78 protein-coding genes (1 of these 78 cut by a window edge) are annotated in these 89220 nt (G+C 35.4%); 24 read left to right on the top strand and 54 right to left on the bottom strand.

The features are described 5' to 3' along the window. Window positions 1-689 carry the 5' portion of a tyrosine--tRNA ligase gene (gene tyrS, locus D7004_RS09135; protein WP_123205561.1) on the bottom strand. 598 nt of this gene lie to the left of the window's left edge, so only the first 689 of its 1287 coding nucleotides appear in the window; its start codon is at window positions 687-689; its stop codon lies beyond the left edge, outside the window. Between the two features lie 153 nt (window positions 690-842). Between tyrS and D7004_RS09140 the strand changes: the two genes are divergently transcribed. The 3 genes from D7004_RS09140 to dapA all read left to right on the top strand — a co-directional run bounded on the left by D7004_RS09140 (window position 843) and on the right by dapA (window position 4562). After that, window positions 843-1517 carry an ACP phosphodiesterase gene (locus D7004_RS09140; protein ID WP_123205562.1) on the top strand — a complete coding sequence of 225 codons (675 nt, stop codon included), beginning with the start codon at window positions 843-845 and terminating at the stop codon, window positions 1515-1517. 59 nt (window positions 1518-1576) lie between these two features. Further along, the gene (gene ligA / locus D7004_RS09145) at window positions 1577-3595 is read left to right on the top strand and encodes an NAD-dependent DNA ligase LigA (RefSeq protein WP_123205563.1); all 2019 of its coding nucleotides are present in this window, start codon (window positions 1577-1579) and stop codon (window positions 3593-3595) included. 79 nt (window positions 3596-3674) lie between these two features. Beyond that, entirely contained in the window at window positions 3675-4562 is an 888-nt protein-coding gene (gene dapA / locus D7004_RS09150; RefSeq protein ID WP_123205564.1) for a 4-hydroxy-tetrahydrodipicolinate synthase, read from the top strand. 68 nt (window positions 4563-4630) lie between these two features. On the opposite strand, the gene D7004_RS09155 is transcribed toward dapA, so the two are convergent. The 18 genes from D7004_RS09155 to mraZ form a co-directional block, all read right to left on the bottom strand. Next, window positions 4631-6298 carry a RagB/SusD family nutrient uptake outer membrane protein gene (locus tag D7004_RS09155; protein WP_123205565.1) on the bottom strand — a complete coding sequence of 556 codons (1668 nt, stop codon included), beginning with the start codon at window positions 6296-6298 and terminating at the stop codon, window positions 4631-4633. Window positions 6299-6302: 4 nt separating this feature from the next. Further along, entirely contained in the window at window positions 6303-9374 is a 3072-nt protein-coding gene (locus D7004_RS09160; protein ID WP_123205566.1) for a SusC/RagA family TonB-linked outer membrane protein, read from the bottom strand. A gap of 725 nt (window positions 9375-10099) precedes the next feature. Beyond that, window positions 10100-10276: a histone H1 gene (locus tag D7004_RS09165; RefSeq protein ID WP_123205567.1), complete on the bottom strand. Its 177-nt coding sequence runs from the start codon at window positions 10274-10276 to the stop codon at window positions 10100-10102. A gap of 253 nt (window positions 10277-10529) precedes the next feature. Beyond that, window positions 10530-11771, bottom strand: coding sequence for an aminotransferase class I/II-fold pyridoxal phosphate-dependent enzyme (locus D7004_RS09170; RefSeq protein WP_123205568.1), 1242 nt, complete (start codon window positions 11769-11771; stop codon window positions 10530-10532). Between the two features lie 168 nt (window positions 11772-11939). Beyond that, on the bottom strand, window positions 11940-13550 hold the full coding sequence (ftsZ, locus tag D7004_RS09175) for a cell division protein FtsZ (RefSeq protein ID WP_123205569.1): 1611 nt from the start codon (window positions 13548-13550) through the stop codon (window positions 11940-11942). Window positions 13551-13679: 129 nt separating this feature from the next. Then, window positions 13680-15038 carry a cell division protein FtsA gene (gene ftsA / locus D7004_RS09180; RefSeq protein ID WP_123205570.1) on the bottom strand — a complete coding sequence of 453 codons (1359 nt, stop codon included), beginning with the start codon at window positions 15036-15038 and terminating at the stop codon, window positions 13680-13682. A gap of 48 nt (window positions 15039-15086) precedes the next feature. After that, a complete protein-coding gene (locus D7004_RS09185) occupies window positions 15087-16193 on the bottom strand; it encodes a cell division protein FtsQ/DivIB (protein ID WP_208646812.1) in 1107 nt (368 codons plus the stop codon). Further along, window positions 16186-17541, bottom strand: a complete 1356-nt coding sequence (gene murC / locus D7004_RS09190) for a UDP-N-acetylmuramate--L-alanine ligase (protein WP_123205571.1) — start codon at window positions 17539-17541, stop codon at window positions 16186-16188. Before murC ends, D7004_RS09185 begins: the two co-directional genes overlap by 8 nt. Before the next feature lie 133 nt (window positions 17542-17674). Then, complete coding sequence (gene murG, locus D7004_RS09195; RefSeq protein ID WP_123205572.1) at window positions 17675-18781, bottom strand: undecaprenyldiphospho-muramoylpentapeptide beta-N-acetylglucosaminyltransferase; 1107 nt, start codon at window positions 18779-18781, stop codon at window positions 17675-17677. Window positions 18782-18869: 88 nt separating this feature from the next. After that, window positions 18870-19247: a four helix bundle protein gene (locus D7004_RS09200; protein ID WP_123205573.1), complete on the bottom strand. Its 378-nt coding sequence runs from the start codon at window positions 19245-19247 to the stop codon at window positions 18870-18872. A 117-nt stretch (window positions 19248-19364) separates the two neighbouring features. Then, window positions 19365-20558 (bottom strand): FtsW/RodA/SpoVE family cell cycle protein, encoded by a 1194-nt coding sequence (locus D7004_RS09205; protein WP_123205574.1) that lies wholly within the window; start codon window positions 20556-20558, stop codon window positions 19365-19367. 14 nt (window positions 20559-20572) lie between these two features. After that, window positions 20573-21964, bottom strand: a complete 1392-nt coding sequence (gene murD, locus D7004_RS09210; protein ID WP_123205575.1) for a UDP-N-acetylmuramoyl-L-alanine--D-glutamate ligase — start codon at window positions 21962-21964, stop codon at window positions 20573-20575. Window positions 21965-22049: 85 nt separating this feature from the next. Continuing rightward, window positions 22050-23297: a phospho-N-acetylmuramoyl-pentapeptide-transferase gene (gene mraY, locus D7004_RS09215; protein WP_123205576.1), complete on the bottom strand. Its 1248-nt coding sequence runs from the start codon at window positions 23295-23297 to the stop codon at window positions 22050-22052. Continuing rightward, window positions 23297-24754 carry a UDP-N-acetylmuramoyl-L-alanyl-D-glutamate--2,6-diaminopimelate ligase gene (locus tag D7004_RS09220; protein ID WP_123205577.1) on the bottom strand — a complete coding sequence of 486 codons (1458 nt, stop codon included), beginning with the start codon at window positions 24752-24754 and terminating at the stop codon, window positions 23297-23299. The genes mraY and D7004_RS09220 overlap by 1 nt, the downstream gene beginning before the upstream one ends. Window positions 24755-25024: 270 nt before the next feature. Continuing rightward, window positions 25025-27124, bottom strand: a complete 2100-nt coding sequence (locus D7004_RS09225) for a penicillin-binding protein (protein ID WP_123205578.1) — start codon at window positions 27122-27124, stop codon at window positions 25025-25027. Further along, window positions 27114-27530: an FtsL-like putative cell division protein gene (locus tag D7004_RS09230; protein WP_123205579.1), complete on the bottom strand. Its 417-nt coding sequence runs from the start codon at window positions 27528-27530 to the stop codon at window positions 27114-27116. The genes D7004_RS09225 and D7004_RS09230 overlap by 11 nt, the downstream gene beginning before the upstream one ends. After that, entirely contained in the window at window positions 27527-28432 is a 906-nt protein-coding gene (gene rsmH / locus D7004_RS09235; RefSeq protein WP_123205633.1) for a 16S rRNA (cytosine(1402)-N(4))-methyltransferase RsmH, read from the bottom strand. Before rsmH ends, D7004_RS09230 begins: the two co-directional genes overlap by 4 nt. Next, window positions 28422-28889, bottom strand: coding sequence for a division/cell wall cluster transcriptional repressor MraZ (gene mraZ / locus D7004_RS09240; protein WP_123205580.1), 468 nt, complete (start codon window positions 28887-28889; stop codon window positions 28422-28424). The genes rsmH and mraZ overlap by 11 nt, the downstream gene beginning before the upstream one ends. Window positions 28890-29364: 475 nt before the next feature. Here mraZ and D7004_RS09245 point away from each other — a divergent pair, with 475 nt between their 5' ends. Next, window positions 29365-29943 (top strand): cupin domain-containing protein, encoded by a 579-nt coding sequence (locus D7004_RS09245; RefSeq protein WP_123205581.1) that lies wholly within the window; start codon window positions 29365-29367, stop codon window positions 29941-29943. A 69-nt stretch (window positions 29944-30012) separates the two neighbouring features. Then, window positions 30013-30405, top strand: a complete 393-nt coding sequence (locus tag D7004_RS09250) for a DoxX family protein (protein WP_123205582.1) — start codon at window positions 30013-30015, stop codon at window positions 30403-30405. Between the two features lie 83 nt (window positions 30406-30488). Here the strand turns inward: D7004_RS09250 and D7004_RS09255 are convergent, their stop codons facing one another. From D7004_RS09255 to D7004_RS09290, 8 genes are all read right to left on the bottom strand, one after another. After that, complete coding sequence (locus tag D7004_RS09255; protein WP_123205583.1) at window positions 30489-31682, bottom strand: phosphoglycerate kinase; 1194 nt, start codon at window positions 31680-31682, stop codon at window positions 30489-30491. 6 nt (window positions 31683-31688) lie between these two features. Beyond that, window positions 31689-32126 (bottom strand): GNAT family N-acetyltransferase, encoded by a 438-nt coding sequence (locus D7004_RS09260; protein WP_123205584.1) that lies wholly within the window; start codon window positions 32124-32126, stop codon window positions 31689-31691. Between the two features lie 32 nt (window positions 32127-32158). Next, window positions 32159-33196, bottom strand: a complete 1038-nt coding sequence (gene gap / locus D7004_RS09265) for a type I glyceraldehyde-3-phosphate dehydrogenase (protein ID WP_123205585.1) — start codon at window positions 33194-33196, stop codon at window positions 32159-32161. A gap of 112 nt (window positions 33197-33308) precedes the next feature. After that, window positions 33309-34343: an MraY family glycosyltransferase gene (locus D7004_RS09270; protein WP_148042779.1), complete on the bottom strand. Its 1035-nt coding sequence runs from the start codon at window positions 34341-34343 to the stop codon at window positions 33309-33311. Between the two features lie 222 nt (window positions 34344-34565). Further along, the gene (locus D7004_RS09275) at window positions 34566-34877 is read right to left on the bottom strand and encodes a glycosyltransferase family protein (protein WP_123205587.1); all 312 of its coding nucleotides are present in this window, start codon (window positions 34875-34877) and stop codon (window positions 34566-34568) included. 34 nt (window positions 34878-34911) lie between these two features. Next, complete coding sequence (locus tag D7004_RS09280) at window positions 34912-35313, bottom strand: glycosyltransferase (protein ID WP_123205588.1); 402 nt, start codon at window positions 35311-35313, stop codon at window positions 34912-34914. Further along, window positions 35282-35656, bottom strand: coding sequence for a hypothetical protein (locus tag D7004_RS09285; RefSeq protein WP_123205589.1), 375 nt, complete (start codon window positions 35654-35656; stop codon window positions 35282-35284). The genes D7004_RS09280 and D7004_RS09285 overlap by 32 nt, the downstream gene beginning before the upstream one ends. Window positions 35657-35876: 220 nt before the next feature. Continuing rightward, window positions 35877-36329: a substrate-binding domain-containing protein gene (locus tag D7004_RS09290; RefSeq protein WP_123205590.1), complete on the bottom strand. Its 453-nt coding sequence runs from the start codon at window positions 36327-36329 to the stop codon at window positions 35877-35879. A 46-nt stretch (window positions 36330-36375) separates the two neighbouring features. On the opposite strand from D7004_RS09290, the gene D7004_RS09295 reads away from it, so the two are divergent. Then, complete coding sequence (locus tag D7004_RS09295) at window positions 36376-38010, top strand: ABC transporter substrate-binding protein (RefSeq protein WP_123205591.1); 1635 nt, start codon at window positions 36376-36378, stop codon at window positions 38008-38010. A 57-nt stretch (window positions 38011-38067) separates the two neighbouring features. Here the strand turns inward: D7004_RS09295 and D7004_RS09300 are convergent, their stop codons facing one another. The 9 genes from D7004_RS09300 to D7004_RS09335 form a co-directional block, all read right to left on the bottom strand. Further along, window positions 38068-40500, bottom strand: coding sequence for an outer membrane beta-barrel family protein (locus D7004_RS09300; RefSeq protein WP_123205592.1), 2433 nt, complete (start codon window positions 40498-40500; stop codon window positions 38068-38070). Window positions 40501-40945: 445 nt separating this feature from the next. After that, complete coding sequence (locus D7004_RS09305; RefSeq protein WP_123205593.1) at window positions 40946-42184, bottom strand: SAM-dependent methyltransferase; 1239 nt, start codon at window positions 42182-42184, stop codon at window positions 40946-40948. 12 nt (window positions 42185-42196) lie between these two features. Continuing rightward, window positions 42197-43012 carry a DUF1365 domain-containing protein gene (locus D7004_RS09310; protein ID WP_123205594.1) on the bottom strand — a complete coding sequence of 272 codons (816 nt, stop codon included), beginning with the start codon at window positions 43010-43012 and terminating at the stop codon, window positions 42197-42199. A gap of 161 nt (window positions 43013-43173) precedes the next feature. Then, window positions 43174-44445: an NAD(P)/FAD-dependent oxidoreductase gene (locus D7004_RS09315; protein ID WP_244214280.1), complete on the bottom strand. Its 1272-nt coding sequence runs from the start codon at window positions 44443-44445 to the stop codon at window positions 43174-43176. A gap of 12 nt (window positions 44446-44457) precedes the next feature. Continuing rightward, on the bottom strand, window positions 44458-44682 hold the full coding sequence (locus tag D7004_RS20820; protein WP_208646813.1) for a hypothetical protein: 225 nt from the start codon (window positions 44680-44682) through the stop codon (window positions 44458-44460). Between the two features lie 43 nt (window positions 44683-44725). Continuing rightward, window positions 44726-45538, bottom strand: coding sequence for an SAM-dependent methyltransferase (locus D7004_RS09320; protein ID WP_208646814.1), 813 nt, complete (start codon window positions 45536-45538; stop codon window positions 44726-44728). A 148-nt stretch (window positions 45539-45686) separates the two neighbouring features. Beyond that, on the bottom strand, window positions 45687-46490 hold the full coding sequence (locus D7004_RS09325; protein WP_123205595.1) for a DUF1295 domain-containing protein: 804 nt from the start codon (window positions 46488-46490) through the stop codon (window positions 45687-45689). A gap of 86 nt (window positions 46491-46576) precedes the next feature. Further along, on the bottom strand, window positions 46577-46906 hold the full coding sequence (locus D7004_RS09330) for a DUF1475 family protein (protein ID WP_123205596.1): 330 nt from the start codon (window positions 46904-46906) through the stop codon (window positions 46577-46579). 92 nt (window positions 46907-46998) lie between these two features. Beyond that, window positions 46999-47679 (bottom strand): arylesterase, encoded by a 681-nt coding sequence (locus tag D7004_RS09335; RefSeq protein ID WP_123205597.1) that lies wholly within the window; start codon window positions 47677-47679, stop codon window positions 46999-47001. A gap of 102 nt (window positions 47680-47781) precedes the next feature. Here D7004_RS09335 and D7004_RS09340 point away from each other — a divergent pair, with 102 nt between their 5' ends. Together D7004_RS09340 and D7004_RS09345 are read left to right on the top strand one after the other, a co-directional pair. After that, window positions 47782-48471, top strand: coding sequence for an ABC transporter ATP-binding protein (locus tag D7004_RS09340; protein WP_123205598.1), 690 nt, complete (start codon window positions 47782-47784; stop codon window positions 48469-48471). Continuing rightward, window positions 48464-51007, top strand: coding sequence for an ABC transporter permease (locus tag D7004_RS09345; RefSeq protein WP_123205599.1), 2544 nt, complete (start codon window positions 48464-48466; stop codon window positions 51005-51007). Before D7004_RS09340 ends, D7004_RS09345 begins: the two co-directional genes overlap by 8 nt. A 6-nt stretch (window positions 51008-51013) precedes the next feature. Here the strand turns inward: D7004_RS09345 and D7004_RS09350 are convergent, their stop codons facing one another. Next, window positions 51014-51337 carry a hypothetical protein gene (locus tag D7004_RS09350; protein ID WP_123205600.1) on the bottom strand — a complete coding sequence of 108 codons (324 nt, stop codon included), beginning with the start codon at window positions 51335-51337 and terminating at the stop codon, window positions 51014-51016. A gap of 271 nt (window positions 51338-51608) precedes the next feature. Here D7004_RS09350 and D7004_RS09355 point away from each other — a divergent pair, with 271 nt between their 5' ends. Then, window positions 51609-52535, top strand: a complete 927-nt coding sequence (locus tag D7004_RS09355) for a DNA adenine methylase (protein WP_123205601.1) — start codon at window positions 51609-51611, stop codon at window positions 52533-52535. Here D7004_RS09355 and D7004_RS09360 read toward each other — a convergent pair. The 10 genes from D7004_RS09360 to D7004_RS09405 form a co-directional block, all read right to left on the bottom strand. Next, the gene (locus tag D7004_RS09360; RefSeq protein WP_123205602.1) at window positions 52532-53056 is read right to left on the bottom strand and encodes a DUF7004 family protein; all 525 of its coding nucleotides are present in this window, start codon (window positions 53054-53056) and stop codon (window positions 52532-52534) included. The genes D7004_RS09355 and D7004_RS09360 overlap by 4 nt on opposite strands. 154 nt (window positions 53057-53210) lie before the next feature. Further along, window positions 53211-53612, bottom strand: coding sequence for a GlcG/HbpS family heme-binding protein (locus tag D7004_RS09365; protein WP_123205603.1), 402 nt, complete (start codon window positions 53610-53612; stop codon window positions 53211-53213). A gap of 55 nt (window positions 53613-53667) precedes the next feature. Further along, window positions 53668-54522, bottom strand: a complete 855-nt coding sequence (locus D7004_RS09370) for an NAD(P)-dependent oxidoreductase (RefSeq protein ID WP_123205604.1) — start codon at window positions 54520-54522, stop codon at window positions 53668-53670. A 54-nt stretch (window positions 54523-54576) separates the two neighbouring features. Beyond that, on the bottom strand, window positions 54577-55038 hold the full coding sequence (locus D7004_RS09375; RefSeq protein WP_123205605.1) for an NUDIX domain-containing protein: 462 nt from the start codon (window positions 55036-55038) through the stop codon (window positions 54577-54579). Between the two features lie 226 nt (window positions 55039-55264). Beyond that, the gene (locus tag D7004_RS09380; RefSeq protein ID WP_341867669.1) at window positions 55265-55573 is read right to left on the bottom strand and encodes an OmpA family protein; all 309 of its coding nucleotides are present in this window, start codon (window positions 55571-55573) and stop codon (window positions 55265-55267) included. Next, entirely contained in the window at window positions 55546-55944 is a 399-nt protein-coding gene (locus D7004_RS09385) for a hypothetical protein (RefSeq protein WP_123205606.1), read from the bottom strand. The genes D7004_RS09380 and D7004_RS09385 overlap by 28 nt, the downstream gene beginning before the upstream one ends. A 778-nt stretch (window positions 55945-56722) precedes the next feature. Continuing rightward, the gene (locus tag D7004_RS09390) at window positions 56723-56914 is read right to left on the bottom strand and encodes a hypothetical protein (protein WP_123205607.1); all 192 of its coding nucleotides are present in this window, start codon (window positions 56912-56914) and stop codon (window positions 56723-56725) included. Window positions 56915-57412: 498 nt separating this feature from the next. Then, the gene (locus D7004_RS09395; protein WP_123205608.1) at window positions 57413-57931 is read right to left on the bottom strand and encodes a DUF2911 domain-containing protein; all 519 of its coding nucleotides are present in this window, start codon (window positions 57929-57931) and stop codon (window positions 57413-57415) included. 41 nt (window positions 57932-57972) lie between these two features. Continuing rightward, complete coding sequence (locus tag D7004_RS09400; RefSeq protein ID WP_123205609.1) at window positions 57973-59661, bottom strand: sodium:solute symporter; 1689 nt, start codon at window positions 59659-59661, stop codon at window positions 57973-57975. Window positions 59662-59761: 100 nt separating this feature from the next. After that, on the bottom strand, window positions 59762-62257 hold the full coding sequence (locus tag D7004_RS09405; RefSeq protein WP_123205635.1) for a PIG-L family deacetylase: 2496 nt from the start codon (window positions 62255-62257) through the stop codon (window positions 59762-59764). A 230-nt stretch (window positions 62258-62487) separates the two neighbouring features. On the opposite strand from D7004_RS09405, the gene D7004_RS09410 reads away from it, so the two are divergent. The 13 genes from D7004_RS09410 to D7004_RS09465 all read left to right on the top strand — a co-directional run bounded on the left by D7004_RS09410 (window position 62488) and on the right by D7004_RS09465 (window position 79031). After that, entirely contained in the window at window positions 62488-63825 is a 1338-nt protein-coding gene (locus D7004_RS09410) for a sigma-54-dependent transcriptional regulator (protein WP_123205610.1), read from the top strand. A gap of 67 nt (window positions 63826-63892) precedes the next feature. Next, window positions 63893-65473 (top strand): M1 family metallopeptidase, encoded by a 1581-nt coding sequence (locus D7004_RS09415; protein WP_123205636.1) that lies wholly within the window; start codon window positions 63893-63895, stop codon window positions 65471-65473. 187 nt (window positions 65474-65660) lie between these two features. After that, window positions 65661-66278: an N-acetyltransferase gene (locus tag D7004_RS09420; RefSeq protein WP_167459456.1), complete on the top strand. Its 618-nt coding sequence runs from the start codon at window positions 65661-65663 to the stop codon at window positions 66276-66278. Continuing rightward, the gene (locus D7004_RS09425; RefSeq protein ID WP_123205611.1) at window positions 66268-67380 is read left to right on the top strand and encodes a M20 family metallo-hydrolase; all 1113 of its coding nucleotides are present in this window, start codon (window positions 66268-66270) and stop codon (window positions 67378-67380) included. Before D7004_RS09420 ends, D7004_RS09425 begins: the two co-directional genes overlap by 11 nt. Before the next feature lie 264 nt (window positions 67381-67644). Further along, entirely contained in the window at window positions 67645-67722 is a 78-nt protein-coding gene (locus D7004_RS09430) for a potassium-transporting ATPase subunit F (protein WP_082468366.1), read from the top strand. 34 nt (window positions 67723-67756) lie between these two features. Beyond that, entirely contained in the window at window positions 67757-69475 is a 1719-nt protein-coding gene (gene kdpA, locus D7004_RS09435) for a potassium-transporting ATPase subunit KdpA (RefSeq protein ID WP_123205612.1), read from the top strand. A gap of 105 nt (window positions 69476-69580) precedes the next feature. After that, window positions 69581-71608, top strand: a complete 2028-nt coding sequence (gene kdpB, locus D7004_RS09440; protein ID WP_123205613.1) for a potassium-transporting ATPase subunit KdpB — start codon at window positions 69581-69583, stop codon at window positions 71606-71608. 81 nt (window positions 71609-71689) lie between these two features. Then, a complete protein-coding gene (kdpC, locus tag D7004_RS09445; protein WP_123205614.1) occupies window positions 71690-72250 on the top strand; it encodes a potassium-transporting ATPase subunit KdpC in 561 nt (186 codons plus the stop codon). Between the two features lie 249 nt (window positions 72251-72499). Next, a complete protein-coding gene (locus D7004_RS09450; RefSeq protein WP_123205615.1) occupies window positions 72500-73570 on the top strand; it encodes a porin in 1071 nt (356 codons plus the stop codon). A 9-nt stretch (window positions 73571-73579) separates the two neighbouring features. After that, window positions 73580-73783 carry a hypothetical protein gene (locus D7004_RS20650; protein WP_167459457.1) on the top strand — a complete coding sequence of 68 codons (204 nt, stop codon included), beginning with the start codon at window positions 73580-73582 and terminating at the stop codon, window positions 73781-73783. Next, entirely contained in the window at window positions 73764-74882 is a 1119-nt protein-coding gene (locus D7004_RS09455) for a sensor protein KdpD (RefSeq protein WP_123205616.1), read from the top strand. Before D7004_RS20650 ends, D7004_RS09455 begins: the two co-directional genes overlap by 20 nt. Before the next feature lie 263 nt (window positions 74883-75145). Beyond that, window positions 75146-76894 carry an ATP-binding protein gene (locus tag D7004_RS09460; protein ID WP_123205617.1) on the top strand — a complete coding sequence of 583 codons (1749 nt, stop codon included), beginning with the start codon at window positions 75146-75148 and terminating at the stop codon, window positions 76892-76894. Between the two features lie 487 nt (window positions 76895-77381). After that, window positions 77382-79031: a PAS domain-containing sensor histidine kinase gene (locus tag D7004_RS09465; RefSeq protein WP_123205618.1), complete on the top strand. Its 1650-nt coding sequence runs from the start codon at window positions 77382-77384 to the stop codon at window positions 79029-79031. On the opposite strand, the gene D7004_RS09470 is transcribed toward D7004_RS09465, so the two are convergent. From D7004_RS09470 to D7004_RS09485, 4 genes are all read right to left on the bottom strand, one after another. After that, the gene (locus D7004_RS09470) at window positions 79032-79508 is read right to left on the bottom strand and encodes an acyl-CoA thioesterase (protein ID WP_208646815.1); all 477 of its coding nucleotides are present in this window, start codon (window positions 79506-79508) and stop codon (window positions 79032-79034) included. Window positions 79509-79790: 282 nt separating this feature from the next. Then, complete coding sequence (locus D7004_RS09475; RefSeq protein ID WP_244214281.1) at window positions 79791-81926, bottom strand: glycoside hydrolase family 97 protein; 2136 nt, start codon at window positions 81924-81926, stop codon at window positions 79791-79793. A 1061-nt stretch (window positions 81927-82987) separates the two neighbouring features. Beyond that, window positions 82988-84241, bottom strand: a complete 1254-nt coding sequence (locus D7004_RS09480; protein ID WP_123205620.1) for a DUF2130 domain-containing protein — start codon at window positions 84239-84241, stop codon at window positions 82988-82990. An 88-nt stretch (window positions 84242-84329) separates the two neighbouring features. After that, window positions 84330-84710: an OsmC family protein gene (locus D7004_RS09485; protein ID WP_123205621.1), complete on the bottom strand. Its 381-nt coding sequence runs from the start codon at window positions 84708-84710 to the stop codon at window positions 84330-84332. Between the two features lie 353 nt (window positions 84711-85063). On the opposite strand from D7004_RS09485, the gene D7004_RS09490 reads away from it, so the two are divergent. Then, entirely contained in the window at window positions 85064-85429 is a 366-nt protein-coding gene (locus D7004_RS09490; protein ID WP_123205622.1) for a YtxH domain-containing protein, read from the top strand. A gap of 289 nt (window positions 85430-85718) precedes the next feature. Further along, window positions 85719-86303 (top strand): YdcF family protein, encoded by a 585-nt coding sequence (locus tag D7004_RS09495; protein WP_167459458.1) that lies wholly within the window; start codon window positions 85719-85721, stop codon window positions 86301-86303. A gap of 133 nt (window positions 86304-86436) precedes the next feature. Here the strand turns inward: D7004_RS09495 and obgE are convergent, their stop codons facing one another. The 3 genes from obgE to D7004_RS20825 form a co-directional block, all read right to left on the bottom strand. Then, window positions 86437-87432, bottom strand: a complete 996-nt coding sequence (obgE, locus tag D7004_RS09500) for a GTPase ObgE (protein ID WP_123205624.1) — start codon at window positions 87430-87432, stop codon at window positions 86437-86439. Between the two features lie 163 nt (window positions 87433-87595). Further along, a complete protein-coding gene (locus D7004_RS09505; protein WP_123205625.1) occupies window positions 87596-88165 on the bottom strand; it encodes an adenylate kinase in 570 nt (189 codons plus the stop codon). An 823-nt stretch (window positions 88166-88988) separates the two neighbouring features. Further along, on the bottom strand, window positions 88989-89220 hold a 232-nt coding region (locus tag D7004_RS20825; protein WP_208646816.1), incomplete at its 5' end, for a hypothetical protein.

Genomic DNA, 89220 nt, shown 5'->3' on the forward strand with positions numbered 1-89220 from the left:
TTAGTACCATCGGCCTTTTTAATCAATTGAGTAGTAATGGCATAAGCCGTTCCAGCGTCTTTTCTTCTAATCAATTCTGTTCCGGTGACAATGTTTCCCCATTGATCTGAACCTCCCATTTGCACCAAACAGTTATTATTCTTCCATAAATAGTAGAAATCATAACCTTGAATTAACTGGTAACAAAATTCGGTAAATGATAAGCCCGAATCACCTTCTAAACGGCGTTTAACGCTATCTTTGGCCATCATGTAGTTAACGGTAATGTGCTTACCAACATCCCTAATAAATGTAAATAAGTTCATATCCTTAAACCAATCTGCATTGTTAACCATCACTGCACCATTGCCAGCATCCTCAAATTTTAAAAATTTAGCCAATTGCGCTTTCATACCTTTAAGATTGTGCTCAATCATTTCTTCGGTTTGAAGGTTCCGCTCGTCTGATTTTCCTGAAGGATCACCAACCATACCTGTAGCACCACCAACCAAGGCAAATGGCTTATGACCAGCATTTTGAAAATGAATTAGCGTCATGATTTGAGTCAAATGACCAACATGTAACGAATCTGCAGTAGGGTCAAATCCGATATAACCAGAAGTCATACCTTCGTTTAATTTTTCTTCAGTATTCGGCATAATGTCGTGTAACATGCCTCTCCAACGTAACTCTGCAACAAAATTTGTCATGGTATAAAATTATTGCGCAAAGATAGTTTTTTGAGTGTAAAGCTGAAAGTAGAATTATAAAGCCTAAATCTCTTTGTCAAACTGAAATGTTATATTGTGGTTAAGATATTTTAGTAACCAAAATTTCGAAGCGATAAAAACTATATTTACAAAATGAACTTTCTTTCCCATTTTTACTTCGACAGGTTTAACAACAACGCCAATGTGGTAATGGGCGTTGTATTGCCTGATTTGGTAAAAAACGCATCGAAAGAAGCAAACCTATATCCTCAAAAAAACGAATTTTTGTTTATTGGTAATATTGATGAAGAATCGCTATTGAAAGGCTGGAAAAGACATTTAGCTGTCGATTTGGTTTTTCATTCTTCACAATTTTTCTTAGAAAAAACAGCTGCACTAAAGCAGTTAATTGTTCCGGTAGTAGAAAACACACCCATCAGACCATCATTCTTAGCACATATCGGTCTGGAATTGCTGCTTGATCATCTTCTTATCGAACACAATTTAATACATGTTAATCATTTTTACGACAAACTAATTGAAGTAAACAAATCATCATTAAGCGATTTTTTAGAACACTGTAAATTGAAAAATCCAGAAGCATTCTTTAAATTTCTTGATCAATTTATCAGCAGTAAATATCTATTAAGTTATCAAAAATTAGAAAACATCAGTTATGCATTAAATAGAATTTGCATGCGACTGTGGCCAGAAACTTTAACAGAAAATCAAGTTAGTGAGTTAACTTTTCAGCTTTCCATCTTTAAAGAAATCTTACAGAAAGACTTTATGGATATTTTCAATTCAATTGAAAGTAAATTGGTATAAAATTCCAAATAAATAAGCCTTTTCATTAACCAATTCAACCCTTTTTTTATATTTGCTACATGTCGCAATCTACCGTAAAAGAAGAAATGGATGCTTTGGTTGCTGAGTTAAATCAGCACAATTACAATTACTACGTGTTGGCTATGCCCACAATTGGCGATTTTGAATTCGATAAAAAACTGAAGCTTTTGGCCGAATTGGAGCAGGCAAACCCAGATTTTGCAGATCCAAATTCACCAACACAACGCGTTGGTGGCGACATTACCAAAAATTTTATTACAGTTCAGCATAAATATCCAATGTTATCATTGGGGAATACTTATAACGAACAAGATTTACGTGATTTTGATGAACGCATTAGAAAAGCAATTGGTGATAATTTTGAATACGTTTGCGAGTTAAAATTTGATGGCTTATCCATCAGTTTAACTTACCAGGATGGAAAACTAATAAGAGCAGTAACCCGTGGCGATGGTACAAAGGGCGATGATGTTACCAATAATGTTAAAACCATACACACTATCCCACATCAACTAAAAGCAAAACACGCCCCTGAACATTTCGAAATTCGGGGTGAAATTTTTATGCACAAAGCAGCTTTCTTACGCTTAAATGCTGCGAGAGAAGAGCTTGGTGAAATTCAATATGCAAATCCAAGAAATTTTGCTTCTGGAACCATCAAAATGCAGGATAGCAAAGAAGTAGCAAAGCGACCTTTAGATGGATTTATTTATTTCCTTTACACAGACAAAAACGAATTTAAAACCCATTGGGATAGTTTAAATGCCGTCAAAGATTGGGGCTTTCATGTTTGCGAGCACAACAGGTTAGTTAATAACATTGATGATGTTTTGGCTTTTATTCACCATTGGGAGGAAGAGCGCTTTAAGCTCAGTTATGATATTGATGGAATTGTAATTAAAGTTAATAGTTACGCCCAACAACAAGAACTGGGTTTTACAGCAAAATCACCTCGTTGGGCAATTTCATATAAATATAAAGCTGCTGAAGTAGAAACCATCCTCGAGAAAGTAACCTATCAGGTCGGTCGTACCGGTGCGGTTACGCCTGTTGCCAATTTAAAACCTGTTTTATTGGCTGGCACAACAGTTAAAAGAGCTACATTACATAACGCCAATGAAATTGAACGACTTGATTTGCATGAAGGCGATACCGTTTATGTAGAGAAAGGTGGTGAGATAATTCCAAAAATTATCAGAGTAAATCTGGATAAACGAAAATCGGGAACCGAAAAGGTTAAATATTTACACAATTGCCCCGAATGCGGCACAGAACTAATCAGAAAAGAAGGAGAAGCCGTACATTATTGTCCAAATGATGAAGGTTGCCCACCACAAATTATCGGCAAAATTCAGCATTTCATTGGTCGCAAAGCGATGAATATTGATGGCTTGGGCGATGAAACGATTGAAACTTTCTACAAAAGAGGATTATTAAACCATATTAGCGACCTATATACCATTTACCAAAAATCTGAACAGTTAAAAAGTATCGACCGATTTGGTGAACGCTCAATAGAAAACATGCTTGGCGGGATCGAGAAATCAAAACAAATGCCTTTTGAAAAAGTATTATTCGGTTTAGGCATTAGGTATGTTGGCGAAACCGTTGCAAAAAAACTTGCCATCGGGGTTAAAAACATAGATAATTTAGCCAAAGCAAGTTTAGAAGAACTAATTGCCATTGATGAAATCGGACAAAGGATAGCTGAAAGTATTGTTGAATATTTTGGAAAACAAGAACACTTAAAGCAAATAGAATTATTAAAAGCAGCTGGATTACAATTCGAAATCGAAGAGAAAGTAATAACCTTGGATAGTGATGCACTAATTGGAAAAACATTTGTAATTTCGGGCGTTTTTGAAGAATACAGCAGAGAGCAGCTAAAAGATTTAATTGAAGCCAATGGCGGGAAAATTTTAAGCAGCATATCTTCTAAGTTGGATTATCTGGTAGCTGGTGAAAACATGGGTCCGTCGAAATTAGAAAAGGCTACAAAACTAAACGTTCCAATAATCAGCGATACCGAATTACTAGAAATGATAAAATTAAAATGAAAGCATGAATGGGTTAGTGGATGAATGATGGAATAACATTCATTCAGTCTTTCATTCAAAATTCAATAATTACAAAAAAATGAACAAATTTCAGGGAACTGGTGTGGCGTTGGTTACACCTTTTAACACAGATGGGTCAGTTGATTATGATGGTTTAAAAAACCTGATTAATCATTTGATAGATGGAGGGATAGATTATCTCGTTTCTTTAGGTACAACTGGCGAAACCGCTACAATGACTAAAGATGAGAAGAAGAAGGTGTGGGCCTATACTGCTGAAATTAATAACAATAGATTACCCTTGGTTGCAGGTATCGGTGGCAATAATACCTTAGCTGTTGCTGAAGATATTAAAGCTTTTGATGCAACTGGTTACAGCGCAATACTTTCTGTTAGTCCATACTACAACAAACCTACACAAGAAGGTATTTACCAGCATTACAAATATTTGGCAGAAGTTTCTCCGCTAGATTTAATTCTTTACAATGTTCCGGGACGTACGATGAGTAATATGACTCCGGAAACAACTTGCAGACTGGCGCATGATTTTAAAAACATCATTGCAACAAAAGAAGCATCAGGAAGTTTTGATCAGTTTAATCAAATTATGCGTGATAAACCTGAAGACTTTTTATTGATTTCTGGCGATGATCCTATTACTTTACCAATGATTGCTTTAGGTGCATCTGGAATTATTTCGGTTATTGCCAATGCAATTCCAAAACACTTTTCTACCATGGTGAATCATTGTTTATCAGGAGATTTTAAAGCAGCTCAACCGGCTCATTTAAGTTTGGTAGAATTTACACGGTTAGCTTTTGCTGAAGGCAATCCTGCCGGGATAAAAGCTGCTCTGAAACATTTAGGAGTTTGTGGCGATACCGTAAGGTTGCCGCTTATTAAAGCGAGTTCAACTTTAGAAGATTTAATAATAAAAGAGATAGAAAAGTTAAGTGTAGTTGCTTAAAAAAAATGTTGTTTAATATATAAAGAGCGTCCCAAATGAAAAATATTTGGGACGCTCATTGCATTTGACTAGTAACCCTTAGTGGTTTGAGCAGCTTTTAAATTAGCGTTTCTATCTATTGCAGTTTGTGGGTAAGGCATTAACATAAATTTATTATCCCAAATCCTGGTTTGTACAATGCTATTTGTAATGTCATAAGTTGTTTTCATAACATCTTTAGCAATATTCCAGCGTCGAATGTCCGAATACCTTTGTCCTTCACCAGCCAATTCTATTCTTCGCTCATTTCTAATAAAATCGCGTAGCTTTTCTTTTGTATTTATTGCTGTTTGATTTACGGCAGGCATACCTGCTCTGGTTCTGATATCATCAAGTGCTGCATAAATTGTTGCATCAGGACCACTTAATTCGTTTTTGGCTTCTGCGAAAGCCAATAAAACCTCTGCATATCTTATTATAGGAAAATCTTGAGCACCATCCCATTCGTTTTGAGAACTTTCTGGCGATGGATCAACCAGTTTTTTAAAGTTATATCCTGTTACACTATTATTTCCACCACCTTTACCCCAAGCGAAACTGAAACCTGCATTAATTCTTCCCCATGGTGTTCCTGGAAATAAAATAGATGCATACAATCTGGTATCGCGATTTTTGAATTCATCGTTATAAGCGGCATTTGGTTTTCCATTATTGTATTTTGTTGCTCTAACATTTGCTGCTGGTGGTGTAAATGCATCACCGCTTTTAGTCCAGTACGCATTAACTAAATCTTGCGTTGGCGTAATTGAACTCCATCCACCCAAATCACTCGGTGGAAAAAGGGTTCTTAAACCATTTCCATAATCATAAGATGAGTTGGAAATATTCTGAGATGCCAGTATCAACTCCTTATTATCAAGTTCATTAGCTGCCCAAAATTGTTGCTCGTAACTTGCTAATCCTTTATAAAATTTATCTTTATCTGCCGCATCAGCGAAGGTTATGTACTTGCTAAAATCATCAGTCAAATCATCAGCAGTTAATGTATTTTTTCTAAAAAGTTGATAACCTAAAGATTTTACTTTTTCTGCACTTGCAACTGCATCAGCATATTTTTGATACTGTAGCTGTATTCTGGCAAGAAAAGCCCAGGCAGCACCAGCAGTAATTCTTCCACTCTGTACAATTGCTGGATTCAAATCAGCTACCGCAGATTGAATTTCACTGATAGCAAAATTAATTACCTCAGCTTCCGGCGTTGGTGTAACAGCAGTTTCAGATGGTTCGGCATAAGCAGTTTTTAATAACGGTACTGGTCCGAATATTCTGGCTAAGTCGTAATAAGTTATTGCTCTAAGCACTTTGGCTTCTGCAACATACCTTTTCATTACCGTTGCAGATAGTGGTGCCTTAGCTACATTATCTAAAAAATAATTATACCTTCTGATGTAAACATATCTGCTTCCATAGCCTTGGTCTATTGTAGCATTTATATTTCCAGCAGCAATTGGTGTGGCATTGCTTTCCCAAGGGTATTGCGCATAAGCATTATCGCTAGCGCCATCATCATAAGCATTGGTATATGCATTGCTAAAATATCCGTAACAAGCATTTAAAGCTAGTGTGGCATCTTTCTCGGTTTTCCAAAAAGAATTGCTAGATAGTTGGTCTTGTGGAACATAATCCAAGTCTGATTTTTTGCAGCTACCCATCGCGATTACTGCAAAAACAAATGTTATATAAAATATCTTTTTCATGTGTTTATAGGGTTAGGTTGATGCCAAAAGAATAAGTTTTTAATGTTGGATAAGATGCTCTTGCTGAAGGTGTTTCAGGATCGAAATCTTTCAATCGCTTATCTCCTCTTATCGTAAATGGATTGTTACTTGATGCATAAACCCTTAATCCTCCAATTTTTAATTTATCTAAAACTTTTTTCGGTAAGCTGTAACCTAAAGCAATTGTTTTTACCCTAAAATAATCAGCATTAAAAAGCCAGAAATCAGATTGAACAAGGTTTTGGCTATTGTCTGCAGAGCTTAAAACTCTTGGGTACACGGCGTTTGGATTTGGGTTAGCGGCCGTCCATCTATCTAAAACATAAGATTTTGCACCTGCACTATTAAAAAATGCCTGAGATGCCTCATTCTCTAAATAAACTTTTACATCATTTACACCCTGACCCAAAACGGATAAATCGAAGTTTTTATAATTTGCCGTGAAATTAATTCCATATATAAAATACGGAACATCATTACCTGTAATTACCCGATCATTTCCATCGATTTTTTTGTCACCATTTTGGTCAACATATTTTATATCGCCGGCTTTAGTAGCTGTAGATTGAAATGCATGTGATGCAACTTCAGCATTTGAAGAAAATAAACCGTCAGACTGATACATGTAGAATGAGCCAATAGCTTGCCCTACCCTATTGATGTAATAACCGCTTGGTGGTGTTTCGTTAGTGCCACCTAAATCAACTACCTTATTCCAAATTTTACTTACGTTACCACCAATTGAATAGGTAAAATCATTAACTTTTCCATTGTAACTTAACGAAAGTTCAAATCCACTGTTCCTAACCTTACCGAGATTTACTGATGGTGCTTCTTTTGTTGTCGAATTTGATACCAATCCCGCTTCTGATGGAATGTTTGGGTTTTCTAAGAGAATATCTTCCGTTAATCTATTGAAAACATCCAATTGGAAGTTAAAAGATTTAAACAAAGTTGCATCTAAACCAGCATTGTACATATCAACCTTTTCCCAACTTAGCAAGCTGTTAAATATTTTACCTGGATAAACACCATCTTGCTTCGTTTCATCCAAAATCACCACGGTACCCGTATTTAAACCATCGTAGAAATCATAATTTCCTACGTTGTTGATATTACCCAATTTACCGTATGATAATCTGAGCTTCAACTCATTAACAGCTTTAACATCTTGCATGAAACTTTCCTTTGAAATACGCCAGGCTGCAGAAAAAGATGGATACAAACCACTTCTATTGCCAGGAGCAAATTGAGATGATGCATCGTTTCTTAAACTAGCTTCTAATAAATACGTATCGTTAAATGAATAGTTTAATCTGCCAAAAACTGAAGCAAAAGCACGTTGTTGAATTCCCCCACTTGCCGTTGTATTTTCTGGTAATTGCGAACCACCATTAATTGCATTCAAATCGTTATTTACAAAATTTTTGCGAATGGTACTGATGGTCCGATTATTATAATTTTCGTAAGATGCACCCACCAAAGCTTTAAAATAATGCTTGCCCACTGTTTTCTCATAATTGGCAGTTGCTTGTGCTAACATCCTACCAGTATTTTCCCAAGATTCTGTGAGTTGATTGGTGGTTACCGCTGTACTTGCGATTGGCAATCCGGTAAAGAAGTTATTTATAGGATTCATTGTATTAATGAATTCGCTATTCAAAGTGTTGTAGAAATTGTAGGAGAACAAACCGCCAATCTCTAAACCTTTTACAGGAGTGTATGTTCCATTTAAATTACCAATGAAGCGGTTAGTGTTGTAAGAATTTCTTCCACCTTCTTCTAATTTTCTTAAGGTGTTGTCACGAGCTAAGGTGGCATCAATAATACCACCATTAACGCTTCCCCATTGACCGTTGCTTTGTTTTGCTACTAAAAGCGGTGTTTCTCTTGATAACGTAGTAAAATTAACTGCACCTTTTTCGTTGTCGAAACCATCTCTTACAAACGATAAATTTGTACTGATTTTAAATTTCTCTGAAACCTGCGTTTCAATATTTGTTCTCAAAGAATATCGCTTTAAATCTTTACCTGGAATTAATGAATTCTGAGTAAAATATGCACCACTTAAATAATACCTGGTTTTTTCTCCACCCGAAATATTAAGTTGGTGTTCCATCATTGGCGCATTTTTTTTAAGCGTTAATGCAAACCAATCATTATCTGGATATCTATCCGGGTCAGATTGATTTTTGATGACATCTAATACTGTGGCGGAGTAAACTGCAGATTTTCCTGCATTTGCAGCAGCTTCATTTCTTAGCACGGCGTAATCGTAAGCACCTACGAAATCAGGAAGGTATAGAGCAGTTTGATTTCCATAATAAGCATTATAGGTAACTTTAGCTGCACCACTTCCTTTTTTGGTAGTAACTAAAATTACTCCGTAAGCTGCTCTGGAGCCATAAATCGAAGACGATGATGCATCTTTTAAAACGGAGATGTTTTCTACATCATTTGAATTGATACGGGCAAAATCTCCGGAAGGTACGATTACTCCATCTACAACGTATAATGGTTCTGATGCGCCTAAATTACCTCTACCTCTTACATTTATACTTCCTAAATCAGCGCCAACATCTCCTGGAGTAGATTTAATGGCCATTCCCGGTACGGTTCCCTGAAGCGCATTAATAAGCGAAGTTACAGGTCTGTTTACGATTGCCTTAGTATTGACTGTGTTTACTGCTCCTGATAAGTTAACCTTTTTTTGAGTGCCGTAACCTACCACTACCACATCATCTAAATTGGATGACGGCGCATCAACAAGCGTTACGTTAATTTCATTCCTATTATTTACTGTAATCTCTTGCGTGTTATATCCCACAAAAGAGAAAGTTAGCGTAGAATTAGCAGGTGCGCTAATGAGATAAACCCCATCAGGACTAATTGCGGCTCCAACTGAAGTTCCCTTTACACGAACACTTACACCAGGAAGTGGTTGTCCGCTGCTATCTTTCACAACACCTTTAATGCTAATTTGAGCAAAACTGATTAGCGATAGAAAAGCAAAAATATTGGTTAGAAATATTTTTCTTTTAATTTTTTTTACCATAAGACATTTAGTTAGTTTGTAGTTTAGTTGAGGTAAAAATATATTAAATAGGAAGTCAGGAGCAGTTTTTGACGATACAAAATGCAGACAAACGTTTGACTTTTATAAAAATAAAAGGTTTTAAAAAGGCGTAATTCTGTATTTCTACTTAGTATTACTTTGTAGTTGGATAAAGATTGGCTTTGCACCATCAGAAAATGTTATTATGAGTGCGGATAAAATAACCGCGACCATAAAATCTCAGCTATATGGAAGGGAATCAATAGTATTTGCATATTAATTCTCAATATTATCTATATGCTATCGAGGAGAATATATTTTATAGACAAACGTTTGCGCAGAGATACTCCGAATAGGAATGTTTAATTAATAAAATTAGAGTTGGATTTATTGCAGAAAAGATGCTGAAATAAATTCAGCATGACGTGTTGTACAAGAAATACGGCGATAAAATCACAAACTTAGTAACCTGAATTAGATTAATAATTTTCCTTCACATGATTAAAGCTGCTTTTTTTAGTTAACCTAACCCTAAATTTATTTCAGGGTCTTTTTAGCAGGAAAGATGCTGAAATAAATTGAGGAAGAAGTGTTGTACAATCAATAAAGCGATAAAACAGCATTCTTATTGAGTTTAAGACTCGAAATCAGGTTGATAGATATAAAAAAAGGGTCTCTCAAAATATATTTGAGAGACCCTTTTTTATTTAATATGTTATAACCGCCTATGCTTTATTTTTTGCGTCCTGAACTTCTAGGCGGATAGCTTGTGCTAAATTTTTCAAATCTTGCATGCCTTTACGAATTCTTGTACCAGCTGCACTGTTTCCTTTATTATAAAATTTGTCTGCGTCAGCTTCCAAAGCTGCTACTAAACTTTTTACTTCTTCGAATTTTTTCATTTTTTTGTGGCTCCTGTAAATTTTAGGTTTAATTTCTAATACTAATTTAATGTGTTTAATTAAATAAAAAAACTTTTAAGCACACAAAATCAAGCTGTTAGTTAGCAATTTTATCCACAAAAAATGTTATTACGTATCTTGATTCAGAAAACTAACGAGTTAAATCACTGTAAAACAATGTAATACAGACAATCGATCATAAAAAATGCCCTTTAACCTAAATTAAAGGGCATTGTAAAATTTTTATAGATGCTTAAACTGCAGCAAACTGATTTTCCTTATAATAACCACTTTCAAGCTTTTCAGCTACTTCGCTAAATGCATCAAGTGTACGCTGAACATCTTCAAGTGTATGAACTGCCGTTGGAATAAGACGCAATTCTATTAAACCTTTCGGGATAACAGGGAAAATTACGATTGAGCAAAAAATACCATAATTCTCACGTAAATCGTAAGTAATGGCCGTTGCATCCGATAATTCACCTTTTAAGAAAACTGGTGTTACAACCGTATCCGTAATACCTAAATCTAAGCCACGCTCGCGTAAACCCTTTTGTAAGGCCATCGCTATTTCCCAAAGTTTATCTTTAAGTTCAGGTTTCGTTTTCAAAAGTTCTAAACGTTTTAACAAACCGATAACCATTGGCATCGGCAATGCTTTGGCAAAAGTTTGCGAACGCATGTTGTATCTTAGAAAGTTAGTGATATCAACTGTTGAAGCAACAAAAGCACCAATACCAGCCATAGATTTTGCGAAAGTTGAAAAATAAACATCGATATCTTCAATACAATCCTGTGCCTCGTGCGTACCCGCTCCTGTTTTACCCATAGTACCAAAACCATGTGCATCATCAACCAAAATACGGAAAGTAAATTCCTTTTTAAGTTCGATAAGTTCTTTTAACTTTCCCTGAGCACCGCTCATTCCGAAAACACCTTCGGTGATTAATAGAATACCACCACCAGTTTCTTCAACTAGTTTAGTTGCACGCTCTAATTGTTTACGAGCACTATCTACATCATTGTGTTTATAAACAAAACGTTTACCCATATGCAATCGCAAACCATCCACTATACAAGCGTGAGATTCTGCATCATAAACCACAACATCATTTCTATCGACCAAAGTATCGATGATAGAAACCATACCCTGATATCCGAAATTTAATAAAAATGCATCAGGCTTACCAACAAATTCTGCTAATTCCTGCTCCAACTGCTCATGATATTTTGAGTTTCCACTCATCATACGAGCACCCATTGGGTAAGCCATTCCAAATTTTGCCGCAGCTTCTTCATCTGCCTTTCTAACTTCAGGATGATTGGCCAAACCTAAATAATTGTTTAAGCTCCAAACCAAATGTTCTTTTCCGTTAAATTGCATGTGAGGTGCAATTTCTCCTTCTAATTTTGGAAACGAGAAATACCCATGAGACCACTTTTGGTGTTGCCCTAAAGGACCCATGTGTTTCGTTATCTTATCAAATATATCCAATGTAATATGTGTTTATTGTATTTAAATTGTTGCGAATTTAAGGTTTATTCAGCTTAAAATCAACCCGATTCATCTTTGCGATGTCAATTAAAGAAAATTAACAATCTAATTTTATGCCAAAAAAGCCCCGACGTTAAATCGAGGCCTTAAAATTATATTTGGTTTATATTAATCAACATTATCGTGCAAGAAAGAATTGTTCGGTTTAATCTCCGTTCCACCATCTTCATCGTTGCTTAAAGTAAAACGACTAATCTGAGATTCTGAAGAGTGCTGAACTTGTTGCAATTGCATTTGTTTGCGTTTGTAAGCAGGTTCGTTCTCCAATTCTTGTAAACCATTAGTTGTTCGAAGCTTCATACTTAAATCTTTTAAACGCATTATACGTTCTCTCGATTTTTTTAACTGCTCTTCTACAGATTCATCATTTTGATTGTCATCTAAGCCAACAACTGGTTCTGGTTCAGGCGCTTGAACTTCTTCTATCGGTTCGAAAACAAATTGTGTTTCAGATACCTTAATTTCGAATTCAAAACCCGTTTCTGCTGGTGCTTCTGCTTGTGGCTCTTCCTCTATTAAAGTATGACGAACTACATTGTTTTCAGGCTCCTGATATTTTGGCGCTTCTGGTTTACTAAACATTCCACCAAATAAATCGGCTTGTGGCGCTTCTTCTTTAGCTTTTAAAACAGGCTCGTAAGATGGTACTGATTTCGGCTGGATAAAAGAATTTACCGGTTCTACAGCACGAACAAGCGGTGCTTCTTCTGGTGTTAAAAGTGATATTTTCTTTTTATTTTTTTCTTCGTTAACACGTTGCTCTGAGGTTTGGAAACCAGTTGCAATTATTGTTACCGATAGTTTATCTTCTAAAGATTCATCCGTACAGTTACCCCAAATTAAATCTGCTGATAAGCCAGCTTTGTCCTGAATGTAGTCCGTAATTATCGAAACTTCATCCATAGTTACTTCACGTAAACCAGAACTAATGTTTAATAAAATATAACGTGCGCCTTCAATCTCATTATCTTTTAATAATGGTGATGCTAAAGCACCTTCAACAGCTTGTAAAGCACGGTCTTCACCATCTGCAGCAAAGCTACCCATAATGGCAACACCGCTATCTTTCATAACGGTACGCACATCTTTAAAATCAACGTTGATGTAACCTGGTACGGTAATAATTTCGGCAATTCCTTTTGCTGCTGTTGTTAAAATATCATCAGCCTGACCAAATGCAGAACCTAAAGTTAAATTACCGAAGATTTCGCGTAGTCTATCATTAGAAATTACCAGATAAGAATCTACATATTTCTTCAACTCTTCCATACCTTCATCGGCTTGCAACCTACGTCGTTTACCTTCGAAAGAAAATGGTGTGGTTATGATTGCTACAGTTAATATATCAAGTTCTTTTGCAGCTTTAGCAATAATCGGACTAGCGCCCGTACCTGTACCACCACCCATACCTGCAGTTATAAACAACATTTTAGTTGTACTACCTAGCATGGCTTTGATATCATCTATATTCTCAATAGCTGAGTTTTTACCAACTTCAGGGATAGAACCAGCGCCCATTCCTTCAGTTAAGCTTGCACCCAATTGAACCTTGTTTGGAATAGGACTTGACTCCAATGCCTGTGCATCAGTATTACAAATAATAAAATCCACACCAGTAATACCCGATAGGTACATATGGTTTACTGCGTTGCCGCCACCGCCCCCAACACCAATTACTTTGATGATTGACGACTTATCTTTTAACATTTCGAACTGCATAATCTTATGAATCAGTTGTTTAAAATTCTTAAATTCTGTTCATTACCAAACGTAATATTAACACTTTTTCCACATACGTTTTCCACAACTGTTCATAATGTGGAAAACTCATCCTTTGTTGAAAAAGAATTAGCTTTTCAGGTAATCTTCATCACTAACGTCCATATCATCCTGAATGAAAGTTCTGGTTTTAGCAAGCAATTTATCAAACAAACCTGGTCCGCGTTTTTCTTTTTCTTTCGCTGTTTTAGGTTTTTCTACAAAAACACCTGGTTGTTTCATCTCTTCTATCAGCTCCTCAGCTTTTTGAATTCCTTTAATTAACAAACCCACACTGGTTGCGTACATTGGGCTTTTTAAATCATCGTATATGGTTTTTGGCATATCTTCATATTTAGATAAATGCTCATTCGGATAACCAATACGGCAATCTAAACCCGTAACATATTCAACGGCCTGACTTAAGTGTTTCAATAAAGCCCCACCACCAGTAATTACTATACCCCCAATTAATTTTTTCTCGTAACCTGATGCTTTGATTTCATAATACACATGCTCGATAATTTCTTCCATACGAGCCTGAATAACATAAGCCAGGTTTTTAACTGAAATTTCCTTTGGTTCTCTACCGCGTAATCCCGGCACACAAATTATTTCATTCTCTTTATTCTCTTCGGCCAACGCAGAACCGAAACGCGTTTTTAATAATTCTGCTTGATTGCGCATTACAGAACAACCTTCGCGTATATCTTCGGTAACGCTATTGCCACCGAATGGAATAACTGCTGTATGACGAATAATACCCTCATGGAAAATCGCGATATCTGTTGTACCACCACCAATATCAACCAATGCAATACCAGCTTCTTTTTCTTCATCGCTCAACACCGATTCAGAAGAAGCTAATGGCTCAAGAATTAAATCTTGGGTTTGCAAGCCTGCGTTATTTACGCATTTAATGATATTTTTAACGGCAGTAACCTGACCAGAAATGATATGGAAATTCGCTTCCAAGCGAACACCAGCCATACCAATCGGATCTTTAATACCCGGCTCGTTATCAATGGTAAATTCCTGTGGTAAAACATGGATAATTTCCTCACCTGGAGGCATAACCAGTTTAAACATATCGTCGATTAACTTATCGATATCTTTCTTACCTATTTCGTTATTTAATTCCCTTCTGGTTAAAATACCGCGGTGTTGCAAGCTTTTAATGTGCTGCCCAGCAATACCAACGTTAACCACTTGTATCTCTACATTTGATTGTCCGCTTGCAATTTCTACTGCTTGCGCTATGCCTTGAACTGTTTTCTGAATGTTAGAAACCACACCACGTGTTACACCAGCAGATTCGGCTTTGCCAATGCCTAAAACTTCTATTTTGCCATGCTGTGTTCTGCGGCCTACAATAACACATATTTTTGTAGTACCGATATCCAGGCCAACTACAATTGGAGACTGACTGGTAAATTTTGCCTTGTCCATATTCGTTAATTTTGTTGAGTTATATATTTTGTTATCAGAGGGATCTTGTTAATTCTTTTTATCTGCCACTTTTTTGCTCGCATCAGCCTTTGGCTTTACCGAAGTCTTTTGCGGTTGATTTATCTTTTTCGTTTCTGTTTTAACCTCGGTTGTTTTCGCCTTTTCCTTTTTATCTACTGTCTTAACCACTAAAACCTTTGGCTTAACTATAGTTGGCTTAGGCTTAATGACCGCAACAGAGGGCTTATCTGACTCATTATTATCACGAGTTTTAATTGCATCGGCAATTACGTCTCTAATCAATGAATCTGAAACCTTCCTGGTGATATTAATGCTATCTGCAGCAGTAAATACTTTCGCCTTTTTAGCAATTAAAGACGAATCTCTCTTCTCGCAAACAATTTGATTGGTGTATTTAATATTTATTGTTCTGTAAGTTTCCCAGCCAACTTGTGGCATCGCCTTTTTGTAAAAAACCAATAAGTTTTTCATTTTCTTATCGATAGAATCAGCGCTACCTAATATTATACGTTGGTTACCAACTCTTGGTATTAATTCTATATCGTTTTTTGCATCTACAATAATTTGTTCGATTTGATTATCCCAAAGCGTATCTTGTTTGATATATTGAGCAGTTTTATATAAATCACGGGCCATTTGCGTCCTTAAGGTATCAACGCGAGTACCGAAAACTTCCTGAATGTTTCCCGTAGCAACAAGTACATTGGCGGTAAAGTTTGGCGAAATTGGCATTTTTAACCCATCGTTATCAATGTAAAAATCCTGTCCCGAAGCGTTTAAAATCCTAAGTACAGGTTGTCTTTGTTTAATCTCGATGCTTAGCACGCCATCCATATCTGCATAAACTTTAGCAAAACCGATATATGGATTTGATTGTAGTTTTTTTTCAATTTGATGAATATTGATTTGCTCTAAGTTTCGACCTACCAAAACACCCTGATCTTCACGCAAAATTTGATCAACTTCTTCTCTTTCTATGAAGTTATCTGCTCCAGGAATTAAAATTTTAACTTCTGTACACTTAACGGTTTGCTTTTTTATGTTGATGAAACTTAAAAGCACCACTACGCCTGCAAGACTAATTAGCCAAGCAAAGCCAGTAAAAATTGCGCTCCAGTTTATCCGCTTAAGCATTGTTTAATATATTTTTTAATGGTTCGATTAATGTATCTATATCACCTGCGCCAACTGTTAAAAGTAACTCAGGCTTGGTTTGTTTAACATGCTGAATAACAAAATCTTTTCCACAAATTTTCTTATCAGATAAAGTAATTTTATCGAGCAAATACTGAGCATTGATGCCCTCAATTGGCAATTCCCTTGCAGGATAGATCTCCAAAAGCATCAATTCATCGGCGGTGCTTAAAACTTTTGCAAATTCATCGGCAAAATCCCGCGTACGTGTGAACAAATGTGGCTGAAATACAACAGATAATTTTTTATCAGGATACAGTTGACGAACTGCGTCAAAGCAAGCTTTTAATTCTTCAGGATGATGGGCATAATCATCTATATAAATTTGATTGTTATTGTTAACAACATATTCAAAACGGCGTTTTACACCTTTAAAATTAGCGACTGCCTGTTTAATTTTTTCTGAATCTATACCCAATTGTAATGCAATTGCTATGGCGACTGTCGTGTTTTCGACGTTATGCTTGCCAGGCAACATTAACTTTAAATCTTCGATATTATGATCAGCATCACGATAATCAAAAACAAACTTTGAGCCTTCTACATGTATGTTTTCAGCCCGAGCAACCGCAGTTGAACTTGCAGCATAGCTTGTACTATTTTTAAAAGGTAAACCCTCATGAGCATATAAATTTCCATTGGGCTTAATTTGTGCAGCAAATAATTGAAATGATTCTTCCAATTTACCTTTATCACCATAAATATCTAAATGGTCGGCATCCATTGAAGTAATCACGGCTATATCAGGATGCAAAGTTAGAAATGAACGATCGTATTCATCAGCTTCTACTACCACAACATTGTTGTTTCCAAACAAAACATTACTGCTATAATTACTGGTAATACCACCTAAAAATGCCGTACAATCGTAACCCGTATCTTTTAAAATATGGGCAACAATTGATGAAGTTGTGGTTTTACCGTGTGTACCAGCAACCGCTATGCAAAACATCCCTTTACTAATTATCCCTAAAACTTCAGAACGTTTTTTAAGGTCGAAAGCCTTATTCTTAAAGTGATTTAATATTTTCGAATCTTGCGGAATGGCCGGTGTGTAAACAACAAGACTATCATCATGATTATCTAAAAATGCACATGGCAAGGCTGATGGCTCATCAAGATAGGAGACTAAAATTCCTTCTCTTTCTAAAGTTTCTGTAAGCTTAGTACGTGTTTTATCGTAGCCACAAACTGCCTGACCACGTTTAGCAAAATAACGGGCAATAGCACTCATACCGATACCACCGATACCAACAAAATACACCCTATTTATTTTACTTAATTCCATATTTTTTTTAAGCTTAATTTGAAAGACTAGAGCTTAAAGCTTTCTTTCTAATCGTTTAATTTTTTTAGCTTCAAGATTCTTTCTTAAATGCAATAACGACTTGTAATTGCTTTTATCTTTAAGCTTTATGCTTTCATCTTCTTATCAATTTTAAAACTTCATTGGCTATAATTTCATCAGCATTTGGAAGCGCCATTTTTCCAATATTATCAGATAAAGTAGCACAAGTGTTTTTATCATTTAAAAGCTTTAAAGCTTCTGTTACCAATGTATCTTCAGCAGATCTGTCATTTATCAATATTGCGGCATTGTTTTTTACCAAGGCTAATGCATTTTTAGTTTGATGATCTTCGGCCACATTTGGCGAAGGCACTAAAATCACTGGTTTTTTAATTAAACATAATTCTGCGATGGTGCCTGCTCCTGCTCTACTAATAATTACATCTGCAGCAGCATAAGCCAAATCCATTCTGTTTAAAAACTCTAAAATCCGAACATTTGGATGGTAATCAATCCCTAATCTTTCGATGATTCCTTTGTAGTAGAACTTACCTGTTTGCCATATTACTTGCACATCTTGAGCTAAAATCTCTGGCAAATGTTTTTCAATGCTTTTATTTAAAGTTCCTGCTCCTAAACTTCCACCAGTTATTAGAATGGTTTTTTTCTGAGGATCAAGCTTTAAAAGCTCGGCGCCAGAATAATGTTTACCTTTTATATCAACAACTTCTTGCCGAACCGGATTTCCCGTTTTCAGTATTTTATCGGCAGGAAAAAACTGTCCCATTTCATCAAACGCTACACAGATTTTGGAAGCCTTTTTTCCTAACCATTTGTTGGTTATTCCTGCATACGAATTCTGTTCTTGGATTAGATACGGAATTCCTTTTAACGAAGCTGCGTACAATAGCGGACCAGAAGCGTATCCTCCAACGCCAACAACAGCATCCGGCTTAAAGTTGTCTATCAACTGCATTGCTTTACTTACACTGCCCAAAACTTTAAATGGAAGTGCAAGGTTTTTAACAATTGAACCGCGTTGAATACCACTAATATTTAGTCCGATTATTTTATATCCGGCTGCAGGAACTTTTTCCATTTCCATACGACCAGTTGCGCCCACAAATAATATTTCGCAGGTTGGCACAATGCGCTTTAATGCATTGGCAATGGCAACGGCGGGAAAAATGTGCCCGCCTGTGCCACCTCCTGATATGATAATTTTTGGGGAATTATTCATTTTTAATTAATTAGTGAATTTTGAATGAGTGATTGAGAGAATGTTACAAGCGATTGCTTCATTCAATAATTCTATCATCTTAATTCAATTATTGTTTATTAGTACTTAATGTTTTTCTTGCTTTGGCCACAATGGCTAAAATTTCATTTACTTCTTTTAATAACGGTTGAGCATTAAAAGAATCTGTAATATTTGATTCTGTTAAAATTTCAATCCAAAATGCTGTTTCATCAGCTTCTTCAACAACTATACTGAGTTTTGCATAAAACTCAGCCTTTGATCTGCTTCTGCATGCAGCTCTGTAATTCGCTCCAACTGATGATGCGGATCGAATAAATTGCCTTCCAATTATTCTAGCCTCCTCTGTCTTTGGAAGTGATTGATAAAACCTTATTGAATCTAAAACAAGCTTTTTTGTTCTAGCTTTTATTGCAGTAACAAAATCTACTTTAGTTGCATGCTCCATTGTTATTTAAATAAATTAATTAAAAAAACCTTGGGATGCTTTATTCAATCATTCTCTCATTCAATCAATCTCTCATTCAATCATTCACTAATTCAATCACTCTCTCATTTAAATTTACTATCCAAATGCCGGAATCTCACCAACTATTACTTTATTGCTAACTTTTGCTTTATCTGTTCCGGTTTTGCCTGCAATATTTTCTTCAACATCGCGGCTTACACTTAAAATAATACCGAAAGCCACACTGGTAAATATCATCGATGTTCCACCCATACTTACTAATGGCAGTGGTACACCTGTTACCGGACCTAAACCAACCGCTACAGCCATATTGGCAAAAGCTTGTATGGTTAAGCTAAAACTTAACCCGGCAGCAAGTAATGCTCCGAATGCTTTAGGCGCTCTGGTTACAATTTTTATACATCGATACAAAAGCACCAGGTAAAGTGTCATAATTACAACTCCTCCAAATGTTCCCCATTCTTCAATAATAATGGCGAAAATAAAATCAGAATAAGGGTGTGGTAAAAAGTTGCGTTGTGTACTATTACCTGGTCCTTTGCCAAATACACCACCAGTCGCTAAAGCAATTTTTGCCTGGTCGGCCTGGAAAGTTTTGTCTGAATGCTGCATCTCAGGATGTATAAACGAATTTATACGTGACATATAAGTCTTACGCCTTGGACCTAAAAAGAATATAAACATTAATAAAACAAGGCCGCCTGCACAAACTATAGCAATCTGTTTAATACTGATACGACCAATTATCAAAAGTAAAATACTAACGCCAAAGAGCATTAGAGCAGTTGATAAATTTGCAACAGCAATTAAACCAAAGACTACACAAACTGATCCCATTATAGGCAAAAAAGATTCCTTAATATTTTTAATATCTTCCTGTTTTTTTGTCAACATTCTGGCTAGAAATGTAATTAAAGCAAGTTTTGCAAAATCAGAGGTTTGAAAAGTTAAGCCAATTACCGGAATTTTAACCCAGCGTGATGCATCATTTAAATTAGCACCAAAAATCAAGGTATAAAGCAATAACGGAATGGTTACAATCATTAAGATTTTAGATATCCCAGCGTAATAACGGTAATCTAATAAATGCGAAATGTAAATCATTCCAATACCAAGCAATACGAATATTAAATGTTTGGTTAGCAATAATTTTTCAACCGCTTCGCCCCTTTTGTAAGCTAGTGTACCTGTAGCGCTATAAACTGCCATTACAGATATTAGCGAAAGCAGGATGATGATTAACCAAATCCATCTATCGCCTTTTGTTTTATTAAGTAAAGTTTGGAACATCTGTTAACCTCCTTTTATAATTCTTTTACTGCCGCTTTAAACTGGTTGCCACGGTCTTCGTAATTTTTAAATAAATCGAAACTTGCGCAAGCAGGAGAAAGTAAAACCGCATCGCCACGTTTGGCTAAATGGAAAGCAATTTGCGTTGCTTCTTCTGCCGAAAAAGTATTTACAATAACTTCTACATCATCTTCAAAAGCATCGTGAATTCTTTTATTATCTTTCCCTAAACACACAATTGCCTTCACCTTACTTTTAACCAAATCTTTAAGCATATTGTAGTCGTTGCCTTTGTCAACACCACCCATTATTAAAACAACATCTGTAGTCATACTTTCTAAAGCATACCAGGTAGAATTTACATTTGTTGCTTTACTATCGTTGATAAAATCAATTCCCGATATTTTGGCTACATGCTCCAATCTATGTTCGATGTTTTTAAAACTGCCCATACTTTCACGAATGGTCTCATTTCTTAACTCTAACACCTTAGCTATTATGCCCGATGCCATAGAGTTGTAAATGTTGTGCTTGCCTTGTAAGGCTAATTCTGAAATAGACATGGTAAATTCGTTATTTGGTTCTGTAAGGATGTGTATTGTATTATCTTGTAAGTATGCACCTGCTTCAACTGTATTAAATATTGAAAAGGTGTAAGTTTTAGCTTGAGGATTTGAATTACCTATTGCCTTTAAGCTTTCTTCATCATCAGCACAATAAATAAAAACATCATTGTGGGTCTGATTTTGTGTAATCCGCATTTTTGATGCGGCGTAATTTTCTAGTTTATAATCGTATCTATCTAAATGATCGGGTGTAATGTTTAATAAAACTGCTACATCTGCTCTAAACTGAAACATATCATCAAGCATGAAACTCGATATCTCCAAAACGTACCAATCATAGTTTTCATCAGCAACTTGAGCAGCAAAACTATTACCGATGTTGCCGGCTAAGCCAACATTCAATCCGGCGCTTTTTAAAATATGATAAGTAAGTAAACTGGTTGTCGATTTTCCATTTGAACCCGTAATGCAAATTGTTTTGGCATTGGAATATCGTTTGGCAAATTCTATTTCTGAAATAACTGATATTCCTTTAGCTTTTAACTTCTTTACTATAGGTGCAGTTTCAGGAATACCCGGACTTTTTATAACTTCCGAAGCGTTTAAAATAAGTTCTTCGGTGTGTTTTTCCGATTCAAAAGGAACATTTAATTTTTCTAATGCTGCTTTATATTTATCTGTGATAATACCGTAATCTGAAACAAAAACATCAAAACCTTTTTGCATTGCAAGTTTTGCAGCACCAACACCACTCTCTCCTGCGCCCAAAATAACAACACGGCCCTGCCCTGCCATTGCTGACTCAGGATTGCTTGATGTGTTATTTAGATTTGAGTTCATTGTTTTGTTTTTTTGTTGTTAGTTTCTCGTTGTTTGTATTGTAGTCGGTTTTTCTAAGCGAACAACGAACTACGAAAAACTAATTCTACCTCAATTTCAGTGTTACTATAGTCATAATGGCTAACATGATTCCAATAATCCAGAAGCGGGTTACAATTTTTGCTTCATGGTATCCCTTTTTCTGATAGTGATGGTGTAGCGGTGCCATTAATAAAATTCTTCTGCCTTCGCCAAACCGTTTTTTGCTGTATTTAAAGTATGATACCTGCATGATGACCGAAACCAGCTCAATTAAAAAGATACCACACAAAATCGGAATCAGTAATTCTTTTCGAATCATTATGGCGAAAGAAGCGATGATGCCGCCGATTGCCAAACTGCCGGTATCGCCCATAAAAACTTGAGCCGGATAAGAGTTATACCACAAGAAACCAACACATGCCCCGACAAAAGCGCCAGCAAAAATCATTAATTCGCCTGAATTCGGGATGTACATAATATTCAGGTAATCGGCGAAGCCAACATTACCAGACACATAAGCTAAAATACCAAGTGTTGTACCAATAACTGCAGAAGTTCCGGTTGCTAAACCATCAATACCATCGGTAATATTAGCACCGTTTGATACCGCTGTGATGATAAATACGGTAAAAGCAAGGAAAACTAAAAATGCATATTTCTCATATCCTGTACCTAAAAACTTAAGCACTTTGGCATAATCAAATTCATTATTTTTATAAAAAGGTATGTTTGTTTTAGTTGATTTTACATCTTGGGTATAGTAAAATGTTTCACCCTTCTGGCGCAAAACCATTGGCGCAGCGTTCGTTGTTTTAACATTATCTTGTACGGTTTCTCGCACTACAATATTTGGATGGTAGTACATAGTCCAGCCAACTATTAAACCCAAACCAACCTGACCAACAACTTTAAATTTACCAGCTAATCCTTCTTTATTTTTTTTGAAAACCTTAATATAATCATCTAAAAAGCCGATTGCGCCCATCCAAATAGTAGTGATAATCATTAAGATAACATACACATTGGTAATGTTTGCAAACAGTAATGTTGGAATTAAAATACCAAGCAAAATAATGATACCACCCATTGTAGGCGTACCTTGTTTTTGCATTTGACCTTCTAAGCCCAAATTTCTAACCGTTTCGCCAACCTGTTTTTTGTGTAAATAATCAATTAATCGTCTACCGTAAACTGTGGTAATTATTAGTGATAAAATAATTGAAACAGAGGCACGGAAGGTGATGTATTGAAACAACCTTAATCCAGGAATATCGTAATGTTTATATAGGTATTCGAATAATAAATATAACATTAGCTGCGAGGGTTTAATTGTTCAAGTAAAATTTCTTTATCATCGAAATGGTTTCGAACACCATTAATTTCCTGGTATTTTTCATGCCCTTTACCGGCAATTAAAATTATATCTCCACTTTTTGCCAAATGGCAAGCAGTTTTTATGGCTTCCTTTCTATCCAAAATGGATAAAGTTTTACGTTTGTTCGTTGGTGAAACGCCAGCTTCCATTTCAGAGATAATGGTTTGTGGGTTTTCTGTACGAGGGTTATCAGATGTAAGGATTACTTTATCGCTCCAATCGCATGCAACCTGAGCCATAACCGGGCGTTTCGTTTTATCTCTATCGCCACCGCAGCCAATAACGGTAATTACCTGTTCCGTTCCTTTTCTAATGTTTGCAATTGTACTTAACACATTTTGAACCGCATCAGGAGTGTGTGCATAATCTACAATTCCTATCACATTCTCAGGAGACACGATGTAATCGAAACGACCTTCGGCACCGGTTAATCGACTTAATAAGGTTAATACTTTAAGTTTATCTTGTTCAAGCAAAATAGCCGTACCGTAAACAGCAAGCAAGTTGTAAGCATTAAATGAGCCTACTAATTTGAAATAAACATCTTCATTGTCAATATCTAAATGCAAACCGCTAAATTGATTCTCAATAATTTTGGATTTAAAATCTGCAAGTTGTTTTAGTGCATAAGTTTTTTTGTAAGCCTTTGTATTTTGCAACATTACCATACCGTTTTTATCATCGATATTGGTTAATGCAAAAGCAGTTTTTGGCAATACATCGAAAAATGCCTTCTTTGCTTTTAAATATTCATCAAAAGTTTTATGAAAATCGAGGTGGTCATGTGTCAGGTTGGAAAAAACTCCACCAGAAAAAGTTAGTCCTTCTATTCGATGTTGCGCAACTGCATGAGAACTTACTTCCATGAAGCAATAATCGCAACCCGCGTTTACCATATCGCGAAGCAAAGCATTTAATGCAATTGGATTTGGTGTAGTGTGCGTTGCTGCTACAACAACATCGTTTATGTAATTTTCTACTGTAGAAAGTAGTCCGGTTTTATAACCTAAATCTTTAAAAAGCTTAAATAAAATGGTGGCAATTGTGGTTTTACCATTGGTTCCGGTAATGCCGATTAGCTTTAAATCTGCCGATGGATTTCCGTAAAAATTACCAGCCATAATACCTAAGGCAATAGCGGTATTATCAACTTTTACATAGGTTACATCATAATTATCAATTTCGGGAAGGTTTTCGCAAACGATAACTTTAGCACCCTGATCTACCGTTTGATTTATAAAAAGATGACCATCAGCTGCTGTACCAACAATTGCAAAAAAAACATCATCATTCGTTACTTTACGTGAATCGAAATTTAAGGCATTAATCGTTCTATCAGTTCTGCCGACTAATTCCTTTATTGTTACACCATATAGTAAATCCTGTAATTGCATTCCTTTTTTTAATTATTGAATGAGTGATTTTTGAATGAGTGAATGTTTAGCCAATCGCTATAATCTATCATTCCCTTTTTTAATTATTGAATGAGTGAATTTTGAATGAGTGAATGTTGAGCAAATCGCTATAATTCTATCATTCTCTAATTCAATCAACCTATCATTCCTTTTTTTAATTATTGAAAGAGTGAATTTTGAATGAGTGAATGTTGAGCAAATCGCTTAATTCTATCATTCTCTAATTCAATCAACCTATCATTCCTTTTTTTAATCTAACTGTATATCTACTTGTAAACCTTTGCCAACTTTAACTCCTGCCTGCACCGATTGCCTAATCACCTTACCAGAACCTGTCACTCTGGTTTTAAGTCCGGCGTTTCCTAATAAGTAAAGCGCATCTTTCAAGCCCATGCCCGAAACGTTTGGCATCACGCCTTTACGCTCGTTGTTCTCTTGGAAAATAGTTCCTGCACTGGTATCAATTGTATTATAATATTCTGATTTTGAAGCAAAAAGCGGTTTAAAACCAAAGGCTTTGTAAACTTTTTGAGTTGCTTTACTTTGTCCTGATTTGGTTGGAGGAATAATGGTATTACCGACCAAACGTGTTGGTACATCGTTATACATTTGCATGTCGCTGGCATAAATCCTATCGGCAATTTCTCTAAAAACTGGACCAGAAACCGTGGCACCATAATAAGCACCTTTAGGATCATTTATAACCACAATTAAAGAATATTTCGGCTTATCAGCAGGGAAATAACCTACAAACGATGCCTGATATTGCTTGTTTGCTTTATAACCTTTATTTGCATCTGCAACCTGAGCTGTACCAGTTTTGCCAGCAATTTTATATAAAGGATTGTAAACAATTTGCTTGCCGCTACCTTCAGTAACCACACCTTCGAGCATTTTTTTGATTTTGCTCAAGGTAACATCCGAACAAATTTGTTCATTTATAACTTTAGCTTTAAACTGTTCAATTGGATTACCTAACCTTCTGATCTCTTTTACGAAAATTGGAGCCACATATTTTCCATTATTTGCTACTGCGTTGTAAAACGATAACATTTTAAGTGGTGTTAATTGCATTTCATAACCGTATGCCATTTGAGGCAAGGTCATTTTCCCCCAACTTTTATTTGTTTTTGGATTTTTAACTACCGGCATTGCTTCACCAGGAATTTGCAAACCCATTTTTTCGTTTAAATGCCAATCGTATAAATGATCTGTAAATTTTATTGGATCATCTCCATAATGGGTGTTTATCAATTTTGCGATTGCTGCGTTAGATGATTCTTCAAATGCTTTTTTAACCGTAACGGTTTCTATTTTTGGATGCGAATCCGTAATCAGTTTTCCAGGAATTTGATAATAGCCGGTTCCAATTAATGTATTTGTATCTACCAGTTTATCTTCTAAAAGCGCCATGTAAGAAGCTAATTTGAAAGTAGAACCTGGATCCTGATTTCCGGCAATTGCATAGTTAAACTTCTCTTTGTAAACGCCTTCTTCAATTTTTGAAAAATTAGCTACTGCCCTAACTTCACCTGTTGCTACTTCCATTAAGATTGCAGTTCCGTGGTCTGCTCTCATTGCTATCAATTGCTTTTCGAGTGCGTTTTGGGTAAGATCCTGCATATTAATGTCGATAGTAGAAATAATATCAGCTCCATCTTTTGGGGCAACTTCTTCCTCATCATTTACAGGCACATACACACCACCAGCAATACGTTGCATCAATCTTTTTCCACCTTCACCATTTATGTATTCAGTATATGCACCTTCTAAACCAACACCATTTTTAACATTTGCATTTTTATAGCCAATGGTACGAGCAGCCAAAGCCTTAAATGGTAAAATTCGCTTGTTTTGCTGTACGGCAATTAAACCGCCGCTAAACTTACCTACGTTGTAAAGCGGAAAAGTTCTGATTGTTTTTAAATCAGAATACCCCACTTTGCGGTGAATTAATAAATAGCGGGCGCTATCTTGTCTGCCTTTACGTAGTATTCTTGAATAATCTTTGGCTGATTTATCCTGGAAAATAGCGGCAAGTTTCATTCCTAGAGAATCTACCTTTTCGTTAAAAATTTTATCATCGGCAATACCACCTGCAAACATATCCATATGCAATTCATACTCAGGAACAGAAGTTGCAAGCAAACTACCATCGTTAGAATAAATGTTACCTCTGGTAGCCTCAACAGTCATATAGCGTGTAGAAAGGCTATCGGCCATAGCTTTCCATTTATGCCCTTGTATAAACTGCACCTGACCGAGACGTAAAAATACCGCCAAGGCAAAAAGCACAATTAAGCCAAATGCCAGATATACACGAAGCAGGATATTTGCTCTAATATTCATCGCTTTTAACAATTAGTTTTTTTGGTGGTTCTATTAATTCTTTTATTCCGAGGGTATCTACTTTTTTGGCAACCTCTGTTAATTTGCTCTTAAACATCAGGTCGGCTTTAAGCGATTTGTACTCCCATCGCAACTCTTTTACTTCTTTATTTAATTTATCAATTCTGCGAACATTGTTTACCGCAAAGTGACTATTAGCAATGTAAACCATACCTAAGAGTGCCAAGAAACACAAATAAGGCAAAGCATCTGTAGCTGCTTCTTTTGATATTACACCTTCCGTAAAAAACTTACCGATGAAAGTTTCGCTAAACTTTTTATCGTCTTCTGGTTTAGTTTTTTCGGTTTTAACCTTTAATTCAGGTTCAGGCCCGATTTCTTCTTCATCTGCTCTGAACTTGTTCATATTTTTTCTGCTATTCTTAATTTTGCACTACGAGCCCGATTATTAAGGGCAATTTCTTCGTCTGAAGCGATTATCGCTTTGCGGGTAATTACGTTGAATGGTTTCTGCTGATTGCCAAAAAAATCTTTCTCTACTTCTCCCTGAAATTTACCTTTAGCCATGAAATTTTTAACAGGCCTATCTTCAAGCGAGTGGTAAGACATAACCACCAACCTTCCATCAGGCTTTAAAACATCAGCTGCTTGTTGCAAAAAATCTTCAAGTACTTTAATCTCTGCATTTACTTCAATTCGTAAAGCCTGAAAAACCTGCGCCAAGTATTTATTTTCTTTTCCTTTCGGGATATATTCAGCAATGGCAATTTTAAATTTATCTATATCTGTAAACGGATTTTCTAAACGAGCCGTAACAATTGCACGAGCCAAAGATTTCGCATTTTTAACTTCACCATAAATGCCAAAAATTTTATGAAGCTTATCTTCTGAATAAGTATTTAAAACTTCAGCAGCTGTTAAGTTCCCATTTGGATCCATCCGCATATCTAAATCTGCATTGAAACGAATAGAAAAACCACGCTCAGGCACATCAAACTGATGAGAAGAAACGCCGAGGTCGGCGAGAATACCATCAACTTGTTTAATACCATTTAAGCGAAGATTATTTTTTAAAAACCCAAAATTTTGATCGATAAAAATGAAGCGACTATCATTAGGAATATTTGCCTGAGCATCCGGATCCTGATCAAAGGCGATTAACCTGCCTTCTGCACCTAAATGTTTTAGAATTTCTTTAGAATGGCCTCCTCCACCAAATGTCACATCAACATAAATGCCATTGGGCTTAATATTTAAACCATCGATGCAGGGTTGCAACATTACAGGAATGTGGTAATTATTCTCCATCATTACCTCCTTTTTTGCTACCCATTACTTTTTGAGCCAAACTGGCGAAATTAGCCGGCGTATTATCTAGGGTATCTTCGTAAGCCTGTTTATCCCAAACCTCTACACGATCAAGCTGACAAGCAAGCATTACATCAGCACCAATACCAGCATATTCGGTAAGTGATTTTGGAAGGAGTACACGTCCGGCTGCATCAAGACTAAGTTCGGTTGCGCCACGAGTAAAAGCTCTTATGAATTTTCTGTTTTCCTCATCGTAAACATTCAATTCACTTAACTGACTAACAATTTTATCCCAAACACTTTTTGGATAGATAACTAGATTTTTTTCGAAACCACGGTTTACAACTAAACCTTCACGCTCCACATCAGGCAATTGTTTCTTAAGCGCAGAAGGCACCATCAAACGGCCTTTTGCGTCAAGCTTACAATCAAATTCTCCTAAAAGATGGGTCATAGTGGTATTTACACTTTTTATGTAGTGTAAAAGTAAATAGTTCTACCACTTTTTACCACTTTTTACCACAAAAAAGTTTTCCACATATACTTTCTCCCACTTTGCCCCCCAAACAGACAGAAAAGAAACTATTTTAAATTTAATAAAAACTGCTTAATCACTGGTAAAAAGCTAGTTAAGTACAAAAATTAGTATTTATATAAATCAATGTCACTGAAAATATTTTTTTTCAAATTCTCAATTTAAAAGCCCAAAGCTAATGACATATTCGCCTAATTACCCAAAATTTTATGCACAAAACGTTTAACAGAGTAGGTAATTTTCTATTCAATGGACGCTAAACAAATAATTTGCTCATCTGCATTTAAATAAAAACGTAATATTAAAATAACTAATGCTTAAATCATAATTAAAAAATTGGTTTACAATACATTACAGAAAAAAATAGGTATTTTTAATATTAAAATCATCAGCTATGAAAAGAAGTTCATTTTTTAAAGCAGCGGCGGCGGCAACATCCCTTACTATCCTTCCATTCAGAAGTTTTTCTGAACTATTTATTTCTTCAGAAGATAGAAAAGGTTTCAAAGTAAAAGCGGGCGCAGACAGATTTGAGAAACCCATAACCTTATTTGAAGGAGATACATTTTATACTAAGGTTTCATCAAAAGATACAAACGGAGATTTGTATGTTTATGAATCTACCCGAGTAAAAAAAGGAGGTCCATCACTTCATTTTCATTATGCCCAAGATGAAATCTGGTATGTACTAGAAGGTGAGTTTGTAATAAAAGTTGGTGATGTGTTACACGAGGCTAAACCGGGAGATACTGTTTTTGGACCACGAGGCATTCCGCATTCGTTCTCAAAAACGAGTGAGGGTTTGGGAAGAATGATTATGACCTTTCAACCAGCAGGCAAAATGGAGGAATTTTTCATCGCTGTATCCGAAGGAAAACTAAAAAATGCTACACCCGAACAGCAGCAGGAAATAAGAAAGGCACATGGTTTTGAAGCTGTTGGCGAAGGTGTAGGTTACCAGAAAAAATTCTAATGTAGGTACTTAAAAAATTTGTCAACTTTCTTCAATCAAAATCGTTAGCTTATACAATTGTGAAGGGGTATGAAAGAAGAAAACACTAAAAAAATAGCTAAAATCGCATTAGGTGCAGGTTTAATATTCGCAGGAATTGGTCACCTAACTTTTGCCAGAAAAGCATTTCAGGCACAAGTGCCCAATTGGGTTCCATTAAAGAAAGACGATACGGTAATACAATCTGGTCTGGTTGAAATTGCACTAGGTACGGCACTAATTTTTGCACCAGAAAAACATAAAAAAACTGTAGGTAAAATCGCTGCAGGATTATTTACAGCGGTGTTTCCAGGCAATATTGCTCAATACAGAAATAAACGAAGTGCCTTTGGATTAGATACAGATACAAAAAGATTTGGAAGGTTGTTCTTCCAACCTGTTTTAGTTTATTGGGCCTTAAGAAGTACGGGAAATATTAAATAAATCGAGCGGTATTGAAATAATAATTAATAAAAATGGTCAGATTAGTTAATAACCTGACCATTTTATTTTAAAATATTTTAATCTTATTCATTAATTGCTTTAACACCTGGCAATTCTTTACCTTCCATATATTCTAATAAGGCACCGCCACCTGTAGAAACATAACTCACTTCATCTTCTAAGCCAAATTTTGCAATCGCCGCAGCAGAATCACCACCGCCGATTAAAGAAAATGCACCATTATTTTTAGTTGCAGCTACAACTGCCTCTGCAACGGCTTTGGTTCCGGCTTGGAAATTTTCCATTTCGAAAACACCCATTGGTCCGTTCCACAACAAAGTTTTAGAATTTTTGATAACATCTTGGAATAAAGCAATTGATTTTGGACCGATATCCAATCCCATCCAATCCGCAGGAATCTGTCCAGAATCTACATCTTTCTTATCTGCGTCGTTCGCAAACTTATCAGCAATTACGGTATCCGAAGGAAGAATTAGGTTAACACCTTTAGCTTTTGCTTTTTCTATCAATTCCAAAGAAAGCTCTTGTTTATCAGCCTCTAACAATGAAGTACCGATTTCACCACCTTGCGCTTTCGCGAAAGTATAAGCCATACCGCCGCCGATAATTAAATTATCAACCTTATCTAATAATTTTTCAATCAATAGAATTTTATCAGAAACTTTTGCACCACCCATAATTGCCGTAAATGGTCTTTCAGGATGATTCAATACTTTTTCTGCATTTTCTAATTCAGATGCCATTAAATATCCAAAATATTTCGCATCAGGAAAAAACTGAGCAATAACTGCTGTAGATGCATGTGCTCTGTGTGCTGTACCGAACGCATCGTTTACATAAACATCACCTAATGCCGCTAATTTTTCAGCAAAAGCAACATCACCTTTTTCTTCCTCTTTGTAAAAACGTAGATTCTCTAAAAGCAAAACCTGACCAGGAAATAAATTTTTAGCTTGGTTAACAGCAGACTCACCGATACAATCATCTGCAAATTTTACTTCCAAATCTAACATGCGAGATAAATCTCCTAAGATATGTTTTAATGAATATTTATCTGTTGGTCCATCTTTTGGGCGACCTAAATGCGACATTAAAATTACTGAGCCGCCATCATTTAAAATTTTTTCTATTGTTGGCAATGCAGCTCGCATCCTTTTATCATCGGTAATTTTAAAATCGTCATCCAACGGAACATTAAAATCTACTCTTATTAACGCTTTTTTATCTTTAAAGTTAATCTGGTCTATCGTTTTCATGCTTTATTATTTTTGATTTAAATTTAATTTCATTTCGTAATGGAAACCTATTCCAGGAATATCAAACTCAGGCGATTCGGTTGTAAAGCCAATTTTTTTATAAAATACTGCTGCAGAAGAACGGGCATTACACCACAAATATGCAGTTTTATATTCTTTCAAATACTCAATAGCGAAAGTTATTAAGGCAGCGCCATAACCTCTTTTTCCGAAATCGGGATGTGTTGCCATACCCCTCAACTGGTAACCTTCACCCTCTCCTTCAAAAAAATCATTGCGCATAAAGGTTGCTATCGATCGTATTTCACCATCTACTTCGTAACCTAAATGAAAAGTGTCATAAGCTTCATCACCATCAAAGTGGCAAAAATCAAAAGATTTACCATTTCTAAGAACCAGGCTTCTTAGCGGAAGAACTTCTTCTTTGGTGATGAATTTTACCATACTAATTAAGGGAATGAATGATTTAATTTTGTTTAATGAATTGGTTCGGTTTGATTAATTGGAATTTGAACTAGTGAACCCTTTTTAACTGCTTCAATCTTTTTTATTAAATCGACCAGCCGGCTACTATAACCGTATTCATTATCGTACCAACCAACAACTTTTACCAAATCGCCAACTATTGATGTTAATTGGGCATCAAATATACAAGAGTGTGGGTTATCAATAATATCAACAGATACTATCGGGTCTTCCGTATATTCTAAAACCTGTTTAAATTCATTTTCAGAGGCATTTTTAAACGCTTTGTTAATCTCATCAATGGTAGTTTTATTTTTTAAAACGCAGGTAAAATCTGTCAAAGAACCATTTAATACGGGAACTCGGATGCCCGCACCGCCCAATTTGCCATCCAATTCAGGGAAGATATGTGTTATTGCCTTTGCTGCTCCAGTTGTTGTGGGTATGATGGAAGCAGAAGCCGCTCTTGCCCTACGCAAATCTTTGTGATTACTATCGTGCAGGTTTTGGTCGCCAGTCATCGAATGAATTGTAGTAATGTAACCTTCTTCAACGCCCCATTTATCGTTCAAAATTTTTATCATTGGGGCGATATTATTTGTGGTACAACTAGCATTCGAAAGAATTTTACTGGTTAAGTCAATGCTATCATCATTAACACCCAATACCACCATTGGTATATCATCAGCCGCAGGAGCAGAAATAATTACCTGTTTAGCTCCAGAAATTAAATGTCCTTCGGCATCTTCGTAAGTTAAATTTTTACCTGTACAATCTACAACGATATCCACCTTTAATGCCGACCAAGGCAAATGAGCAGCTTGTTTAAACGAAAATATTGGGATGGACAAGTTATCGATTATTAATGCATCGGGCTTTGCAGAAACCTTGCCTTTAAATACACCATGAACGGTATCATATTTAAAGAGATGAGCCATTGTTTTTGGTTCAGACAAATCGTTAATTGCCACTACTTCGAAACCCTCGGCAAGTGCCAAACGTAAGAAGGTTCTCCCAATGCGGCCAAAACCATTTACTGCTATTCTCATTTATAAAATTTAAAACACAAAATTAATGTTTATTTTGAGATAGTAGCGGATAAAGAAATACATATAAATGTGATAATTTATTAAGAGCGGTTTATGGAGCGAGTACTAATTGTTACCGACCAATTTTTCTTAATCTATAAAACAAGAAAAAATCGAGTAATAAACATAATCCAAGTATAAAAAAGATAAGAAAGAAGTTTCCTAAATGGCGTATTAATAAACCCAATGCAACCATGCAAAGATTTAATCCTGCAGTGGCAAAAATGATGTAAGGCGGTTTCAATCCTAATCTTTCTAAACGATGGTGAATATGATTTCTATCGCCTGTAAAAGGAGATTTCCCTTTAAGAACACGAACAGTAAAAATTCTTAACGAATCGAAAATTGGTACAATTAAAATTGATACTGCAATTGCCGGTGCAGATAAAATTAGCGGTGTATTATCTCCGGTTACTTTGTTAAGTTCTATAAATTTTATGGCCAATGCAGCAGTAACCAATCCGATTATTAATGCTCCGGTATCGCCCATAAATATTTTTGCCGGATACCAGTTATACTTTAAAAAACCACCAATAGCACCTGCTAAAGAAAATGCAATAAATGCATAAGGCAATTGATGCATCAAGGCAAATAAAACACCAAAAATGAGGTTTGCAATAATACCAATGGAACCTGCAAGTCCATCGACACCATCGATAAGATTGAAGGCATTGTTGAGAAAAATTATCAAGATAACAGAAAAAATACCTCCCCAAAACAAGGGCATATCCCAAATCCCCAATACTCCATATAGGCTACTTAAGCGAAAACCACCAAAGAATACCAGAATTACGGCAACCAAGAGTTGTAAAATAAATTTTGTGCTTGTATTGCTTCCATGCACATCATCCTTTAAGCCTAAACCGGCAAGAATAATACAAGAAGTAATTAAAAAATTAGCCTCTTCAAAATTGACCAACGTAGAAAAAAGCAAGGTTGTTATGGTAAAACTTGCCACAATTGCTACACCACCTAAACGAGAAATGTTTCGTTGGTGCGTTTTCCTATGCATATCATTTTTATCGAATAAGCTGTATTTGGTGGATATGTAAATAACAGAAGGAATGCTGTACATAACAATAACCGCAGCAATAAAAGTTATAGCCAAATAAAAATATACGGAATATGCATTTAGAAAATGTAGAAGCAAAATGTAGAAGGTTTAATAACAAATATAATGATTTGCCATTATATGATGTTACATTGTAATTAGTTTATTTTCAGTAATTTGAATTAGAGACAAAGGCTTACTCTATATTGTTTAACGTTAAAAATTATACAACAAAAAAATTAAACTGCTTCAAAAAGCTAACTTTAATATTTTGTTTTTCTAGTTAAAAAACTGTTTAATTTTTGATAATTTTTTCAACAATAAAATCAATAGCGGATTGGGTAATTGGTTATTGATTAAAGCTTTATAATCATTAATAAAAGCATGATAAAGGCTTTTGTAAGATTTGTTACTTACACCACCCATTCTCATTTTCACCATCAATAACGGCAGATACTGTGCTTTAACTTTATGAGTATAAAAAAACCTTAAAATTAAATCATAATCTGCTGCTGTACCCAGGTTTAAAGCGTAGTGTCCGTATTTTTGGAAGAGATTTCTTTTTAGGTATAAAGTTGGATGTGCGGGCATCCAACCTTTTTTTATATCAGCATCAGTTGCCTGTTTAGATTTTCCACTGCCTAATAACGTTTTTATTAAATGGGTGAATGTAATTAAGGTTTCCGTACACAGCTTCAATAGATGGATTCTTAGCGAAAATAGTTGCAATTTGTGCTACAACATTTTCAGTTGCAAACAAATCATCGGCATTCAAAATACCGATAATATCTCCAGTTGCCAAGCTGATACCTTTATTCAATGCATCATACAAACCGCTATCTTTTTCTGAAACATACCTTGCAATTTGTTTTTGGTATTGTTCAATAATTAGTTGGGTTCCATCCGTAGAATTACCATCTATTACAATGTATTCTATGTTTTTATAGGTTTGACTGATAACAGATTCTATACAATCTTTTATGTAGGTTGTCCCATTATAAACTACTGTGATTATAGATATCTTCATATTTGATTACTGATGTTTTTCTTCTGATTTGTAGAAAAGCAATACCAGCAGTAAATATAAAGAATGCAGGGAGAAAGTCGTCTATTGGGCACATTTGATAATATGTTCCTTTAATCCCACCACGACCATGACCCACACAACCTGCAGACGGCAAAGTGCTATCTAATGTCCACTGACAACCCGAACTCGGATAAATTTGACCTGGTGAATTAGAAAAAATCCCTCCAGGTGGATTAGATTGGTAAGTTAAGAGTTCAGGATATCCTGGAACAAGACAGCCATAATCTGCAAAAATTAAATATGGGATTAACAAGAGCGGGATGATTAAACACAACTTTTTCATAAGCTATAGAATTAATCATAGCCTAATATAAATTAGTTTAATCAAAAATACAACTTACAGGAATATAAAATAATTGTTTATCAAATACGATTAGCGTAAACCAGGAATTCTGGTCTGCGAAGAATACAAATCAGTACTTAGATGTTTTTGTTTAAGATGATCTGTGTTGGATTGCAGTCTTTTAAAAACCTTTTACTTTCAAAAATAAATCCAACCTAATTTAAGCCCCAAATCTAATCCATTTATCACCTTCATGCCCAAATATAAATGACCCGGGGTGGATCATTTCAGCCATATCCTCTACCAAGGCAACAGCATTTTCTGCAGATACATTTCGGTTAACATCATCGTTTAACAAAATAATTCGATTGTTTTTTACGGCCTGCCATTCAGCATTTAATATGGCAGGTATTTCACGCATTAAATCTGTTAAACTTTTACCTGGTTGATAATAAATAATAAATGCGGCGCTAAAAATATCCGTTTCAAGCATTCCGCCTGCTAATGTAATTTCCTCTGCTAAAAAATAACTAGGATTGTTGTTTACATCTAGCAAAGCGACCGGCATTTTATCCATAAACTTAATTTTATGCTCAACAATATCCAAACGATCTTGTAATTCTTCTTGCTTGGCGGCATCCAGCCCAATAAATAAATCGTTTAAAAAAGACATCTGCGTTTAATTTATTATTTTGTGCAAAAATAACATTCCTTACCGCATGCAAGGCTCATTTAAATATATATTTTGGATTTTTTGTTGCATTGCATTACTCTCTTGCAATGAAAAATCTAATGATGGCAATAAAAAAACTTTCAATATTAACCTCGATCAAGGCTTAACTTCTTTAGATCCGGCTTTTGCTCGTAACCAAAACGCCATCTGGATGACCAACCAGATTTTTAATGGACTGGTTCAAATTGATTCTACCTTAAATACAGTTCCTTGTATTGCTAAAACATGGCAAATTTCTGCCGATGCCTTAACATATACGTTTAATCTGCGTAACGATGTATATTTTCATAACGACCCTATTTTTAAAAATGGGAAAGGAAGAAAAGTTACAGCGAGTGATTTTGCGTACAGTTTTTATCGTTTGATAGATCCAAAAGTTGCATCATCGGGAGGCTGGATATTTAGCGATAAGGTAAAAGATCAACGAAATTTTATCGCCTTGAATGATTCTACTTTTCAAATAAAACTGGTGCGCCCTTTCCCTCCTTTTATGAGTTTACTTACCTCTCAATATTGCTCGGTTGTACCGAAAGAAGTGGTTGAACATTATGGAAAAGATTTCAGGAGCCACCCGGTTGGCACTGGCCCTTTTAGCTTTAAATATTGGAAAGAAGGCGAGATTTTAGTGCTTTTAAAGAACGATCATTATTGGGAAAAGGACAAAAATGGAATCCGTTTGCCATACGTAGATGCATTAAAAGCATCGTTTATTACAGATAAGCAAAGTGGTTTTATGAGTTTCTTAAAAAAAGATCTCGATTTTTATTATAGCGTTGATGGCAGTTATCGCGATGATATTTTAACCAAAAGCGGCAAAATGACATCGAAATACAAAGGGAAATTTTCTTTAAGAAAAGGACCATATTTATGTACAGAATATGTAGGTATTTTGGTTGATTCAACCTTGGATATGGTTAAAAATTCGCCACTGCGATTTAAAAAAGTGAGGCAGGCAATAAATTATGCCATCGATAGAGAAAAATTAATTAAGTATTTAAGAAATGGAATTGGTATTCCGGCAACTTCGGGCTTTATTCCTAAAGGAATGCCCGGCTTTGATAGTGCTGCAGTTCATGGCTATCATTACAACCCAAAACTTGCTGCAAAACTTTTAGCTGAGGCTGGTTATCCCGAAGGTAAAGGTTTAATGGAAATTACTTTAAATACCACCACAACCTACAAAGATTTAATAGAATTTATACAAGGCGAATTGAGTGCCATTGGTATTAAAACGAAAATTGATGTTAGTCCGAGTGCCAGTTTAAGAGATTTAATGTCGAAAAATAATGTAAATTTTTTTCGCGGCAGCTGGATTGCTGACTATGCCGATGGGGAGAATTACCTTTCGATGTTCTACTCAAAAAACAAGGTTCCTTACGGACCAAATTATACCGCATTTTACAACAAAACGTTTGATAAGTTATTTGAAGAAAGCTATTACGAACCTGATAATGAAAAACGTTTTAAATTGTATCGCCAGATGGATCAGATGGTAATGGATTACTCGCCGGTAGTACCGGTATTTTACGATCAATCGGTAGTGATGTTGCAAAATAACATTAGTGGTTACCCCATGAATCCTTTGAGTTTAATGATTTTGAAAAAAGTAAAAAAGAAATAAAAAAAGCTTCCGGTTTGCACCGAAAGCTTTTACTATATGTTTGACTGAGTTTACAAATTACTGTTGAACGCCTCCCATTCCACCGCCTTGCTGTTGTTGCTGATCTTGCTTAATATCATCATTTTTAATTTTGCTTTTCTCTGTAAATTTAAGTTTACCAAAGCTATAGCTAAAATTAACTCCGAAAGAGCGTAGTGGGTAATAGATATTTGTACTCTGGAAAACATTTCCTACAGCATTAACAGAATTGTTTTCTGTTTTGATGTGCAAATTCTTTGTAAAAGGGTTTAGCGTATTCAAACCAATACTTCCTTTTTTCTTAAGTATATCCTTTTTAATTGATGCACCATAGAAATAGAACGGGTCTGTTTTACCTTGATAAGTTCTACGTGCCGATGTAGCTACACCAAACAATTCGAAGTTATAACCTTTACCAAAACCGTAAGCAGAACGACCAAACAAGCTATAGTTTAAGAATGTTCCGGTACTAATATTTGTTGCTGTATTGGTAACCTCGTACGTGTTTGCAGAGAAATTACTCATTAATGTCCATTTAGGTTTCGGATTGTATGAACCGAATAAATTTAAACCATACGTTTCTGACCTACCAACATTGATGTATGATGATAAAACCTTGGTTACTCCATTTTCTACCAGTGGAGAAATTGAACTTTCAATTACACCACCTGTAGTGCGGTAGAAAATAGACGCATTGATGATCGAACCTTTAATATAAGTATTGTAACCAAATTCTAAATTCTGACTTAATTCAGGACTTAACTGAGGATTACCCTGCATTATATTAAATTGATCGCTTTCATTTCTGAACGGATTTAAGAAATTTTCGCTTGGTCTTTGTACCCTTCTATTGTAGCTAAATTTTACGGTACCGCCCTTTTTAAGCGTTTGAGATATAACTAAGCTTGGAAACAAATTAAAATAATCGTTTTTTTCTAAGCCGCTGGTTTGCGTATTGAAATCAATTTTAGTGTATTCTGCCCTTATTCCACCTTTAAATTTAATTTTCTTGGTAAGGTCAAAAGCGATAACACCATATGCCGCAGCTACATCCTGGTTATAATCAAAATCTCTTTCTGATGAACCATACTGGCTTTTTACGTTTCTAAAAATTCCTTTAGCACCAACTTCTAAAATTGTATTTTTCGAGAATGGATAAGTATAATCTGTTTGAGCGGTGTATTCATTATTTTTTGCTGTATTATCGCTAGAAGTAACTATTCCATTTGGAAAAGCTGCCGAAGTAAGAATATTGCTGAAACTAGTTGGCGTGCGACCAGTTGACAACTGACCAGAAATGGTAAATTCTTCGCCTTCTTTTTTGCTAGTTTTTTTATAATCTACGTTCCAATCCATGTTGTTACGCGTCATATCCATATTGCTTATATTGGTAGCAGGAATGTTATTAATGATGTAATCTGATGAACCTGGTCCGCCGTTTGAAAAGCGATTGAATTTAACGTTCGAACTAATGTTGTTGTATGCATTAAAATCGTAATCTACGCCAAAACTTCCATTGTACCCTTCACGACTCCATCTAGATACGCCACTTTGTAAAATATTATTCGTTGTGCCGTTTAAATAAGTTGTATTGGTAACAAATTCTGTCCTTGAATCTTGAGGATAAGCTACATTTGCACCTAAGCTTGTATTAACGCTTAAACGACCAGTTTTAGCAGTTAAATTAAATGCACCGTTGTTTTGACGAGTACCTACTGAAGCATTTACACTTCCACTTACGCCTTGAGCATTTGATTTTTTAGTAATAATGTTAATGATACCACCCGAACCTTCTGCATCGTATTTTGCTGATGGACTTGTTATCACCTCTACACTTTTAATTTGTTCAGCAGGAATCATTTTTAAAGCATCTGAAACGCTCGCTGCCATCGTTCCCGATGGTTTTCCATTAATTAAAACCCGAACTGCACCGCCACGAAGTTGTACATCGCCATTTGCATCTACAGAAAGCATTGGTACTTTACGCATTACATCTGTAGCATCGCCACCAGCATTTGTTCCATCAGCCTCGGCGTTGTAAATCATTCTATCAACTTTGTTTTCTATAATTGCTTTTGTACCAGTAATTTGTACATCTGCTAAATTATTTTCTGTTGATGAAACTAAGACATTGCCCAAGTTAACATCGGGTTTTGCCGGAGTAGTTGTAACCAACACAGTTTTGGTTTTGTAACCCATAAAGCCAATCATTAACTTATAGGCATCAGGAGCAACGTTTTGTAAAATTAATTTCCCTTTTTCATCCGTAACACCTCCGTTAACCGATTTTGATGTTTTTACAGATAAAAGTGAGATTGTTGCGTAATCGATCGGCTTTTTACTAACCGAATCTAAAACGGTTATGGTAATACGACCAGCAACAGTTGCCTTTTGAGCTCCACCGAGACCAAATTGTGCATGGGCGTTAAAAAATATTCCGAGGATGAAAGTTAATAGTAGAATTCGTTTCATAAAAATAATAGTCTTTTTTAATTAGTCTGCACAAGGTCGTATTTGTTACAAAAGCAACATATACTTTTTACGCCGTTTGGTTTAAATAGTCGGCAAAGGTGCGACTTTTATCGGTAAAAAAAGATGCAGATATGTAAAATGGAAAATGGATGAGGGAAATATGTTATAATGGAAGATGGAGATTTGTAAAATGGATGATGGGTGAGGGAAATAAGTGATGATGGAAGACGGATGATTGATAATGGAAAGATGGGATACGAAAATTAATAATGTTATTCTATTTTAACACATCTCGGCCATCAACCATTTTCCATCTACCATCTTACATCACAACCATCTTACAAAAGAGATAATGATGCTCACTCTTTTTAACATCTCGCCCATTTTCCATCTACCATCTTACATCACAAACCATCTTACATCAAAAACCATCTTACATCTTATCTTACCTGCCTGTATTGTTAGGGCGTGAGTAAACCAATTGCATCACATTAATATTGCGCATAGCAAAAGCTGCTTCACAGTAATTTAAATAGTAATTCCATTTGCGAATGAAGGTTTCATCAAAGCCCAAGGCTTTTACTTTATCGAGGTGTTTGTTAAATTCTATAAACCAAAGGTGAAGAGTTTTAGCATAATCTAAACCCATATCTTTCAAATCTACCATGGTTAAATCGCCAGTATTGTTAATGGCTTTATTTATGGCAGCAACTGATGGTAACAAGGAGCCGGGAAAGATATGTTTCTGAATCCAATCAACACCATTTCTTAATTTATCGTAACGGCAATCAGGCGATGTTATCACCTGAAAAGCAAAAATTCCATCAGGTTTTAATAAGGATTGGCACTTTGCGAAATACGTTTCTAAATATTGATGACCAACAGCCTCCAGCATTTCAATGGAAACAATTTTATCAAAAACACCTTCAATGTTGCGGTAATCCTGAATAATGATAGACACTTTATCTTCCAAACCTTCTTCTTTTACACGCTCTATCCCAAGTTTTTGTTGCTCTTTCGAGATGGTTACCGATGTTACTTTACAACCATAGTTTTTAGCTAGAAAAATAGCATTTCCACCCCAACCGCTACCAATTTCCAACACATGGTCGGTTGGTTTAATTTTTAATTGTTTGGCCAGCCTATCGTATTTAGCATATTGCGATTCCTCCAAAGTCAAATTTTCGTTTAGAAAATAACCGCTTGAGTAAGTCATGGTTTTATCTAAAAAAGTAGCGAAGAAATCGTTGTTTAAATCGTAATGTTCTGAAATATTTTTTTGAGAACCTGCAAGCGTATTTGCTCTCCTTACATGTGTGAGCTTATTTACAATCTTAAATAAATTTAAAGCTGCCGATTTTACTTTACTCCCGGTGATGGATGGTGCGTTTTCGATATTTAAAATAACCCATTTAATTACATTGGTGATGTTCGAGGTATCCCATAAGCCAGAAGTATAACCCTCGCCAAAGCCAATATCACCATACAGAGCAATAGATTTAAAAAAATCTGGATGGTTAACCTGAATATTTGCTGAAATTTTGTCTTCGCCGTTTCCAAATGTCAAAGTTTCTCCATTAGGCAAGGAAAGTTCTAATTTGCCCAAAGTCATTTTAGATAATGCGTTAAGCACCACTTTTTCGAAAAAACCTGTTGATGTTTTGGAGGCGACAAGCGAATTCATAATCTTTAAAATCTATTTTGTTTGTGGTTTGTAAGGTTTATATACGTTACGTTGCAGCTCAGGGTTTTCTGCTTTTGGATGAAAAGATAGTTTTTTTAGCCATAATCTCAAAGCCTGCCAGTGTATCATGCCCATAATTTGCAGCGGAATTAATGGAATTGAAAAGAAACATTTCAATAAATTGCTATTGTTAAGTGGCTGTTCAGTTCCCATTAATGTGGTGTAAAAAAACTTATTTCCCTTTTTATCAATATCATCTATTTTAATATCGAGTTTTTCTGATGGGATTTTCAATTTAAAATCGAAGGAATCATCATGGTCGATAAATGGTGAAACATAAAAATATTTTACTGTAATTTTTTTAAAGGTTTCGCCATCAAATTCATCCTTTCCGAAGAAAAAAAGTTTCATTTCATGGTAAGTGTTGCTAATTTCTGCAACACAACACACCGGATTCCCGGCATCATCAAAACAATAATAGAAAGAAACAGGGTTAAAATTATAGCCTAAAACGTTCAGATTGGTAAGCAGTTTAATTTTCAGATTTGTCCCATCAACACCGTTTTGTTGTAGATATGTTTCTAAATGTTGCCTAATGGTTTTGTTTTTATCCGGATTCTCTCTCGGTAATTGTAAGTGTTCAGCATCTCTAAAAGAAAACAAGTTGAAACTATTACGGCTAAACCAACGAAGATTTTTTACAAGCAAATCTATTTCATCCAAATCGATGTAAAACATATACACGTTATACCAAAAAGAGTGCTTTTTTGGCGCAATGCGATTATGCATTACTTTGGCGGTGTAAATGGTAGATGTAAGATGTGACATTTAGCTTTAGTCAATTTTTAAACAAGTGTCCGTCGGCTGAAGCACGACGGCAGTGAAATTAGGCAAAGTGATTAATTTTTCCGATAATTTTCATATTAGAGATTAGTTAACAATGTATTACAATTCTAAAATAATGAATTATAAGTAAAACTCATTGCTAATTACATTCCCCTACACAAATCAACCGCACTTTTATATGCATCTTCATGAAAACCATATTTAAAATAGCTGCCACAATAATACACAGGACCGTTCTCATTTAATTCATGCAATCTTGCCTGGGCCTGCATAGCTGGAACATCAAATAAGGGATGATGGTAATCAATTTCTTTAATAATTTTATCAGGATTTAGGCTTTTCGTTGGGTTTATCGAAACAAAATAATTTGCTTTTTTAGAAACCCCTTGTAAATTATTCATCCAATAAATGGTACTTGGCAAAAGTTTTCCTCCCTGTTTTTCTACACGATAATTCCAGCTGCTCCAAGCCAGCTTAGCCTTTGGCATTTGCGCCTCATCGGTATGCACAACTGCTTTATTCAATTGATATTTAAATTTCGAAAGCAACTCGGTTTCTAGATCCGTTTTACCTTTTACAATTTTATAGGTTTGGTCGGCGTGACTGGCCATAATTACTTTATCAAACTCAAACCGCTCGCCTTTGGCATTTTCTACTTCGACCTTTCCGCTGTCTAATCTCTTAACCGAAACTATTTTATTGTTGATTTTAATTCTATTACGAAAAGGTGCTATCAGTTTTTCACGGTAAGCCTGGCTCCCATTTTCCAATGTGTACCATTGATGTTGGGTATCTAAGCCTAAAAAACCATGATTCTTAAAAAAACGAATTAATGTTACTGCAGGGAAATCCACAATCTGTTCCATTGGTGCACTCCAAACCGCAGCACTCATCGGAATCAGGTATTGCCAAAGCATATCATCACTATAACCAAATTCTTTAAAAAATTGGCCAATGGAATGATTTTGATATTCAGGCTTATCTAAAATCTCGACACTTTGCTTGTTGAAACGATTGATTTGCATCAACATTTTCAGATAAGAAATATTAAAAATATTCTTCCGCTGGGCAAAAAGGTGATTTAAGCTCGAACCGCTGTATTCTAATTTTTTAGGCAAAAATTGAACACTAAAAGACATGTCCGTTTTGATTACAGGCGCATTAATTTCTTTAAAAAGTTCGCACAAGTTTGGATAGGTTTGATAATTAAAAACCATGAAACCAGAATCCAGGTAAATGGGTTTACCGTCTTCTTCGAGTGTTATGGTATTGGTATGACCTCCAACATAATCTGCCTCTTCGAAAACAGTAATATCGTATTTATGTTGCAGTTTATGGGCACAACCCATCCCCGCTATTCCAGAGCCAATAATGGCGAGTTTAGCACCTCCCGGCCTCCCGTTCATATCTTCCATATCAACGCGTTATTAATGTTTAGCAATTTGATGGCTACCTGGCGCCACTCCACTTTGGTTGGTTTGGGTGGGGCTAAACAAATAGTGACAAACCATCCATTCATTTCCCTTATTGTAATTAAACAATTCTGCGCAACTCATATAAAATAATCGCCAGTAAACCCACCATTTTACGGCTTGGTCTTTACCATAAGTATTTGCTAAAATCGGCATAATTTCGGCCTTGTGCTTATCCATGTTGCTTAACCAAGCCTCAGATGTTTTACCATAGTTTGTGCCATTAACTACCCCAGTGCTTATCGATTTTTAAATCATCATTGAAGTAAAAAAACAGATGGTTTGAAGGCATAATTCCACCCGTAAAAAAATACTTACTCATCCAGTCGGTTTCGTCAATCACCTCAAATTTATAAGCTAGCGTTTTATGTGTAAAAATATGAACGAACAACTTTCCATCTGGCTTTAAGAACCCAGAAACCTTGTTGAGCAAGAATTTATAATTACGCATGTGCTCGAACATCTCTACAGAAACAATTCTATCAAAAGTATCAGCAATGGTGAACGTATTCATATCGGCAGTTAAAACCGTTAAGTTTTGAATGCCTCTTTTATTTGCCGTTTCATCGATAAAAATTTTCTGAGTTGCAGAATTTGAAACTACAGTAAAAGTGCTCTTCGGGAAATTCGCCGCCATATACAGAGACAGCGAACCCCATCCGCAGCCCAATTCTAATACGTTTTGCCCATTTTGCAAATCTGCTCTTTTGCAGGTTAAAGCCAACATATCATCTTCTGATGTATCGATATCCTTAACGCCGGGTTTCCAGTAACCGCTACTATATTTTAAATTTTTACCCAAACAATATTGAAAAAACTGCGTAGGCAATTCGTAATGTTGTTCGTTGGCTTCAGCAGTATTTACGGCAATTGGCGATTGCTTTAATTCGGTCACCAAATCCATAAACTTCTCTTGCTGCAATTCTTCATCGCCAAGCGTTTCATCATCTAAGCGCTGCTTGCAAAGTTTTCTAATGCCCAAACGCAAAGCAGAATCAGGAAGTTTATCGTTTTCTAAAAGTTTATCGTACCACATAGTATGGAAAAGGTTAATATTAATGTAAGATGGAAAATTATGTAAGATGGAAAATGGGTTTATTATGGAAGATGGAGAATGTAAAATGGAATTTAATTGATTTACGATGGAAAAGGATTTATGGATTTGGTCCATCAACCATTTTACATCATCCATCCTTTTTCCCCCAGAGAAAAAAGGAAGAGGTTGTTTGTTGATATTTTTTATAAGCCTCGGGTTTGCTCCTTAAATTTTGTTCTTCATTATTCGGAACACCGGTAACTCTGGTTAATAAATATAAAATTATTGAAGGACTGATTATAGCTAAAATTCCCCACGGTGATGCCAATGCGAAGATGAAATAAGCCATCCATGTGAGCCATTCGAAAAAATAGTTCGGGTGGCGACTGTAATACCATAATCCTGTATCGCAAACTTTGCCTTTGTTTTTCGGTTCTTTCTTGAAGGCAGCCAATTGCTGGTCGGCCACCATTTCGCCGATAAATGCTATTGCCCAAATGGCTAAGCCTACATACTCCAAAATAGAAATTTTTGTAGATGGATTTGCGGTAATGATAAAAATTGGAATGGTCAATAAAACATTTGAAATGGCCTGAAACTGAAAAAAGAAAAAGAAATTCCGCTCAACTTTATCGCCCCATTCTTTACGAAGTTGTTGGTATCTACCCTCTTCTTCCTCTAAATGACCAATAACCCGCTGCCATAAATGTAAACCCAAACGCAACTCTGCCAACAAAAAAATCGAACAGATTAAGATTTTACGGGTTTCAAATCCTTCAGATAAAAAATAAGTAATTAGTGTGATTACAGGGAAATTGAGCGCCCAAAAAACATCTACAACTCCCGCATTTTTAATTTTCTTCGCCCAAAGCCATACCAAAAACATAATGGTGCAACAGGCAATTAGCGAAACTAAAGCAATAAAAAGTAAGTGTTCTATTTGAAAAGGCATAAAGTTAAGGTAAAAGGTTTAAGGCCAAAAGCCATGCTCGTATAACTGAACTTTAGCAAAGTACCTTACACCATAAATCTCACACCCTACCTTTTGCTAAGTAATTCTTTTATCCCTTCGCCATCTTTTAGTTTAAATAAATGAACTAAAACATAGGCTAGAGTAGCTATACTACCCAAACATACGAACAAAATTGTGATAGAGATTTTAAGAATAATGCTTTTTTCTTTATAAAACATCCACAGCGTGATAATGAAAATGTTAGCATAAAAATCCCAAAGGGTAGCACGCATCCATGGTATACTGCCCAAAAAATCCCATTGCTCAAACAAATTGCTTTCTAACGAAGTGGAGATTACTTTGTAGCACATAAAAATGAATAGTGCAGAGAATATAATTTTAAGGAAATTTATCATAGCGAGCGTTTTATTTGTGCGCTTTTAACAGTTAACAGAATAAACGAATATTTGTCTAATCAGGATTTTCTTAAAATAATTATCTCAACATTTTACAGCAATGGTTTCAAAACTACCCAAACATTATTCGATAAAATTTTATCACCTTCTGCAGTTGGGTGTATTCCATCGGCCTGATTAAGTTTAGCTACACCAGCAACATTTTCCAGCAAGAAAGGTATTAAACTCATGTTATTTTTCTTAGCCAATTGAGGAAACATATCTTTAAAATCGGTAGTATATCTTTTACCCATGCTTGGTGGCATTTGCATACCTGCAATTACTAATTTAGCATCAGGATATTTTGATTTTACCCGATCTATGATGAACTGCAAATTTTTAGTCGTTTCGGCTACAGGAACACCACGCAAACCATCATTTGAGCCAAGTTCCAACACAAATACATCTACTTTTTGTTTCAAAAGCCAATCTATTCTACCCTTTCCTCCAGCCGAGGTTTCTCCACTTAATCCACCATTAATAACCTTATATGCCATTTTTAACGAATCAATTCTATTTTGAATTAAAGCCGGATATGCTTCAGTTGGGTCAAGACCATAACCAGCGGTTAAGCTAGTACCAAAAAATAAAATGTTTTTAATGGTTTGGGTAGTATCTCCCTTAGTATTTTTAGCAGAATCAGTTAATTCAGTTTTATTTTTAGTATCGGTATTGGAGCAGGCCTGTAATATTCCTGTCAAAACAATTAATACCATTAAGCGTTTTCGTAACATATCTATTTATTCTATCTCTTAAAATCAAAAGTCATTATCTTTAACGGAAAAGGGCGCATTATGTTTTTTGCGTTTCAACCCAAAACTTAAATTCTTTAGCCATTGGAAAGCATACTAAATATCCGAAATGTAAGTAAAATTTATCAAAGCGCTGGTCGTGAGCTTACCGTTTTAAACAATGTCAACTTTTCGATAGATGCAGGTTCTACTGTTGCCATAACCGGGCCTTCGGGAAGTGGAAAAACTACTTTACTTGGCCTTTGTGCAGGTTTGGATAGAGCAAGTACAGGAAGTGTTGAGCTTAATGGCGTTGTTTTAGATAAACTATCTGAAGATGAAAGAGCGGCAGTTCGTAACCAATATGTGGGCTTTATATTTCAAAACTTTCAACTGCTTCCTACCTTAACCGCATTGGAAAATGTTATGGTTCCTTTAGAACTTCGCGGAGCGAAAAATATAAAATCGCATGCTTTAGAACTGTTAGACAAAGTTGGTTTGGCGGATAGAGGTCACCATTACCCTGTTCAACTTTCTGGTGGCGAACAGCAAAGGGTTTCTTTAGCCCGAGCATTTTCAAACAAACCTGCGCTACTTTTTGCTGATGAACCTACCGGAAATTTAGATGCTGAAACGAGCGAAAAAATTATAAAGCTTCTTTTTGATTTAAATAAAGATGCGGGAACTACTCTAGTTATTGTAACCCACGACCCTGATTTAGCAGCCAGAACAAATAGAGTAATTAAAATGAAAGGCGGACTGATTATAGCCGACGAAAACCCTAGTTATGCTTAATAAACTTCCAAAACAAAGCGTTCCCGTTTCATGGTTATTTAAAATGGCTTGGAGAGATAGTCGCAAAAATCGATCGCGGCTATTGCTTTTCATTTCATCGATAATTTTAGGAATTGCAGCTTTAGTAGCCGTTTATTCTTTTAAAGATAATCTTCAAAATGATATTGATAGACAAGCTAAAGAACTAACAGGTGCCGATTTAATTGTAGAAAGCAGGAAAGCTGTAAGTAAAAAAACACAGCAAATGCTTAAAACAATGGGTAACGACCGTGCATCTGAAAGCACCTTTGGTTCTATGGTGTATTTTATTAAAAGTGGTGGAAGCAGATTAGTACAAATGAAAGCTCTAGAAGGAAATTACCCTTTTTATGGCTCCATCGAAACTACTCCGGCAAGTGCGGCTAAAACATTTTTTAACGGTAGAGATGCTTTGGTTGATAAGACTTTAATGCTGCAATTCAACGCAAAAACTGGCGATTCTATTTCAATTGGAGATTTAACCTTTAAAATTGCAGGCGTTTTGGATAAAGCACCAGGACAAACCGGAATCTCATCTAGTGTAGCGCCAATCATTTATATCCCTTTAAAATATTTAGATAAAACTGGTTTAATAAAAACCGGAAGCAGGATTAATTACAAATACTATTACAAATTCAGCAATCCTAACGAACTCGAAGCGGTTATAAAACAGCTCCAGCCAAAGTTAGAAAAAGAGGGTTTGGATTTAGATACCGTAGCAGAAAGAAAAGAACAAACAGGAAGAAGTTTCAGAGATTTGAATCGGTTTTTAGCATTAACAGGTTTTATTGCATTGTTATTAGGATGTGTAGGTGTTGGAAGCGCCATACACGTTTACATTCAGGAAAAGTTATCAGCCATTGCAACCCTTCGCTGCATGGGTTTAAAATCTTGGGATGCTTTTTTAATTTACCTTATTCAAGTTGCCTTTATCGGGGTAATTGCAGCGGTTATTGGATCAATTTTAGGCACTTTGATTCAATTTCTACTACCAATCGTTTTAAAAGATTTTCTTCCTGTAGAAATTACGATGCAGGTTTCTTGGTCGGCAATTGGGCAGGGATTATTGCTTGGTTTAGTCATATCCGTACTTTTTGCATTACCTTCACTTTTGTCGGTTAGAAGAATCTCTCCACTAAATGCTATCAGAGCAACTTTCGAATCCAATACATCTAAAAAAATAGATTTATTAAAAGGGGTGGTTTATTTGCTAATGGTTGTTTTTATAGTTGGCTTTACCTACCTACAAATGCAGGGTTGGGTGCAAACCATTGCCTTTACAGTCGGGATTTTAATCGCCTTCCTTTTATTAATGGCCTTCTCTAGCATATTAATGTTCCTGGTGCGCAAGTTAATGCCGGCATCGCTAAGCTATTTATGGCGACAAGGATTTGCAAATTTATACCGACCAAACAATCAAACTTTAATGCTTACGGTTTCTATCGGTTTATCAACTGCATTTATTTGTACTCTTTATTTTGTTCAGGGAATTCTAATTAACAGGGTAACTTTATCTTCAGGCGCATCACAGCCAAATATGGTTTTATTCGATATTCAGAACACTCAGAAAGCAGCAGTTACCGATGTGGCTAAATCTTTTAAATTGCCATTGATGAATCAGGTACCGGTAATTACGATGAGAATTGAAGAAATTAATGGTAAAAAGGCAGGTGTTGACAGCACTAATAAAAGAGCATTTAGGAATGAAATCCGTGCAACTTACCAGGATACTTTAACGGCAGCCGAAAAAATTGTTGATGGAAAATGGATAGGAAAAGTTGTTAATGCTAACGATGTAGTTTACATTTCTCTTGATCAGAATTTCGCCAAAAGCATTAAAGTCAAACTCAATGACAAAATTGTTTTCAACGTTCAGGGCATGCTTTTGCCAACAGTTGTAGGTAGTTTAAGAGAAGTAAACTGGAGCAGAATGCAAACCAACTTTCGAGTAGTTTTTCCTTCAGGCGTTTTAGAACAGGCACCGCAGTTTCATGTGTTAATGACAAGAGTGCCTAATAGCGAAACATCAGCAAATTTTCAAGGTTCAGTGGTTCGCAAATTTCCAAACATTTCGGTAATTGATTTGGGCTTAGTACTTAAACTGTTAGATGAATTGTTGGGTAAGATTAGCTTTGTAATTCAATTTATGGCAGGTTTTAGTATGGTTACCGGATGGATTGTATTGGTATCAGCGGTACTTACTAGTAAAAACCAACGAATAAAAGAAAGCATTTTGCTAAGAACTATGGGCGCAAGCAGAAAACAAATTTTAGCGATAAATGCAATTGAATATTTTTTCTTAGGATTATTTGCCGCAGCTGCAGGCTTAATTTTGGCGATAAGTGGCAGCTGGGCTTTAGCAAAATTTAGTTTCGATGCTACATTTATCCCACCATTACTACCAACATTTTTATTGTTTAGCAGTGTAGTTTTATTAATTGTAATAACGGGAATATTAAGCAGCAGAAGTATTTTGAATAAACCACCGCTGCAAATTTTAAGAAATGAAGGAAACTAATAAGAGTTAGCGGTGTACTCGGATTGGATTATACGCAACAATAAATTCAGAATCTGAATGCTGTGCACCAAAAGTGTGTATAGGGTCTTTTGCAAAAATTGGCGTTTCATTTAATACAGTTTTTACCAATTCTGATAATTGTAGTAATGACTTAGAATCAATTTGAGTAGAAACTGTTGGATAGTATTTTTGTTCTATTTCCAATTTTTCAGCTGCATTCGCCAAGTTAAGTTTCCAGCCTTCATCTTTTTTAAAACCGTATTCTTTTGTAGCACTATTTATTGCATATGCGTACATTTTTGCTTGAAATTCTATTTCTTGATTTTCCATATATTTATTTTTGTACCAAGCACATTGTGTAGTTGGTATATTTTTTTTAATCCTGATATTTAAAGAAAACCTAAAAATAAAGCAGGTTTAACTGCTTTAACAGATTTAATTTTTTAGCCGAGAGGATCCGACCGATCAATGATTTTCAAAAATACTTAAAATAAATGGTAGCAAGGTTTTAATTGGGTAATATTAATAATTAGTAACATTTTTTCCCATCAAAATGTTGCTAATTTTATAACTTGCAAAGTAAATAATATAAGGCTTTCCGTTGAAAAATACCACTGAACCAAACAATTTAGCTAAGCCATTTTTAAAATGGGCTGGTGGTAAAACACAACTGATTCCCGCCATCGAGCAACATTTACCGCAAAACATATCCTTAATTAAAGATCTAACTTACATTGAACCATTTATAGGTAGTGGTGCAGTTTTCTTTTGGTTCATTCAAAAATTTAATATCAAAAAAGCAATAATAAACGATATTAATACAGATTTAATAAATGTTTACAGAATTATAAAAGATAAACCAGAAGAATTAATAGAAGCACTTAAAGAGCAGGAAAGAAACTATTACTCCTTAACATTGGAACAAGAAAAAAAAGATTTCTTCTTAAATATAAGAGCAGAATTTAACCTGAAAAAACATAATGAAATCGATAATGCAGCTTTTTTTATTTTTTTAAATCGAACATGTTTTAATGGGTTGTACAGAGTAAACAGTAAAAATGGCTTTAACGTTCCGTTTGGAAAATATATCAAACCAAAAATATGCGACCCTCAAAACATACTTGCAATTAGCAAATTGCTAAAAAACGTTACCATTCTAAACGGCGATTACACTGAAACTTTGAATCACTCTACGAAAAATAGTTTTTTCTATTTCGACCCCCCTTACAAACCTATAAGCAAAACATCATCTTTTAATGCATATTCGAAAGATAATTTTGATGATGAACAGCAAAAAAATCTAGCGGATTTTACGGAACGCCTAACCAAAAATAAGCACTTATGGCTTTTAAGCAATTCTGATCCAAAAAATTTAAATCCTAGTGATTTGTTCTTCGACGAACTTTATAGCAAACCAGCCAACACAATTGTAAGGGTAAAAGCCAGACGAATGATAAATTCTAACGCTCAAAAAAGAGGCGAAATAAATGAAGTTTTAATTATGAACTATCCAGTTTCCTTAATTTAAAACCCCAATGCTTTCATAATAACATCCAAATCCCGCCATTTTTTTCCCTTCGAAAAATTAGCTGCAAAATCTGGCGATACATTTTCAACAAGAAGTTGATGCATGCCCAATCGTTTAATCCGTTTCTTTAAAACTGCATGTTCTTTATTTTCTTCTGCTACCATGCCAGCATAAATAACCGTAAACCAGATGTTCATCTCTTCGGCATGTTCTCCATATTCATTTGATAGCAAATCAATAAGTTTTAAAACATTTGGTATGATGGTTTTATCAGCAAACAAATAGATTTTTAAAAAATCGTTATAAATTTTTTGAGCTGAATATATCTTGGAAAGTTCTTGGAGTCGATAAAAGTATTCAACATCTAAAGGTGGATAACGCTTGTTACCATTTTTAGTTACATAAATACACCATTCATCAAAATTTCCTTTATCAAATTCGATAAGGACATGGTTGTTTAAAGTTTTTAATAGCGTAGGCATCCCATTCATTTTAAGTGAATTAAAAGCGGGATGTTCCATTAAAATTACAATTTTTTAATTAGAAAAAAGGCTGCATCATAAAATATTTTAGTTCTTAAAAAACTAACCTTAGTCTAATTATTATGTTTAAGCTAAGATTAGTAATCCTTAAATCAGAAGAACAAATCATTTTTATGATACACCCAATTTAAATCTATTTAACTGCCGATGCTCCTGCTTCAGCAACAACATGGTCATCATCAACTGTACTTCCTGAAACGCCAATTGCACCAATAATTTCTCCAGATGCATCTTTCAATATTACACCACCTGGAAAGGTAATTAAGCCTCCATTAGAATGCTCAATGTTAAATAATGGCTGCCCAGGACCAACCAAAGGTGTTAGTGCTTTTGTATCCATTTGAAACCAAGCCGCTGTTTTAGCTTTTTTAATAGAAATATCTACAGAACCAATCCAACCACCATCCATGTGTACGAAAGCAACAAGATTGCTTCCTGCATCAACAACGGCAATATTCATTTTAGTATTAATTTCTGCAGCTTTTTGTTTCGCAGCTGTAATTACAGATTCTGCCTGTGCTAAGGTAATGTTCATATTTTTATCAATTAGTTGAAATACAACAAGTAACTGAATTATATGTTTAATGATATTATCGCTTTATAGCTTTTACGACTGAGATTATATCTTCCTCTCCAAATTGCTCTTCTGCATTCGCAAATGTATTTAGTGCAGTTTGAGCTAAAGGTGTGGCCAATCCTTCTGCTTGGGCCAATTTTAAATCTTTAACAATGTGCTTTAGAGCAAAAGCAGCTTTGTAATTATCGCTTAAAATAGCATCGCCTTTGATTTTGGTAAATACGTTTCCAATTGCTGCATTGCTAATCAAATTTAATAAATCTGCTGTTTCAATTCCTTTATCTTTTGCGAAAAGAATTGTTTCTGCCAAACCTTGTGCATACAATGCCAATAAGGAGTTTATGGCAAGTTTTGCATTATTACCCGAGCCAATAGCGCCAACATGCATCACTAACTTACCAAGTTTTTCTAAAATAGACTTAGCCAAGTGATAGGGTTTCTCCTCGCCGCCCACCATAATAACCAAAGTTCCTGTTTCGGCTTGCTTTACACTACCAGATACCGGTGCATCCAAATAAAAGTTTCCCTTTTCTTTGCACAATTGAGCCATTTCAATACTTACACCCGGTGAAACCGTACTCATATTTATGATAATTTTACCAGTGGTGTTGTCACTTAGCAAACCGTTTTCGTTAGTGAAGATTTGGCTTATTGCTTCATCATCAGAAACCATAATGACTACCATATCCGTACTGCTCAGTAATTCTTTAGGTGATGACGAAGTTTTAGCACCTAATTTTGATAGCGCTTCGGCTTTATCTTGACTTCTATTGTAAACGGACAACCGATAACCTGCTTTAACAAATTGCTCTGCCATTGGAATGCCCATATTGCCTAAGCCAATCCAACCGATATGTATTTCTTCCATAAACAAATATCAAATATTAAGCGCAGACTTTAAATTTGTTGAGTAATAATTTGGTTAGGACTTAGAAACAATAGTCTTAATTTGATTTAAAAAATCAACTTGTCGCTCATTAATAAGTTTGGCGGCTTCATCATAAAAAAACCAATTTGCTTTGTCAACTTCCGGAAAAGTTTTCGTCTTGCCCGAGCGAGGTGGCCATTCAATTTCGAAGGTGTTGCTTACAAATTTGGATGCATCTACATCGAATGCTACAGCCCAACACAGTACTTTTTTACCACCTTTTTGGATAATAGGGTTTAGTTCAATAAATTTTCCTGAAGGCTTAAAGCCGGTTTCTTCTTCAAATTCTCTAAGGGCAGCGGCTAAAGGCTCTTCGTTTTCTAAAAGTTCACCTTTGGGAATTGTCCACCATCCTTCATCTTTTTTAGCAAAAAATGGTCCTCCGGGATGAACAAGGAAGAATTCCAGTCCGCTACTCGTATTTCGAAACAGCATTAAACCTGCGCTAATTTTCATTTATTCAATTTTGTTTAAATATGCCTAGATTTCAAAGTTGGTTAAATAAGTAGATTCATCAACTCAGGAAAATTAGTTTAAAAATTAAGAAAATAGACTAGTAAAGTTCAAATATGCTTAGGTGGCTAAGATGGTAAAAAAAACTAACCAAAAAAAAGGTCGCGGCATATAGCTGCGACCTTTTGGTTTATTCGTGTTTTTGTTTGTATTAATGTAGTTTAACCCCTTATTGTTTAACTATCTTAAATTCGGTTCTTCTATTTAACTGATGGTCTGCAGCGCTACATTTCACGCCATTCGAGCATCCGTTAAGTAACTGAGTTTCGCCATAGCCCATTGCAGAAATACGGTTTTTATCTATACCACAATCAATAATGTACTGAACTGCAGAGTTTGCTCTTCTTTGCGATAATTGCTGATTGTATTCATCATTTCCACGGCTATCTGTATGCGAACCAAGTTCTATCCAAATGGTTGGGTTTTCTTTCAATATTTTAACAAGATTGTCTAATTCTTTGGCCGCATCCGGTCTGATGTTTGCTTTATCAAAATCATACTATCTGCATATTTAGATGCCTTTAGTAAGGTTTGGTGATTATTTTTTTCAATTGCTAATTGTAGGTATTTACGCTGCTTAAAATACAACACCTTAAACTGATCTTTAAAGCCTGGCTTTTTTAAAACCATAAAGGAAGAATCTAAAAAAGAAAAAGCTCGTTGGTAATCCTTTATCTTTTCCGCTTGTGTGATAATACTATCAATATGCTTATCATGATTTGGATATTCTTTAGAAAAATACTTACAAGATGATGTTCCAAATATACTTACACAGAATAGTGTTATGATAGCGATAAACTTTAAGAAAAAGCTTAGGCGAGGATTGGCGTAATTCTTTATGATTACCATTGTAATAATTAATTTGGGATCATCTCAATTATTAATATCGGAGAAATGAATATTCATTTATGCCGATCAGACTAATGTTATTGCATGTGCAAAATGCAAAAGATAATTATAATATATTTTTTTGTATTTACTAATTAAATATACATAAATGTAATTTAGTGTTTATTTTTAAATGTACAATATGGATTTTTAGTGTAAATATATTTCACAGATATTAGGGTAAATTCTAAATGAAATATACGGATTACTATTTCAAATTTTAACGAAAATTTTCCTATATATTCAAAATAAGGTATTTATACGCGGCTTTAAATATCTACTAAACTAAAATAACAAAAATGCGTGAAGAAAAAAATCGGATAGTTATCTGAAATAGTTTAAAATTTAGAGCGTTGCATCTACACGTATGATAAATTATCAACCACTACATTAACGTAGTTTAAATTAGCACAATGTCTTCCAGAATTTTATATACGAAATATAGTTTCATTTGGTTTTTTTTAAATAAATTAAAAGATCCATTTTTACCATCGATTCCTGAAAAAAAAATTTGAATTACTAGATTAGGTTTAGATAGTTAACGCTTCTAATAAGCAGAATCTAAATCTTTTATACTTTGAATATAAAAGTTTAATGGTGGGAATGATGATGAACAAATAAACTGACTCAAAAAAAATCAGCTCCTTATAGTGTTTACACTAATACAGAACTGATTTCCAGTATTCTATTAAGTTTATATTTATTTACAAACTTAAAAAGTAATTAATTGAGGTTTGGACTATAATAATCCATATAAGCCGTGACCATAAGAGCGTAATGAAGTTGATACTGATTTCATTTTTTCTGGTGATGGTCCTTTTACTTTATAGGCTTCTGGGTGTAAATCGTAAAACTGATTGTCATCAGCATTTTGATTGTTTTTGTTGGTTAGAGTAGCGTCTTGTTGCAAGTTTAAATCTAATGGAGCCATGATCTTGTTATTTTTAGATTATAAACATGTTTAAATGAAATTGGTTTGTTAAAAAATAGTCAAATTGAAAATATTTGTTGTATTACCATCCCACGGATACTTATATTAAAAGTTAAGGACTGTTTATGAAGATATTAGCAAATTTGCTACCTAAATTTTCAAACCTTAACTACATATACAGTAAGTATTTTCGCAGTGAATCCTGTGAAAATCTATGTTTCTGTAGCAAAAAATATTTTCATAAGCGTTTTTTGTTTTGCCACAGAAACACAGAAGGCTCAGAAGCTAGAGAATTAAATTATTTGAGAAATTAGCAGAAAGTTTGCTATCGAAACGGGCGGAAATAAATTAATTGTTTTACAATAAATTCTGGAATAATCTGTGTTTCTGTGGCAAAAATTTCTGCACATGAGCTTCTCGGTTTAGGCACAGACGCGGAACGTAGCGCATAAAAAAAGCCTCGATTTTCATCCAAGCTTTTCAAAAGAGAATCAAAAGTTATTTAATTGAGACAGGAACTGAAATCTTATCCCAATCCATGGTAAAACCGCTTTTTGTTACTTTGTAAACCAATGTTTCTTGGGTTGCTTTTAAAGGCTTAACTTTTACATCAACACGTAAAGCATCTTTAGCTTCTTCATATTTATATGCACCCCACTGCTTAGGTTCTTTATTAAAAATAGCTGTCCAAGTACCGCTCTCTTTTGGAATTAAGAAAAAGCTATATTTCCCTGCAGGTAATGCTTTACCTTGAACCATTATGTTTTTATCTGTCTCGAAAGTTGTAGCATCATTAGCACCTGCACGCCAAACTTTATCATAAGCTTCCAAGCCACCCCAAATTTTACGTCCTTTAACAGATGGACTACTATATGCAATTGTTATGGTAGCATCTTTTACTTTTCCTGTAGCAGTTGCCGCCGGACTAGCTGGTTTTTTTGCCTCTTGAGCAAATGCACTTACTGAAATGGTTATTGCTGTTAAAAGCATTGTAACCGATTTAATCATCGTTTTCATAGTATTAAATTATTAATCTGATTTGTTGTTTTTTAACTTTACTAATTTAGTGCTTTAGCACGATAAAACAATAAGCCAATAGCTGAAAAAAGTATTACCGCAGCCGCACCAATTACGTTGAGCCACAGAAAGGATACGATATCAAACTTATAAACGGCAATAACCACAATTTCTGATAAGATTGCCGCGAGAAATACATTTGGTCCGGTGATTTTTTTATAATAAAAAGCTACTAAGAAAATCCCTAAAATTGGGCCATAAAATAGCGACCCTAAGACATTTACAGCTTCTATAAGTGAGCCCATCTGGGTAGCAAACATGGCTACAGCAATGCTAAAAATACCCCAGGCCAATGTATGTAACCTGCTATATTTTAATTCAGTTTCATCATCAGGAAGTTCTTTTTTAAATATCAGATGAATATCTTTTAATGAGCATGCCGCTAGTGAATTTAATGCTGCAGAGATAGATCCCCAGCTGGCTAGAAATATTATAGCAAAGAGTAATCCTATCATCCCGACAGGTAGTGTGTTTTTAACAAAATATAGAAAGATATAATTGGTATCGGTTTTTTCAGCATTATAATTTGAGTTGTTTATCGCCTCCTCTACCCTACCATGCAAGTTTTTAACTTCTGATTGTGTTTCTTTAAAATCTTCAATTTTATTGCTCAATGCAACCGATTTGCTTTCTTTAAGCTCGATAATCGCTTTTGACTCGGCATTAAACTTCTGCTGCAACACCTGATGCTCCTTTTCAAAAGCCGCAGCCTGTGCCGGTTTTGTATCTTTTAAATATTGATAAGAACGTTCATTGAAATAAATTGGAGCTGGTTTTAAAGAAAAGAAAGCAAACAATAAAGCACCAATTAAAAGAATGGCAAATTGCATAGGTATTTTAACCAAACCATTTAACAAAAGGCCCATTTTTGCATTTGTATTGTCTTTAGCTGTAATGTATCTCCCAACCTGACTTTGATCGGTACCAAAATAAGAAAGTGCCAGGAAAAAACCACCTATTAAACCACTCCAAATATTGTATTTATCTTTCCAATCAAAATCAGTGGTAATTACATTTAACTTACCAGATTTGCCGGCAAGGTAAAGTGCATCTTTAAAACCGATACCATTTGGCATATTTTGTACAAGCAAATAACCTGCAAATGCCATTGTACCTAAAATAATTAAGAATTGGAGCTTTTGAGTATGTGCAATAGCCTTAGCACCACCAACATAAGTGTATATTAAAAGTATGCCACCCGTTAAAACATTGGTTAAATAAATATTCCAGTTTAATACGCTGGATAGAATTATGCTTGGCGCATAAATGCTTATTCCGGTTGATAATCCCCTGGAAAAAAGAAAAAGTAGAGAGGTTAAGACCCTGGTTTTTCTATCAAAGCGATTTTCTAGATATTCGTAAGCTGTGTAAACATTTAAGCGCTGAAAAATCGGGATGAAAGTGATGCAAATTACAATCATTGCCAAAGGCAAACCGAAATAATATTGCACAAAACGCATACCATCGGTATAGGCTTGCCCAGGTGCAGAAAGAAATGTTATGGCGCTTGCTTGTGTAGCCATTATGCCCAAAAGCACAATATACCATGGCATTTTGTTATCTGCCTTTAAGTAAGATTCGTTGCTTTTTTGCCCGCGACCAATAAATACGCCGTAAGCAACTACAGCAAAAAGTGTAAAAAGGAGTACTATCCAATCGATATTACTCATGCCCAAAATTTAGTAAAAAGATAGTAGAATAGGATTTGGAATATTAATGCAATTGCCAATAATATGTACCAGGTATTCCAGTTTTTGAGTTGGTTTTTCATTAGTTTGGTTGAGCAGATATGAAATTAAAAAACACCTTTGCTGCACCAACATTTCCAGCTGGCAATTGCCTGAAAAAAGATAATGGTGTGTAAATAAAATTGCCCTTACCGTATTTTGCATAAAGGGTTGAACCTTGCAAAGGCTCTTCACCAGTATCATTCATTTCAAATAAAGGCTCATATTCCTTATCCCATTTATCAGGAAAGTAAGCGCCACGTTCCTGTACCCAACCTTTAAAATCATCTAATGTAATTTTGTTTGGATAAGTTAGTAATTTATGATTTGGGTTTAAGATTTTTACCTCAGCATTTTCTTCAGTTACTCGCTTATTTGAAATATTGAAAGGATACATACCTAACTTATCAACTGCAACATCCTGATTGGTATTGTATTGCATGACCAAATTACCACCAGCTTTTGCATAAGCCCATAAAAAAGGTATCCATCTGGCTAGTTTTTTCTCTGTATTATTTGCTCTAACACCCAAAACGATCGCATCGTATTGAGAAAGTTTATTTTGACTAGTAGGATCATCAAAATTTCCGTAGAAATCATCATCTTTTAAAACATCAACCTGAATACCGGCTACACGTAAAAATTCTGGGATAAAATCTCCGGCCCCTTGTACGTAACCAACCTTTTTGGCATCAACTAAAAAATCACTTTTCATTACAATTGCACTCGCAGGAGCAAAATATTGTAAAGATGGTAAATGAGGGTATTGAATAAGTACCTGCTTCTTGCTGTAAGTTTTACCATCTACAGCATAACTTGCATCTAATTGTATTCGGTTTGAATTTATTTCAGCAAGTTTAGCTTTTGGAATTGTATAATCTACTGTAATATTTGTTGCATTTATTTGCTTCAATTCGCCACCACCTAAACGCGTTCCGTTATAAAAAATATTCACCATTCCATTATCAAACTTTTTAGCTGAATTGGCTTTAAAGTTTAAACTAACATGCAAGTCTTCATTATTTTTAATTAAGTAAACAGGTTGGGTAAACTTTAATTCTAATGCCGGAACAATCCTTAATGCTTCAACAACATCGCCACGAACAGGATCTAATTTTTTGAATGATAAAGGTAATTTAACCTGAAAATTATCGTCACCAATTTTTAAAGAAAGTGCAACATTTAAAGCAGATTCTGTCTCAGGCAAACCAATTAAGGTATCATTATCAACCGAAAAAGTTGCTGCGTTTTTTGCAGGTTTTGCCATCCAATACGGCTCTGTTAATGCAGCATCTGCCGGAATTTGAATTTTATGATTTATCGTAATCAGCGAATCTGCTGATAGTTTGGTGTTAAAGTTCTCTGATTGATTTAGCCATTTTACTTCCTCTAAAATAACAGGATTGAAAGTCCTTGCAATCAAGTTTAAATTAAAATTATAGCTATCTCCTGCTACTGCTTCGGCCTGGTTTGTTACCATCTCACCCATAAAACCAGAACAATTTAATATGATGTTGTTGACTGCGGCAAGCTTATCTTTTTTCAGATTTACATCCTTTAAAGCCAAAAGTTTTTTACGCAGAGCAAGCAAAGCCTTTAAACTTAATTCAGGTTGGTTAAAATTAAATTCAGCAATAATTCTACCTAGTGACTGATCAATATCTGCATTGCCTTTAGCTATCCACGTTTGCGCTATTCCATCAAAAAGAGATGTTTTCGCCTGTTCTCCTAAAACATGGGTAAAATATTCGTTCCTTATACCTGCAACAGACTGTGTTCCTGCTCCCTGGCTTTTGTGCAAACTTCTACTCAATCCTGCCAATTCACCATATCCCATACCAAGTTGCGCATCGTATTGGCCAACAGTAACTTTAAATTGATTTTCGGATGTGGTATTTACACTACCGAAGCGAAACGTGTTCCACAGCAAACGCTTTGGCTGCCAAACATTTACATACTTTAATTGGCTAGGAAACATATTTTTATCGGCAGCAGCTTTAAATGCCTTTTCTGCAATAACAGCCGATGCTGCGTGCTGCCCGTGTCCTGCTGCTGCAGTTGGTGGAAAACGACAAATAATTACATCAGGACGAAACTTTCGTATCACCCAAACCACATCCGCAGTAATGCTATCTGCATCCCATTGTTTAAAAGTATCGTTAGTGTTTTTAGAGAAACCAAAGTCGATAACTCGCGTAAAAAATTGCTGAGCGCCATCCAGTTTCCTGGCTTCCAAAAGTTCATGCGTTCTGATTAAACCCAATGCTGCACCTTGCTCGGTACCCAATAAATTTTGTCCCCCATCGCCTCTGGTTAACGATAAATAGGCTGTCTCTACATTTTGATCGTTTATCAGCCACGATAATAATCCCGTATTTTCATCATCAGGATGTGCGGCTAAATATAAGACTTTAGGAATTTGCTTCAGCGTTTTTAACTCCCGATAAATTTCCGCCGATTTTGCCGGGCGAACCTGCTGAGCTGAACCTGTAACTGCAAAAAAACCAAATATAAAGATGGCTGTTATAACTTTAAACATACAATTTGCTTTGTTGTATTTCAAAGATGCTAAAATGGTTTTATTTTGAAGTGCAGAAAACAAAAATGGTACAGAAATTTAATCCAATTGATATAAATAATCTTTAGAATTTTCATTATCCGAGTATTTAAAGTTGAAAAGCAGATTTTGTAAACGTAAACCTTATCAACATAAAAATCATAAAACAATATCGGTTTGAATTTCTTAATATTGCCTCATAAATTTAACCTATGAATGGGATTGTGCTCATCATTGATGATGAAAAGAAGATTTGCAGTTTGCTATCGCGGATTATAGAATTGGAAGGGTTTAAAACTTTGCAAGCCAATACCGGAAAAGAGGGCTTAAAGCTTTTAAAAACTAACGATGTAAATTTGGTTATCAGCGATGTAAAGCTACCTGATTATAATGGCGTTGCCTTGGTTAAGGATATAAAAGCGATTAAACCATTTGTAGAAATTATAAATCTTACCGCCTACGGAACCATTGCTGATGGTGTTACCGCCATAAAAAATGGAGCCTTTGATTATTTGGTAAAAGGCGATGATAACGACAAAATTATACCATTGCTTTACAAGGCAATGGAGAAATCGAATCTGGAGCAAAGAGTGTTCGAACTTGAAAATAAGATCACGAGGAAACACAGCTTCAGCACCATTATTGGCACATCAAAAGCTTTAAAAGAGGCTGTAGAATTAGCCAGGAGAGTAAGCAAGACTGACACTACTGTTCTACTTTTAGGCGAAACTGGTACCGGAAAAGAAGTTTTCGCACAATCAATTCATTACGAAAGCCCAAGAGCATTGAAACCGTTTGTTGCTTTAAATTGTAGCGGTTTTAGTCCGGAGTTATTAGAAAGCGAACTATTTGGTTATAAAGCCGGTGCCTTTACAGGAGCGAATAAAGATAAAAAAGGATTGTTGGAAGAAGCAAATGGAGGCACTTTATTTTTGGATGAAATTGGGGAAATGAACCTTGATTTGCAGGCCAAATTGTTAAGGGTTTTAGAAAATCAAAGTTTTATTAAGGTTGGAGATACATTAACGCAACAAGTGAATGTGCGAATTTTGGCAGCCACCAATAAGGATTTAAAATCTGATGCATCTACCGGAAAATTCCGCTCTGATTTATATTACCGCCTTTCGGTTTTTAGCATTACATTACCCCCTCTTCGAGAACGTAAAAGCGATATTTTGGCTTTAGCAGAACATTACCTAAAAGAATTTTCTGATAAAGTAAACCGTAAAGCGTTAAAGTTTGATGATAAAATTATAGCGCTGCTATCAGGACATAACTGGAAGGGAAACATTAGAGAGTTGAAAAATATTATTGAAAGATTGGTTATCTTATCAGACGGTGAAACGCTAAACACATCGGCTTTACCGCCCGAATTTTATGAATTTTCTCCTTTGGAAAATGATTACAATTTGCAGCAAATAGAAAAGCAACATATTCAAAAAGTGCTCGTTCATACAAAAGGAAACAAAACGGAAACTTCGCGATTATTAGGAATTGGATTAACAACACTTTATCGTAAGATTGAAGAATACCAGATCAAAGAAATTTAAACTTTTAAACCTTCTAACAAATCATTTGTCTTTAATTCAGGTTATTACATTTCATAAAAATCAAAGCATGCATAAATTTTTTCTAACCATCATTACCTCATTTCTAACGCTCACTTTATTTGCACAGCAACCATATTTTCAGCAAAGTTTAAACTACAATATTGATGTTACTTTGAACGATAAGGAAAAATCTTTAAAAGGATTTGAAACTATTAACTACAAAAACAATTCTACCACAACTCTTGATTTTATTTGGTTTCACATCTGGCCAAATGCTTATAAAAACGAATCAACAGCGCTTTTTCAGCAAATAAGAAATGATACTTCACGTAAAGAAAAACTTCAAAATATTACTTATGGAAGCATTGATGGTTTAAATTTTAAAGTGGATGGACAAGCTGCAAAAACCGAAGCGCACCCAAACCCACAGTATATTGATATCGTTAAAGTAATGCTTCCAAAATCTTTAAAACCTGGAGATTCCATCAATATAAGCACTGATTTTAACGTAAAATTGCCTAGTTATTTTTCTCGCTCGGGCTACGCCGATACAGAATTTATGGTAACCCAATGGTACCCAAAACCTGCCGTATTTGATAAAGATGGATGGCATGAATTTCCGTATTTAGACATGGGCGAATTTTACAGTGAATACGCAAATTATAAGGTTAATATAACATTGCCATCAAACTATGTTGTGGGTGCAACCGGCGTAATGCAAAATGCAACCGAACTAGCAGATTATAAACGTATTGGAACAAAAAATACATCAGTTAGAACAGATAAACCCGAGCTATACAATCCAAAATCTAAATCGGCTACCAAAACTTTAACTTATGCAATAAACAACGTTCCTGACTTTGCTTGGTTTGCTGATAAAGATTTGGTAATTCAATACGATACAGTGAAGCTTGCATCGGGTAAAGTTGTTGATGCTTTTAGCTATTACCACAATAAAAAAAATACACTTTGGGTTAACAGCATTGATTATATAAAAGATGCAACTCAAAAATATAGTAAATGGATTGGCGAATACGAATACCCTGTGGTACAAGCAATTGAAGGACCAAAAAACAACGCCAGCGGTGGTATGGAGTACCCAACAATAACACTGATTACTAGTCCTGATGCGAAAAAAGAAAGTTTAGATGGTGTAATTACGCATGAAGTTGGGCACAATTGGTTTATGAGTATGTTAGGCAGTAACGAGCGCATGCACACATGGCAAGATGAAGGTTTTAATACTTTTTATCAATTCAGATATGAAGCAGAAAAATATAAATCAAATTCTATTTTTGGCGATGCCATTCCGGCTAGTTTAAAAGATTTGCCAACTGATAAATTTCTTGCAAGTATTTATGGTGCATTGGCAAATGTACCTATGCAATCGGCTATAGAAACACCAGCAGCGGACTTTAAAACATCTGAAGAATATGGTTTGATTTCGTATGCAAAAACAGCATTGTGGTTGTATATCCTGGAAACAGAAACTGGTTCAGAAAAGTTTGATAAAGCTTTTCAGGCTTACTTTAGCGAATGGAAAAATAAACATCCATCCCCTGCAGATTTTAAGGCTTCTATGGAAAAATCACTGGGTGTAAATTTAGATAAGTATTTTGCGTTGCTAAATCAACAAGGAAAATTCTAAATTAATCGTTCAAATAATATTCCTTTTTAAAATGAAATAAACCCTTCCAAAACGGAAGGGTTTATTTTTTTGCCAAAAATCAACAGAAATATTTTTCTATTATTTTACCCGTTAAAGTTCATTTTTTTATGCTTTTAAATATTCAGGTGCTGCATTTGATATAGCGAGCGTATGAAATTTAAAAAAAATGGATAATCAGATAATATTTATACGTGTTGCTAACTTTCGGGATACTATTTATGCCGAAGAAATAAAATCGGAAACAGAAAACAGTGCTATTGCCCGAGGTTCGGGTATTGCTAAAAGAAGTATCGAATCAATAATAGAAAAAATGGTTTGTGGTAAAGCAGTTATTGCTGTAACAAATCATGGTGAGTGGGTTGGCTTTTCCTATTTCGAAACCTGGGAAGATGGCAAATTTGTTTCAAATTCGGGTCTAATCGTTTCTCCGAAATTTAGAAATTCTGGAGTAGCCAAAAGCATCAAACAAAAAATCTTCAAATTGTCGCACAGGTTATATCCAAATGCAAAAATTTTCAGCATAACATCTGGTGCGGCTATTATGCACATGAATGCACAATTAGGATTTTTGCCAGTAACCTTTGCAGAAATTACCCATGATGAGCGTTTTTGGAAAGGATGTGAAAGTTGCGTGAACTTTGATATTTTAGAAAGGAAAAAGAAGCGAAACTGCCTTTGTACAGCCATGCTTTTCGACCCGGAAAATATTATAGAATTCCCAAACTATTCTGCAGAAAAAAACAATCATTTTAATCAATTTAAATCCGTTCAAAATGAATTTTAGTACTGAGCAAAATGTGGTTACAACACCCGATTTAAACGAGCTTTACACTAAAGCCATCAAACTGCTAAAAAACCTGATTGCAACGCCATCATTTAGTGGAGAAGAGCTGGAAACAGCAAATTTAATTGAGGCCTTTTTAAATGAACATCATGTTTTTACGTTTCGAACGCACAACAACATTTGGTGCTACAATAAAAATTTTGATGAAACGCTGCCAACAATATTACTCAATTCACATCATGATACGGTGAGGCCCAATGGCCAGTACACCAGAAATCCTTTCGAACCAATTATGGAAAACGACAAGATTTATGGTTTGGGAAGTAATGATGCTGGCGGACCTTTGGTTTCCTTAATATCAACCTTCCTTTATTTTTACGAACAGGAAAACTTACCGTTTAACCTTTGTTTAGCCGCTACTGCTGAAGAAGAAAATTCTGGCGATAAAGGCATAAAAAGCATTTTAAACCATTTAAAGCCAATTTCATTTGCAATTGTTGGCGAACCAACCTGTATGGAAATGGCCATAGCTGAAAAAGGATCGATGGTTTTAGATTGTCATGCAAAAGGTGTTGCCGGGCATGCAGCTAGGGATGAAGGCGATAATGCCATTTATAAAGCCATAAAAGACATTAACTGGTTCATAAATTATCGTTTCCCGATTGAAGATAACTTACCGCAAGCCGTAAAAATGAGTGTTACCCAAATAAACGCAGGCATTCAACACAATATAATCCCATCAGATTGTTCATTTATTGTAGATATTCGCTTCGACCATAACTATACTCAAAAAGAAATCCTGAACACGATTATAAACCATACAGATTGCCAGTTTAAAGTTCGGCATAATGTATTGCGACCATCGAATATTGATGTTCATCACCCGATTGTAGCATCTGGATTGAGTATTGGCAGGAAAACCTATTCATCTCCAACAAGTTCCGATCAAGGCTGGCTAAATGTGCCATCTGTAAAAATCGGACCAGGAAATTCTTCCCGCTCCCACACGGCTGATGAATTTATACTTGTTGACGAAATAGAAGAGGGGATAACATTATACATCAGGTTGCTACAGCAATTGAATCTAAACAAAGAATTTTAAATTTGATGATGCCTTTCCAAAAAAGTAAAAACCCTTCCAAAATGGAAGGGTTTTTTTATGCCTAAAACATCTATTTCAACAAAAATTAAATATAAATAACTAATAATCAATAGGTTATCATAAAACTATACTCAACGGCACAAGAGTTGGCAATAGGCATTTCATAAATCAATAAGTTATGACAATTATCCTGTTTTTAATTCTAATCCTGCTCTGCTGGGCAACTTACCTTTCTATTGATTGGTTTGAAAAAATTTAAAGAAAATGTTAGCACTATTCATCATCGCAATCGCCGTATTTATCTATATGATTTACGTGTTGATTAAACCCGAAAAATTTTAGCCTCCCTTAAAGGCAATTTAAAAAACATTTAAAAATGAACACTGAATTAACCGGCATTATTGCCACCTTCCTGCTTACCTTAATTATAGCCATCCCTTTGGGAAAATACTTGGCAAAGGTATTCGCAGGAGAGAAAGTCTGGACAGACTTTTTAAAACCGCTCGAAAACGGAATTTACAAACTTTCAGGCATCAACGTTAAAGAACAGATGGACTGGAAACAACAATTGAAAGCCTTACTAACCATCAATGTTTTATGGCTGGTTTATGGTTTTTTTGTATTGATATTTCAAGATAAGCTGCCATTTAACCCTGATGGAAACCCAGGCATGACACCTGATTTGGCTTTTAATACCATCATTAGTTTCGTAGCCAACTGTAATCTCCAACATTATTCGGGAGAAAGCGGTGTAAGTTATTTAACACAACAATATGTGTTGATGTTTCTTCAATTTGTAAGTGCTGCAACTGGTATTGCCGCAGCGGTAGTATTGTTTAAAGCTTTTAGAGATAAAACTGCAACACAATTAGGCAACTTCTGGGAGTTTTTTGTAAAAGCAATTACCCGTTTATTATTGCCATTATCTATCATTATGGCTTTAATTTTAACGTTTAATGGTACACCAGCAAGTTACGAAGGTAAAGACCAGTTTATTTCTGTTCAGGGCGATACGGTTAATGTTTCTCGCGGACCAGCGGCACAAATGATTGCCATTAAACATTTAGGAACAAATGGTGGTGGATATTTCGGTGTTAACTCTGCGCATCCATTTGAAAACCCTAACTACTTTACCAATATGGTAGAACTTATTGCACAGGTAATTATACCGATAGCAATGGTCATTGCATTTGGTTACTTCATCAGAAGAAAAAAATTAGCCTGGACTATTTTCGGTGTAATGACGATTGGGTTGTTCCTGTTACTTATACCGATGATAAGTTCAGAACTTGGCGGTAATCCTGCCTTGGCTAAAATGGGCATTTCGCAAACAACAGGCGCAATGGAAGGCAAGGAAGTTCGTTTCGGACCAGCAGCCTCAGCTTATTGGGCAACTGTTACTACCATTATTTCTACAGGTTCTGTAAACAGCATGCATGATAGTACAATGCCAATGTCGGGCACATGGCAATTGTTAGGCATGATGATTAACGCATTTTATGGTGGTTGTGGTGTTGGATTATTGAACTATTTCATTTACCTGATTATCGCCGTATTTATTTCGGGTTTAATGGTGGGTAGAACACCAGAGTTTTTAGGCCATAAAGTAGAGGCCAGAGAGATTAAAATTGCTGCAATTATTACGTTGCTAAGTCCGTTTATGATTTTAGCAGGAACAGCAATTGCCAGTTATGTATTTACCAATTATGGTGATGCAGCCTGGGCAGTACAACCAAAAGCGTGGTTAAACAACCCTGGTTTTCATGGTTTCTCTGAGATGCTTTATGAAGTTACATCATCTAATGCAAACAACGGTTCTGGTTTTGAAGGTTTAGGAGATAACAACGTATTCTGGAACGTATTAACAGGTGTTATTATTTTCCTTGGTCGTTTCCTACCAATCATTGGTCCGGTTGCTATTGCAGGTTTATTAGGTGCTAAAAAATTCATCCCAGAATCTGCAGGAACATTAAAACCAGATACAAAAACATTCGCGTTGATGACCTTTGCTGTGATTTTAGTACTGAATGCACTTTCTTATTTCCCGGCGCTGGCTTTAGGTCCGTTGGCAGAATATTTTACACTAATTAGGTAGAATGTAAGATGGAAGATGGGTAAGGAAATGTGTTAAAACATCATCCATTTTACATCCTCCATCTTTCATCAAACATATTACATCAAACATCTTACATAAATTAAAATGAAACCCAATAATAAATTGTTCGAACCTGCTTTAGTGCAAACTGCATTAAAACAATCTTTCATCAAACTCGACCCACGGGTAATGGTTCGTAACCCAGTTATGTTTACTGTAGAAGTGGGTACGCTTGTAATGGCTTACGTTACGGTTTACTCTTTCAGCAACAGCGGACAAGGCTCTCCTTTATATAACTTTTTCATCTTCCTCGTGCTTTTGCTTACCGTTCTGTTTGCCAATTTTGCGGAGGCCATTGCCGAGGCAAGAGGAAAAGCACAAGCGGATAGCTTACGTAAAACACGTGAAGAAACACCTGCAAAAGTACTTTTAGATAATGGAACAATTGAAATCCGTTCTTCTAACCAGTTAAAAAAAGGCGATGTATTTGTTTGCGAAACAGGCGATACCATTCCTACTGACGGAGAAATTATCGAAGGTATTGCAACCATTGATGAATCTGCCATTACAGGAGAATCTGCTCCGGTAATTCGCGAATCTGGTGGCGATAAATCATCCGTTACTGGTGGTACAAAAGTATTATCAGATGAGATAAAAGTACAAGTAAGTACCGCACCTGGCGAAAGCTTCTTGGATAAAATGATTGCTTTGGTAGAGGGCGCATCACGTCAGAAAACACCAAATGAAATTGCTTTAACTATTCTATTAGCCAGCTTTACATTGGTGTTCATAATTGTTTGCGTAACCTTAAAACCTTTCGCAGATTATGCCAATACACCAATTACCATTGCAGCTTTAATTTCGCTTTTCGTATGTTTAATTCCAACCACAATTGGCGGTTTATTATCGGCCATTGGTATTGCCGGAATGGACAGAGCTTTAAGAGCCAACGTGATTACCAAATCTGGTAAAGCGGTAGAAACTGCAGGCGATATTGATGTTTTGCTTTTGGATAAAACCGGAACCATTACCATTGGTAACCGTAAAGCAACCAACTTTTATCCTACTGCAGGCGTAATTATTAAAGATTTTACGGATGCTTGTGTACTGAGTTCTTTAGCTGATGAAACTCCAGAAGGAAAATCGATTATCGAATTGGCTGCTGAACAAGGATTTAAAAATTCGGGTACACCTCAAGGTTCTACGTTTATCAAATTTACTGCCGAAACCCGTTCTAGCGGATTGGATACAGTGGATGGACGACGCATTAGAAAAGGTGCTTTTGATTCGATTAGAAACATTGTAGAAAAAGCAGGAAATATTTTCCCATCAGATATTGAAGACCACGTTAAAGCCATCGCAACAAACGGTGGAACGCCATTAGTGGTTTCTGAAAACGAAAAAGCTTTGGGTGTTATCGAATTGCAGGATATTATCAAACCAGGCATTAGCGAACGTTTTGAACGCTTACGCAAAATGGGTGTTAAAACTGTAATGGTAACTGGTGATAACCCCTTAACTGCCAAATACATTGCCGAAAAAGCTGGTGTAGATGATTTTATTGCTGAGGCAAAACCTGAGGATAAAATGAACTACATTAAAGATGAACAGGCCCTTGGTAAACTAGTTGCCATGATGGGTGATGGTACAAATGATGCTCCGGCACTTGCACAAGCCGATGTTGGTGTTGCAATGAATAGCGGAACACAAGCCGCAAAAGAGGCAGGAAATATGGTTGATTTAGATAACGACCCAACAAAATTAATCGAAATTGTAGAAATCGGTAAACAGTTATTAATTACCCGCGGAACGTTAACTACATTTTCTATTGCCAATGATGTGGCGAAATATTTTGCCATTGTACCCGCATTATTTATCGCCTCAATTCCTGCTTTGCAAAGCTTAAATATTATGGGCTTGCATTCTCCGGAAAGTGCAATTATGTCGGCCGTTATTTTCAACGCGATTATCATTCCGATTTTAATTCCATTGGCATTAAAAGGCGTGGCATACAAACCAATTGGCGCAACCGCTTTATTACGCAGAAACCTGTTTATTTATGGTATTGGCGGTGTGGTAGCACCATTTATAGGCATTAAAATAATTGATTTACTAGTTGGATTATTTGTATAAATGTGCCTTAAGCTCTGACAAATTTAATAGCAAATAGCAAAACAAATTTGTTAGAGTTTGAAGAACAAAAAAAATAAAATCATGAAAAAATACATCATACAATCGATACGCTTAACCTTAGTTTTAATCGTATTATTATGCATCATATACCCAATCAGCATTGCACTTGCAGGCAAACTATCTAAAGGAAATGGTGGAGGAGAAAAAATCACTAAAAACGGAAAAACTGTTGGCTACGAACTTTTAGGTCAGTCGTTTACCAAACCAGAATATTTCTGGGGCAGACCATCAGCCGTTGGTTATAACGCAGCAGGTTCTGCAGGTTCAAACAAAGGACCATCAAATCCGGATCACTTAAAAGATGTTCAATCGAGAATTGATACACTTCTAAAATACAACCCAGGATTAGAAAAATCTCAAATCCCGGCAGATATGGTTACTGCATCAGGAAGTGGTTTAGATCCAAATATTTCTGAAGAAGGTGCTGCCATTCAAATTGCACGAGTTGCTAAAGCTAGAAAAATCAGCGAGCAAAAGGTTAAAGAAATGGTAGCAATGAACACTTTAAAACCTTTATTTGGCTTATTCGGTCCATCATCGGTAAACGTATTGAAATTGAATTTAGCCTTAGATAATTTATAATGGCTTAACAGGTAATTGCAAGGTACGAAGGAATTAATGCATTTGATACAGCCTATTAAAGCAGGCAGGCTTTGTACCTCGCAATAACGATTCTAAAAAAAAAATTTAACAAGCTCGTCATTTCGACTGGAGTGCAACGAAGCGGAGCAATCCTTATAATCTTAATTTTCATCCAAAAAAGATTTCTCCACTTCGGTCGAAATGATAATAACAATAAAATCACAAAAACGGTGTAATCCTAATATAATAATGAAAAAACTAATCACTCTTATAACAACATTAACAGCAACCCTTACCGCTTTCGCTCAAGACGAGCCAAAAGTTAAATTTTCTGGATACTTAGAAACTTACTATGGCTACGATTTTAACAAACCTGCCGACAATAATCGTCCGGGATTTATTTATTCTCACAACCGCAGCAACGAAGTAAATTTAAATTTAGGATTTATAAAAGCAGCTTACGATAGCGGCAACATTAGAGCAAACGTAGCCGTTATGGCCGGAACTTATGCCAACGCAAATTTAGCTGCAGAACCTGGTGTTTTGAAAAACATTTTTGAGGCGAATGCAGGTGTTAAATTATCAAAATCAGAAAATTTATGGGTAGATGCCGGTATATTTTCATCGCACATCGGTTTCGAAAGTGCCATTTCTAAAGATTGTTGGGTTTTAACCAGAAACATTTCTTCAGAGAATACACCATATTACGAATCAGGAGCGAAACTAACTTACGGTACGCAAGATGGAAAATTAACTGCTACCTTACTTTATTTAAATGGATGGCAAAGAATTACCCGCCAAAATGGAAATAATAAACCAGCTGGTGGCTTGCAATTAACCTGGAAACCAACCGATAAAATTACCTTAAACTATAGCAATTACTTAGGAACTGAAGGAGCAGATTCTGTTCGTGTGAATCGTTTTTACCACAATGTTTATGCAATTTACCAGGTAACTGATAAATTTGGACTAACAGTTGGTTTTGATTATGGTACACAACAAAAATTAAAAGGCAATAGCGACAAAAACGAAGTAATTTCACCAGTGGTTATTGCACAATATAAATTTGCTGATAAATGGGCAATTGCTGGCCGATACGAATATTATGAAGATAAAAATGGTATTTTTATTTCGACAGGAACTCCTAACGGATTTAAAACAAACGGTTATTCTTTAAACTTAGATTATTCGCCAATTCAGAATGCAGTAATTCGTTTAGAGGGTAAAACTTATGATAGCAAGGATAAAATTTTTGTACGAGAAAACAATGCAGTAAATGCGAATACAACTTTAACAGCAAGTATTGCAGTAGCATTTTAGAGATGGAAAATGGATGAGGGGAGATGGAACATGGAAGGATGGATGATGGAAAATGGAAGAGGGATAATGTCGTTCAATATATTAATACATCTTGCAAATTTCCCATCATCCATCTCCCGTCTCGAACATTTTACATCTTCCATGTCGCTCATCTGCCCTCATCCATCTTACATTTTACATATTTCATTAAACCATGAAAGACGATTCGGTTAAAAAGTTTCTCGAGCTGATAAAAAAATCAAGACGAGGTAAACTCAAAATCTACATTGGGATGAGCGCCGGTGTGGGCAAAACCTATCGGATGCTGCAGGAATCGCATGCACTTTTGCGTAGTGGAATTGATGTTTGCATTGGTTATGTAGAAACTCACAAAAGAGCAGAGACCGAGGCATTGGTTGCTGGCTTGCCCTTAATCCCAAGGAAAAATATTTTCTACAGAGGTAAGGAAATTGATGAAATGGATTTGCAAGGCATTTTAAACCGGCATCCAGAAATCGTAGTTGTGGATGAGCTGGCGCACACCAACGCCGAGGGAAGTAAAAATGCCAAACGCTGGCAAGATGTTTTCGATTTATTAGAAGCCGGAATTAGTGTAATATCAGCCGTAAATATTCAGCATTTAGAAAGTATAAACGAAGAAATTGAGCACATAACCGGCATCAATGTTACCGAGAGAATTCCCGATAAAATTTTAGAAATTGCTGATGAAATCGTAAACATCGATTTAACTGCTGATGAACTGGTTACCAGACTAAAGGAGGGAAAAATATATGATAAAAGTAAAATTGAAAGGGCATTAGAAAACTTTTTTCAGGCCGATAAAATTTTACAATTAAGAGAACTCGCTTTGAAAGAAGTGGTTCATCAGGTGGAGCGAAAAATCCAAACTGAAATACCAAAATCAATCAAATTACGACCAGAAAGGTTTTTAGCCTGCATATCATCCAATGCAGAAACTGCAGGTGTAGTAATTAGAAAAACCGCTCGTCTGGCCTCTTATTATCGGTCTCCATGGGTGGTTTTATACGTACAAAGTGATGCCGAAAGTTTCGATAAGATTAAACTGGATAAACAGCGACATTTAATTAATCATTTTAAGCTGGCTACAGAGTTAGGCGCCGAAGTAATTAAAATCAAAAGCAATCAGGTTACCCAAAGTATTATTAACATGGCAACTGAAAAAGAAATAACCACCATTTGTATTGGCAAGCCACATTTAAATATTTTTCAAGTGATTATGCGAACGGCAATTTTTAACCAACTGTTGCGTAATTTAGCCAGTCAGGAAATAGATTTGGTTATACTTTCGTAAATAAAATATACCACCTAATAAACCTATTAATATCCAAGCTTAGGTTTACTAAAGTGGTAAAATTTAAGAAATAGATTTAGTTATACCAATCGTAATAAAAATATACCACCTAAGACACCTAAGAACATATAAGCTTAGGTTTACTAAGGTGTCTTAGGGGGTAAAAATAAAATGCAACCGCAAAGAACACAAAGTTTAAAGCAAGTAGCTTTACGTCTCTTTGCGAAAAACTCCGCAAACTTTGCGGTTAAAAAACAAAAACCATGAAAATAAAAACCAAGCTCCGCCTCGGATTCGGATTTCTCTTCATCATCGTTCTATCCTTCGGATTAATCGCATTGTTCTTCCTGAATGAGCTTTCAGATAAATCAAAAGTTATCCTGAAAGACAATTACAAATCGTTAAGATATATTGCTGCCATGCGAAATATCGTCGATGAGCATGCCTTTCCCCTATCGCCACAGGTAGCCCAAAGCTTTGCAAAAAACCTGAAAGATGAAGGCAATAATATCACCGAAACAGGAGAAAAGGATGCTTTTATCAAACTGGAATCCAGTTTTAATCAACTACAGAATGCCAATCTAGGCTTACAGCAAAAAAACATAAGAGATTTGCGTTCGGCACTTCAAAAGATTGAAGAACTGAATCTAAAAGCAATCTATGCAAAAAATGAACTCGCTAATGAGGCCGCAGGCAGGGCAAATTTGTACATCATGATTGCAGCAACTTTGAGTTTTATTATCCTCTTCACCTTCATCGTTAATTTCCCTGGTTTTGTGGCGAATCCTTTGGCTGAATTTAGTGCAGCAATTCGGGGTATTAGTCGCAAAAATTACAAGCAACGTTTAACTTTCGATAATAACGATGAATTTACTGAACTTGCAGATGCATTTAACGGTATGGTGGTTAAATTAAACGAATGGGAAAACAGCAATCTATCTAAATTAAAATCAGAAAAACTACGAATCGAGGCCATAATTGCCCAAATGCAAGATGCCATTATTGGTTTAAATGAAAAAGGCGAAATTTTGTTTTTAAATCATTTAGCAGCAAAGCTGATGAACCTTGACGAAGAGAAAATCGTTGGTCAGAATGCTACTGAATTGATGAAAAAGAACGAACTTTTAAAAAGAATTATCAAACCAGAAACGGACAATAAAACACTTAAAATTTACGCGGATGAAAAAGAATCGTATTTCTTGCTCGAAAATCGTGAAATCATCATCCCAAATTATGATATAACAGAAGGCAAAACCTTGTTCGAATCTTCTAAATCGGCTGGAAGTGTTTATGTATTAAAAAACATCACACAGTTTAAAGAGTTGGATGAGGCTAAAACCAACTTTATCGCAACGGTATCGCATGAGTTAAAAACACCGCTTTCATCCATAAAAATGAGTTTAAAACTCTTAAATGATGAACGTGTTGGTGAAATGAATGAAGAGCAAAGTCAGTTGTTGAGCCACATTAAAGAAGATAGTGATAGATTGTTAAAAATCACCAGCGAGCTATTGGATTTATCACAAGTAGAAACCGGGAATTTAAAACTCACCTTTGCCATCACCAAACCAGAAGATATTGTAAATTATGCAATAGATGCTGTTAAGTTTCAGGCAGACCAAAAATCAATTCACTTAGAATTAAATTGCGATAAAAATCTTCCAAATGTAAATGCTGATATTCAGAAAACTGCATGGGTTTTGGTCAATTTTCTATCCAACGCTTTACGCTACAGCTCCGAAAAATCGAAAGTTGTAATTGATGTTTTCCAAAAAGATAAATTCATTCAGTTCTCTGTGCAGGATTTCGGAAAAGGTATTGACGAAAAATATCAAAAACGATTATTCGAACGTTATTTTCAGGTACCAACCGATGGGCAAAACAAATCTGGTTCGGGTTTAGGTTTAGCCATTTCTAAAGATTTTATCGAGGCCGAAGATGGTAAAATTTGGGTAATTAGTGCAATTGGCGAAGGCAGTAAATTTTGCTTTACCTTACCTGTGGCTGGTTAAATTTTTGTTATCAATATTTTTTCGCAATGCGATACTGGTAATTTTTTTATTTTATTACGCTAACGAATTTAAGTTAACTAATATTTTAGACCATTAAGAAATTAAGAAAATACAGCAATTACTTAATCCAGTTATGTTAAGATTCACTTATAAACTTGGGTTCGATTATTAATTTCCTTCACATTATTAATAAGCTGCATTTTTAGTGTTCGTCACCCTGAATTTATTTCAGGGTCTTATTTGCAGGAAAGATGCTGAAATAAATTCAGCAAGATGTGTCGTATGAGCAATTCCTGGATAAAGTAGCAAAATATTAAGTTTAAGAATCAAACTAAGGTTATAAAGCATAAAATATTATACCTCTCCAAGTTCGGTACGACATATAAAAGCCGTCGGCATAAAGCTTTAACAAAAAGCAAACATATCGTTAATGATCTTGTTATTATCAGATATTTAATTTTTTTGATAAAGATTACCCCGCCAATTTATGAGTTCAGATTCTTTGTTTTTAAGTTCAGAGCAACTGTTAGATGTATTTAATGTAACACCTACAGCAACTGCAATTCATATTGGTGAAGATGCTTCCGTTCAAATGGCCAACGATAGTATGTTAACCATTTGGGGTAAAAATAGAAGCATAATTGGCAAACCACTCGGCGAAGCTTTACCCGAATTAAAAGGGCAACCCTTTTTAGAAATGTTTAAAAAAGTTTGGAACGAAGGACTTATAATTTCTGGAAAAGATACCGCAGCAGATTTAATTATTGATGGCGCACTTAAAACCTTTTATTTTGATTTTGAATATCGGGCTATTAAAAATGATAAAGGCAGAACACTTTGTATTCTCCATACCGCTATTGATGTTACAGAACGGGTAATTAATCAAAAACAATTAAGGGATGCCGCCGAAAAAGAAATTGCGTTAGAAAGAGAACAGGCTTTAAATGAAGAATTAGCCACTATAAATGAAGAGTTAGCTTCATCAAATGAGGAACTGAATGCAACGAATGAAGAATTGCACGAAGCAAGGGAAAACCTAAGCAACTTAAACCGTGAGCTTGAAAACAGGGTTGAAGACAGGGTTAAAGATTTATCAGATTCTGAAGAACGATTATTGCAAGCGATAGACACAGCTAATATGGGTACCTGGAGTATAAACCCCGAAACGCTTGAAATAACTATGTCTGATTTTGTAAAGAACATATTAGGCATTCCTTTACATCAAAAGCCAAATCTCGAACTAGTTATGAAAGCTATACTTCCAGAGTATCATAACATGCTTACTATAGCTTTAAGTAATGCAATTGAAAATCAAGAACCTAGTGATTCGGAATATTCGGTAAAAAATTTGCAAACTGGTGTAGTAAAATGGGTAAAAGCTACAGGTAAAGTTTTTAAAAATAAAAATGGGGTACCAAGTGAATATTCTGGCCTTTTTATGGACATTACAGAGCGTAAGCTTGATGAACTTAGGAAGAACGATTTCATAGGCATGGTTAGCCACGAACTAAAAACACCACTCACAGCCTTAAATGGTTTTGTTCAGGTATTGCAACTTAAAGCAAGAAAATCTGAAGATAACTTCGCTACAATAGCTCTTGAAAAAGCTTACAATCAGATTAAAAAAATGACTGTAATGATAAATGGTTTTTTAAACGTTTCGAGATTAGAATCTGGAAAATTACTAGTTGATAAACGCAAATTTGATTTAGGAGAACTTTTTAAGGAAGTTGTGGAGGATGCCGGAATTCTGCAAAGCTCGCATACCATTACTCTAGATATTGATAAATCGGTCGAAATTAATGCTGATAGAGATAAGATAGGGAACGTAATTTCTAACTTACTCAACAACGCAATAAAATACTCTCCGGGCGGCGGCAATATTGATGTACATTGTAGAACTTATAATGATACAGTAGAGTGCTACATAAAAGATAATGGAATAGGAATCAAACCTGAAGATATTGATAAACTTTTCGAAAGATATTATAGAGTAGAAAGCAATCACACCATTGCAGGTTTCGGTATCGGATTGTATTTAAGTGCAGAAATTGTACGAAGACATAAAGGTAAAATTTGGGTTGAAAGCGAAGTTAATAAAGGTTCTAGCTTCTATTTTAGTTTACCAATAAACTAGTTAAACAATATAAGGTTCCATTTCTTTATCAATACTTTTTCTCAATTCCATCAGCTTAATGGCATAACCATGCATGGCAATTTCCTTTTCCGTTTTTGGGGCAAATGATGGAATTGCCTTTGGTTGACCATTATCATCAACAGCTACAAAAACAATAATACAATGTGTGTTTTTAACAAAATCTGCCTGCCCCACTGGTTTCGAAAAAGCATCAACAGCAATGTGCATGCTCGTTTTACCTGTGTAGATTATCCTTGCTTCCATTTTAACTAAGTGGCCAATATGCACCGGATGGAAAAACCTAATTCCACCAACATAAACCGTAACACAATAGGTTTGGCTCCATTGTAATGCACAAGCGAAAGCAGCCTGGTCAATCCATTTCATCATCATACCACCATGTACTTTTCCACCATAATTTACATCAGATGGTTCACTTAAAAATTGAAGTTCGATGTGGTTTTTGATTTTAGCCATGTTGACAGATTTAAAGTAATTAAATTGACCGCAAAGTACACAAAGTGAAACGCAAAGAAAATTAAGTTTTGGTTTTTTCGATATCCTATCATTGTCAACTTGAAGATATAAAAAAATAGTTCAGATAGAGATTGCTTCGTGCCTCGAAATGAAGAAGCCGCCGATTAACTAATAAAAAAAGAGGGTGTTCATCTTTTTTTTAAAAATGATACACCCTCTTAATAACAAATACACTTGGTGTGCTTTGCGAAAAACTTTGCGCCTTTGCGGTTAAACCTACACTTATTTTGCCATTATGCTAATTGCATAACCACCTCCTGGTGCACAATATTGAGTCAATTTTGTTTTATTGGTTACCTCCATTTTACGAATGGTATAAGCTTTTGGATTGGTTTCGTAATGCGCATCTTTCGCATCAGCGTAAATCGTGGCAGTATATTTTTTACCTGCATCTAAAAAGCTAAAATCGATTTTTGATGTACGGGCAACTTCATCATTGGTTCTTCCAACAAACCAGTTATTTTTACCTTTCGCTTTACGGGCAAATGTGATGTAATCTCCAGGTTCAGCCTCTAAAACTTTCGTATCATCCCAATCTACAGCCACATCTTTAATAAACTGGAAAGCATCCATATATTTATTGTAGGTTTCTGGTAAATCTGCAGCCATTTGCAACGGACTATACATGGTTACATATAAAGCCAGCTGGCGAGCCAATGTGGTGTGAACGAAAGATTTGTTATCAGGATTGTAGGCACTTACTCTGGTTTCGAAAATGCCAGGCGTGTAATCCATCGGACCGCCAATTAAACGTGTGAATGGCAAGATTGTGGTATGGTCGGCATTGTTGCCGCCGAACGCCTCATATTCGGTACCACGAGCAGATTCGTTGCCAATTAAATTTGGATACGTACGAGCCAAACCTGTCGGCCGAACAGCCTCATGTGCATTTACCATTATCTTGTATTCGGCAGCTTTTTCAATGGCATATAAATAATGATTGTTTAACCACTGACCATAATGATGCTCACCACGGGGAATCATATTGCCTACGTAACCACTTTTTACGGCATCGTAGCCATTGGCTTTCATAAATTTGTAAGCGGTATCAAGATGCCTTTCATAATTACGAACCGACGAAGATGTTTCATGGTGCATAATCATTTTAATGCCTTTACTGGCCGCATAGCGATGCAATTCTTTCACATCAAAATCGGGGTATGGCGTTACAAAATCGAAAACATAATCTTTCGTTTTACCGAACCAGTCTTCCCAACCTTCATTCCAGCCTTCAACTAAAACCGCATCTAAGCCATTTTTAGCGGCAAAATCGATGTATTCTTTTACATGAGCAGTATTCGCGGCATGTTTTCCGTTAGGTTTGGTTTTCGAATAATCCGTTACACCCAATTGTACGCTGGTTAAATCGTTGTAAGCCCAGGTACTTTTTCCGGTAATCATTTCCCACCAAACGCCAACATATTTAGTTGGTTTTATCCACGAAACATCTTTAAATTTTGTAGGCTCATTTAAGTTGTAGGTTAGTTTAGAAGTTAAAATATCGCCCGCTTTATCGCTTACAATAATGGTTCTCCATGGTGATAAACAAGGCGCTTGTAAATAACCTTTATCACCTATAGCATCTGGCGTTAACCATGATTCTAAAACCATGTTTTTATCATCAAGATTTAATGACATTAAAGAGTAATTAATTAAAGCTGCCTCATGAATGTTGATGTACAATCCATCTTTACTTTTCATCATTAAAGGCGTTTGTAAACCTGTTGGCGAAAACGTTGTTTGCGATGCATTTGGCGTAACTGCAACTTTCATTTTACTACGTACCTCTGATAAGTTCGAAGTCATGGTGCTGTATTCCTGAGTATCATAATCGCCGGGCAACCAAAATGCTTTATGGTCGCCGGCCAATGCAAACTGTGTTTTTTCTTCTTTTATTACGAAGTAATCCAGGTATTTCTGTTCTGGAAATTCATATCTAAAACCCAAACCGTCATTAAACAAACGCAAACGAATAATGATAAAACGGTTGGTTTCCCTTTGTGTTAAGGTAACCGCCAATTCGTTATAGTGATTTACGATTTCCTTCACTTCTCCCCAAACCGGTTTCCAGGTTTCGTTAAAAGTATTGGTTTTGGTATCGGTTATGGAGAAGCCATTCATTAAAGATTTGCCATCTTTAAGTTCTAAACCAAGCTTGCTGCTTTTAATAACATCTTTGCCTTTGTATTTCAGGCTGTATGTTGGTACGCCACCATCTGCAAGCGCAAACTTAGCCACCAGATTAGCATCAGGAGATTTTAATTCCTGTGCGAAGGCAGTTATGCCAATAAGCAAAAAGCAAAGTGTTGTTAATAATGTAGAGCGCTTAAAGGGTTTGTAGTTTCGTTTTTTATTCACTGTATATAATTTATTTTAATGTTTGTTTTTATTGCTATTATAAATCACCACCTAAGACATCTTAGCACACCTAAGCTTAATGTTTTTTTGTTCCTTAGGTTGTTAAAATCTTTTAGTGGATGATTCAGATTTAAATATAGTTCATTTTACTTTTACCATATAAGACATTTAAGGAAATGTAAGCTTGAGTTTAATCTGTGTTCATCCTGTTCATCTGTGGCAAAACTATTCGTGGTTATTTTCACATTTGTTTTTTCCGGCCGTCATTTCGACCTTGCGGAGAAATCTTTGTACTTTATTTTAATGTTTGTTTTTATTGCTATTATATTCACCACCTAAGACATCTTAGCACACCTAAGCTTACATATTCTTTTGCGCCTTAGGTGTTCAAATCTTATTATGAATAACTGACATTCATAGTCGTTCATTTTACTTTTACCATATAAGACATGTAAGGAAATATAAGCTTAAGTTTAATCTGTGTTCATCCTGTTTATCTGTGGTAAAACTATTCGTGGTTATTTTCACCTTTGTTTTTTCCGACCGTCATTTCGACCTTGCGGAGAAATCTTTGTACTTTATTTTAATGTTTGTTTTTATTGCTACTAAAATCACCACCTAAGACATCTTAGCACACCTAAGCTTAACGTTCTTTTGTGCCTTAGGTATTCAAAATCTTATCATAGATAACTCACATTCATAGTCGTTCATTTTACTTTTACCATATAAGACATTTAAGGAAATATAAGCTTGAGTTTAATCTGTGTTCATCCTGTTTATCTGTGGTAAAACTATTCGTGGTTATTTTCATTTTTTTTCGACCGTCATTTCGACCTTGCGGAGAAATCTCTGTAATTAATTTTAATGTTTGTTTTTATTGCTACCAACATCACCACCTAAGACATCTAAGCTTACATATTCTTTTAGTGCCTTAGGTATTCAAAATCTTATTATGGATAACTCACATTCATAGTCATTCATTTTACTTTTACCATATAAGACATTTAAGGAAATATAAGCTTGAATTTAATCTGTGTTCATCCTGTTTATCTGTGGCAAAACTATTCTAATAACAATGTATCATCGTCATCATCAGTTAAGCTCAATTGAATGCTGTCGCTACCTGCAATGCCCTCAATAGAACCTCGAATGTGTGTAGCGTTCAACAATACTTTCTCTAATTGTTTTTCACGGGCTTTCCATAAACGTTCCATGGCATCGCGTTCGCGTTGAATAGATAATTTCATGCTCATAAAACCCTCACGGATGGCTTTCCATTGTTCAGAAAATTCTGCTCCGGTTAAATAATCGTACAACATGTGCATTTTGTCTCCCCTATTCTCTTGTGATTTCATGGCCGATGATAAGCGCAAAATTCCATCACGCAACACATAAGCCACTGCATTCACTTCCTCAAAAGAACATATCCAAACACCATCTCTTTGACCGAAGCAGTCCATGCCTTTAGGGTAACATTGACTCACAATTACAGCAACATCAACGCCCATACTTCGCATATCTTTCTTCAGCTTTTCAATCCAATCGCCGCCAAAATCTTTGGTACGTTTACTTTCATAGATAATTTTGCCGCATTCTTGCCCAAACTGATTACGCACCACTTGTACACAATCGGCACCACGCACACCTTTGCCAACCTCTTCAATTAAATCGAACGGAAAATTACTGCGCAACAATTCTTCTAAAATCAATTCCTGCACTTCGCCTTGCAACTGCATGCTGCCTTGCTCAGCTTTGCGTTTCATTTCTTCAGCCAGTTTTTTCTGGTCATCAAGCTGTTTTTCCAGCTCACGTAAACGCAACTGATGTTCGGTATCTTTAATGCTATTTTTTTCGGCTTCTTGTTTCCTGATTTGCTCAACCAACTCGTTACGCTGCTCTTGCATTTTACGTTGAAAGGCTAATTCCATTTCTTCCTCTTTCAATTTCAAACTTTGCTCGCGACGCAGAAACTCCAATTCCTTTTCACGGGCCAGCTTTAATTTTTCTTCATTATCCCGGGCATTTCCTTCCAGCATTTGTAATTTGGTTTCAAAATCAGACGCGATACTTTTACGCAGATTTTCCTCCAAATCAACTTTCAATTTATTTTTCTCTTCTACCAATTTGGCATCGAAAGCTTTCTGTTGAAGTTGCTTTTCCGATTCAAAAGCTTGCAGTTTTCGCTGAAATTCTTCATCTTTTTGCCTGGTAAAACTTACCATTTTCTCTCGCAGCTCTTTCTTATAATCTTCGGCCATGGCCTCTTCCATCGGAAAAACATGGGCACAGTTGGGGCATTTAATTTCAGTCGCCATAAATATTTTATCACTTCATACAAACCTGAAGGCATACAAATATATCAAAGCTTTTTAGCAATAAGTAAACGAGTTTTGCACGTTTTGCTTACAACACTTTTGAGCGAACTTCGTTTCCTGCCGTTAGAATTTTACTTACCGGGCATTTAGCCGCAATGTCTTCCAACCTTTGTTTCTGCTCATCAGTCAAATCGCCGGTGCATGTAATTTCCTCGAGAAAAATATTTTCTGCATTTTCGATACCCATGTTCACTTCCACCTCAATTTTATCAACCGCCCAACCTTTTCTATCCACATACATTCGTAACGTTATGGCCACACACGACGCCAAAGATGCCATTAGTAAACCTTTTGGGGCAAAACCTTTATCTGTACCTCCTAATTCTAAAGGCTCATCGATGATAACTTCGTGCGAGCCATTTGTTACCAAACAAGCGTAATGTTCTTTGTTAATTGTTGCTTTTACCATATATTTTTATTTTTAGAATACTAGTTAGAAAAGCTTATTCTGTCTTTTATCGGTTCCGATAGTCCTGCTTTTCGTTTCAATCTTTTTTGACAGCTGTAATGGTTATTTTGTACGCTATTGCATGAAGAAACTACAGGATAATTACATTCATTAAGTGCTTCAAAAAAGGATTTCCACTTTAATCAGGTCTACAGCAATCAGCTCATCTTACTATTAACGAAAACCCGACTAATTCCCTCATCAAATCTACTCGTTAGCCAATTTAAACTTAGCTATAATTATACATATTTACCCTTTTCATATTTCCGAAACATTACATCAGTGCATTTGTTTCTTATATAAATCTTATCATTATGAAATACAGAAAGTTAATCGGAAAATACTTTGAAAAAAAATCTAATAATACTGCCCAAGTTGCCTTAGCAATGGTTGCAGGCTTGGCAGTTGGAACAATAATTAGCATATTGTTTGCACCAGATAGAGGGGCAAATACTAGAGGAAAAATTGCAGGTGGTGCGAAAAATTTACGTTATGGTTTTCAAGATAAATATAATTTGTTAAAGGAAAAAGTATTCGGCGTGGAGGCAATTGAAGAGGATATTGTAGAACAGGAAATTCCACATTTTAAACATAAAGTTGAAAAAAAACGCAAATCTGATGTGAAAGACATCTTAGATAGCGCACATCAAAATGGTCAAACTGACGAGGAACAAGCATAATGCTTTGTTAATATTATTAAACGGTCTTACCTACAATCAGAGTATCTAATTAACAATTGTCTGATTAGATACTCTGTTAAATTATCATTTAATTGATTTAGATTATACATTTGAGCTGTAATTTCGCTCTATGGCTTTTATTCTTTCTAAATTGTTAATTTTTATACTACAGCCAATCATTTGGATTTTGATTACGCTGTTATTCGCAATTTTTGCGAAAAGACAACAAAACAGAAAGAAGCTCTTAATAGTTGCCTTTGCACTATTGTTCATTTTTTCTAATCGTTTTTTGATTGGGAAAGTTTATAACCTCTATGAAGCTAAATATCCTGAACCCGCAAAGTATGAATTTGGGGTTTTGTTGGGCGGGTTCTCAAAATCAACACAGCACAGTGATTTAGCTGTTAATGAGCGTGGAGACAGGCTTATACAAACCATCAATTTGTTCAAAAAAGGTATTATCAAAAAAATTTTAATCAGCGGTGGCTCTGGCAAGTTGATTGGATCAGAATCTATTGAAGCAGATTTAACTGCAAAATACCTGAAAAATATTGGCATTCCTGATTCAGTAATTTTAGTAGAAAATAAAAGCAAAAACACCATTGAAAACGCTAAATATACTTTTGAGCTGATAAGCAAAACTAAGCTAAATCCATCGATCCTTGTGATTACCAGTGCATGGCATATTCCGCGTTCAAAAATGATTTTTGACAAAATCTTTAATCGCAAGTTGGATTATTATCCTACTGATTATTTTGGAAAAGAAAACTATGACATTTCTGATTATTATTTACCTGATGCCGGAGCTTTTGCATACTGGCAGTTTATTTTAAAAGAATGGGTGGGTTTAATTGTTGATAGAATGAGAACGTAGTTGCTAGCTATGCAAAATGAGTTAGCTGTCATTTTAGAATACAAAATCCATTAACAAATTCTTCTGAATTCGGACTTTTTACTTTTTACTTTTTACTTTTTACTTTTTACTTTTGATTTTTGATTTTTGATTTCTACGCGTCAATAGCTTTCCAAAGCATATCTTTCAATTCCAAGATATTTTTTTCGGCCACCGATGAAATAAATATAGATGGAATTTTAGGCAAATCCTGTTTCATTTCATCCATTAATTCTTCATCCAACATATCAGATTTTGTAATGGCTAAAACATGCGGTTTTTGCATTAATTCAGGATTGTAAGATTCCAATTCCCTTTTTAATATTTCATATTCTTCTTTTATCGTTCTGCTCGTATCAGCAGGAACCATAAATAACAATACAGAGTTACGCTCGATGTGGCGTAAAAAACGATAACCTAAACCTTTCCCTTTCGATGCACCCTCAATGATTCCGGGTATATCGGCCATCACAAATGATTTTCCTCCACGATAACTTACAATTCCAAGGTTTGGAACGATTGTAGTAAAAGGATAATCAGCAATTTCTGGTTTGGCGGCTGAAACTACCGAAAGTAAAGTAGATTTTCCCGCATTTGGAAAACCAACTAAACCAACATCTGCTAATACTTTAAGTTCGAGAATATTCCAAACTTCTTTTCCTTGCTCGCCGGGCTGTGCAAAACGTGGTGTTTGCTGAACTGAGTTTTTAAAATGTGCATTACCCAAACCTCCGCGACCACCAGGTGTTAGAATTTTGGTTTCGCCATCTTTAGTAATTTCAAAAAGCACTTCGCCGGTTTCTGCATCTTTAGCAATGGTTCCAAGTGGAACCTCTAAAATTTCATCCTTACCTTGGCGCCCGAATTTATGTGAACTTCCACCTGCTAAACCATCTTCAGCAATGATGTGTTTGCGGTATTTAAGGTGTAGTAATGTCCAAATATTACTGCTGCCAACAACAATGATATGGCCACCACGACCGCCATCGCCGCCATCAGGACCGCCCATTGATGTTAAAATATCACGATGCAAATGTGCTGAACCTGCCCCGCCTTTACCAGAACGACAACAAATCTTTACATAATCTACGAAATTTGAACCTTGTGACATATTGATTGACGATTTTAGATTGACGATTTTAAATTTTGAAATCGACGATAAAATTACTGCATTTATATTCTCGATTTTTTATATGTAAAAATCGCTAAAAAACAAACATCCGCAAAAAACAACTAATGCTTTTTTTTGCGGATGCAATTATTTAAATATTGTATTAGAATTTATCAATAACCGAGCAAAGGTCATTGTAAACTGTTTCAATCTCTCCAATTCCATTTACTTTGTTCAACTTTCCTTGTTCCTCATAATAAGGCAATACATGAATAGTTTTATCAAAATACTCTGAAATACGTTTTTTCAACTTTTCAGCATCGTCATCAGGTCGGCCGCTAACTTTGTGGCGTTCTGCAATGCGTTTTGTTAATTCTTCCTGATCTACATCTAAAGCAATAACACCGGCAATTTTACTGCCTTTACGCTCTAAAAATAAATCAAGCTCAATAGCTTGAGGCACTGTACGTGGAAAACCATCAAACACAAATCCTTTTGCATCAGGATTTTTATCTACCTCTTCTTCAAGCATGGCTATCGTAATTGCATCAGGTACTAATTCGCCATCTGCCAATAACTGGCTAACTTTTTTTCCTAATTTGGTTTCTCCCTTTACATGTGCTCTAAACAAATCGCCGGTTGAAATATGTAACAATTGATATTTTGCTATCAATTTTTCGGATTGGGTACCTTTACCCGCCCCCGGAGGGCCAAAGAGAACTAAATTAAGCATCAACGTGGTTTAGGTTGTCTTCAAAAATTAAAAAAGCCTTATTCCTAGGGCTTACAAAAAATAACATGAAATCAGATAAATTGCTGCTTTTCAAGGCTGCAAATATATAATTATTAATTTACATGCCATTATTATTGGTTATTTATTTAAAAAACATAGTAGTTTAAAACCTATCTAAACTATTCTACAAAAGAATTTGAAGAATATATCCTTAAATCAAAATTTTTAGGAAATGCTATAAACAATCTAAGAGAAATTGGAACTTTCTTACAGGCAATATGATATAAAACAAAAAAAGAGGAATCAAAAATGATATCCTCTCTATGTGCACTTGTAGGGAATCAAATTGAACAAATTATACCTCTATTAACACTTTTAGAAAGGATATCTAGGAAGTTAGATTAACAAACTCAAGATTGCTTAAAGGCCATTTTTAAGGAAATCATGCAAGGTTTTGTAGATATAAAAAAATATGAGATCAGACAGAATTTAATCTGAAAATTTACTTTAAAAAATACGATACTGCGATTTTTTAAGTAGGCTGTAAGGCTTTCAATCGAACCCAATTAATCGAGTATATCAAGATATAAATAGTCTAATTTTTAAAGATGAAGATTTTTTAATTTTCTTTCCCAATCCGTTATTTGGAGAACATATATTACCAACTTTTTCGTGGAGAAATAATACGTATTTTAATTTCTTTTAGACGTCCCTGTATACTCAAACTAACTTTTATAAAGGGTGGGCTCGTGATGAGCAACGCCTTGTTGTAAAAAGCCTGGGGCAAAGCAGCTCCAGGCCTAAGTAAAGTAGAATTTTATCCTTAGTGTGCTGAAACCTTAAGGCTTATTTTCTGAGTATCAACTGTCGTGGCATTTAATCCTTTAGCCCAAACCGAATAGACAAATCCTTTTTTAAGCTCTACATCAGGCAAAGTAAATAGTACTTGTCCTGTGGCTTTGTCCTTCAAGAGTAGTGTGGCTTTTGCATTATCAGTTATGTATTTAAACGGAGTAGCTGTCTTGAAGGCCCTGTTGCATATACCAATAAATTTG

The organism is Pedobacter jejuensis, assembly GCF_003725795.1.
GTDB lineage: Bacteria > Bacteroidota > Bacteroidia > Sphingobacteriales > Sphingobacteriaceae > Pedobacter > Pedobacter jejuensis.

Bases quoted from the DNA above. Each gene is read 5' to 3' on its own strand.
- ftsZ (WP_123205569.1), bottom strand. From the start codon at position 13,550: ATGCAGTTCGAAATGTTAAAAGATAAGTCGTCAATCATCAAAGTAATT.
- D7004_RS09420 (WP_167459456.1), top strand. From the start codon at position 65,661: ATGGATAATCAGATAATATTTATACGTGTTGCTAACTTTCGGGATACT.
- D7004_RS09400 (WP_123205609.1), bottom strand. From the start codon at position 59,661: ATGAGTAATATCGATTGGATAGTACTCCTTTTTACACTTTTTGCTGTA.
- D7004_RS09315 (WP_244214280.1), bottom strand. From the start codon at position 44,445: ATGGAAGATATGAACGGGAGGCCGGGAGGTGCTAAACTCGCCATTATT.
- D7004_RS09165 (WP_123205567.1), bottom strand. From the start codon at position 10,276: ATGAAAAAATTCGAAGAAGTAAAAAGTTTAGTAGCAGCTTTGGAAGCT.
- murD (WP_123205575.1), bottom strand. From the start codon at position 21,964: ATGAACTCAAATCTAAATAACACATCAAGCAATCCTGAGTCAGCAATG.
- D7004_RS09205 (WP_123205574.1), bottom strand. From the start codon at position 20,558: ATGTTCCAAACTTTACTTAATAAAACAAAAGGCGATAGATGGATTTGG.
- D7004_RS09200 (WP_123205573.1), bottom strand. From the start codon at position 19,247: ATGGAGCATGCAACTAAAGTAGATTTTGTTACTGCAATAAAAGCTAGA.
- mraY (WP_123205576.1), bottom strand. From the start codon at position 23,297: ATGTTATATTTATTATTCGAATACCTATATAAACATTACGATATTCCT.
- D7004_RS09290 (WP_123205590.1), bottom strand. From the start codon at position 36,329: ATGTCTTTTTTAAACGATTTATTTATTGGGCTGGATGCCGCCAAGCAA.
- D7004_RS09305 (WP_123205593.1), bottom strand. From the start codon at position 42,184: ATGAATTCGCTTGTCGCCTCCAAAACATCAACAGGTTTTTTCGAAAAA.
- rsmH (WP_123205633.1), bottom strand. From the start codon at position 28,432: ATGGAGAATAATTACCACATTCCTGTAATGTTGCAACCCTGCATCGAT.
- kdpC (WP_123205614.1), top strand. From the start codon at position 71,690: ATGAAAAAATACATCATACAATCGATACGCTTAACCTTAGTTTTAATC.
- D7004_RS09225 (WP_123205578.1), bottom strand. From the start codon at position 27,124: ATGAATATTAGAGCAAATATCCTGCTTCGTGTATATCTGGCATTTGGC.
- kdpB (WP_123205613.1), top strand. From the start codon at position 69,581: ATGAAACCCAATAATAAATTGTTCGAACCTGCTTTAGTGCAAACTGCA.
- D7004_RS09280 (WP_123205588.1), bottom strand. From the start codon at position 35,313: ATGAAGATATCTATAATCACAGTAGTTTATAATGGGACAACCTACATA.
- D7004_RS20650 (WP_167459457.1), top strand. From the start codon at position 73,580: ATGGATGAGGGGAGATGGAACATGGAAGGATGGATGATGGAAAATGGA.
- D7004_RS09220 (WP_123205577.1), bottom strand. From the start codon at position 24,754: ATGCAATTACAGGATTTACTATATGGTGTAACAATAAAGGAATTAGTC.
- D7004_RS09160 (WP_123205566.1), bottom strand. From the start codon at position 9,374: ATGGTAAAAAAAATTAAAAGAAAAATATTTCTAACCAATATTTTTGCT.
- D7004_RS09485 (WP_123205621.1), bottom strand. From the start codon at position 84,710: ATGGTAAAAGCAACAATTAACAAAGAACATTACGCTTGTTTGGTAACA.
- ftsA (WP_123205570.1), bottom strand. From the start codon at position 15,038: ATGGACAAGGCAAAATTTACCAGTCAGTCTCCAATTGTAGTTGGCCTG.
- D7004_RS09370 (WP_123205604.1), bottom strand. From the start codon at position 54,522: ATGGAAGAAATACATATCGGTTGGATTGGCTTAGGCAATATGGGCATT.
- D7004_RS09250 (WP_123205582.1), top strand. From the start codon at position 30,013: ATGAAAGAAGAAAACACTAAAAAAATAGCTAAAATCGCATTAGGTGCA.
- D7004_RS09275 (WP_123205587.1), bottom strand. From the start codon at position 34,877: ATGCCCGCACATCCAACTTTATACCTAAAAAGAAATCTCTTCCAAAAA.
- D7004_RS09425 (WP_123205611.1), top strand. From the start codon at position 66,268: ATGAATTTTAGTACTGAGCAAAATGTGGTTACAACACCCGATTTAAAC.
- D7004_RS09390 (WP_123205607.1), bottom strand. From the start codon at position 56,914: ATGGCTCCATTAGATTTAAACTTGCAACAAGACGCTACTCTAACCAAC.
- D7004_RS09375 (WP_123205605.1), bottom strand. From the start codon at position 55,038: ATGAAAATTAGCGCAGGTTTAATGCTGTTTCGAAATACGAGTAGCGGA.
- D7004_RS09470 (WP_208646815.1), bottom strand. From the start codon at position 79,508: ATGGCTAAAATCAAAAACCACATCGAACTTCAATTTTTAAGTGAACCA.
- murG (WP_123205572.1), bottom strand. From the start codon at position 18,781: ATGAATAATTCCCCAAAAATTATCATATCAGGAGGTGGCACAGGCGGG.
- D7004_RS09345 (WP_123205599.1), top strand. From the start codon at position 48,464: ATGCTTAATAAACTTCCAAAACAAAGCGTTCCCGTTTCATGGTTATTT.
- D7004_RS09415 (WP_123205636.1), top strand. From the start codon at position 63,893: ATGCATAAATTTTTTCTAACCATCATTACCTCATTTCTAACGCTCACT.
- D7004_RS09230 (WP_123205579.1), bottom strand. From the start codon at position 27,530: ATGAACAAGTTCAGAGCAGATGAAGAAGAAATCGGGCCTGAACCTGAA.
- D7004_RS09385 (WP_123205606.1), bottom strand. From the start codon at position 55,944: ATGGTAATCATAAAGAATTACGCCAATCCTCGCCTAAGCTTTTTCTTA.
- D7004_RS09350 (WP_123205600.1), bottom strand. From the start codon at position 51,337: ATGGAAAATCAAGAAATAGAATTTCAAGCAAAAATGTACGCATATGCA.
- D7004_RS09360 (WP_123205602.1), bottom strand. From the start codon at position 53,056: ATGGAACATCCCGCTTTTAATTCACTTAAAATGAATGGGATGCCTACG.
- D7004_RS09450 (WP_123205615.1), top strand. From the start codon at position 72,500: ATGAAAAAACTAATCACTCTTATAACAACATTAACAGCAACCCTTACC.
- D7004_RS09335 (WP_123205597.1), bottom strand. From the start codon at position 47,679: ATGTTACGAAAACGCTTAATGGTATTAATTGTTTTGACAGGAATATTA.
- D7004_RS09310 (WP_123205594.1), bottom strand. From the start codon at position 43,012: ATGTCACATCTTACATCTACCATTTACACCGCCAAAGTAATGCATAAT.
- obgE (WP_123205624.1), bottom strand. From the start codon at position 87,432: ATGTCACAAGGTTCAAATTTCGTAGATTATGTAAAGATTTGTTGTCGT.
- kdpA (WP_123205612.1), top strand. From the start codon at position 67,757: ATGAACACTGAATTAACCGGCATTATTGCCACCTTCCTGCTTACCTTA.
- D7004_RS09410 (WP_123205610.1), top strand. From the start codon at position 62,488: ATGAATGGGATTGTGCTCATCATTGATGATGAAAAGAAGATTTGCAGT.
- D7004_RS09295 (WP_123205591.1), top strand. From the start codon at position 36,376: ATGCAAGGCTCATTTAAATATATATTTTGGATTTTTTGTTGCATTGCA.
- D7004_RS09480 (WP_123205620.1), bottom strand. From the start codon at position 84,241: ATGGCGACTGAAATTAAATGCCCCAACTGTGCCCATGTTTTTCCGATG.
- D7004_RS09395 (WP_123205608.1), bottom strand. From the start codon at position 57,931: ATGAAAACGATGATTAAATCGGTTACAATGCTTTTAACAGCAATAACC.
- D7004_RS09460 (WP_123205617.1), top strand. From the start codon at position 75,146: ATGAAAATAAAAACCAAGCTCCGCCTCGGATTCGGATTTCTCTTCATC.
- D7004_RS09245 (WP_123205581.1), top strand. From the start codon at position 29,365: ATGAAAAGAAGTTCATTTTTTAAAGCAGCGGCGGCGGCAACATCCCTT.
- D7004_RS09455 (WP_123205616.1), top strand. From the start codon at position 73,764: ATGAAAGACGATTCGGTTAAAAAGTTTCTCGAGCTGATAAAAAAATCA.
- D7004_RS09365 (WP_123205603.1), bottom strand. From the start codon at position 53,612: ATGAACATTACCTTAGCACAGGCAGAATCTGTAATTACAGCTGCGAAA.
- D7004_RS09255 (WP_123205583.1), bottom strand. From the start codon at position 31,682: ATGAAAACGATAGACCAGATTAACTTTAAAGATAAAAAAGCGTTAATA.
- D7004_RS09185 (WP_208646812.1), bottom strand. From the start codon at position 16,193: ATGCTTAAGCGGATAAACTGGAGCGCAATTTTTACTGGCTTTGCTTGG.
- D7004_RS09490 (WP_123205622.1), top strand. From the start codon at position 85,064: ATGAAATACAGAAAGTTAATCGGAAAATACTTTGAAAAAAAATCTAAT.
- D7004_RS09505 (WP_123205625.1), bottom strand. From the start codon at position 88,165: ATGCTTAATTTAGTTCTCTTTGGCCCTCCGGGGGCGGGTAAAGGTACC.
- D7004_RS09330 (WP_123205596.1), bottom strand. From the start codon at position 46,906: ATGATAAATTTCCTTAAAATTATATTCTCTGCACTATTCATTTTTATG.
- mraZ (WP_123205580.1), bottom strand. From the start codon at position 28,889: ATGACCCATCTTTTAGGAGAATTTGATTGTAAGCTTGACGCAAAAGGC.
- gap (WP_123205585.1), bottom strand. From the start codon at position 33,196: ATGAGAATAGCAGTAAATGGTTTTGGCCGCATTGGGAGAACCTTCTTA.
- D7004_RS09430 (WP_082468366.1), top strand. From the start codon at position 67,645: ATGTTAGCACTATTCATCATCGCAATCGCCGTATTTATCTATATGATT.
- D7004_RS09155 (WP_123205565.1), bottom strand. From the start codon at position 6,298: ATGAAAAAGATATTTTATATAACATTTGTTTTTGCAGTAATCGCGATG.
- D7004_RS09465 (WP_123205618.1), top strand. From the start codon at position 77,382: ATGAGTTCAGATTCTTTGTTTTTAAGTTCAGAGCAACTGTTAGATGTA.
- D7004_RS09285 (WP_123205589.1), bottom strand. From the start codon at position 35,656: ATGAAAAAGTTGTGTTTAATCATCCCGCTCTTGTTAATCCCATATTTA.
- D7004_RS09140 (WP_123205562.1), top strand. From the start codon at position 843: ATGAACTTTCTTTCCCATTTTTACTTCGACAGGTTTAACAACAACGCC.
- D7004_RS20820 (WP_208646813.1), bottom strand. From the start codon at position 44,682: ATGGATAAGCACAAGGCCGAAATTATGCCGATTTTAGCAAATACTTAT.
- D7004_RS09325 (WP_123205595.1), bottom strand. From the start codon at position 46,490: ATGCCTTTTCAAATAGAACACTTACTTTTTATTGCTTTAGTTTCGCTA.
- murC (WP_123205571.1), bottom strand. From the start codon at position 17,541: ATGGAATTAAGTAAAATAAATAGGGTGTATTTTGTTGGTATCGGTGGT.
- D7004_RS09405 (WP_123205635.1), bottom strand. From the start codon at position 62,257: ATGTTTAAAGTTATAACAGCCATCTTTATATTTGGTTTTTTTGCAGTT.
- D7004_RS09320 (WP_208646814.1), bottom strand. From the start codon at position 45,538: ATGTGGTACGATAAACTTTTAGAAAACGATAAACTTCCTGATTCTGCT.
- ligA (WP_123205563.1), top strand. From the start codon at position 1,577: ATGTCGCAATCTACCGTAAAAGAAGAAATGGATGCTTTGGTTGCTGAG.
- D7004_RS09300 (WP_123205592.1), bottom strand. From the start codon at position 40,500: ATGAAACGAATTCTACTATTAACTTTCATCCTCGGAATATTTTTTAAC.
- D7004_RS09260 (WP_123205584.1), bottom strand. From the start codon at position 32,126: ATGGTAAAATTCATCACCAAAGAAGAAGTTCTTCCGCTAAGAAGCCTG.
- dapA (WP_123205564.1), top strand. From the start codon at position 3,675: ATGAACAAATTTCAGGGAACTGGTGTGGCGTTGGTTACACCTTTTAAC.